Origin of the sequence: Alteromonas sp. KUL106 (assembly GCF_009811415.1) — a bacterium.
Lineage (GTDB): Bacteria > Pseudomonadota > Gammaproteobacteria > Enterobacterales > Alteromonadaceae > Alteromonas.
The window spans coordinates 1-108,117 of the sequence record NZ_BLIG01000028.1 but is presented as its reverse complement, the minus strand read 5'-3'; the positions used below and the strand labels follow the sequence as shown (position 1 = coordinate 108,117).

Below are 108,117 nucleotides of genomic sequence, written 5' to 3'. Positions count from 1 at the left end.
ACACAAGGTGCTTAACAAAGAATCGGTTACGGCGGGAAGCCTGGCGTTTATTAGCCCAAACAACCTTATTCAAACTTTCGCAGTGGTATGGATTAGCTTTCGCACCATTCGCCGCATGGCCCGCGTATATGGATTAAGACCAAGTACCGTGGGGAACTGGAAATTATTGAAAGTGTTGGCACAGAACATTGCGGCGCAGGGCGTGTTTGATTTAGCAACCGACGAAGTGGCCAATCAAATTGGTGGTAGTTTGTCAGCTAAATTCATGGAGAACTCGGCAGAAGCTATTGCTGCTGGTGCGCTTAACGCTCGTTTAGGGCGAGCGCTGATCAAGCTACTGAAATAGCGCTCATAGTATGGCCGAGGTTGAAAAGGCGCTCTTACAGCGCCTTTTTAGTGGGCACGACCACGTTCGCAAATATCAGCCCTGCCACTAGCGACATAAAGATAAGAAACACTTCCTGGCCTAAATGATCGGCTTTTACAAAGTCTTGGCCTGTCATAAATGAATTCAAACCTATGTAGGTTTTAGACCCCGGTACCAGAACAATAAGCCCGTGCATGGCCACAATAGTGGCTGGCTGGTTGGCAATACGGGTGAACGCATTGGCAAAAATGCCTAACGCAAACGCACCCACAAACGCCCCTAGCCCAGGACTCATGTAATCTGAACTCCATGCGGTAGTGCTATAGGCAATAAAGGCTGCTGCCAATGCCCAAGGAATATGTTTAATGCGGGTTCTAAAAATGGCGACTAGCGCCATACACAGTAAGAACACCGCTAGCCACGTTGCCCAATAGGGCAATGACTCAGCTGGGGTATACACGTTTTCACCAAACGCGCTAAAGCCTACAGACACACCCAGAAATGCACCGAAGTAAAGCTTAAACAGCTGCATAATGGCATCCATGGTGCGCGCTGTTCCCGACACCATATTACGGGATGAAAGCTCAGCTAAGCCCATAGTAAGAGCAAGACCCGGCACAAATACTATTACCGACGACAGGACAACCAATGGAATGTTGATGCCCGGGTCGACATACTTACTAATACCGCACGCAAGAATTCCCCCAACAAAAGCGGTAACAGGCTCTAGCATTAGATTTACGCGTTTCGACTGCTGTGCCCACAACGTCCATAAATAGGCCACAACACCTAGTACGGCAGACCAGCCAATTTCTCGCCAACTCGCCCCCATTAGCATGGCAAACGCGCCGGTGGCCATGGCGAACGCAATGCCGGTTACCCATTTCCCGTAAGGACTGCCCATGGCGTCTATTTCATTTAAGCGTTTATCGGCTTCGCTTAATGTTAATTTGCCTGACAGCAGCTCGCTGGCCAGCTCATCAGTAAGCGATAACGCATTCATGTCCAGTTCGCCAGGAAGTAACCGCGCAGCATGGTTGTACTCATCCTCGTGACGGTCGCTCCAAATAACAAAAGTGAGTGATGTAGGAGTAGAAATAAATGAAGCGTGCACACCTAAATACTTAGCCACTTCACCTAAGTAAGCTTCAAGACGGAACGCGGGGGTACCGTATTTGTGGAGCATTTTGCCAAGCTTCACTATAAATCTACGAATTTGAATAAATTCAATGGTATCCAACGCACTGCCCTTTAGTTTTGAAAACGTTACTATGAGATAATACCAATCTGCATAGATAATTGCCCACTCAGAAGGGCGAGTTTAAAATTTCCGTACTCTTTGTTGTGTCACCTTGATGTAGAACCACTATACCTGCGGTAACACGCCGCGACTACGAACATTTTAAGTCTCGCTGAGTGGGTTATTATCTATGCGGACTGGTATAAGTCAGACAAAAAAGCCAGACGCATAGGTTACGCGTCTGGCTAAAATTTGGGCGGATTCTACGGGGGGTTATGCACGAAAGCAAAACAAATTTTTTATTTATTTTGCCTTAAAAAAACTAATCGTTTAGCGCATGTCTCAATCTGAGCTTCACGTGCAATTTTAACCCCTAAATAGGCAAAATTAGGAGTGCTTAAGCGCGCAATTCAAAAGGCATCCAATCTTTCCAAACGGGCTCTAACCCTTTCGATGTAATGGCGTTTATGACCTCTGGCACCGAGCGGTTGTCATCAATATCAAACTGATTTAACGCCTGCGAGGGCTCGCTATAGCCGCCAGGTTGCGTTTGCGACGCAGCACTCATCGACGTTATACCCAGCGCCATTACGCCATCTCTAAATGCAGCCGACTCTCGGGTAGACAGGGATAATTCTGCTTGTGGATTAAATATGCGGTGGGCGCATATTAGCTGGAGAAGGTCTCGCTCGTTAGGCAGTTTGTTATTGGTCAACGCGTTGCCGCCAGTGCTATTTCCCTCGCAATTGCGAAGGCGTGGAAAAGCAATCGATACGCGGCTTTGCCAATAGTGCTGTTGTATTAACTTACCGTGAAGCGCCGTCATGGCGCTATCAACCCGCCAGTCGCCTAAGCCAAGTAGCGCGCCAACGCCGATTTTATCGATACCGGCCTGACCTATGCGATCAGTGGCTTCTAAGCGCCACAAAAAGTCCTGCTTTTTTCCTCGGGTATGGTATGAGGCGTAATGCTGGGGTGAATAGGTTTCTTGATACACCAATACAGCATCCAGGCCTTTATGCTTAAGGGTTTTATATTGTTCGCGTTTTAGCGGCTGCACTTCCATCATTAAATAGCTGACCTTGTCACGAATGGCGCTAAGGGTTTGTTCAAAATAGTCCATGCCCACCTTAGTTTCGTGTTCGCCGGTCACCAGCAATACCTGAGAAAAGCCCATATCTTTAATGGCTTCAATTTCAGTTAGTACTTCGTTTATAGAAAGGGTTTTGCGCTTAATTTTATTGCTCATAGTAAAGCCGCAATAGGTACACTCGTTGGCGCACAGGTTCGACAAATATAACGGCACAAAAAGCTGCATGGTGTTGCCAAAGCGATGACGGGTTATCGCTTTAGCGCGATAGGCCATGGCTTCTAAATAGTTTGCGCCAGCGGGAGAGATCAGCGCCATGAAGTCGTCTAAAGAAAGTGTATCGTTACCCAGCGCTTGTTCTACGTCGCTCGCGGTTTTGCTGTTTATCGACATCGCTAAATGCGACAAATCTTGCTGCATTAATGCTTGTGCGACCTTCATACTGCCGGCTCCAAAAACGCGGTCAGCGGGCTAGAGGCTTGTGCCAAGTGACTGGTAGCGCCAAGCCCAGCTTCAAACGCCTTGCGGCCCGTTTCGACGGCACTGGCAAAAGCATTTGCCATAGCAACAGGGTTTTGCGCGGTTGCAATAGCTGTATTCACTAGCACCGCGTCAACGCCCATCTCCATGGCTGCCATGGCTTCACTGGGTTTACCAATGCCAGCATCGACAATGACCGGAATTGACGCTTGCTCAACAATTATCTGCAAGAAGGGTTTAGTTTGTAAGCCCTGATTGCTGCCGATGGGGGCGCCTAATGGCATAACGGCGGCGCAGCCCACTTCTTCTAAGCGTTTACATAAAACGGGGTCTGCACCGCAGTAGGGTAAAACGTGAAAGCCTTTTTTAACCAGTGTCTCTGCGGCGAGTAAGGTTTCGATGGGGTCGGGCAACAAATAGCGTTGGTCGGGGTGAATTTCTAGCTTCACCCAAGGGCTTCCCAAGGCTTCGTACGCAAGTTCAGCGGCAAATATTGCTTCTTTGGCGTTCTTCGCTCCCGAAGTGTTGGGTAAGAGGGTAACGCCCAATGCTCTTAATGCTGAAAGGGTTTCATCATGAGCGCTATGGCTCGCTACGCGCTTCATTGCTAGCGTCACAATGCTACTTTGCGCAGCCTCAATGGCGCTTTTCATGGTGCCTGTGTTACTGAATTTACCTGTGCCCGTTAAAAGGCGAGAAGAAAAGGTGTGGTTTGCAAGTGTCAGCATATTAGCCTCCTGCCACTAAGGTAAAGATATCAACGGTATCGTTGTCACTTAAGTACGTTGTCGGCCATTCTTGCTTGCTGATAATGGCGGCATTTTTGGCGACGGCGGTACCCTCGTCATTCAATTGTTTAAGGGCAATTAACTCGCTAAGGGATATGGGCGAGATCACACTCATAGGTTGGTTGTTCACGTTGATGTTAATTTGGGTCATTGGCATACCTCACAAGATGAAGAGGGGGGCAGTTTGAAGCTTTGCAACGTACCTAAGCCCGCATGAGCATTTACGTAGTGGCCCCATTTGATATTGGCGTTGAATCCCTGAGCTAGAAATAGCAAAGCTTGTGTAGCTTGATGGCAGGCTGCCATGCCCACCACAGGACCTAGTATGCCTTGACTTACACAGTCTTCCCGTACGGCAACGTGACTCACTAAACATTCGTAACACCCGCAGTTTGCAGAGTTTTGCGGTAAGTTCAGCGCCTGCCAAGTAAGCCCGCTGGCTGCCGCAATAAATAGCGGAATAGACGCGCGAAACGTTGTTAGGTTTATTTGCTTTCTTATGGTGACGTTGTCGGTGCAGTCTAATACGCAGCCGGCAGAAGAAATTAAAGTTGGTAAGTTGTTACTATCAGCAAAAACACTTCTAAATTTGATATTTAGTTGGGAGTTTACTTTGCGCAGCTCGTTGTAAAGCGACTTTGCTTTGAGCTCGCCTAAATGCATTTCGTTGTAGCTTATCTGGCGCTGTAAGTTACTTATGTCGACGGTGTCACCATCAATAAGCGTAATATTGCCCACGCCTGCGCCAGCTAAATAGCGGGCAGTTAAACTTCCTAAACCACCAAGACCAACAATCACAGCATGTGAACGTGCCAGGTTAAGCTGCCCGTCGTGATCAATACAATCAAGCATAAGCTGTCTGCTATAGCGCCGTATATCTTCATGCGCTAATTGGGGGCTAGCGGTATGGTGAGCTGAAAGACGAGATGAATGGTTAAGCAAACCCTGCCTCCTTAACCAACGCTTGGTAGGCTTTTAGCGGCTGTTTTGCGTGTGTAATAGCGCTTACCACTGCGATACCGTTAACGCCGGTGTTAGCCACGTCGCTTATCCGCGATAGATTAATTCCCCCAATGGCAACGGTAGGAATACCATCGCAAAGCTTTACGTATTTCGCCAAGCGTTCCAGACCTTGCGGTTTGGACGGCATATCTTTGGTATTGGTCGGGAAGATATGTCCAAGCGCAATATAGGAGGGGTTTAACGACCTAACCCGCTGAATTTCAGCAAATCCATGGGTTGAGATACCAAGCCTGAGCCCTGCACGCCGAATGGCCCTCAAATCTGCGGTGTCCATGTCCTCCTGACCCAAATGCACGCCGTAAGCACCTAGCTCTATCGCTAACTCCCAATAGTCATTGATGAATAATTGACAGTTGGTGTGTTTGACCATCTCAATGGCGTCTTTGATTTGCTGACGAATCTCATCTTGTGAGCCCTGCTTTACCCGTAACTGCATAATTTTTACGCCCGTTGACCAAAGGCGAGCAATCCACTGAACGCTATCGACCACCGGATAAATACCTAAGCGAGTATGGGTGAGCGCGGGGAAATGTGCGTGCTCGTCTCTTGTGCTTTCTGAGCTCCGGTCGATGTAGGGCGCTTTCTCAAAGCGCACTGATTTTTTACAAGGCGTGGCGCCACGATGATGCATTGAAACCAGCGGAAAACTCGAAGCCTTTAACGGAAAACCGTTGGTTCGAGCGAAGAAAGTAGGCACACACGCGTTTTCAGAACTCTGCGCAATGGGGGCATAACTACCCCGGCCGCGAAGGGTATTGTTCCTTACTTCACTGACATAGGCATTCGCCAATGTCAGTGCGTCTTCAATACAGTAGTCGTGAACGATAAAAGCCGCAATGGCACTGGCTAACATGCACCCCGTACCGCGAAGCTTGCCTTTATGGTCTCTTGGCTGGCTAAACTGAAGGGTATGAGAGGCGCAGACAAAGGTGTCGTGAACCTTTTCTTGCCAATGCGCATGACCGCCCTTCACGTAAACGCTTTTTGCGCCTTTTCCGATTAGCTGATTTATTGCATCGAGCAGGCTTGCTTCATCATTAATCGGTAACTTCGTGAGCCACGCGAGTTCGTCGATATTTGGGGTAATCACATCTACTGTATGTAGCAGCGCATCAATGACGCCCTCGTTTAGCTCACTTAAGATCCCCCCTGACGAAGAAGACAGCACAGGGTCCCATATTACAAAGGGGCGAGGGGCATGCAATGATTGAATACGTGCACAAAGCAATAGTGCTTGCTCGTCGTTTGCGATAGCGCCAATTTTTATAGCTTGTGGCGGTGTATCTTCATAAAGCACCTGCCACTGCTGATTTACCGCAGAGGCACTCATGCTCTCTTTGCTAAGCATTATCGCGTTCGATTGCACAGTAAGTTGTGTTGTGAGCACACAGGCGTGAACGTTTAAATCGGCCAGCGTAATGGCGTCGCGGACAGTTCCCGCGCCGCCACTTGAATCTACACCGCCTACGCACCATACCACGGGGAGCCGGTTGCTTGGAGGCTCTAATACAGGTGAAGTTAGGTGGCGACTTGTCATGGCAACTCAACCTTGCTATCTGCAGTGTGATAAAGCTGCGCGCCTGACTGATTAAACGCATCGGCCATGTCTTTCATGCCTTTGTTTTTATATCGAAGGCTTTCTTGCTGCAGGTCTTTGCCTGTCTGGCCGCCATCGCCTTTCGTATTTTGCGCATTTTCACCTAGGGCCTGTTCAGCTTGATTAGCCACATCCCGTACTTCTTGTGAAATTTTCATGCTGCAGAATTTAGGTCCGCACATGGAGCAAAAGTGCGCGACCTTGCCAGACGCTTGCGGCAAGGTTTCATCGTGGTAAGCACGAGCAGTGTGTGGATCTAACGCTAGATTGAACTGATCTTCCCATCTAAATTCAAAGCGCGCCTTAGACATGGCGTTATCGCGAATTTGAGCACCCGGATGACCTTTAGCTAGGTCAGCAGCGTGTGCGGCTATTTTATAAGTGATAAGCCCTTGTTTAACGTCTTCCTTGTTCGGAAGTCCCAAATGCTCTTTTGGCGTAACGTAGCAAAGCATTGCGCAGCCAAACCAGCCAATCATGGCGGCACCTATACCCGATGTGAAGTGGTCGTAGCCCGGCGCAATATCGGTGGTCAGTGGCCCAAGGGTATAAAACGGGGCTTCGTGGCAGTGCTTAAGCTGCTCTTCCATGTTCGCTTTAATCAAGTGCATTGGTACATGACCAGGGCCTTCAATCATTACCTGAACATCGTATTCCCAAGCAATTTTAGTCAACTCACCAAGGGTACGTAATTCTGAAAACTGCGCATCGTCGTTGGCATCGGCTACGCTACCGGGGCGCAGGCCATCACCTAACGAAAGCGCTACATCGTACTTCGCACAAATTTCACAAATTTCGCGGAAATGTTCGTATAAGAAGCTTTGCTGGTGGTGGCTTAAACACCACTTCGCCATAATTGAACCGCCGCGAGATACAATGCCTGTTACCCGTTTTGCGGTAAGGTGTACGTATTCAAGCAACACCCCTGCGTGAATGGTGAAATAATCTACTCCTTGCTCGGCTTGCTCGATGAGGGTGTCTTTAAACATTTCCCAAGTTAAGTCTTCGGCCACGCCGTTCACTTTTTCTAGCGCTTGGTATATGGGTACGGTGCCAAGGGGGACCGGGCTATTGCGCAGCAGCCATTCGCGGGTTTCGTGAATGTTTCTGCCGGTAGATAAATCCATAATGGTGTCGGCGCCCCAGCGCGTCGACCAAACGAGTTTTTCTACTTCCTCTTCAATGGAGGAGGTGACCGCCGAATTACCAATATTGGCGTTAATTTTCACTAAAAAGTTGCGGCCAATAATCATCGGCTCTAGCTCGGGGTGATTGATGTTACACGGAATAATGGCGCGACCAGCGGCCACTTCCTGACGCACAAACTCAGGCGTGATGGTGTCGGGTAAATTCGCACCAAAGTGCTCGCCTTTGTGCTGCTGAGTCAATTCGGCATCTTTAATGGCTTGGCGGCCCATGTTTTCGCGTATGGCAATGTATTCCATTTCAGGGGTGATAATGCCCTGTCTTGCGTAGTGAAGCTGGGTAACGTTTTTGCCTGCTTTCGCTTTTAGCGGTTTGCGACTGCGGATAAATCGAAAATCTTCAGTGAAAATGTCGTTTTCACGTTCTTTCGCAAAGCTTGATGATACGCCCTCTAGCACTTGTGTATCGCTGCGCTCTTCAATCCACATTTTGCGCAGTGGCGCCAAACCTTTGTGCACGTCAATGGTTTCTTGTGGGTCACCGTATGGGCCAGACGTGTCGTATACCGGGATTGGGGGGTTGGGTTCTAAAATGGGATCGTCTTCGGTGCCGCCCACTAAGCTGTCGTGCTGGTGAATAAGGCGCATGGCCACTCGAATATCGTTACGGCTGCCACACTCGTAGTGGCGTGTTGAATTCGGGTAAGCTTCGCCCGCTAGTTCATTAATGAATTGTTGCGCTTGTTGGCGCAGTTCGCGTCTGTTCGACATAGCATTTTAGCCTTGTAAGTTTAGGGTTAAAAATGCTTGTCAGGAGTGAAGGAGAATACAATGAGAGGGATTGAAAGGATTTAACCCCAGCTTTTATTTGAATGTTATTAAAAATGAGTCGCAGAAAATTATTGCTGCTTGCGAGTTAATGATGGCGCGCTACACTGCGCTAACCACGTACCATTGACTGCACTCGTTTTATGTTGCACATTCAAATCACAGCGTTACGCTCGCTATGAGCACTGTGAACATTGTATTTTCTTGTTCCCTTCGCAGGTATTAGCCTGATCAGGTTCTACGGATCCCACTTTCGCGGTCTCAGCTTACTGGATTACCAGTGAAGCACTCCGACAAGTAATGTGTTTCTATTCGCGCTTTAACTCAAGTTTCAAAGCAACTACTCGGCTTTTCAACTTGCCAATTAGGCGCACGAATCTAAATGTCTTTTTTACTATATCTTCAACTTTAGTATGAATACAAGTATTACCAGTTAGGCTAAATGATATTTCACTTAGCTTGCTAATTGCTGCCCTTCTTTGTAAAGCTGAAGCGCTGTGGCGGTGTCATGCTTGCGCTCGCTTATTGCAGATAGCAGCAACAGGTCTTCTTTGCGCGACTTCATTTTAGTCGCTTTAAGCAGCGCTTTTTCAGCCAACACATCATCGCCTGAGTTAAATGCAACTTGCCCTAGAGTGGAATATAGCGAAACGTTTTCTTCATCTTGCTTTATCCAGCTCTCAAGTAGTCGCAATGATGGCGACGCATCTGGAATATTCAGCTGCGTAAACAACGGGAACAGGGCGCTGTTTGGGCCACGCTTTTGCCATTCCACCAATAACTTTTGTGCGTCGGCATGCATGCCCTGATCAAGCAGTTGTTGAATGTAAGCGGCGCGGTAAGCGTCGTCGTGACGCAGCTTGCGCGGCAGCGTTTCCCAATAAGATTTAAGTTCAACGGCACCTTGCTTACTGGCAATTTCTGCAAACTTGCCTTTAGCAATACGCTGGCTCCACGTGGTGTAATCTGCTTTCGGTAATGCTTTACGCCAGCTTGACAGGTTCTCTTGCAGCACTTGCCATTTCCCCAGCTTGGCAAGAATGTGCGCTTTTAATCGCACGACCTGCGTGTTCTCGCGCTCTTGCTCGTCAAGCTCGTTAAGCTTTTCTAGTGCGGCGTCGTATTTCTCTTCTGCCATATCAATGCGCGCTTGCATCACCGTTGCGGCCACTTTTGCTTTCGGAAAGTCTGTCGCCTGCACTAAGAAATAACGGGCTTTGGATAAGTCTTCATTGGTAAGCGCAATTTGTGCAGAGGCCAAATAGTTAACGCCTTCAAAGTCGCCATTGGTGGTTTTGCTTAAAGACTTTTGCGCCGTATCAAAATCACCGACGGCCATAGCGTGAAGACCGTCGTAAAATGCGCGCTTGCGTTTGCGTTCGCCTAAGGTGCCAAACCACTTATGAGAGCCTGTAATTAGGCTTAGCGCCCACAGTACAAGTCGCGAAAGTACATACCAAGCGATAACAGCGCCGATAACCAAAATACAAAAGCTGATCACCGTCATTTCAATTGCGGTGTTGCCCAACGATATAAGTACGTAGCCTTTATCACCTAACAGCATAGGGCCAACGATTAATGCAACAACGAATGCGGCTAATACCGCAAGGGCAATAGCTAACCATTTCATAGTGCACTTGCTCCCTGTCCGAACACTTGTTTGACGCGACTATCCAGTAAACGCTCTAGCGGTTTCTGTGACGCTAACTCTGTAGGAATTGGGCGCGATATATCGGTGGCAATGAGATTTTGCAGCGCTTCGACGAAGCCGGTTACTTGGCTCTTTTCAATATCGAATTTTTCAATAATTAAGGTTTGCGCATACTGAAGCGACTGGCTATACAGCCCCGCATCGCCTTGCAGTGCAGCGGTTTGTGCATGCATAAGCTGAAGCCGTAGCTGCTCTTTTGCTAGGAATTGCGCTTCCATTGAAAGAACGGGCTCTACCGGGCCTTCAATGGTTTTAACCGTTAAGAAATCATTAACGAGTGAACGCCATACCTTCGCAAGGTTCTCCTGCCAGTCATCAGCCGACTCTGACAATGTGGTGTCTTCTGCATTGGCGTCTTCTGGCTTCTCAAAAGTATCAAGAGGCAGTTTATCAATTTGCGCTATCATGCCAGTAAGGGCAAGAGCTACTGAGCTTTGCGATACCGGGTTAAGTTGTTGAAGAGTTTGAATATCTTCAGCGAGTGTTGCACGAACAGGAAGTACCGATGGGTCTGCCAACGATTTTAAACGTTTGTCTGCATTAACCAACAATAAAATGGCGGTGCGTACGTCGTTTTCTAGCCACAGTTTTCTGCCTGCCATACGCACTAGATAGTCGGCTTCTGCAATAAGCCAGTCGGCCGGGCGGCGGCCTTCCATATTGTTAAGCTGCTGAAGTGTAGACTCAGCTTGAAGCGCAAGCTTTTCATTCTGCGCTTTAAGCTCTGTTACCGTGCTTTTAAGCGTTTCATTGGTTCGTGATACCGCTTCTAGCGACGCTAGAATGTCGCCTCGTTCGCGTTCAATGGCGTTTAACGTAGCCGTGTTGCTTTGCTGAACCGTTGCTGCTTCAGTGCTTGCCGACTGCTGCTGCATATAATACCAGTAGCCAGCGCCAGCCAAACCTAACACGGCCAAGAATAAAATGATTACGACGAACCACAATAGGCCATTGCCTGATGACTTCTTTGTCTTAGCGCTAGATTTTGTCGATTCACTTTGCGTGGCAGAAGATTCAATGACGTCTTTTTCGGCGTGCACGTTTACCAGTTCCTCTTTTTTTGGGCTATCTTCATTATTATTGGCCATTTAATACTCCCAGTTATCCTTTACCCAGGCGATGAGTGCCTGATCGGTGGCTCGCTGACAAACGTGAACCTCTTTAATACCTTTAATGGTGAGGGTGTTGGCAATACGACTGCTCACCGTTAACCATGGAAAGTCGAATAATGCGACACCAAATTGTGCTATCAGCTGCAGTGCCATTGCTTCGCTTGTAGCGATAATGCCGCTAACTTCGCTCATTTTCCACCGTTTTGTACAAATTGGACGGGGAAGTAGCTCTCTTTTGTAAACGTTGAAGCAATTAACCTGCATGCCTTTTTCGCTTAAAACGTCTGCAATCGTACTTCGCCCACCTTCGCCCTTAATAATAACGACTTGTTGACAGTTTGCCTCATTAAGATGATGCATTGCCAATATACCTTCGGATGTATGCACGTCAGGCGTAATTACATTTACGGATGGAAATGCGCTAAGTTCAGATTGGAGTTTGCGCGAAGTTGCATCGCCTACGGCGATAACAGTAGGAAAGGGGGAAGTCGTTTTACACAGCCCTGCTATGGCAGGTTTCACCGCGTATACGCTAGTAACAACAACGACATCAACCTTGTTATTTGATAGAAAAGCAGTGGCAGCACTGCTCTCTGAGGGAACGTGAACAATATCTGAGGTGGCTATGCCCACGGCATTTATGCCTGCTTTTTCAAACGCTAACGCGCTAGCTTTCAATTTCGGTAAAGGGCGTGTGAACACGAGCATTCTAACGAAGCCTCATCCTTTTAGTTTTTGAAATACTGCATAGATTGAAATAGCCAATGGGCGTATTGGCGTTGTTTCCCAACGTGGTTGAAAGAGCCGCTAGTTATAAAGCGCCTTCAAAATATCTCCTGCACCTTGTTCAAGAAGGGCTTCGGCCACTTCAATGCCAATATCTTTGGCTTTTTCTCGTGATGCCGTTGCTGACGCAAAAAGCAGTTCAGAACCGTCAGGTTTTCCGACCATGCCCGTTAGTGTTAACACGTCGCCCTCTAAGGTTGCAAAGCTACCAATGGGCACCTGGCACCCGCCTTCCAGGCGCTCGTTCATGGCCCTTTCTGCGGTAACGCGGGTGTTGGTGTCTATATGATTTAACGCGTGAAGTAAGTTAATCAGTTCTTCATCGTCGTTACGACACTCAATACCTACGGCGCCTTGCCCTACAGCAGGCAGCGAAATGTCAGCAGGTAATGGCATGCGTATACGTGATGCCATATCAAGTCGAATAAGGCCCGCAGAGGCTAAGATTATGGCGTCGTACTCACCCGCGTCGAGCTTTGCTAAGCGGGTGTTTACGTTACCGCGTAGGTCTTTGATAATAAGGTCAGGACGATACTTTCGAATTTGACATTGTCGGCGAAGGCTTGATGTTCCAACCACTGCGCCTTGAGGCAGTGCGTCTAAGCTGTCGTGGTGATTAGAGACAAAAGCATCAAACGGATTCTCTCGTTCGCATATGGCGTGCAAACCAAAACCGTCAGGAAATTCTACCGGTACATCTTTCATTGAATGCACGGCAATATCAGCACGGCCTTCAAGCATGGCAATTTCAAGCTCTTTAATGAAAAGGCCTTTACCACCAATTTTAGCCAAAGGCGTATCTAAAATTTTGTCGCCCTGCGTGCTCATAGGGACAAGCTCAACAGTCATTGATGGATAGTGCTCCAACAATTTTGCCTTCACATATTCTGCCTGCCAAAGTGCTAAGGCACTTTTTCTCGTGGCAATTCGAATGGTGCGGGTGGTGTTGAGTTGGCTCATGATTATTCCAAACTAGTAAAAAAATGAAAAAACGATGTATCACGGAATGTCATACGAGATATACGTATTATACGCATTTTCTGCGTTAATGTTTGTAAATAGCCGTAATTTTCTTCTTGGTTATTAATAAGTAAACAGTCTATGCTGGAGAGTATGACGGGGTATGTAGAGTAGTTATGGAGATCACCATCAAATGGACAATGCGTCGCTGAGGCAGCTTCTTAGAGGAGCTCAGCAAGATCAAGCTGAAGCCAAACGTAGAAGATTAACCTTGTACTTCATATCTTATGTTGGTGGCACCATCATGGCTTTCATGGCGTGGCTAAACATGGGAACGAATAACCCGTTGCTTGTCGGAACGCTTGCCGGGTCGGCGGCGTTTGTATACGCCAATGTTGCGTTATCTCATATGTTTCCTCGTGCCGACGTCTTTTATTATCTCGCTGGCCTGGTGGTAATGTTTACCATCAATGCATTGGTCTATACCGGCGGGCTAAATAACACGGGGCTTTATTTCATCTTTCCGCTACTTTTTACTCAGATAGTGGTAGTGCGATTCAAGCCCGCTATGGTGTATGTGGCGCTTACTATGGGTATCGCTATTTTTATGCTGTACAACCAAGATATCATTGTCGCTAAGTATCATGATGAGCATGTTTCTCGCTTCCTCATCGCGACATTCTGTTTTATCTGTTTGGCGTTTATTGGCGAGAACTTCTGGCACAAAAGCAGAAAAGAAATGCTGCGTGAAAATTTTGAGCGCATGCGCCAAGCTAATACCGACCCGCTTACCAAACTTCCTAATCGCCGTTTCCTCGAAGCCGTGTTTTTTGAAAAGGCGATGCAAGACCCTGGCGCCTATTTTCCATTGAGCGCGGTAGTGGTCGATATTGATTATTTCAAAAAGATAAATGACACCTACGGTCATGACATCGGAGATGAGGTACTCATCCATCTTTCACGGTTAATGAAGGAATCTGTAAGAACGACCGATGTTGTAGCGAGAACCGGTGGTGAAGAATTTTTAGTGCTTTTTCCACACGCTTCATTAAGCCAAGCAGTCAAACTAGCGGAAAAAATGAGGAAAACAATAGAAGCCAATCCGTTTGTAGAGGGTGATATCAATCACCCTATCACGGCAAGCTTTGGTGTAGCGACAGCTCTTACTGACTCCAATTTACATGCGTGTTTAAAACAGGCTGACGACAACCTCTATAAAGCCAAAAATGGCGGCAGAAATCGCGTCGTAGAGTAAAACGCAGCGTTTAGTTCAAACGGGTTTGAAGCCACGCACTGATGTCGTTTAACTCTTGCATACACACATTGTGTTGCATTTGGTAGGTTTGCCACGTTGCGTTAAATCCACACTCGCTCAGTGTTTTAAACGCTGCATTGCCCATAAACACAGGCACCACTTCGTCTTGTTCACCATGGGCCATCATGATCGGTGTGTCGCGATTCATATCGTTTGCTTCACTCTGTAACAATGACGGCTCACACATGTAAGTAGACAGCGCAAGCACGCCGGCAAGTTTATGTGCGAACCTAGGTGCTAAATGAAGCGCAATGACGCCACCTTGTGAAAACCCTGCAAGTATAATGCGATGAGCAGGGATCCCGCTTTCAATCTGCGCTTCAATAAGGCGCTCAACTTGCGCCGCTGATGTTTTAACACCGTCTAAATCTGCGCGGCTTTCAAAGTCTAGGGTTTTAATGTCGTACCATGCGCGCATTCGCATACCGCCATTAATGGTAATAGGGCGCTCGGGAGCATGGGGAAAGAGAAATTTTACTGCCATTGTTTTAGGGAGTTTCAGTTCAGGCACTATCGGTGCAAAACCATGGCCTGAATCGCCGAGACCATGGAGCCAGATAACGCAGGCATCGGGCGTAGCAGATGGATTTATCTCTACGCACGGCAAAAGTTGCTCAGTCATTCTCTATTTCCTAGTTAAGTTTTGTTTCTTTATGAACGATGGCGCTTACGTCACGACATTGACCCCATCATTCTTAAAAAGTTGTTATAGTTATTGTTGTAATTCGGCGCAGTAACCTAACGGGCGAGGCATTGCGATAATTAAACCGCACAATCATAGTTACGGCACAACCGCTTAATATGCTATCATCGCCACCCGAAATCACCACATTTTGATAGAATTTTAATACCTTATGGCTTCACTACTTGGCAACTTATTCATTCTTGCAGCTCCATCAGGAGCAGGAAAATCGAGCCTGATAAAGGCACTAATGGAAAAGTACGAGGGCAATGAAAGCGCGCCTATGCAGGTGTCAGTGTCTCATACCACCCGTCAGCCCCGTCCCGGTGAAATAGACGGCGTACACTACCATTTTGTAAGCCGTGAGCAGTTTGAAGCGCTTATCGAGCAAGGCGTATTCTTTGAGTATGCCGAAGTATTTGGAAACTATTACGGTACATCTCGTGTGACCATTGAGCAAACGCTCCACCGTGGTATTGATGTGTTTCTCGATATCGATTGGCAGGGGGCGCGTCAAGTTAAAGCACTGATGCCAGACACATGCGGTATTTTCATTCTTCCTCCATCATTAGAGGTGTTAGAACAGCGTTTAAATAATCGTGGGCAAGATTCTGAAGAGGTAATTGCGGGGCGTATGGCACAAGCCGTGGCTGAAATGTCTCACTTTAACGAGTTCGACAGCATTATTATAAACGACGATTTTTCTACAGCGCTGAATGATCTTGAATCCATTGTCACAGCAAGACGTCTACGCACGATGAAACAGCAAATGCGGCATCAGGTGTTGTTAGACAGCTTACTGGGTAGTGCGTAGGTTTTTAGTACTGTCTTTGCCTTTTGCTTGAAAGCTCGATGAACAGTAAGACTCGCCCAGATCTGACTGCTTCAATTTCAAACAAAATACTAGGATCGCGCAGTGTATTTGTGTATACTACGCGGCCGTTTTTTGAATAAATTGCTCAACCTAATTTCCGGAGAAATACATGGCTCGCGTAACTGTAGAAGATGCCGTAGATAAAATTGGTAACCGCTTTGACCTAGTGCTTGTTGCTGCACGCCGTGCACGTCAAATTGCCACTGGAGGAAAAGATCCTATGGTTGACGTTCAAAACGATAAGCCAACTGTAACTGCACTTCGCGAAATTGAAGAAGGTTTTGTGACGGCTGCTACGTTAGAACAAGCAGATCTTCATGCTCAAGAACAGCAAGAACACGCTGAGTTTGCCTCTGTTGCGAACATCTTATCTGATCAGTAAAACCTCTTTTCAACGGTTTTAACTGCATTTTGGCGCCAGTGCTTTGAAAAAAGCACTGGCGCTTTGCTTTTGGTGTATTGGCTTATTGCCCAATAAAACGTATTCTTAGTGTTGTAACGTTTGATAAAAGTTATAAGGGTAGCGCTTCGCTGTGTATTTGTTTGAAGGTTTAAAGCAGAAAGTTTTAGAGTACTTGCCAGCCGAGCGTGTGCAGCTGGTTCAGGATTCTTTTGTGCTGGCGCAAGAAGCGCACGATGGGCAAATGCGTTCAAGTGGCGATCCGTATATCACTCACCCTGTGGCAGTTGCTGGCATCCTTGCCGATATGCACCTTGATCATGAAACGATCATGGCGGCACTGCTTCACGACGTTATCGAAGATACCCATTACAGCAAAGAAGATTTGGCTGAAGCCTTTGGCGATACGGTTGCTGAACTCGTTGAAGGGGTCAGTAAGTTAGATAAACTTGCCTTTAGCACAAAACAAGAAGCCCAAGCCGAAAACTTTCGTAAAATGATGATGGCCATGGTGCAAGACATCAGGGTTATTCTCATCAAACTGGCCGACCGTACGCACAACATGCGAACCCTCGGTTCGCTTCGACCAGATAAACGTCGCCGCATTGCCTTAGAAACCCTAGAGATCTACGCGCCAATTGCCCACCGTTTAGGTATTCACGACATTAAAAACGAACTTGAAGACTTGGGTTTTCAAGCTATGTACCCGATGCGTCATCGTGCCTTAAAGTCGGCGGTTCGACAAGCGCGAGGCAATCGTAAAGAGATTATCGAAAATATCCGCGAAGAGCTTAATACCCGTTTAGACGCCTATCAAATCGATTCGAATGTACTTGGGCGTGAAAAACACCTGTATTCCATTTACCGAAAAATGAAAAACAAAGAACTGATGTTCAATGAGGTAATGGATATTTACGCATTTCGCATCGTGGTGGACTCAGTCGATAATTGCTATCGTGCATTAGGTGCAATGCACGGGTTGTATAAACCCATTGAAAATCGTTTCAAAGATTACATCGCAATTCCTCGTACCAACGGTTATCAGTCTTTACACACGTCACTGATCGGGCCGCACGGCATTCCTGTTGAAATTCAAATTCGTACGCAGGAAATGGATCAGATGGCCGACAAAGGGGTAGCAGCACATTGGCTGTATAAAGAGCCTGGTGATAATGGCACAACAGCGCAACTTCGCGCACGCAAGTGGATGCAAAGCTTGCTTGAATTACAGCAATCGGCCAGTTCGTCCTTTGAATTCATCGAATCGGTGAAAACCGACCTTTTCCCTGATGAAATTTACGTCTTCACGCCAGATGGCCGAATTATCGAGTTACCTACTGGCGCAACCGCCGTCGATTTTGCCTATGCAGTGCACTCTGATGTGGGTAATACCTGTGTAGGTGTGCGTGTAGAGCGCAGAAACTACAGTTTGAGTAAGCCTCTTGAGAACGGTCAAACCGTTGAAATAATTACTTCTCCTAAAGCGAAGCCTAATGCGAATTGGCTCAACTTTGTGGTGAGTGCGCGAGCGCGTACGCGAATTCGTCAGTACTTGCGCAAGCAGCATTCTCAGGAGGCGGTCAACATGGGGAACCGCTTACTTCGCCACGCGTTAGGAAGTGTGAAGCTTGACGATATTCCAAACGAAGATATAGAGCGTGTTGTAGCAGAAACTAAGCACGACAATTTTGATCATCTACTTGTTGATATTGGGCTAGGTAATGAGCTAAGCGCCATTGTCGCTCGCCGCCTTTTAGGCGAAAGCACAACTGACTTATCAGATAAAAAAGGCAACGTGGCGATACGCGGGACAGAAGGTCTTCTTGTTCATTATTCTCGTTGCTGCCACCCAATCCCCGATGATGAAATTGTTGCAGTATTGAGCCCAGGGCGCGGTATGACCATTCACCAAATTGGTTGTAATAACATTCGCAAGCTTACAAAAGAAGAGCCTCAGCGTGTTCTTCCGATGCAGTGGGACGACAATCCACAAGGTGAGTTTAAAGCGTCGCTGCGTATCGAGTTGTTCAATCATCAAGGTACACTGGCAACATTAACGAACACTATTTCAGGGTGCGATTCCAACATCATTGGTCTGCAAACTGAAGAGAAAGAGAGTAACATCTACTTTATTGACCTAGAACTTACCACGCACAATCGTGTGCACTTGGCTCGCGTGATGAAAAAAATACGCACCATGCCGGAAGTTCAGAAAGTTTCTCGTCATAGTCAATCTCGACACTAATAACAACTTATTTAGGAATCACTATGTCTAAGTCTATTATTCAGACCGATAAGGCACCTGCTGCTATTGGTACCTACAGCCAAGCAGTTAAAGCGGGTACTACCGTTTACCTTTCAGGCCAAATACCGCTAGTTGCCGAGACCATGGAAATGGTATCTGACGATTTTGAAGCGCAAGCGGTTCAAGTTTTCGAAAATATTAAAGCGGTATGTGACGCGGCTGGCGGCACAACCAACGATTTGGTGAAAGTGAATATTTTCCTTATCGACCTTGGCCATTTTGCAACGGTCAACGAAATTATGAGCCGTTATTTCACCAAGCCTTACCCGGCGCGCGCAGCAGTTCAGGTATCTGCATTGCCTAAAGGTGCACAAATTGAAATTGATGGTGTAATGGAACTGCCGGAGTAAGCCATGTCACCTGAGCGTTACCAGCGCATAAGACAAGTGCTGGAAAGAAGGCAAACCGACCTTACGGTTTGCCTTGAAAATGTGCATAAGCCGCATAATGTTTCTGCTGTGGTAAGAACGTGTGATGCAGTAGGCATTCATCGCGTTCACACCGTATGGGAAAAGAAGTATCAGTTTCGTCGTGGTTCGGCCATGGGCAGTCAGCAATGGGTGCGTCAAACTAATCACGACAATATCAATGATGCCATGGCGGCGCTTAAAGGGCAGGGTATGCAGGTATTAGTTACCCATTTATCTGATACCGCTCTAGACTTTCGTGATATCGACTATACCAAGCCTACCGCTATTTTATTCGGGCAAGAGAAATACGGCGCTACGGATGAAGCAAAAGCAATGGCCGACCATGACATTGTTATTCCGATGATGGGCATGGTGCAGTCGTTGAACGTGTCTGTCGCCGCTGCCCTTATATTGTATGAAGCACAGCGTCAGCGCACTATCGCTGGTATGTACAATTCACAGCAGTTACCAGAAGAAGAGTGCCAGGCATTGGCGTTTCAAAATGGTTACCCACGTTTGTACAAGCTTTGCCAACGCAAAGGTTTGCCGCTGCCCGCCATTAACGCACTTGGCGAAGTGGACGCCGATGACAGCTGGTGGAACGAAATGCAGATTACGCAAGCGGAAGCAAACGCGCTAGAAGCCGACTAGTGTCCCTAAGTGTTGGTTTCGCTATAACTTTTCGTTAGGTCAGCATGAAAAAACTGGCCTAAAGCGTACTCGCCAACCCCTCAACAATCCTTTACACTTCTTTTGGTATAACATGTTGAATAACACCAGCTTGTGCCTTTTTAAAGGCTAAGTCATTTATGTTTCAAAAGAAGGATGTCGCTTGATGCAAGCACTGGCCACTACACCCATTACTGCGCTCAAAGGCGTAGGCGCAAAGGTGGCAGAAAAGCTTAATAAAATTGGGTTGTTTACCCTTCAAGATATTCTATTTCATCTTCCCCATCGCTATGAGGACAGAACCCGTATTTACAGCGTGGCTGAGTGCCGTCCGTTCACCCATGTCAGCGTTCAAGGCGAGGTGATGAGCGCTGATATTCAATACGGCAAAAAGCGCATGCTGGTGGTTAAGCTCAGTGATGGCTCGGGCACCATTACGCTGCGATTTTTTCACTTTGGCGCTGTACAGCGTTCGATGATGACGCCCGGCAATACGGTTCGCTGCTTCGGTGAGGTGCGCACTGGAAAATGGGGCATCGAAATGATGCACCCCGAGTTCAAGCTAGTGGATGAAGATGCACCGCCCACAGAAGAATCACTTACACCGGTCTATCCTACCACTGATGGGGTTAAGCAATTAACGTTGCGCAACTTAACCGATCAAGCCCTACAGCTATTAGACAAAGGTGCGCTGGCTGATTTATTGCCACAAGGTATTTATGATGATCAAATTAGCCTTAACGAAGCCCTTCATTTGGTGCATCGCCCACCGCCAGATGTCGACATACACGAAATGGAAGAGGGGCTGCATCCTGCTCAATATCGGTTAATTTTGGAAGAGTTACTGTCGCATCACTTGAGCGTGCTGAAAGTACGCAAATTGTCTGACGCACAGCCAGGTATTCCCATTAAAGTAAACCAGCCACTCATTGATAAGATGTTGGCACAACTGCCGTTTTCGCCGACAGGCGCGCAGTCACGCGTTGTCAAAGACATTCAAAATGATATGCAGCACGCACGACCTATGATGCGTCTGGTTCAAGGCGATGTGGGGTCGGGGAAAACCTTGGTTGCTGCACTGGCCGCGCTATCAGCCATTGGTGCAGGGCATCAAGTGGCGCTAATGGCACCCACTGAACTGTTGGCAGAACAGCACGCGAACAACTTTCGTGGTTGGTTGGAGCCTTTGGGTATAGAGGTTGGCTGGCTGGCAGGTAAACTAAAAGGAAAGGCCCGCAATGAAGTCATGGCGCGTTTAGAAGCCGGTGACATACAAATGCTGGTGGGTACGCACGCTATTTTCCAAGAGAGTGTGAACTATCAGCAGCTTGCGTTGGTTATTGTCGATGAGCAACATCGCTTCGGCGTGCATCAGCGTTTGGCTCTGCGCGATAAAGGCGAGCAACAAGGTCGCTACCCTCATCAACTCATCATGACGGCAACGCCTATACCCAGAACGCTAGCCATGACCGCCTACGCCGATCTAGACACCTCGATTATTGATGAACTCCCGCCAGGCAGAACACCTGTGCAAACGGTGGTGCTACCGGATACACGCCGCGCTGACGTGATAGAGCGGGTGCGTCAGGCGTGTAAAGATCATGGTCGTCAAGCCTATTGGGTTTGTACCCTTATTGACGAATCGGAAGTATTGGAATGTCAGGCAGCAGAAGACGCTGCAGTTACCCTTCGTACCGCATTGCCAGACTTACATGTGGGCTTAGTGCACGGACGATTAAAACCCGCTGAAAAAGCGCAAGTCATGGCTGATTTTAAAGACGGTAAATTGGATTTACTGGTAGCGACGACGGTTATTGAGGTAGGGGTCGACGTGCCTAATGCCAGTATTATGATTATTGAAAATCCAGAGCGACTAGGCTTAGCACAGCTTCATCAGCTAAGAGGCCGAGTAGGGCGAGGTGCCGTTGAAAGTCAATGTGTACTGATGTACCAAAGCCCGCTATCTAAAACGGCAACGCAGCGCCTTGGGGTGCTGCGTGAGTCGAATGACGGGTTTTATATTGCCCAGCGTGATTTGGAAATTCGAGGTCCGGGCGAGTTTATGGGCACGAAACAAACCGGTATGGCAGAGCTTAAAATAGCCGACCTTGTGCGCGACGCCGCCCTTATTCCAAAGGTACAGGAAATTGCCTACACCCTATGGGACAAATATCCCTCTCACGCACAAGCTATCATTAATCGCTGGATTGGACATAAGGAGCAATACGGTCATGCTTAAGAGTGTGCCTTTGATTATTGCTGAAAACAGCAGTAATGATGATGCAGCCATGGCGAGTGAAGTGAGTAATAAGTGGCACTTCCCGATTCTTAACGACCATGAAAAGCCTGACGAAGGGTTCTACTTACAGGTTCAACATGGCGTATTAGGCCTTGCCGACGCGGCCGATAAGAAGGTGCTACCCATTGAGGTCGATTTTGCTTCACCGGCCAGTTTATATCGTAAGCAGTACGGCGGTGGACGAAAAGAACCTATCGTTAAAGCCATCGGTATAAAAGGCAGTGAAGATTGGCATGTGGTCGATGCCACACCTGGTCTGGGGCGAGATGCATTTGTGCTTGTAAGCGTTGGGTGCAAAGTGACAATGATAGAGCGTTCGCCTATTGTAGCGGCGTTGCTGGAAGACGGCATCCGTAGGTTAGCGCTCAGTTTTCCTGAACTTGCATCACAAATGACGTTACGGCATGGAAATAGTGCTGAGGTAATGCAATACTTTACTGGTGAGAACGTTAATGCTGTTTATTTAGACCCTATGTTCCCACACAAGAAGAAGTCAGCCTTGGTGAAAAAGGAAATGCGGCTGTTTCAGCAACTGCTTGGTCATGATCCAGACGCAGATGCGCTGTTACCGCCAGCACTACAGCTAGCAACGCACCGGGTAGTAGTGAAACGCCCAAACAGTGCAGAGGTGCTGGCAGGAATGAAAGCATCAATGGCTATTGAAAGCAAAAAACACAGATTTGATGTGTATTTGTGTCAAAAAAATCTAGGAGAGTAGCATGATACAAGTTGGGGGCACTTTGCCTGAAGTAGATTTTAGCCTTTTAGAAAATGGCGAAATAACCAACCCAGGAACGAACGAACTGTTTTCGGAAAAACGCGTAGTATTGTTTGCAGTGCCGGGCGCATTTACGCCAACCTGTTCACAGGCACACTTGCCAGGCTATGTGGCACTTGCTGATAAAATTAAAGCGAAAGGCGTTGATACAATTATCTGCTTGAGCGTGAACGATGCATTCGTTATGGACGCTTGGGGTAAAGCGAACAACGCAGACGAAATTGTTATGCTTGCTGATGGCAACGGTTTCTTTACCAAGCAAATTGGTTTGGACATGGGCACCGGTAATTTCGGTGGCCTGCGTTCTTTGCGCTATTCTATGCTTGTAGAAGACGGGGAAGTGAAAAAACTCAATGTTGAAGACCCTGGTCGCTTTGACGTGAGCGATGCGCAAAGCATGCTAGATAGCCTGTAATGTCGTAAAAAAAAACGGCGTACGCGATACCTAAAGCCCGCAACCACGGTTGCGGGCTTTTTCGTTTGAGTGGAATACCAGTCTATGCGGATTGGTATACTTTACATGTACTTGGCTGTCATTTTCATTAAAATGTAACCTGATTATGATCTGTCGGTCTGCCATTCGCGTTGAATATCAACGTGTTCAGCAAAGGTTAATGAACTAACGTGCAGTATTTTGTATCGAAAATGTAGAGAACTTAAGGGCTAACGTAAAGCCCGCGCACTGCGTTGCTTAGCATGTAGCCTCGTTTAGTTACCTTTACTTGCTTAATGATAATAAGTATCATTTCCGCGAAAAGACAAACGTTCTAGGAATAAATATGACAATAACACTGAAAAAAATGAGTGCCTTGGTAATGGCTTCGGCCTTCACTTTCTCAATGTTTTCTGCACAAGCGCTTGCTAACGGTGCCATTGGTGACCACGTAAATAACCTGCACGCGCACATTGGGGAATATACGGAAGAGGTACATTGGCTTGAAGAAAAATTCGGCGGTGTTGTTGATGCGTACGAAGCGAAAGATAAATCGCTTAAAACCGATGCGTTAATTGAGTACTGGGAAGAAGTAGAATTTCACTCTGCCATTGAAACGCAGTACGTGCCTATTTATGCCTCTATCTGGCAAGGCATTTATGGTGTGAAAGTCGCTATTGATGAAGGTAAGCCTGTTGCTGACGTTCGCGTTGAGCAAGAGAAGCTAAATCATGCCTTGTGGCAGGCGCTGGGCGCAGTTAAACTTGCGTCTCAATATCAAAAGAAAGGCTTAGTGAGTAAGGTTCAAACCACTGAAAAAGAACCTAGCACAGGCCCTGAAGTTATCGACGATATTAAAACACGTCTTGATCGTGTTGTTGCCAAGTATGCAGAACAGCTTCACGAGGTTGCAACAACATTGGTTCACGACACCTACCTTCAACGATTTGAGGGTGTAGAAGGTGACTTGATCGCGAAAGACGCCGCCTTGGTTGAAGACCTGGAAAAAGACTTTAACGTAACGCTTCCTCAGGCCATTTCGAAAGATACTGGCGTAGATGCAGTGCGTAAAGTGGTAGAATCCATGCAGGCTAAGCTTGATCGCGCTCGTGCACTTTTGGTCGAAGTTGAACAAAGTCGCAAAGACGTATTTTAAGGAAGGGGTATGCAACGCAGAACATTCTTACAAGGCTTAGCCGCGGCCGGTGCTTTATCTGGCTTGCCGTTTGGCTTAGCTCACGCTATGACGCAAACTGGCAGTGTGTCAGTTGAGTCCCTGCCTAAATTAGAAGGTGATCTCACCTTGTATTTGGGGCGCGGAGAAGGCGGTCTGTACGAGAATGTTCTTAAAGCCATCGAAAAACGCAACCCTAAGCTGAACTTAAAAGTACGACGAGGCGGGTCAGCAGCACTGGCAAATACCATTGTGGCTGAGACGAAAGCTGGCGTGAAACGCGCTGACCTATTTTGGGCAGTAGATACAGGCTCCATAGGCGTTGTCACTGATGCTGGTGCAGCAAAGCCTTTGCCGGATGATTTACGTGCACAGCTTCGTGAAGATTTTCAGTACCCTAGCTGGTCGCCGGTGACAGGTCGAGTGCGTACACTGCCTTATAACACAGAGCGTGTTAAGCCAGAGCAAATTCCCGAAAGCGTAATGGCGTTAGCTGACAGCGATTTAAAAATCGGCTGGGCGCCCGCTTATTCATCGTTCCAGTCCTTCGTTACCGCTATGCGTATTTTAGAAGGCGATAAAGCGACCAAAGCGTGGCTTAAAGGCATCAATAAACACGCTAAAACATACGCAGGTGAACTTGGCGTAGTGATGGGCGTTGAACGCGGGGAAGTGGATATTGGTTTTGCGAATCACTATTACACGCTTCGCCTTAAATCTGGAAAGCCTAACGCCAATGTTGCCCTAGCTTACAGCAAAGGTGACGCAGGCTGTTTAGTAAACGCATCAGGTATTGTGGCATTAAGCGATGGTGACTTACCGGTTAACTTTATTCGTTACCTGCTGTCGCACGAGGTGCAGTCTTACCTTGCTCGCGAGGCATACGAAATACCGTTGGTACAAGGGGTTGAATCACCACAAGGCTTGGCGAGTTTAAGTACGCTTTCGCCACCTGAAATGGACCTTCGCAAGTTGGCCGATTTACGTCCTACACTTAACCTTATGAGGGAAGTTGGCGTACTGTGACAAACTGGCCAAAGTCGTATCCACTGGCACTTCTTATCGCGCTGATGGCTTTATTGCCCGTCGGCGTTTTGTTTTCTTTAGCACAAGACAGTGCGCAGCTTTTCGATACGCATAATCTTCGCGTTTTAGGCAACACTATATCGCTGGTGGTACTCACCATTATTGGATCAGTGCTTATCGGTGTACCGCTTGCTTTTTTAACGGCTTATGTGCAAATGCCTTTGAAGCGGTTCTGGCTAATCTTACTTGCTGCGCCATTGGCACTGCCAAGCTACATTGGCGCATTCGCCATGTACTTTTCATTTGGCAGGGGCGGAGAGATTGAAAACGTACTGGGTATTGCCACACCGCCTATTAGCGGCCTGTGGGGCTCGGCGCTGGTTATGAGTCTCTACACTTACCCTTTCGTCATGATGACAACCCGTTCCAGCTTGTTGAGTCTGGACGCCAGCCTAGTCAACGCAGCCCGTACATTGGGGTTAACCCTAGGCGCAAGCTTGTGGCGCGTGGTTTTACCCCGTGTTGTGAATAGCGTCGCCGCGGGTGCCTTGCTTGCTGCGCTTTATGCCTTATCAGATTTTGGCACCCCGGCTATCATGGGTTTTGACACGTTCACTCGCGTAATCTTCGTTGAATATAATGCCTTCGGCTTGAGCCAAGCGGCCATGCTAAGCCTGCAGCTTATGGTTATTGTTGGGCTTATTCTATTTATCGAGAGCCGTATAGGTGGTGCACAAGAGCGTCCTGGCAAGCATTTATCGTTGTTTCCTGCTCGCTGGCAGCGAAACCTTATGTTGCTTGCCACCATGCCGGTGGTCATGATGGCCATTGTGCTTCCACTGGCTATTTTTACGCTGTGGTTAGTACGCGAAGGCACAGGCGGTTTTGAATTAAGCTACGCTTGGAATTCAGCCCATGCATCTTTTATTGCAGCTATTGTAGCAGTGTTACTTGCCATTCCTGTTGCTCACGCTGCGATTGCCGGTAAAGCAGGGCGTTTTATGGAGCGCATTACGTACTTTGGGTTTGGCGTTCCGGGGATTGTTATGGGAACGGCGCTGGTATACGTAGGTCTTAAGTACTTGCCTGCACTGTATCAAACGCTAAGTCTATTGGTGATGGCTTATGTATTGCGTTTTATTCCTCTTGCTGTGGGAAGCGTAAGAAGTACGGCTGAGAATATCGATTCAGGTTTAGTGAAAGCGGCTCGGGTACTTGGCGCTAGCCCTCGAGAAGCCTTTATCAGGGTTACGCTGCCGCTAACCCTTCGTGGTATGATTGCGGGGGCCGCATTAGTTTTTTTAGAGGCTATGCGCGAGTTGCCCGCTACGTTGATGCTGGGGCCTACCGGATTTGAAACCCTTGCTACGTATATGTGGCGGGTTTACGAAGCGGGTTATTTTGGCCGTGCTGCCGTACCCGGGCTGTTACTTGTCTTATTATCCGGTGTGGGGTTAGTACTCATGCTGTCGGGTGAAAGAAAAGCCCAGTTTACCGTTACCGAGGATGATCGTTCGTAATGCTTAGTGTAAGTAATTTGTCAGTGAATTATGGGTCTACCCGCGTTGTCGACAAGTTAAATCTTGAGCTTGGGCAAGACGAAATCCTTATGTTGGTGGGGCCAACTGGTTGCGGTAAAACGACTATCTTACAAGCGCTTGCGGGGCTTATTCCTATATCTGAAGGTTCTATGAGCCTGGGGAAATGGGAAAGCACAGCAAGCAAACATGTGCCGCCTGAAAAACGTAACGTGGGGATGGTATTTCAAGATTTTGCCTTGTTTCCTCACCTTACCGTTCAGCAAAACGTTTGTTTTCGTTTGAAGGATACCAAGCTTGCTGATCACTGGCTGACATTATTAGGCTTGGACAGTTTTCGCGACGCCAAACCCGCTCGCCTTTCAGGCGGACAAAAACAGCGTGTGGCTCTGGCTCGTACCCTCGCCCATGAACCTGCTTACGTATTGCTTGATGAGCCACTTTCAAACCTCGATGCCGCATTAAAAGATAGCTTGCGTTGGGAAATTCGTGATGCCCTTAAAAAGGCGGGTGTTCCCGCTATTTGGGTAACCCATGATCAAGAAGAGGCGTTGAGTGTCGGCGATAGAGTGGGGATACTAAATAAAGGCGTACTGGCACAATTAGATACGCCAGAAGCCTGTTACTCTTCACCAGCGAACCGTTTTGTCGCGCGCTTTATGGGTGAAGCTAGCTTTTTAAGCGCCTCTTTTGATGTAAGTGCTGCAAATACCGATAAAACGGTTGTGACTGAAATCGGTAACGTGCCCGGCACGCCACTACAAAATGCACAGGGCGAAGTGGATTTGCTTGTTCGCCCAGACGACCTAAGCCTAGATGCCACCCTCGGCGAAACTAACTGTACGGTAGAGTGGGTACGTTACGAAGGTGAGAGCCGACTTTACGCCGTTGTTTTAGACAGTGGCGATGAACTTAAAGTGCGTGTTAGCCACGAAAATGCCATTAAGCCAGGAACCCGTGCTTTCGTGCAGCTAATCACTACACACCCATTGGCGGTTTTTCCGCGGTCTTCGTCTTCTTAGTATAGCGTGTGTTCGTTTGCCAATGTTCAGTGCGGTTAATAGGCAAGCGACCCGAAACCGGCTAGACACATGTTGTCTTTATGTAGTGTTTAATATCTTCTTCGCTCATGGGTTTAGCAAAAAAGTATCCTTGTGCGTAGAAGCAGCCGAGTGTTAGAAGCGTGTCAACTTGAGATTGCGTTTCTACTCCTTCTGCTAAAACCTTACATTCAAAGGTGTCGGCGAGGGTTAATGCAGAAGCGACAATAGCTTGGTGCCCACGATTGGTATCAATATCTGAGATAAAAGACTTATCAATCTTAATGGTATTAGCTTTTAAGTTGTCTAAGTATGCTAATGAGCTCATGCCTGTACCAAAATCATCAATAGCAATTTCAATCCCAATGTCTCTTATATCACTTAGTGCGCTATTGATATGGTCGATGTTGATGCAGGTCTCATTTTCGGTGAGCTCAATTTCGATAACACCAGCAGGTAGGTCATACTCGCGAAGCAGCTGTGAAATGTAGCTGGCCAGCATAGGGTCGAGTAAATTATACGGAGACAAGTTAATTGCAATGGGAACGTCGATATTCTCGTCTCGCCAGTGACGAGCATGTTCAATTGCTGACTGAATAATGTAGCGCCCGAAATCCTGTACTTTCCCAGAGTGTTCAATAAGATCAATAAAATGGTAGGGACTTAGCAGGCCGAGTGAGGGGTGCTGCCAGCGGCAGAGTCCTTCAACACCAATTATCGCACCGGTGCGGATATCCACTTTGGGTTGAAAATGTAATATGAGCTGCCTTTCTAGCATCGCAGTATTGAGCTCGGCCCTTAACATGATGTCCCGTTCGTTGCTGATACGACTTTGCGCATCATAAACTTCCCATCCACTGCGTTGTTTTTTAGCCTTGTACATCGCGGTATCTGCACATGACAACAAGGATTCTAGGCTGTCGGTATGGGAGGGATAATGAGAAAAGCCAACACTGGCACCCGTGTTCACTTCCAGACCGTTCAAAGGAATAGTGGTGTCGCAGACATTGATCACCTTTTTGGCCAGCGCAATCCCCTCTTCAACAGAAAAATCCGGTGCCCAAATGATAAATTCGTCGCCTCCAACACGAATGAGTTCACATGGCTTTTTAAGTATCGCTGATATACGGTGAGACAATGTGATCAAAAGTTGGTCGCCAGCACTGTGTCCAAATGCGTCGTTAACGTCTTTAAATTTATCTAAATCGATAGCAAAAAGGCAGGCTTGACCGGAAGAGCCGCTGTCGCTCTTCGTATTTGCGAAGTGCAGCAGCAATTCCTTAAGATAGAAGCTGTTAGGAAGCCCAGTAAGCGAATCATGTGTTGCAAGACGGGTAAGCGCATCGTTTATTTCATCTGCCCGTTTGGCAATCATCGAAGAAAGGGTTAACGCCAGCCAAACGGCTATCCAAAAAACGATAACTGTGGTGATGAGTAGTCGTTTAGCAACGGTGGATAGCGCGGCTTCCAGTAACGCGGCCTCTCTTGCATAAATGATGGTAACACCACGGTCTGTGGCAATGGACCAAAGATAGCTTTTATCTCTCAGCGAAATTAATGGTTGGTTAGGAGGGTCAACGAAACGTTGATTGTCGATGGTCAGCACCAATTCTTCGATTAACTGATTATCGAAGTTATGAGTAATGGTGAATTGTTTTTCGTTTTGGCTAATATTGACGAAGGTTGCCGTCTCTTCTTCTGATATGAGCTCTTTTATGATTTGCAGGCTGTCTGTTTGTAATTGAGCAGTTTTATTCACCTCTTTAGTGATCAAAGAAAGGCGCAACTGCATGCTTTTTATTTCTGCCTGTTTATTCACATCTGAGGTTAATCGATAAGAAACGGTGACGTAAATTGCACTTATAAGAATAGACACCGTTAAACACGCAAAAATTAACTTTGAGCGAATGGCAGTTTTTTTAGGTAGAGACGGAGAGTGCTCCATTAAGCCTTACTCAATTCTAGGCCTTTTCCTTCGTACTTATTCCAGCGACCTGATATACCGGGCACCATCCCGTAAAGAGCGAAATAAGGTTTAGACATCCAAAGATCCCTAATAAAACTTCAATGAAAACGTCTTCGATAATGCCACCGTTAAAAATCGCGAACGCTGTGACGCTTATACCGATAGCACCTCGTAAGTAACGGTCTACACTGCTCAAATTAGACTTTATGGCCATGAAAGATCCTTCGTATGGTGATTGGTTTAATAGTAACCGAATTTAAATCAATTAAGAACTAAACTTTAAAACACAAAGCACAGTGTTGTTTTAATGCTGCTACTTTCAACACGGCCTAGATTAAATTTGCCCTGAGCCAAGGCTTTGCATTGTGCAGTAGGGTTTATTACGTATAATTCCGAGTTCTTAATCCGCGCGGCAATTTGCGCGCGTTTTTTTAGCGTGATGTAAGGTAAATATAGAGTGATTAAGCGCGATGTTGTTGTTATCGGTGCTGGGGCTGCAGGACTTTTTTGTGCGGCACAAGCGGGAGCGCGCGGACGCAGCGTAGAAGTGCTCGATCACGCTAAAAAAGTGGGCCGGAAAATTCTTATGTCAGGCGGTGGACGGTGTAATTTCACCAATATGTATGCAGAACCCGCCAATTTCCTATCGCAAAACCCTCACTTTTGTAAGTCTGCATTAAGCCGCTATACCCAGTGGGACTTTATTGGTTTGGTTGCCGAGCATGGTATTGCCTATCATGAAAAAACTTTGGGCCAATTATTCTGCGACGACAGCGCGAAAGATATCGTCGATTTATTGCTTAATGAATGCAACAAAGCCGGTGTTACCATTACTACTCGCTGCGATATTTTAGACGTCAAGAAAACCGAAAGTGGGTATTTACTTACAACTTCTAATGGCGATTATCAGTGTGAGTCGCTCGTTATTGCTACGGGTGGGTTGAGCATGCCAAAACTCGGCGCCACGCCATTTGGCTACAAAATTGCCGAGCAATTTGGCCTAAACGTGTTGCCGACTCGCGCTGCTCTGGTGCCGTTTACCTTGCACGATAAAGATAAAGCCACACTGGCTGAACTTAGTGGAATAGCGGTCGATGTTTATGCTAGCTGTAACGACACCACCTTTAAGGAAGCCATGCTTTTTACTCACCGTGGTTTAAGTGGCCCCGCCATGCTTCAAATTTCCAGCTATTGGGAGGCGGGTGACAGCTTAAGTATTAATACGCTGCCCAATGACGACGCCACGGCGCTTATACAAACCGCACGTACTGAAACCCCCGATGCATTGTTGGCTACCTGTTTAAATAAAGTATTCCCCAAGCGAATGGTGCAAAGTTTTATTGAGTATCATAATTGGCGCAACGTGCCGGTGAAACAGCTTACCCACAGTGAGTGCGATGCGATCGCAGACACGCTGGAGAATTGGCAGGTGAAACCCAACGGCACTGAAGGCTATCGCACGGCGGAGGTTACCATAGGCGGTGTAGATACCAATGAGCTCTCATCAAAGACCATGATGGCAAAAAACGTCGAAGGCCTTTACTTCATTGGCGAAGTGGTTGACGTTACCGGTTGGCTAGGCGGCTTTAATTTCCAATGGGCGTGGAGCAGCGGCTGGGCAGCAGGGCAGGTAGTTTAAAAAGTGTGTAATTACAATTAAGTTTGACCGTAGACAATTGAGTTTGACCGCAATACAATTATTTTACAAATAAGTTTGACCGTTACTAAAAGTCGACTATGCTTAAACTAAGTAAGGGAAACGGATATGTATTTTGGCGAAGAGGAAATTACAAAGTTTTGCTGATTTCAATCGGGCATTGAAATCAGGGTATGGGCTGGGAGACGGTGAATCCTACATTCCTTGGTTAAGAAGTCAGGACGTACCTTCCAGTGGGGTTCGCAGTAAGATAAAAGGACTCAAAACAAATCGATTACATCATCTACTTTCAGCATCTGAAACTGAATTTTTCTACTTAGCTGAGTATTCTGACTCAGTAGTTGATATTCGAGAGCAATTCCCCCTTCTTCCAATAAATTTAACATTACAGATATCCAAGTCTCTAGATATTCCTCATCCGAAACATCCCTCTTCGAAAGAACCTGTAGTAATGACGACAGATTTTTTGGTTACCCGATTAGAAGGAGGAAAAAAGAACTTTGAGGCAATATCGGTTAAATCAAAGGACGAACGCTTAAGTAAAAGAACTCTTGAAAAGCTAGAGATAGAAAGAATTTTCTGGAACTTGATCGGAGTTAAATTCCAAATTTTCAGGAATAGTTCGTTGACTGAGAGTCAGGCTCAGAATATTAGCTGGGCGAGCCAACTTGTTCGCTACCCTTCCGCAGGTCTTCAGGAATTAGTTGATGACTATTCTATTAGTAGTATTCGCTTGGGAGTCAACAAAGTTCATGATTTGCTGGAACATATTAGTGATGAATTGAATGTATCGTTGGAAAAAGGATATGAAGTTCTTAGATACCTGATCGGCACAAAGCGCTTGATTGTAGAAATGTCCTCACCAATCGATAAATCTAAAATTATTCAAATTTTGGAAAAGCGGGACTTTTTGGGGGAGCTTAAAGTTGGAAATTTATAAGAACGACGTCTTTTACATTAATGCAGACGAGCGTGGTTTAGTCTCAACAGGTCTGTATCGAGTATTAGATATTCTTCCCAAAAGCAGTTTAATTCTCTTCCCGCTTGATTTCCCAAACAAAGTTCGCAGACCAATTGCAGTAAGTATTTCGAGCTTCGAAGCTGAACTTAAGGAAGGTAGAGCATATAAAGGGAAGTATGATTTGCCATCCTATATTCGCTTGGCAGAGTCCGAGATTAAAAAAAAGTACAAAGACCTTAGGGATAAAAACTTTAAGCTGATAAAGAAGCTTGTGGACTCTAGGATATTTCTTTTCGATTATGCGACGAAAAAGAGAATAAGTGACTTGTCGCAACAAGCGAGATTAGTTGGTAAAGACCGGAATTATATCGCAAAGCTGTTAAATTCATATTGGCAATATGGTCAAGATAAAAACGCATTACTACCAAAATATTCAAACTGCGGTGTAGTAGGTTCTGAGAGGAATATTCATAAAAAACCTATAGGTGCCCCACCACAAAACAGAACACTTGCGACCCAAAATACGGGTATTTATCTCCTTACTTCGATAGACAAAAAACAAATGAAAAGTGCTTTGTCAAAGTACCACTTAAAGCCAGATGGTTTAAATTTGAGAAAGACTTATGAGCAGCTACTCAGGGAATATTATGCAGAGGAAATCCGAAGGGCTGATGCTCTGGGGAGTGAGCCAAAAGTTCCGAGTTATCGACAATTGTATTATTGGAAAAAGAAGTTCTTTGCGAAAGAACTAATAATAAACACGACAACAAAAAGAGACTTTGAACTCAATAGGCGTGCCCTTCTAGGCAGTTCGAAGCTTAAATGGGCTTCTCCAGGAAACTGTTACGAAATTGATGCAACCGTTGCAGATGTCCATATCGTGTCAGAATTGAATACAGATAAGATATTGGGTAGGCCAACGATCTACTCAGTGGTTGATCGCGGCAGCGCAATGATTGTAGGTTTGCACGTCTCTTTATATTACGCTAGTTGGCGGGCAGCTAGACAGGCTCTTGCAAGTGCTCTTCTACCTAAAAGCGATTATTGCAAAGAATATAATGTTGACATAATTGATTCCGATTGGCCTGCATTTCATGTCCCTCAGAGACTAATGTGTGATAACGGTGAGATGATTGGACTCAAACCTCAAGAATCCTTAGTCCCGATGATGGAACTGCAATTTTCACCGCCTTACCGTCCAGACTTTAAGGCTTATGTTGAAAGACGATTTGGACTGTTGAATAGCGAAGTAATACATGAACTACTGGGGTCGACAAAGGGGGGGAAAGTTGTTCGAGGAAGCAAAGATCCTAGAAAAGATGCTGCCTTTACACTTAAGAAGTTTACGCAACTCCTAATAGAGGCCGCACTAAGATTGAATAATAAACAGTACGAATCTTTAGGTAGAGCAAGCTCCCTTCTGATTGAAAACGATCTTGAACCGACTCCTCTTAATTATTGGAAAATCCATGTTGAGAATTTTCAACACTCCCTGAAAATATCAGATGTTAGTGATGTTATTGGTAGGATCTACCCTAGCGCTAATGCGTACTTGACGAGAGATGGAGTTGAATATAATGGATTATATTATTCGAACGAGCTTATAAAGTCAGGTGAATTTGCCGCATTTGCTAGAACACAAGGGCGGATAAAGTTGGATGCGAGAATAAATGAAAACACCACCAACTATATATACGTGAAGCTCCCAGGACAGGACGAATTTGAGAAATGTATATTGTTGAATAAGAGTAACTTATTGAAGAATTGTCCAATGGTAGAAGCAGAATATGTTTTAGATTGGATTAAAACCTCAAAGAATAAAAAGCCGATAAACGTTCAATCCATAGAATCTGGCAAAAAGAAGAGTGAACTAATAGCTTCTGTGAGATCCAGAGCCAAGCAATCTAGTACCAGCTTTGCTAAGAAGACTAGTCAAGTGAAGCAAAACAGGAAAGATGAAATCTTAAATACCACTAACCAATTGAGCAAAAGCGACGAAGTCCATAGTCAAAACAAACATTCTAGTCAATCAAACGATGTTTATTATCTTCCTCGAAGAAGGAAGGATTAACACATGAGAACTGAAAAAGCGGTGTACAACGAAGCGATACTACCTGAGCACAAAGGCAACCCGCTAATAGAAGCACTCCCTCCTAAAATGCAACAACGTGAAATAATGGATAAGCTTCAATATTATCCACCACTAGACAAGGAAATCAGAAGACATGAAGACCCGTTAGTAAGAGAAGAATATACCCAGCGGTTAAAAACACTAAGACAGCCATTGCCTCTATATTTTGATTGTTTTAGGGCTATCGAAACTGCGATTAAGGCTAATTATTCTGCAAAAAATCCGTTCACCCCAACAACCTCGCAATTTTTGCATTACCCAGTTGATTCTCGTCCAAATATAAAACCTAAAACAGGTTGGTTTGAACCAAAAGGTGACGGAATTACTCTTATTGGTGAAAGTGGTGTAGGAAAAAGTAGTCTTCTTGAACAGGTTTTAAACTACTTTCCGAGTGTAATTCAACATGATTCTTATCATGGCACCGAGCTGGAACACAAAACGCAAATTGTTTGGTTGAAAGTAGATTGTCCAAACAACTCAAGCGTAAGAGATCTTTGTGAAGAGATACTACTGTCAATTGACCTGGCTTTAGGGGGAGCTAAAACCAAGCCCGAAAGTACCATTGGGAAACTAATGAGGCAGATAGAGCAGAAAATTAAAGTAAATTTTCTAGGGATTTTGGTCATTGATGAAATGCAGCGGTTAGTTTTTAATCGTACGGGAGGGGAAAATAACCTATTAAATTTTCTTCATAGCCTAGTTAACAAGTTAGGAATTGCTCTCCTTTTCTGTGCAAACCCACCATTTGACGAAACACTGTCTAAAACTTTAAAGGCCGCTCGGAGAGCTGAAAGTGGCGGTTTTTTTGTTATGGAACCTCTTGAGCGTAATAGTCATGCATGGGAGTGTTTTGTTGAAGAATTGTGGGATTTGCATTGGACGAATGTTACTACTGAGTTAACAGAGGATCTAAATGATAAGCTACACGAATTGTCGGCAGGTAACGTTGATATGGCGTCCAGGACATACCGCAATGCTCAACAGCTTGTTATCGGCACTGGTGATGAAACTATAAATGTTGCTGTTTTAGAACAGGCTTACCGTAAAGCCTGTGGTCTGTCATCACAGACAGAAGAAATACGTAATTTAAAAATAGAGAATCAATTACCAAGGCGTAATAAAAGACAGCACTTACATGGTAAGGCGACGGCTTTTTCGGAAAATAGTATTAAGCCAAATGCTATACGCGATGTAACGAGGCCTCAGCATCGCGAGTTTGAGCTTCAAATTAGACATGCTATGAACGAAATTGATGTCCTTAGCTTGATAGAATATCCAAGTCTGTTAAGGGATGTAGAGGGTGAAGATGATCCATTTGCTATCCTGAAGCTCAAGAACATCTTGTGTACTGACCCTTTAGATCACTTCAAGTGAAAATAGCGCCCAGATGGGATTCCCAAGTGCGTTGCCGGATGAAACTTTATATAGCCGTTTAATTCGGTATCAGATGCTTACTGGTCTTAATCCAGAAACCCTTGCAATTAACTTTTTTGGGAGGAAACGAGTTAGTATTCACCCTTTTCTCACCATCGGTGCAAACCGTGTAGCGGAATTAGCTAAAGAAGATGTGAACTCAATATTGAAAAACCAAACTCTTGGACATTTTTTTGCATTTTTCCTTCCAAAATATAAGAAACAGATATTTTCAAAATTATTGCAGGACGATGCTGCGGCAGCATTCAGGGCATGTCAGCTGTCTAATTTTAAAAATAACGAACCTCCTTTAATCAAATATTGCCCTGATTGTGCAAAAGAGGACATCCAAAATCATGGGGTTTCTTATTGGCACTTGTTCCACCAAATTCCTGGTATAGATACATGCCCACATCATTCTTTGAATCTTATTAAAGTTAATTGTTCTGAAAACCGAACCTTTCCTGCTTATTTTCTACCCGACCCTAGCCAAAAATCTGAGGTTAGTAGTTATGAAAGTAGTGAGTTTGCTGGATACGTTAAGACATACTTCGCTAGAATACTTTCGACAGAATCTTATTCTATAGAAAGTCTCAAAGAGCGAATTCGTCACAGCGGTTATGGGCTAGGAAATAGCCGTTTCCAAACAGGCAGATTGTGCAAAGATCTCCACCTATTTAGTCAATGCTTAAATAACACATCAGCAAGCTTGCTGATAAGTTCTCCGATGGAGGTCAGGTATCTCTTTTTCCTGTTGAAAGGTGGTGTTAGTCAGCACCCAATAAAATATCTCCTACTCGAATTTTTATTAAGCAGAGTGATAGTGCATAGTGAACCAGTTATTAAAGTTAGAAATGAAGCGAAATCAATCGCTGAAGAGAACATTGAAGAAAAGTGCGTAAAACTTCTTAATAAAGGGCTGTCACTTTCTGAAATTAGTAAAATAACGGGTAAAAGCAGATGTTACTTAAGAGGATTAGCATACAAAAGAAACATAGAGCTAGAAAGCAGACCTAAGAAAGTGACTCCTGAATATCGAGCGATAATTTTAATGTTTGCTGCAAGAGGCTTTCACAGGAAATGTATTGCAGAACATCTATGCATATCAACAGGCAGTGTCGAGCAGGTGATTTCATCTGTTCCTGAGTTGGTTACAAGAAGAAAAAGAATGAAATATGAGTCAAAAAGGAGAAGGTATAAGCTGCAAATATTAAGATCTGTAGAGGCTAATCCCCAAGCAATAAAACAAGATATTCGAAATGCCTGTCCAAATGCTTTTTATTGGTTATACAGAAATGAGAAAGAGTGGTTGAATAAAACGATGCCTCTAGCACTTAAACCGTCCCCACCTCGAAAAATGCAACTAAAGTAGAGTTTTTCTGACAGCAGATGATAGAGTTAAAAAGTATTGAGAGCATTGGCTTTTTCAATACTCGACAAGGGATTAATTAAATCTCAACATAATCAGTATCAAGTGCCTAAAGATGTTGAGTGGTAACTAGGACAAAGAAGTGGATAACAACGAACAAGAATTTCTCAATAGTCTTGAAAAGAAGCTGTGGAATGCCGCAGATAAACTACGTTCAACATTGGATGCCGCCCAGTATAAACATGCAGTATTAGGTTTAGTGTTTCTCAAATATGTTTCTGATGCGTTCGCCATTCGCCAACAAGAGTTAAAAGCTGCATTCAGCAACCCCGATGATGAATACTTTATCGATCCGGCAGACTTTGACGAAGGCGAAAATGACCCTGAGTACCTGGAAGAAGTAAACGCCGAACTGGAAGTTCGCGACTTCTACACCGAGAAAAACGTGTTCTGGGTGCCCAAAGAAGCCCGTTGGTCATTCCTGCAAGATAACAACAAAGTGGTTAACGGAGGTGAAATCGAAATTGGTGGCGACAAAGCCACAGGCAAAGCAGGTAAGAAAATTCGCTCAGTAGGTCAGTTAATCGATAACGCACTGGAAGCCATCGAACGCGATAACGCCAAGCTCAAAGGCGTACTCAACAAACAGTACACCACCTTAAAAATTGATCAGAGCAAACTTGGCGAACTCATCGACCTGATTGCTACCATTCCGTTTAACCATGCCACCATGAATAGTAAAGACATTCTGGGGCACGTGTACGAATACTTCTTGGGGCAGTTTGCCTTAGCAGAAGGTAAAAAAGGCGGTCAATATTACACGCCAAAATCCATCGTATCGCTGATTGTTGAAATGCTGGAACCATTCAAAGGCCGCGTATACGATCCAGCAATGGGTAGCGGTGGCTTTTTCGTACAATCTGAAAAGTTCATAACAGAACATGGCGGCCGCATTGGTGACGTGAGCATTTACGGGCAGGAATACAACTACACAACATGGCAGTTAGCCGCCATGAACATGGCTATTCGCGGAATAGATTTTAACTTCGGAAAAGAGCCTGCCAGTACCTACACCAATAACCAACACCCAGACTTACGTGCCGACTACATCATGGCAAATCCACCGTTTAACATGAAAGAGTGGGATGCAGGCGTAGCCGATGACGATCCCCGCTGGAAGTACGGCAGACCACCCACAGGTAACGCCAACTTTGCGTGGTTGCAGCATATGCTCTACCACCTGGCTCCCAATGGATCTCTCGGCTTATTGCTTGCCAACGGCTCCATGAGTTCCAACACCAACAATGAAGGCGCAATTCGCAAAGCGCTTATCGAAAATGACCTGGTTGAATGCATGGTAGCATTGCCAGGCCAACTGTTTACCAATACGCAAATCCCAGCCTGTATATGGTTTTTAACCAAAAACAAAGGCGAACGGGTAAATGACTACGGCAGAAACCTGCGAGATAGAAAAGGGGAAGTGTTGTTTATAGATGCACGTAACCTCGGCTATATGAAAGACCGCGTGCTACGCGACTTCACTACAGAAGATATAGAGAAAGTAGCCGAGACTTTCCATAAGTGGCAATCAAAAGATTTCTATAGTGAAGAAGCTGTGATGTCCTGGAAAAAACAGGCTGAAGCAGACAGCGACATCGATGGATTAATAGTCGATCCAGAAGAACCTTATTTAGACATCGCCGGATTCTGTAAGTCAGCCAAGCTCGAAGAAATCAAAAAGCACGATTTTGTGCTAACGCCAGGGCGCTATGTAGGTGCAACGGAGCAAGAAGAGGATGGCGAACCCTTTGCAGAGAAAATGGCGCGACTAACGTCTCAACTCAAAGCACAGTTTGAAGAAAGTGATCGGCTAGAGAGTGTGCTTAGGGATACTCTTAAAAAGGTTGGCTACGATGTCTGAGATTACTAGTTTTGTTTGTCCAGCTAGCTGGAAAATAACGACACTTGGGCAAATTTGTAAAGAAACTGGTGGAAGCATTCAAACAGGCCCGTTTGGAAGTCAATTACATGCATCTGATTATGTCGAAGACGGCATACCATCAGTAATGCCAAAGAATATATCTATCGAAAAGATCCTGGATGATGATATTGCGAGAGTTAGTGTCGATGATGTCAATCGTTTATCAAAGCATAAGTTACAGATGGGAGACATCGTTTATAGCCGCAGAGGTGATGTAGAAAAATGTGTTCTTGTGTCAGAAAAGGAAGATGGATGGCTTTGTGGCACGGGTTGTATAAAAGTTCGTATTGGCCCAGTCGGAGATATATCGGCTAAATATATCCATGCTTTTTTATCCCATCCTGAAGTGAGGCGTTGGATCTCGCAGCACGCTGTTGGTGCAACGATGCCGAATTTAAACACATCAATTTTAAGCTCAGTTCCAGTGTACCTTCCACCAAAAGAACTACAGAGCTTCATTGCTAATTCTTGGTTTGGTTTTAATCAAAAGTTATTAGTTAATGCGGGTATTAACAATACGTTAGAAAATATTGCTCAAGCCATCTTCAAAAGCTGGTTTGTAGATTTTGAACCAACCAAAGCCAAAATCGCCGCCCGTGAAGCATTACTGGCAGAAAACCCAGCCGCTACACCAGAAAAAATCGCCACCGCCGAACAACAGGCCGCTATTCAAGCAATAGCAGGCGCAGGCGACATCATCCCAACAGAACAACTCCAAACCATCGCCGATTTGTTCCCTGGTCAACTTGTACCCAGTGAACTTGGGGAGATACCAGAAGGTTGGAGGGTAGATAAAGTTGAGAATGTAATTACCCGTTTAAAACCAAAGCAAAGATATACTAAAAAGCAAGTGGAGCCACATGGAAATGTACCAGTTTTTGAGCAAGGGGCTGGGGTTTTGTTGGGGTATCAAAACGGGACTGCTGGTTTTAAAGCTTCACCAGAAAGACCAATGTTTATTTTCGGAGATCATACATGTGTAACACACTTGTCATGTGAGCCATTCGACATTTCAGCGAATGTAATTCCGATAGAAGGCTGTGATTTCCCAACATTGTGGGTATACCAGGCTGTAAAAGACCTTCAAAAATTTCAAGAATACAGGCGTCATTGGTCTGAGTTTATTATTAAACAACTTGTTACTCCAGCAGCTGAATTAGCTGAGGTATATTCGAAGCTTGCTACAGACTTCGTCAAAATGAAAGAGTCAAATGTTTCGGAAAGTAGTGTTCTAATTCAGGTTCGTGACAGTTTATTACCTAAACTTCTATCTGGCGAATTGGAATTTAATTAGTTTACAGGGAGTAATTATTGTTATGGAAAAATTCGCTAGAGGAGCTGAATGGCGGAAGTGGGATCTGCATGTGCATACACCAGCATCGTTATACCAAAATTATGGTAGTGATGATGTTGCGTGGGAGACATTTGTATCTGATTTGGAATCGTTGCCGAGTGAATTTGCAGTAATTGGCATTAATGATTATCTGTTTATTGAAGGATATGAAAAATTAAAGACAATTCAAGAAAATCAAAATCGATTACAAAATATTAAACTTCTTCCTGTACTTGAATTCAGAATTGAAAAGTTTGCGGGGGTTGATTTTGGCAGCCATAAACGCATCAACTTACATGTAATATTTTCTGACGAAGTACCAGTAGAAACTATTACTAGTCAGTTTCTGAATACATTAGAACAATCGTACACATTGGAATCAGGAGAAAAATGGACAAGGGTCATCAACAAAAATAGTGTTGAGGAGTTAGGTGCAAGGATAAAGCAAGGTGTACCCGAAGGTCAGTTAGGTAAGTATCAATCTAATTTGGTTGAAGGATTTAATAATCTGAATATTGACGAAAAGCAGATATTTAGTGCACTAGATAAGGATTGTTTCAAAGGTAAGTTTTTAATTGCTGTTGGTAAAACTGAATGGGCTGCACTCAAGTGGAGTGATTCATCAATAGCTACCAAAAAATCGATAATCAACAATGCAAATATCGTCTTTACAGCTATTAGCACTCGTGAAGAATACATTAAATCTAAAAATCAGCTTACAAAACAAAAAGTAAATGATCGATTGTTAGATTGTAGTGATGCTCACTATTATTCAGAGTCTCAAGATAAAGATCGTATTGGTAACTCATTGACATGGATAAAAGCTGACCCAACTTTTGACGGTTTAGTTCATGCAATAGAGGAGTTTGAAGAACGCATATTTGTTGGTGATGAACCTGAATTGTTCGAACGTGTGACCAAAAACAAGACTAAGTACATAGACACCTTGGAGGTTTCATCAGTTGATGGTTACTCAGATCCTTCGAATGTTTGGTTTGAACACGTAAATATTCCTTTAAACCACGAATTAGTTGCAATAATTGGAAATAAAGGGAGTGGGAAAAGTGCTGTTGCAGATATCATTGCTTTATGTTCAAACCATTACGATGATGACGATTTTTCCTTTCTGACAAGTAAGAAATTTAAAGAAAAAAAGGGAAAGATAGCATCGAATTTTAGAGCAAGTCTTCGATGGGAAAGTGGAATTATAAATCAAAAAGGGCTTAATGAAGTTCCAGGAAATGATTCCATAAGAGAAGTTAAGTATCTGCCTCAAGGGCTATTTGAAAGACTCACTAACGAAATATCTACAGTTGAAGAGTTTCAAAAAGAAATTGAGGGGGTTGTGTTTTCACATATTCCGGATGAAGAAAAACTAAACACTTCATCATTTTCTGAATTAGTTGCTTTGAAAACCAGTGATGTCGCCAAAAAAATTAGCCACAGTCGAGAAAAAATTCATTCACTCAATAAGATTATTATTGACCACGAGCTTAAAGCGACTAGCTCGTATAAAAATCAACTAGCATCCAAATTACAACAGAAGCGAAGAGAACTTGAAGCTTTAACATCTCCTGATACCGTAGGAAATCCGAATGAAGATCCTGAGAAAAAAAAGGTTCATGAGGAAGCTAACAAAAGACTAGAAAAAATTAGGGAGGAGATTAAAAATCTTGAAGATAGCATTGCTGATTATGAAAAGTTGAAACAAGAACTACTTATCAAGAAAAACACGTTAGGAAAAGTTAGAGCTTCATTAATCCAAAAGCAATCTGAAATTGAGCTTTATATCCAAGAATTGATCAAAGATATGTCAGTTTTTGATCTGGATTCTAAAAAACTTATTTCATTTCAAATAAATACAAAAATTATTGATGATGAGATTGAAGAAATCTCAACGCAGCTGAGTGAAATTAGTGGGTTATTAGATGGTGATGATGGTCTTTTGGAAGGGGCAACTACCCAAAAACCTACTCTTCGCGTGCAGCTTGAAAATAAAAAGAAAGAGCTTTTAATCGAAAAAGGTAAACTAGACTCCGAACAACAAAAATATCAATCTTATCTAACCGCGTTGTCTAAATGGGAAAAAGAGAGAACTTTGCTAATTGGTGATGCTTCGACTCCAGGTACAATTAGGTATTTAGAGTCTCAAATAGCTTATCTTCAAGAAAATCTGAATAGCGACTTGGATATTCTTTATCAGCAACGTGCTGAGTTGGTCGATGAAGTGTTTAAGAGTAAGCAAGAAGTCGTTTCTTTATATAAAAGTGCTAGGGAAAGATTAAATTCTCTTATTACAGAAAACTCCGAAACTCTTCAGAACTATAAAATTGAAGTGGATGCTTCTTTAGATTCCGTGAATATGTTCGGAGAAAATTTTTTATCTCACATTTATCAAAATAAAGCAGGCTCTTTTCATTCAAAGGACGGCGCGGAAAAATATTTCAAGCTGCTAACTACCGATATTAATTTTGACAACCCTGAAGACGTAAAAGCTTTTTTAGAAAGCATTTTAGTATCTTTGAGGAAAGACCTTCGTGATGGGCAAAAAAAGGCTTCAAGAGATTTGAGAGAGCAGGTGCGTGATGTTCAGAAGTTCTATGATTATTTATTCGGTTTGGAATTCTTAACTTACAACTATCAATTGAAGCAAGGGGGAAAGGGAATCGACCAATTGTCTCCTGGGGAACGAGGGGCGCTTCTTTTGGTATTTTACCTGCTGTTGGATAAGAACAATGTGCCACTGATTATAGATCAGCCTGAAGACAATCTCGATAACGAAAGTGTCGCGACTATCCTAGTACCATTTATAAAAGCAGCAAAGAAAAAGCGTCAAATTATTATGGTTACACATAACCCGAATTTAGCCATTGTGTCTGACGCTGAACAGGTAATATATGTGCATTTGGATAAAGAAGTTGGTTATAGGTTTACTGCCGAGTCAGGAAGTATTGAAAATAAAGACATAAATAAAAGAATCGTAAATGTACTGGAGGGAGCTATGCCTGCTTTCAATACTAGAAAACGTAAATACTTTGACGATAAAACAATGGGATAGAAACGCTTAACTCGAATACGGCTTCATCCAGTGAAGCTAAGGATTTACTTGGTTCACTATAAGTTTGTTTGAGTATTTGTACGGGAAAATTTACAGGAACCTGAACCTGCTTAAATGAGTTTGTGAAAGGGAATAACGATGATAACTGAAGACCAACTGGAACAGCTTTGTATCGACTGGTTTAAAGAAACCGGATACCAGTATGCTAATGGTTATGACATAGCCCCTGATGGTGCATCGCCAGAGCGCGCTGACTACAGGCAAATACTGCTTACTGAGCGGTTACTCTCGCAACTTAAAGTGATCAACCCGCAATTACCGGAAGAAGCGCTTGAATATGCCGTAAGCGCTGTTAGCCAACCAGAAACCCCAATCCTGAGTAAGAACAACAAACTGTTCCATCAGTATCTACTGGAAGGGGTTAAGGTAGAATATAAGGAAAACGGTGAAGACAAGGTTGATTACGTCAGGCTTATCGATTTTTCATCAGTAGCGAATAACCAGTTTCTCATTGTTAATCAGTTCACTATAACAGGTACAAAAGGTAATCGCAGGCCAGATGTACTGGTGTTTATTAATGGTATTCCGGTAGCTGTTATCGAACTGAAAAACCCTGCAACCGAAAACGCCACTATTGATAGCGCGTTTAATCAATTGCTCACCTACAAAGAACAAATTCCAGATTTGTTTACCTTTAACGAAGCGCTGGTGATCAGTGATGGCTTTGCCGCCAAGGTTGGTTCATTAACCGCGAATAAAGAACGTTTTCTGCCGTGGCGAACGGTAAAAGATGAAGACGATAAGCCAGTTATGGAGTATCAGCTAGAAACCGTTGTAAGGGGCTTTTTCGACCCTGAATTGTTTTTAGATTACATCCATCATTTTGTGTTATTTGAAGAAAGTAACGGCGAATTGATAAAGAAAATTGCTGCTTACCACCAGTTTCATGCTGTACGCGCTGCTGTTGAGGCAACCGTCGTTGCCAGCCGCAAGGCAGCGGATGGAAATGGTATTGAGGAACCTCGCGCCGATTACCATAAAAAAGTGAAACCTGGCTCAGGTAAAGCAGGTGTGGTGTGGCATACACAAGGTTCAGGTAAATCCATTTCGATGGTGTGCTATGCGGGCAAATTGATGGCTCAACCACAAATGAATAACCCAACTGTTGTGGTAGTCACCGACAGAAACGATCTGGACGGGCAGCTGTTTAACACTTTTTCGATGGCATCAGAAGCGCTTAAACAAACACCAGTGCAAGCCGAAGACAGAGACTCGTTAAGGGATATTCTTACCTCTAAACAATCCGGCGGCATCGTATTCACCACCATTCAGAAATTTGCGTTATTAGCGGGGGAAACAGAGCATCCTGTATTAAGTGGCCGAAGTAATATTGTTGTTGTGAGTGACGAAGCACACCGCAGCCAATATGGCGATAAAGCCCGTTATGTTGAAATTAAAGACAAAGACGGCAATGTGGTTGATAGCAAATACGTGTATGGCTATTCCAAATATATGCGCGATGCGCTGCCAAATGCATCGTTCATAGGATTTACCGGAACGCCTATTTCAGCCGAAGACAAAGACACCCGTGCTGTATTTGGTGACTACGTTTCTATCTATGATATTCAGGATGCGGTAGAAGACGGTGCCACCGTACCGATTTACTATGAATCACGCCTGGCAAAGCTGGATATCCGGCAGGATGATATCGAAAAGCTTAATGCCGATGTTGATGAAGTCTTTGAAGACGAAGAAGACACTGCACAGAAAGAAAAAGCCAAGTCCAAATGGGCGGCTTTGGAGAAGCTTGTAGGGGCAGAGCCAAGAATGGCGGAAGTCGCCGAAGACTTGGTCAATCACTTTGAAACGCGAATAGCCACCTTCCCAGGCAAAGCAATGATTGTATGTATGAGCCGAGAAATCTGTGTGCACATGTACAATGCGTTAATTGCACTTCGCCCCGATTGGCATGACGATGATCCTGCCAAAGGCGCAGTTAAAGTGATTATGACAGGCTCGGCTTCCGATAAGCCGTTATTGCAGCCTCACATTCATAACAAAGACACCAAGAAGTCTTTCGAGAAGCGCTATAAAGATATCAACGATCCACTTCAGATAGTGATTGTGCGTGATATGTGGTTAACAGGCTTTGATGCTCCAATTTGCCATACCATGTATGTCGATAAGCCCATGAAGGGGCATAATCTGATGCAGGCTATCGCTAGGGTTAACCGTGTATTTAAAGACAAGCCAGGTGGGTTAGTGGTTGACTACATTGGTATTGCCAATGAACTGAAAAACGCCCTTAAAACTTATGCTGATTCGCAGGGCAGAGGTAAGCCGACACATGATAACCATGAAGCATTTGCGATCATGCTTGAGAAGCTTGAGATCATCAGAGCGTTAATGGTTGGCTTTGATTACTCAGATTATAAAGACAACGCCCTTAAGATACTACCAGGTGCAATGAACCACATCCTGGGGTTACCAAACCCTGGTAACGGTAAGTTAGACGGGAAGAAGCGATTCCTCGATGCCATGCTGCCGCTATCAAAAGCCTTTTCACTGTGTAGTACGTTAGATGAGACTGCCGAATATAAAAAGGAAATCGCTTTTTTCAGTGCCATAAAGTCTGCCTTTGCTAAACACAGTGGCGGTAAGAAAAAATCGGAAGACGAGAAAAACTCCGCACTTAAACAGATAATTGATAATGCCATTGTTGCAGGTGGCGTTGTGGACGTGTTTGAGTCAGTTGGATTGGATAAACCCAATGTAGGGCTTTTATCTGAAGAGTTTTTGGATGACGTACGAAACATGAAGCATCGTCATCTGGCGGTTGAACTGCTCGAAAAGCTCCTCAAAGACGATGTTAAAGCCAAGATGCAAAATGATGTTGTCTCTGAAAAGGCGTACTCAGAACGAATTTTAGAAACCCTGCGCAAATACCATAACCGCGCAATTGAAACGGCTCAGGTTATCGAAGAGCTTATTCAGATGGCAAAGGATATGGAAAAGGATCTCATGCAGGCCGAAGAACTCGGAATGAATAACGATGAAATCGCTTTTTACCGTGCATTGATTCAAAACGAAAGTGCAGTAAGAGAACTTGGCGACAATAACCTGCGCAACCTTGCTAAAGAAATTACCGAAAAGCTACGTAAGTCCACAACGGTAGATTGGCAAAAACGAGACAGTGTTCGCGCAAGGCTCAGAAACCTGGTACGCCGTGCACTACGCAGATGGAAATACCCACCAGACCGCTCTGACGAAGCGATAGACCTTTGCCTCAAACAGGCAGAGGTGTTGAGTGAGAGTTGGGTTTCATAGTTTAATGTTTGGTTAATCTAGCTTCAAATGATAGCTTAGGACGTGGATATCTGTGATGTGAATTACTATGGAATAAAGTATTCATGAAAGATTTAATGGATAAATTATCCTCATACAACCTGTTTAATTACTTATTGCCTGGTGTCGTTTTTGTCGTTGTTTTGAAAGCTGTTACTTCCTATGATTTGATTCAAAAAGATTTAGTTGTTGGTGTTTTCTTTTATTATTTTATTGGGTTGGTAGTAAGTCGCATAGGCTCGGTACTGCTTGAGCCGCTGCTCAAGTCACTGCGCTTTTTGAAGTTTAGTGAATACCAACGTTATTTAGACGCAGTTGCTAGAGATAAGACAATAGAGATTTTGTCTGAAGCAAACAACATGTACAGGACATTCTTATCACTTTTTCTTTGTATTGGTACTTTAAAAGTTGGGGAAAAATTAGCGGAATTTTGTCCTAGCATTAAAGGTTACTATGTTGGAGTAGGGATATTTTTATTTATTATCTTATTTGCATTTTCGTATAAGAAACAAACGGCATACATAAATCAAAGGGTTGATAAATATAGCGAACGGGAGTAGGTCATGGACGATTTTTTTGAAATTGATTTTTTAGATGTGGAGTCATCTAGAAGCGGCGATGCGATACCAATGCGATATGAGATTGATGGTATTACTCGAATTCATGTAACAGACGGAGGTTTTTTAAGGACTGGCGATAGCTTAGTTGAACATGTAAAGAGCTACTATGGGAACCCGCAGCGAATCGACGCAGTTGTTGTCACCCATCCTGATGGCGACCATGCCGCTGGCCTCAGATCTCTATTTGGCGAGTTTGAAATTACAGAAATTTGGATGTTACGACCTTGGCTGTACGCAGATACCTTAATAGATAGGTTTTCGCGGTTTAAGTCAGTGGAAAATTTGAAAGCAAGGTTAAAAGAAATTTATCCTAATATTGCCGCTTTAGAAGAGTTAGCTGAAGACTATGGTGTGACGATCAAAGAGCCTTTTCAAGGGGAAAGAATTGGTGAATTTTTCGTTTTAGCACCAAGTATTTCAAGATATCTTGACTTGGTTGTTGACTCAGAAAAAACACCAGAATCCAAAAGGATTGAAGAAAATACATTACTGACAGAGCTAGGCTTAATTGCGAAAAGTGTTATTAATAACATCCGTTCGCTTTGGGGCGAGGAATATTTTCCGCCAGATGACACTAGTGCTGAAAATAATATGAGCGTAGTTCAATTTGCTAATATTTGTAATAAGAACATTTTACTAACAGGTGATGCAGGAAGAGCCGCTCTTGAGGAGTCGATTGAATTTGCACCACTTGTTGGTTTGAATCTGCCAGGACTAGATTATGTTCAAGTACCTCACCATGGTTCTAGACACAACGTTTCATCCGAGTTACTGGACAAACTTCTTGGAAAAAGTTATCCGAGTAAGCTGGAGAGTTCTCATTTCACAGCTGTTGTTAGTGCCGCAAAGAAAGACGAAGATCACCCCAGAAAATCAGTTGTCAGAGCTTTCATTCATAGAGGGGCTACAGTTGTTACTACAGAGAATGGAAATATCCGAGTTGGCTATAACAAACCTCCGAGAGAGGGCTGGAGTGTAGTTGAACCGCTTCCTTATCCAGAAGAACAAGAAGATTAAATTGCTCAGTTATTTGAGCAATTATTCCTGATCTATTTTGAAACCGTTAAACGACGAGTTACTACAAAGTTGGATTTTCAGAATTCAACAGAAGCATGGTATTTTTCGCGTCGACAACGTTATTGGTAATAAAGGACATTGGCTGTCATTTCCAAAGCTACCAAAAAATTTCGAACATCTTTATGAGCCTTTCGATGAGAGAGCTTTGTTGAGTGAAATAGCATTTATTGGAGGCTTAATAAATGCGAACAATATGTTTTTTTCACCAGAGTATAATCATATATATCTTAAACAACTTATAGGCTTGAGTGGAAAGGCATCGGCATCCTCTCCATTTACACAGCCAGTGAGATATTGCAGATTATGTATTGAAGAATCGATAACAAGTTATGGCTTTGGCTATTTCAAGAAAAACTGGTATTTCAGTAATTATTGCGGAATTCATGAGTCATATTTATACCGATGCTCCTCGTTAAAAAGAGCTAATACTTTCGATGCATTACAGGAAATATTAGCAGGGATACCGCGTTCAGATGATGAGTGTAGTAGTGATGAAAGAGTTTCTCAATACAGTGGTGTGCAAAGGCTAGTCGAAAATTTTATTGCCCCTTGTCTTCTAGACGCATTTGCTTTTTTCTTAATCAGAAATAAACAATCAAGTGACGATTTATTACAAATAAGCTCCATACATACTCAAATGAGTAAAAAACGTAATAAATTAGTTCACGATGTATTTTTTGAGATCCTGGATAAAGTCCCAGATGTTTGGCAACTCTTTCTAGAAAATGAGAGTGATACAGTTGATCTACCTAGTGGAGTTATTGAACCTTCAGAGTACCTCACAAAGACACATAAGCTGAAGGGCAGAAAATGTAACGACTGCGACATAATCAGTTGCATTTCGAGATCTGCATTTGAACATCAATTTGACTCTTAAGAATTAAATTAATGTCAAGTGATACATGGAAGCATATAGAAAACACATTTGCCCCACTTAAGACTTAGAGGTAGTCCCGCCGTATAGCTAGAATGGATTTAAATTCTCTGCCAGCGACTTGTTTACCGAAATGTGAACTTGTACCAGTGGTGCATTCACCATAGCTATAGTTCTGGGAAGCTTAGCTAGATCTGCTTTTCCATGTTTTGGCCTGGTGAGCGCTAAGTTCTTTGTCTGTCAAAGGGGATTTTTCGACGGGGACTCCGCCAATTTCAACTATAATAGAGGTATTGTGTCTGCGGGCAACTTTATGAATCTCGAATATAGCATCGAAACACGCTTCCTCTGCGGCTTTCACTATTTTTTCAGCCTCTTCTTCTTGCATGTCAGAAATCTCTTTGTCATGGAAGTAAAGTTAGTATAGAAGCCTAATCGCGATGCGACCAATACATTAGAATAAACGCATAATGAAAGTATCATTATGACTTTATCACTATGAAACTTTCATTATGACTAATTATGCGGCTTTTTAAGCCTAGGGAATAAGGTGACAAAATAATGAAAGAGTACCAGTATAGCGACCTGACGCAGCGTGAGCAGGAGCGTGCTCAGGTGCGTAAAAATATGCGACGGTGGGTAAAGCTGCGTGAGCATTTCGATAAAAGGCCACGCGAAGAGAAAAAACCGTAGTAAGCATTGTTTGTTGAGGTTTTACATAATGGAATAGATGGCGCTGAGCACCAAGACGATAGCGGCGACTTTCGTGATGAATGAGGATGGTTTAATGAATGCGTCCCCCTTATCAGTTTGTCTGTCGCTATCGGTGTTATCTGAGTGCTAGCGCTTTTAATCCGTCTTATTAGGAGCCAGTGAACTTCCCTTTACCTCGCTTCTTGTATTTTATGACATACATCGTGGCACCTACCATCACCGCTAAAGGCAATAAAAAATGGCTTCTTCGAGCATTGTATTCTTCCGTTAGGGTTTGCAGCGAGTTGTTGCATAAAATACAACATCTCAACCTGCGCTCAGAAGGAATATGCATTTTTTGCATACTCCTTCTGAGCAATATTAATCATCACATCGACAAGTCTGGGCTAAAGCCACCCTGCCTGGGTAGCAACAATAAGCAATACAAGAAGCACAAACTGCTACGCACTCATAATTTCTCAGGGTGACGCAAGATGTACATCGCGCCTGCGACGATCACGGCAAATATAACTATCAGTGGTATCAGCGTGGAAAAATTATCCCAAATTTCCTGGAAGCTAATCATCGGTTCTGGCCTGCTGCTTTGCAAAGTGAATCTCGCGATGAAACCGACAAATGTCGCTACTGTGCCGCTGAGGACAATAGAGTTGAATGTTATCCATTCGCCTATTCATCGGGTTCCGATGACTTTAATTATAACGAATTCGTTATAATTAGACAGACAATGCAGCTGGATGCGCTCAATATCATCTCGTCCTGTCGCGCTCTCGCATTAACCTTATTACTGGCGGACGGGCAATTCCAGAGAAGGTATAACAGCGTGGTATGTTCGAAAATGGAACCAACCACGGGGAGAAATGGTATTTACCATAAAAGCATGAGGCACTGTTCAGGTAAAAGACTGTTGTAAGTGCTTTGTTGGTGTTCTTTTTTAAACGTCCATAAAGACGGGGTAAATCCGCTCATTGCTTGTCATGTGAAATCATAGTGGAGCCAGATAGGAATATTACAAAATAAGACGGACTGTGATTGACCGCTAGCGCGAGATTGATACACCTATGTTCTTGGAGAGTGGAGTAGAGGCTAACGTAGTTACGGTCAAACTTAATTGTAATTAATGAGCTTTACGGTCAAACTTAATTGTCATTTCACAAAAAGACATGCCAATTGCCAGTCCAGCGACCACAGCGCTCTTGTGGTTTCTGTGATAGTCGTAATGTAGCTGCGGTGAAATAGTAAAGCCTGCTACTTCATATTCATATAATAAACCAACCCGTGCCACTTCCATTTTGTGACTACCATGAAACTCAACGCCTGGACCAATTTGTGCAATAAAATTATGAGTAATGTGAAGGTCGGCAACGAGTAAATACGTGTAGGCATCTAGGTCTTCAAACGCGTATTCGGCAACAAAACCCAAGCCCAAAAAATCACTGACGCGATATTCGTAGTCAATACCTAACGTGAATGCATTGCCCCACTCTTCGGTATAGGTGGTACCAACAAGTACTGATAAGTGGTGGGGAGACGTTTCCCAATGATGAGCATTTCCTTTTGCTGCCCCTTTTGCTGAAGCAGTGGGGCCAAATGCTAAGGCAGTGACCATACCTAAAGCTATTATTACTCGCATAGTGATGCTCGCTTATATCTACGTGTGACTTCCTAGAAGCATGACCTTCTAGCACTCATAAAAGCGTAGGTGAGATACAGAGATCTCACCAATGGACTTTAGTTGTAATCATGAATACCGCCCGGTATACCGCTGTGCTGTTTGAACGAGTCACTATCCACAACGATGAAATATCGTTAAGGTATACACGGTAAACAGACGGAGCGCGTTAATGCAAAACGACAGAGAAAAAGACAGCTTTATAGCGGCTTGCAAAGCTCAGCTAGTGCGCCTTTATACCGCTAGCAAAGAGGGAAAGAAGGTCGATGCGGAAAAATATCGGGTACAGGGATTTATGCATGCCGGCGAAGTAATGGGCTTACTCAGTAAAGAGGAAGGTACGGCGCTGATTGCAGATTTACATGTAGAAGTGTTTGGCGAAACCATTCATGCAAGAGCTGAAAAGAAGCGCAAGCTCAATGCATTAAAAGAAACAGACCTGGATGCTTATTTCGCCATTCCCGCCATTGAGCGACGTTAAATCAAAGTATAATGTGCTTACTCTGTGAGGCCTGTGTTTTCACTGCTATACTTCTCAATTGTAATATCTGCCTATCACTGAAACGGACATTCTGAAAGTAACAACTTGAATCTTGCTCTAAAGCGATTGCAGGTTGAAATAAAAGAGGGGTCTCGTGCTAAAACAGTTAGTGTATAGAAGTCAGTCTATAAGTAATGTTAATGAAACTTGCTTAGATAAAATAACTAGCGACTCTTTACCCTTTAATGAGCGTTACAACATAACCGGTGTTTTGCTCTTCGACGGAGAATACTTTTTTCAAGTAATTGAAGGAGAAAGTGAGCACGTTGATGTTCTTTTCGAACGCATTAAAATCGACCGTCGTCATAATAACGTGATGAAGGTGACTGAAATCATCGTTCCTAAACGTGACTTTGGTGATTGGCACCTTAGAGCCTTACCAGTGAGCGAAGAAAGCAGCTGTTATTGGCTTCCCCCAGACCTTAGCCTTAATAGAGAAAGTCGAATTTTTGCGCTCCTCAATAGCTTTGCTTCTGGAAAATGGCGAACGTGCCTAAGTGACGAAGCTCGCAAAAGATTGCGTGTTAACCTAAATACGCCAGATATGACCGTAGCGCCTTACCGTGATTCCAGTATTCAGTTTGCATTCCAACCTATTGTGGACACCAGTAGAGCAAGGATATCGTCAATAGAAGCGCTGATAAGAAGTGATGATGGGAGATTTCCTGAAGACATTATCAGTAGTTTTAAAGGGCAAGAAAAGTACAAATTTGACCTTGAAACGAAAGCTATCGCTATACACCAGGGCGCCGCTCTTATTACCCCCGATCAGTCTTTGTCGATTAACTTATGTCCAGGGGCTATCACCCATTTACCCAACGTTGGCGAATACTTGCATGGCCTTGTTGTGCAGTCTGGGCTTAAAGCTCAACAGTTAGTGATAGAGGTCACCGAGGCCGAGCTAATCAGTGAAAGTGGTGCCTTTCATGATGCAATTGAAAAAATCCGTTCTTATGGTATTCGTATTGCCATTGACGACTTTGGCGCGGGTTATGCCGGTCTTTCATTACTTGCGGATTTCTCACCGGATAAAATAAAGTTAGATAGAAAGATTACGACCGGGGTTCATGAAAACGGTCATCGGCAGGCGATAACTGAAGCTGTGCTCGAGTTCGCTAATTCAATGGGGATCCCGTTGGTGGTAGAGGGAGTGGAAACGTTGGAGGAATGGCTCTGGTTACAGCATGCTGGTGTTCAACGCTTTCAAGGCTACTTGTTTGCAAGGCCTAAGCTCAACGGCCTAAACGGTATCAAGTTTAGCGTCTGACACGTTTCCCGTTTTTTTATCTATTAATACTTGAACAGCGCATGTTTCGCGTCACAAAGAAAATTTTTTTAAGCGAATTAACATTTATAAACTATGCTTAATATAGGTTGGTTTTTGTAACCAGGCAAAACCTATCTCAGTGAAATAGCCGTACAGGGACAAATCTGCTACACGGATTTGGCTGCAGTACCAGTAGGAAGCAAATCTATGACATGGCACGTGTCGCGTAGTTTTATTCGCTTGTTCATCGCGTTTTTTTTATCTATCGCGAGTTTCCACTCGCTCGCTAAATGCTTAGTAGAAGAAGGCACTGATGCGCCGCTTACTTCTGTCATGCATCTTCAAGCAGGTGAGCAACGTTTAAGACTAACGTGTAACATAAGTGGGCTACACGTTCTTTATTTTCCGCGAAACTACATAAATTACAATCAGCTTTACGATAGTGAAATGCGTAACATCGAAAGGCTACCTGGCGCCTTTGAAGCTTATGCTATTGACAGTACGAACACCGTTTTATACCTCGACATCAGTGCGCAAGTAGATCGCAAAGTTTCACTGAAAGTCACGCCGCTAAGTGATTTTCAAAGATTTGTGTCGGTTCACATTCTCACAATGAGCCTATTTATCGGCTTTTGTTTAGCGCTAACCTTATACGTAGGCATGCTTGGAGCCAGCATGCGAAGCTATGGCTTTTACTCATACAGCTTTTACGTTTTCAGTGCAGGTGTGTTCTTCTTACTTCAAGAAGGGCTGCTAAATATTTTTTTCCCGCAGGTTATTCTGCTTGTAAGTTTCCAGCTACATTTGCTGTTTGCTGGCTTGACGGTTTTTGCAGGGGTTAAATTTTTAGACCACCTACTGGATTTTAAAGCGCTGTTAAAGATATGGCAGCGTAAGCTTATACTTGGAATGGCGTGGGCAGCATTTGCGTTTTCTGCGGTCCAACTTGTTCTCCCCGTTGCTGATGCCGCGAAAATTAACACCATGCTGAGTTGGATTACCTTAGTGACCATGACGTTAGTGTTATCAAGTTGTGTGTACGCTGCGTTTCGCAAAGTTCATTGTGCAAACTTGGTCTTGCTAGGGATTGCGGTGATGGTCTTTTCAATGCTTTTTCGTTTGGTTTTCGAAGAGGTTTCGCCATTTATGTACCGATACGGTCTTATCGTAGGCATTACTATTGAAGCCTTTATTTTTGCCATCGCCACGTCAAGGAAAGTGAAAAAGCTTGATGATGACAGGTTGACTGCGTTTAAACGCGCGTCCACAGACTCGTTGTGTAACGTGCTAAATCGCAGCGGCTGGGAGGGCGTGGCGCAGTCGCTGGTGGATAACTTCAATAAAGAGGGGGGGTACTTAACCCTACTCTTCATTGATATTGATAAATTCAAAGACATTAACGACCAATATGGACATTACGCTGGAGACACCGTTTTAAAGGTGATAGCGAAAATCTTAATGAGTCGTTGTAGAGATCAGGATGCCGTGGGGCGCTTAGGGGGCGATGAGTTCGTGGTATTAAGTCATTGTTACAGTGAAGGTCAGTCGGAACGCCTTGCGCTACGCATCGAAGAAAGTTTAGCTGAGCGCGATATAAGAACAGATAACGTTGTTATAAATGTGACGGCGAGTGTAGGCGCGTACATTACAAAAGACCGCTGCAAGGATTTATCGAGTTTGTTAACTGAAGCCGACAAATTAATGTATGGCGTGAAAAAGAAGCATAGGGCTGCCGAGCACGCCTCAAGCCATTAAGATTGTATTATCTCAGCTGCGCTTTTGCGACCTGTTTGACGGCTTTTGTTAAGTCTGCAAGGGCGGCCGACTCGAGTGTAGTCCAATGCCAAAAAAGAGGAACGCCCAACTCTTTGTCAGGGAAAAGCGCGATGAGTTCGCCTTCTTTTACCTCTTGCGCAACCTGAAGTGTGGGAAGTAGTGCCCAAACCACGCCATCTATGGCCATTTTTACAAAACCGTGAGATGACGGATACCAGTGGCACGTGGTAAACGTGGGTGCAATATTTAAACACTCTCGTTGATAGTCAGTAAGCAGCGTAACATCGTATTCATCGTACAAGAGGCCTGGGGTATTCATGACACTTTCAGCCGATATTCCTTTATGAAGATATCGCTCTATAAAGCGCGGTGAGGCATAAAGCTGGTAACGCATGGTGCCCAGTCTTACCGACTGGCCACCCGTCACTGGCGTACCGGTTTGGCTTATGCATGCCATAACGCGACCTTGCTGCAGAATGTCTCTGGTTTGTGTTTGATCTGCATTAACAATATGCACGGGGTTAGCGCGCTTATTACTGAATGCCGCCATCACTTGGGAAAACCAAGTGGCAAGCACATCGTTATTCACTGCCACGCTAATCGGCGCTGCCGAGGCTTCTAAACCGCTTTGAATATTTAGCGCTTCCTCAAGCACGCTCACTTTCTGTATATGGGCAAGCAACTCTTTTCCCAGCGGTGTCGCGCGAAGTGGTTTTGTACGCACCATAACTGGCCCGCCCACGCTTTGTTCGAGCCGCTTAATTTTTTGCGATACCGCTGACTGCGTGAGGCTTAGTGCCTGCGCACCCTTTTCAAAGCCACCATAGCGAAGTACTTCATGAAAGCATCGTAGCGCATCGTAATCTAGCATTATTAAAGCCTGTGAAAGGAAAGTTAAAATTATTAATTTTGCTTATTCATTACAAGTATCATTAATTTAATTAAGTCTTGCAAGCTGTATAAAATAGCGCCAAATCGTAATCTTGCTTGGATTGGTCTAACGGTAAGTGGCAATACCCAATCACTAAAAGTCCAAGCAACGCGACGTGCGTTTAATTTATCAAGTCATTATCTAAAGAGGCATTTATCATGTTGGCGGCAGCAAGCAGTGGGTTCGTGATGGGCGGTACCCTTATCATCGCAGTGGGGGCACAAAACAGCTTCCTGATTGAACAGTCGATGAAAAAACAGTGGACCACGCTTTTTGTATTACTGTTTATATTGAGCGATGCCATTTCTATTAGCCTGGGTGCCATGGGTTTTGGTCTCTTGCTGCAAGAGTACCCCATGCTCGTAACAGTCACAAAATGGGCAGGCGTCGCGTTTTTGTTGTGGATTGCGTTTAACAAGATAAAGTCTTCTTTGGCAAATGATACGCTTGTTTTAGAGATGGCCAAAAAGCAGCTTTCGTTCAAAAAGGCACTGCTTATCGCGCTAGCGGTAACCTGGCTGAATCCACACTTCTATTTAGACACGTTACTGCTAATGGGTAACTTGGCGAGCCAGTGGCAAGAGAACAAATGGTGGTTTGTTGGGGGCGCTATTGGTGCATCCATTGTGTGGTTTGTAGGGCTAAGCACACTGACAGCGCGCTTTGCTCATCATATGCAGCGCCCAAAGTTTTGGCGTTGGTTTAACCGCTTAAACGCGGCAGTTTTGGGTATGGTCAGTCTTCAATTGGCGAGCCTTTAGTAAAAAACGCTGACTAGCAAAATGCTAAATTGCGTTGAATATTCTGTATTTATAAGCAAACCTTCCTGTTTTTTAAAGGATATATAAGTGAGCTGGATATATTTGATTGTTGCGGGCTTACTGGAAATTGGATGGCCCGTTGGACTTAAAATGTCCCAAGAGGCGGAAACCCGCGCTATGGGAATTCTGCTAGCCATAGGGTTTATGGCTGCCAGTGGTTTTTGCCTTTGGATGGCACAAAAACAAATACCTATAGGTACGGCGTATGCAGTATGGACGGGAATAGGTGCCGCGGGCACATTTTTGGTTGGCGTGATGTTTTACGGTGACCCGTCGTCATTGGCGCGTTACTTCGGCGTTGCGCTTATCGTGGCCGGCGTCGTGGTACTCAAGCTAGCGCACTAGTAAAAAAGCTAATACCCATTCGATTGAAAGATAAAACTAAAAAGCCCCTCAGTAATCAACTGACGGGCTTTTTAGTTTGCGGTTAATTTTCCAGGCGAGCTTATTGATAGCCTAGCTGGTTTCTTAGCTCAGCCATAAAGGTTTCAATACGCTCTGCATTTTTACCCAAATCACTTTTTCCTACTCGTGATTTACTGCGTACGTCAACTAAGGTGTCATCGCTTTTCGCCGTGAGTCTTATTACTACGTCGTCTTTGAATCCAAACCATGTGGTGGTGTCAGTCGCCTCAAGCGTATTTGGTAAAGCGCCTTCGGTTACCTGTTCCCAACCTAGCGCTGCAATAGCGTTTTCGGCTGCGACATAGACTTCATTGATGGGCTGCGGAAGAAGCTGCGTTTTAATTTCAGGGTATGCTTCTAGCTGCTGTTTGGTTACATCGCCGCCTTCATAGGCAATAGAGTTGGGTGCGCCTTCTCTAAGTGGCGCGATGGCTACGAATTCTGGCGGGTTCGTTACATCAGTGGTGATATCGTGAATAGGCGGAACGGCGCTCGCTTTGCTCATCATGCTAACGGGCATAGCCACAGCAACCAAAGCCAATATGGCGCAAAGGAGTGTACTTCCCCAACTTACGTTTTTACGGTTGATGAGTACCTGTAAAATAATCAGGATTATGGCGGCTCCACCTACGTATACGCCAAATCGCAATGATGTGAACGCAGTGCCTAAGCTAACGCCAGCGTATTGATAGAGTGGGCCGGGCAATACGACCATGAGAAAACCAAGGATACTAGTAAGGGCAATGAGTGCTTTCAAGTGAACTCCAGTGTTGTTATTTTAGTTTGACCAACCTACTTTAACAGTCAATCGAGTATTTTGGATTAGTTTCTCATAATAAATATCAATGGTTCTGATTAAGCCATACTTTTTGAAGGTAAAGCCAAGCGTTATGCCTTTCTGATTGGAGATAAGCATTTTGCAGAGCAATACCGACAAAGAAAGTCTAGGCACGCAACAAGCTGATTTGCTGCTTGATATCTTGTCGACACAAAAAGCATTGTTTACAGAAGGAATAAGCGAATATTCCCTCATTGAGCTGCTGAAAGGCCCGCCGTACGCCTTTTTTGATGACGATGCGCTGCGAGACCCTCTCATGCTGTTTAAGACCCATTTCGTTTTGTTTCATGTGCTATACAAACTTAAACGTTATTGGCGTGAAGCAAATGAGGGGGAGTTAGATATTCATACCTTGAGTATTAAGCTTGCTCCTGTAACCGCATTAGAAAAAGCTAGCGACAACGATGCGGTGCAAGGAGAGCAGTTAAAAGCGGCCGATGCCCTCGCCGATTATTATTTGAACTGGTCCAACTTTGAACGTGCTGACCGCCACAGTGTGGATATTCTGCTTGATGCATTCTGGCAAAAAATGGCGGGTGGAACATTGGCTGTCTTTCAGCCAGAGGATGTTGAAGAAGCACACCGATTGCTAGGTGTGAGCGAAGAGGAAAATATGTCCCTTTCGTCACTGAAACGTGCTTACAAGAAAACCCTTCAGCTAGTGCACCCTGACAAAGGCGGAAATCAGGAGGATGCGCAAAAGGTTATCCATTCTTATCAAATGCTGTTGAAGTATTATTCGCTTAAATAGAATGCTTTGGTCTCTTTGTTTTCTTATTATTCGTATAAAGTACAAAGCCTTTGGTAACTGACCGACAACATCAGTAGCTTCAGCTTCATTCGCTTTTATTGTGACGTGTAAATACGCACAATATGAGCTATTAGCACGTAGATTCGTAATAAATAGTGTTTGCCATGCTTTGTCACCTGCATCCATCATTATTAAAGCTTCTACAGGCTTAGTTTGACCGGCGCTTCGCAAGCAAAAATCACGGGAATTATATTGGAAACACAGGGCACATATCGTGTTCTGTAAAAGTTATTGGGAAATAGAAAATTTATGAGTCGCATTTTTTATGTTACTGCAGCATTGATGACACTGATTGGGGTTGTCGGGTGTTCAAACGAAGGTGAACAGTCACAGGCCGCTGCTCAGCAAGGTATGCCTGCGCCTTCAGTTTCAGTCGTTACGCTGAAAAAACAACCTGTAGTACATGAAATGGTGTTGCCAGGTCGGGTAAGCCCGTCTAGGCAGTCGCAAGTTCGCCCTCAGGTCGACGGTGTAATCACTGACCGCTTGTTCGAAGAAGGGGCTTACGTAGAGAAAGGTCAGCAGCTTTATCAAATCGACGAGGCACGCTACTTAGCGCAGTTAAACAGTGCCAAAGCCGATCTTAAAAGTGTAGAAGCCAACCTTAAAACCTTGGAAGCGAAGGCGCGTCGCTATGACGACTTAGTGGCACAAAATGCAGTGAGTAAACAAGAATACGATGATGTGATTGCGCAAAAAGATCAGGCGCAGGCAGCCATTAGCGTAGCAGAGGCGGCGGTAGCCGTGGCCAGAGTAAACATGGGGTATACCAAGGTTTACGCCCCCATAAGCGGCCGTATCAGTCGCTCCTTCGTTACTGAAGGTACGCTTGTTACCACTAACCAAGCCCAGCAGCTCGCGACAATAACGCAATTGGACCCAGTGTATATCGATATGCAGGAGTCTGGGGCATCTATCATCACGCTTCGTCAGTCTATGCACAAACAAGGGTCAATGGATGTTGAAGTAACAGTAGATGAAGTGACAGGTGAGCGCTACAACCAGACGGGCAGCGTAAAGTTCTCTGAAGTGACGGTTGACGAAAGTACAGGCTCAGTCACCCTGCGTGCTGAAATGCCCAATCCAGATGGTGTTTTACTTCCAGGTTTGTTCGTAAAAGGCCATGTCATCACAGGGCGCGAGAATGCACTGCTAGTTCCGCAGCGCGCGACCACCCGCCAGCCTGACGGTTCGCTGTCTGTTTATGTGGTAAATCAGAATAACGAGGTTGAGGGGCGAACTTTAGACATTGGCAAAATATACCGCGACCAGTATGTCGTAAAAAGCGGTGTCAGCGAAGGTGAGAAAGTTATTGTGACGGGTTATCAAAAGGTTAAGCCTGGCGCGAAAGTAAACCCATCGGATTGGCAACCGTCATCACGTGGCTCTCGATAGCAAACAAGGAATTTAAGTAATATGGCTCGTTTTTTCATAGACAGGCCCGTGTTTGCATGGGTGCTTGCAATTATCACTATGATGGCTGGTGTGCTAGCCATTACGTCTCTGCCTATTGAGCAGTATCCAAAGGTGGCGCCACCGTCAGTGACTATTTCTGCCTCTTACCCGGGGGCGTCGGCGGAAACCGTAGAGAATTCGGTAACGCAGGTGATTGAACAAAGCTTAACGGGTATTGACAACTTGCGCTATTTCTCGGCAAGTAGCTCAAATAGTACCATGTCGATTACGCTCACATTTGAGCCTGGAACAGACCCAGATATTGCGCAGGTTCAAACGCAAAATAAAGTACAAGGAGCGTTACCGCTATTGCCTGGACAAGTGCAGCAGCAGGGCGTTACCGTGACGAAGGCAAACAGTGCATTTGCCCTCGCCGTAGGCTTCTATTCCGAAGACGATACGATGACGCAGTACGACTTGAGTGACATGTTGGTGTCGAGTTTCCAAGACCCTATTTCTCGTGTTAATGGGGTGGGTAACGTCCGCGTCTTCGGCGCACAGCGCTCAATGCGTATTTGGTTGGACCCAGATAAACTGTATAGCTATAACCTTACCCCCACTGATGTTCAAGCGGCGGTTCAGGTGCAAAATACGGATGTGTCTGCGGGCCAGTTAGGTGGCATGCCGGCCATTGAAAACCAACAAATTAACGCGACTATTCAAGCGCAGAGCCGTCTTCAGACTACCGAAGACTTCGAAAATATCGTACTTCGTGTGAATACTGACGGCTCTCAGGTGCGGGTGCGTGATGTCGCTCGCGTAGAGCTTGGCGCACAAAGCTATGATGTTATTGTTCGCTATGATCGCAAACCAGCCTCAGGTATGGCCATTAGTTTAGCCTCTGGCGCCAATGCGTTAGACACGATTAACGCGGTAAAAGCGCGCGTTGAAGAGCTGCGTTCAAACCTACCAGATACGGTAAAAGTGGTGTATCCCGTTGATAGCTCTCCGTTTATTGAGCTATCTATTGAGTCGGTGGTACACACCCTAATCGAAGCGGTTGTGTTGGTGTTCTTAGTCATGTTGTTGTTCTTACAAAACTGGCGCGCCACGCTTATCCCTACTATTGCAGTGCCTGTCGTGCTGCTCGGTACGTTTGCCGTACTGCTTGCCTTTGGTTTTAGCATAAACGTGCTTACCATGTTTGCCATGGTGCTTGCGATTGGTCTATTGGTTGACGACGCCATTGTTGTGGTTGAGAACGTTGAGCGGATCATGGAAGAAGAAGGTTTATCGCCTGCTGAAGCCACGAAGAAATCAATGACACAAATTACCGGCGCTCTCGTGGGTATTGCAGCTGTTTTATCTACCGTTTTTATTCCAATGGCGTTTTTCAGCGGCTCAGCGGGAGCCATTTATCGTCAGTTCTCGGTAACAATCGTCTCGGCGATGGCGTTTTCTGTGCTGGTTGCTATCGTTCTTTCGCCGTCTTTATGCGCCACATTATTGAAAAAACATCCGGAAGATCATGATAAGAACAAGGGGTTCTTTGGGTGGTTCAACCGCACATTCAATAAAGGCCGCGACCGGTATCAACGCACTACGACTCATATGGCGAAGCGCGCTAAGCGGTATTTTGTTGTCTACGGATTATTAGTTGGCGGCATGGTTTTTATATTCAGCCAGTTACCGGGGGCATTCCTTCCTGATGAAGATCAGGGCCGCATGATGGTGTTAGTTAGCACTCCCCCTGGCGCCACTGCGGGGCGAACCCTTGAATCTATTAAACAGGTTGAAGACTACATTCTTGAAGAAGAGCAAGAAGCGGTAAACGGTATGTTTGCTGTGGTTGGCTTCAGCTTTGCCGGTCAGGCACAGAACGCAGGTATGGCGTTTTTGAACTTCAACGACTGGAGCGAGCGTGATGAAAACAATTCAGCTTTTGCCGTGACGCAACGCGCATTTGGCGCGTTCAGTCAAATTCAGGACGCGTCCGCATTTCCAATTGTACCACCGCCAATTATGGAACTGGGTAACGCCACGGGCTTTGATATGCAGCTCGTGGACCGCGGTGGTAATGGACATGAAGCGTTGATGAATGCTCGAAATCAGCTTCTGGGGATGGCCGCACAAAACCCTAAACTTTCCGGCGTACGTCCAAACGGGTTAAGTGATGTGCCACAGTTCAAAATTAACATTGATAGCGAGAAGGCATCAGCGCTGGGTTTGAATTTGAGCGAGATAAACAGCGCACTTCAAATAGCGTGGGGCTCAAGCTACGTTAACGACTTTATTGATAAAGGGCGTATTAAGCGGGTTTATATGCAGGCTGATCTACCCCATCGTATGACGCCAGAGGACCTTGATAAATGGTTCGTTCGCAACAGTGATGGTGAAATGGTCGCGTTCAGCACGTTCTCAACAACAGAATGGGTATATGGTTCGCCCAAGTTAGAGCGTTTTAACGGTATATCGTCGGTGAATATCCAAGGCAGTGCTGCGAAGGGGATATCTTCGGGTGAGGCAATGGCTGAAATGAAAAAGCTTGTAGAGCAATTACCGCCGGGCTTTGCTATTGAATGGTCTGGTCTGTCGTTCGAAGAACAAGAAGCCGGTTCTCAAGCCCCTATGCTTTATGCACTGTCAATTCTGATCGTTTTCCTTTGCCTAGCCGCGTTATACGAGAGCTGGTCAGTGCCTTTCGCCGTTATGTTAGTTGTGCCTTTGGGTATATTGGGCTCTGTAACAGCTGCGTTTATCTTTAACTTACCCAACGATGTTTACCTGCAGGTCGCGTTCTTGACGACAGTAGGTTTGGCCGCGAAGAATGCGATTCTCATTGTTGAGTTTGCTAAAGAGCAGTATGAAAATGGTGAAGATCTGATGACCGCTGTGTCAAATGCCGCGTCACAACGCTTCCGTCCTATATTAATGACGTCTATGGCGTTTATTTTAGGAGTAACACCGCTTGCGCTGGCCAGTGGCGCGGGTGCAGCAAGCCAGAACGCGATAGGGATTGCTGTGATGGGAGGCATGTTCGCCGCGACATTCTTGGCAATTTTCTTTGTGCCTATGTTTTACGTGATGGTAGAAAAACTGTTCCATAAAGAAGACAAGCGATAAGTAAGTGCGCTAGAGTGAGAAAAAACATTCACTTTTAAAAATAGGGACATTGGTAATGACCACTGTAGTATTCTCTCACGGCAAAGAGAGTGGACCTTGGGGCAGTAAAATCACCACGCTATCAAACGTGGCGAATGATATGGGCTTTGGTGTAGAAAGTATCGACTATCAAGATCTCGACTGCCCCGAAGCCCGTTTAGAACGATTAAAAGAAACCATTGCAGAAAAGTGCAACGACGTGGTTTTGGTAGGCTCAAGCATGGGCGGTTATGTATCGCTGGCGGCGGCAAGTCAGATATCGGCCAGAGGCGTATTCCTTATGGCACCGGCTCTTTATATGCCAAATTATAAAATTCAGCGTTTTCCGTACGATGGGTATGTCAGTTTGGTACACGGCTGGAATGACGATATCGTGCCAATTGAAAACAGCCTTAAATATGCCCGCCATCAAAAAGCGCAGCTTTTATTACTGAATGACGGTCATAGACTCGCAAACAGCAAATCTGTCATTTCGCCCTTCTTCAGAAACTGGTTGGAAAAGTTTCGATATCAGTAAGCGTGGGTTTGTAAGGCTTAACTCCTAATGATATGGCCGCGACCAGTAACGTAAAATGTCCGAAGCCTAGCAGCAAACACTGCTAGGCTTTTTTACACGTATGGATAATTATCTATGCGGGTTAGCATACCATTCCGCATAGATAATAACCCACTCAGCGAGACTTAAAATGTTCGTAATCGCGGCGTGTTACCGCAGGTATAGTGGATCTACGACCAATCGCTTATGGCTCGGGTATGAGCAAATGCGGGAAATCGTCTCTTTTTATGGCATGATGAGATATTGCGAGAAACAGGGCAGATGGATATGGCATTTAGTTTACCTCAGGCACCACAGTGGCCTTCGTTAATAAAATCTGGCTGCCGCGTCTTCGTAGGCGGCAATGCGTCAGTTCCCCACGCGCTAGTACAGCACCTTATTGATCACAGCGAAGGCTTCAGCGACATAGAGCTTGTGCATATGTTGGCATTAGGCGATACCCGTTGGGTTAAAGAAGAATATAAGAACCTATTTAAAGCAAACACCTTCTTTATCGGCGGGGAGGCCATGCGCAAAGCTGTGGATGAAGGGCGTGCTGACTATACCCCTGTATTCTTATCAGAAATATCAAGTTTGTTCAGTGATGGTACCCTTGCCTTAGATGCAGCTTTGGTAAACGTGAGTCCCCCTGATGAGTTTGGCTATTGCTCGCTAGGTCCCGCGGTAGATATTGCGATGTCAGCAATCAGACAAAGCAAAAAAGTTATTGCGCAAATTAATCCACAGGTTCCCAGAACCGCGGGCCACTCCTACATTCATATCAGCGAAATCACGGCGTGCATTGAAGCCGAAGAGCCCTTAGTAGAAGTAACACCACCGCCGATTGACTCGGTGGCTGAGCGTATCGGTCAGTATGTCTCTATGCTGGTTGACGATGGTGCAACGCTGCAGTTTGGTATTGGCAAAATACCCAGCGCAACCCTCAAATATCTCTGTAATCACAAGGATTTGGGGATTCACAGTGAAATGCTCACAGACAGCATTATTGAACTGTTAGAGTCGGGCGCCATTACAAACAAAAAGAAGACCTTTCACCCAGGTAAAATTGTGACAAGTTTTGCCATTGGTACGCGTAAGCTCTATGACTTAATTGACAGTAATCCGCATATTGAGTTTTACCCCAGTAGCTATGTGAATAAACCCACCAACATTGCTAAAAATGACAACATGGTCGCGATAAATAGCGCACTTGAAGTAGATTTGACGGGGCAGGTGGTGGCTGATTCGTTAGGTTATGATTTCTATAGTGGTATAGGCGGGCAAGTAGACTTTGTCACCGGAGCGTCTATCAGTAAAGGCGGCAAAGCCATCATTGCACTGCCTTCCACTGCAAAAAATGAAACGATATCTCGCATTACTCCGCGAATAAGCGAAGGCGCTGGGGTGGTGACGTCACGAGGGAACGTGCAGTATGTGGTAACGGAGTACGGCATTGCATCACTTAAAGGGAAGAGCATTCGAGAGCGCGCGCTCGAACTTATTCGTGTGGCGCACCCTAAATTCCGCGCGTCATTGCTAGAGGAGGTTCGCCAGCATTACTGGGTGCCTCATTATCAAGAAAAATACCCTACCGACATTCCAGAGCTAGGCGTTATTCAGCTTAAAAAGCTGAATATTCAGGGCGAGACATTTTACATGCGGCCGTTGAATCCAGCCGACGAGAGGCGCCTTCAAGAGTTTTTCTATTCTCATACTAAAGAGACGCTTAGGCTTCGATACAACTATGACCCTAAGCAAATGTCTCGCGAGAAGTCATGTAATTTGGTGTCGGTAGATCAAAGTTCAGACGCAGCGCTGTGTATTGTGAGGCAGGAGGGGTCTCGCATTACCATTCACGCCGTGGGTCGCTTTTATTACAACCCACATGACAATACCTGTGAAGCGGCCTTTGTAACCCGTGAAACCCAGCAAGGCAAGGGCATGGCCAGCCGGCTTTTAAATGAATTAATTAACGTTGCCAAGGTGCGGGGTATTGCAAAAATGATGGCTTACGTACGCGGTGACAACAGCCCGATGATAGCCATTTTTGAACAAGCGAAATTCAAAAGAAAGTTCACGGGTGATCCCAGTGACATAGAGTTGGTTCTAGATGTGGCATCATTGACATGACAATAAGAATTTTCCGTGGCAAGCACGGCACAAAACATGATTTAGGGAAAGACCACCCCGAATCGCCAGACCGATTATTTGCCATAGACGACCAGCTGCTTTCCTCTGGTCTAGACATGGTATGTGAGCATGCTGACGCGGCCCCTATTGCTGAAGCTTATCTGTCGCTTGCGCATGATCCTTACTATGTAAAAAGCGTTTTTGAACATGCAGCGCAAACGATGTTTAGCGATCACGAGAAGACACCCTATTCAGAGAATAAGGACGCTGTGGCATGGCTTGATGAAGACACTGGGTTGATGCGTCACAGTTTAACCGCTGCGTTAGAGTCAGCAGGTGCGGGTTGTAATGCGGTGGATTGGGTTATGGATGGAGAAGACAGACAAGCCTTTTGTGCAACCAGACCGCCAGGGCACCACGCGACCTACGACAGTGCCATGGGATTCTGTGTATTTAATAACATTGTTATTGCGGCACGCTATGCACTTCAAAACTATGAACTAAAGCGAGTAGCCATCATTGACTTCGACGTGCACCATGGCAACGGCACTGAACAAATTGTTGCCGGTGATCAGCGCATAATGTTGTGCAGCAGCTTTCAGCACCCGTTTTATCCCCATAGTGGCTCGCCTGTTTCTGCGAGCAATATCCTGTCTGTTCCCCTTGAAGCAGGCGCCACAGGTGATGTGTTTAGGGAAAAGGTTCAGCATTGGTTTAACGCACTTCGCAATTTTCAGCCGGAGCTTATTTTGATATCTGCAGGTTTTGACGCTCACGCAGAAGATCCTATGGCGCATTTGCGTTTAGTTGAGGATGATTACTTTTGGATAAGCGAGCAGCTGCGTCATATCGCCGACGAATGCTGCCATGGCCGCATCGTCAGTATGCTGGAAGGCGGCTATAACCTAAGTGCGCTGGGGCGCAGCGTAGTGTCACATATCAGAGGGATGAGCCAGCCCTCATCGATAACCTCCTAATGGTAAGATGCAATTTATTACCCAATACCTGACAAGCGCTGGCGAGGTTAAATTGCCAACCAGGTTAAGAGCATATATAAGCCAGCACCAAGCATAGCCAGGTTTTCTGTTAATGAAATAAAACCAAGAGGCAGGTCTGAATTGCCGCCCACACATGCGCATTTAAGCTCACGTTTATCCACATACACCGCTTTTATCACGGAGACTGCGCCAATGGCTCCGATGAAAATAGAAATGGGTGATACCATAAGTGCAGGTAGCCCAGAGAGCATGCCCAAGCCCGCGTATGCTTCAGCAAAGGGATAAACATACGCGTAGCGTACATGCTTCATAGCTAGCAAATCATAGGTAATAAATTGGTTTGAGAATGCAACAAGGTCTTGCAGCTTTTGTAGCGCTAGAATCACCATGGTAATACCGATAAAGTTCATGACAAAAGACATGACATCAGCGGGAATACCCCCTCTCATCATTAGCGCTGCGACCATCAATGCTGCTAGCGAGAAAATAACAATGATAGGCGTATAGCGAGAGCCGAATTCACTCTCCTGCTTTAAATTAAAGTAATCTCGTAAATCGTCGTAACCACCTATACGCTGATCATCAATAAAGGTTTGTGGCGTGGTTTTCACTCCGTGACTTTCTTTAAACTTGTCTGTTTCGCCGCGGCTAGTCAAATGGTGGTCGTCAACAACAAAGCCCTGCCTCTCCAACAAGTCTTTCGACTTTAACCCAAATGGACAGATGTGACTGGGCGTGACCATACGATAGAGCGTAGCGTGTTTTGACATCATCGACTCCTTGTAATCCTTTCCGCCATTTGCTGTGTGCGAGTAAAAACTACACATATTTTGGTGAAGTGCTGGCGGTAATGGGTATTAATAGATGATGTTACATAATGTGTGCCAGTCGTTAGCAAAAACACCCTTCAGCGTCGGCATTAATCACTGCGCCACGGTATGGAGACTGTGTCGCGTAGCTCACTACTTGCTGAACAAGGTTCTTACCGGTAAAGCAACCATATCCCGTGGCATAGGGGCCTAAATAGCGCAAATGGTTGCGCTCATCCAAAACAATCAGGGCGGGTACAGCAGGTATGATTTTTTGTAACTCTGGAATATCTTCCAGATTCACGCGTACACTCTCATAACGGCTGCCAAGCTGAGTAGAAAGCTGTTGTTGATGAGGCGCGGAAAGGGTCTCACAATAGCAACGAGAGGCCGTGCCTACATGCACTATAGAGCCGGCTTTGATGTTTTCATGATTAAGTAATTCGACAAGCTGTGTGTCAAATTGAGTGGCGGTCGTAAGGTGAAGCAGTGTGCCGTCTGGGTCGAATAAAGACAGTTGGCGCTGACCATAAACTAACAGGGCGGCAAGTAAACTCACCGCCCATACTAGCAAAAGCGTCCACCGCCATGGCGCGCGCATGGTGTCTAATGCCTTAAAGCAGGGCTACACATTATAGTTTGAAACGCTCAATGGCGTTTCGCATGCGTTTTGAAATCTGTGATAGCATCTCAACTTCTTGGGCGAGCGACTCTGCGGTTGCAAGCTCTTGAGAGGTAAATTCGCTGAGACGTGCGGTACTCTGTGCAATAGAGGCTGACGCCGTTTCCTGCTCTACCGCCGACGTTGCGATCTCCGTCATGCTCTCACTTGCATCACGAATTTGCTGCATGATCCCGGTCATTGCTGAGGTAGCGTCGTTACTAGAAATTACAGCTTCATCAACAAGCTTAATACATCTCTGCATTTGCTCAACTGAGCTCGCTGTTTGCGAAACCAATTGTTCGGTAATACTGGTAATCTGGTCTGCACTTTCTTTAGAGCGGATTGCTAAGGTGCGAACTTCATCGGCCACGACGGCAAAACCACGACCATGTTCACCTGCACGCGCAGACTCAATGGCTGCGTTTAACGCAAGAAGATTCGTTTGCTCTGCCACCGCCGTAATTGAGCGCATAGACTCAGAAATATGAGCACACTGTTCGTTTAGCGCTGAATTTGTCTGCGCAGCTGCATTTAACGTGTTGCGCAGTGAGTCGATGGTACTGCTTGTATTAGAAATGGTGTCACGAGTGCTTCGTGATGAAGCCTCAGCGGAAGATGCTTTGTCACTGGCAAGGGTAGTTTGCTCAGTAGAAAGCTGCATAGTTTGTGCAATTTCTTCAGACGATGCCGATACCATGGCAATTTCCTGATCGGTATTACGGCTTATCTCGAACATGTTATTAGCCGCAAGTTCCATCTTTCCACATCCACTCACCACCTCATCGGTAAGGTTTGACGCTAGTTCCACGAGTGCTCTGACTTGGTCTATGAGATCGGCAAACGGTCTGACGATTTTATGCTTGCGATTGAGCGCTACACCTAAGTCGAGCTTGCCATTGTCTTTTTGCATGGACTCAATAGCTAGACGTAATTCTGCTGCGCCCGCGCCCTCTTGATGGCTCTGTCTAGCGATGTACATTAATACGCCGCCTTCCGCTAATGCAAAAGCCGCATGCATCAGCAGGATTGGGAAAGTGACATGACCTTCTTCAAAAATGAACACCGATGCGCCACCGGCCTGTAATAAGAAAAATGAGATATGATGAACGGCCACCACCGCCGTACCGGTAGCAACGACTTTCCAATCTCTAAAGCACGATAAAAACGCAAGCAGCACGAAGATTTCAAAATGAATTTCAATTAAGCCAAAAGACTGGTGAATGTGTAATGCCGTGAGCAACTGAACGCCAATTGCCATAGCGTGTCGGCTTAGTGAAGAATAGGGATCTTGAAGGCTCAATATTAAGGGAACGGCAGCAATCGGCACGCCGAAAATGAAAGCAGGCAATAATTCCCCGGTAAAAAGACCAATAGCCACAGCAATAATAAGCTGAACAATGATCACTACTCGAAAAATCTTGTGTCCATCAAGAAGCCAAGGGTACTGCATGTCATTCTCCGACAAGTAGGTGAACTGAAATTGTAGGTTAGAAGTTCGATCTATGCTAATTTTCGCTATTTTACGTAAACCGGCGTTTTTTAACCATTTAACTTTTGTCTAGTCGTCTTTTTTTGGAGGCTATGACGCTATTTTCTCTCGAGGAGAGTCACATGCCATCAGTCGCTTTTCTTTCCACAGACAATCTTGAAGACTTTTTCGTTTATGACGAATTATTGGTGCCGTATTTCAATCAACAAGGTTGGAAAGTAGACACGGTATCATGGCACAAAACAACTGAAAACTGGAGCCGGTTTGACTATGTTATCGTGCGAAGTACTTGGGACTATCAGCAACACGCAGAGGCTTTCCTTCATTGTCTGAAAGAGATAGATGCATCAACAGCAACCTTGTTAAACCCGCTGGCGCTGATGCAGTGGAACATTGAAAAGTACTATCTGAAGGACCTCAAACGTGAAGGGGTTCCCATTGTAGATACACGATGGGAAACCACGTTTAATAACGATGTTATAGACAGTGCGTTTGAACAATTTGACAGTGAGGCAATAGTCATAAAACCTGTTTTGAGTGCAAATGCTGACGACACATTTAGGCTTAAGCGCGAGAGTTGGTCAGAAAGCGCCTCTCTCCTAGCTAAGACCTTTGAACAGCGGCACTTCATGATCCAGCCTTTCCTCTCTTCCATTGTAGAAGAAGGAGAGTACTCATTATTTTATTTTGGCGGTGCATTGAGCCATGCGATTAAAAAAGTGCCTCAGAAAGGGGACTTTCGCGTGCAAGAAGAGCACGGTGGAAGCTTGCACACGGTAAATGTGGACAGTGCTCAACGCGTTATCGCAGAAAAGGCGCTTGCAGCGATGCCCTGTGATGCCCTTTATGCCCGCGTTGATTTGGTGAAACAAAACAACCAGTGGGCGGTTATGGAACTGGAGCTTATTGAACCCTCTTTGTATTTTAATCTAGATGAACGCTCCCCTTTGCGGTTTGTAGACGCGCTGTTGAAGGTGCATGAAGTCGCCAACAATAGATGAGCCTATTAGCCAATAAGTGGTATTCAAAGGCGAGCAATCCTTGCAGCGCCTTTGTTAGTGGTGTTAACGTTTTTCATAGTGACCCTTGGCAACGCTTCGCCCTTCTCGCGCTATTTGTTTTTGCGAGCCACTATGGTTGCTTCGTTTGTAGTCGTTGCTATTGCGCTCACTTCGCATAGGCTTACTGCTCGCCTTCGCTACTGAACGCTGTACAGGGCTAGCTCTTTCTACACGCCCTTTGCCGGTATTGTGTTCAGGCAATCGTCGCTCGCCAGCGTTTTGCTTAACCTGCTTATGCACCTTTGAGTTAGGCGAGAGTCTGGCAGGCTTGTCTCTTTTTAACTGTGCTAACGTGCTTTCCTTTGTAGGTTTGTTGTTTTTGGCTATCTTTTGATTACGCTTAAGTGCGTGCTCAATAGAAGGTTTGTGTTTGACAGTGCCTTGCTGGGTTTTAACGCGATGTTCTCGAAGTGCTGTGACCTTCTTTGGTTCAATGGTTCGTTTTATAGGCTTACTATCACCGGTGCGCGATACGGACCCACCCGAGTACTTTTCATTATAGCGAGGCGATGAATCCATTGTCCTTACTTGCCTATCAGACAGAGGCTTTATTCGCATTGCCCCCGCTTTGTCGTAGCGTGAAGGAGCGCTATGCACTACATGATTAGAATAACGTGCTCGGCGGTGCACCGTGTTGTGCTCCCATCGACGATACTCGCGGTTACTCACGCGTTTTCTGGGGCTCCCATGATAATAGCGACGCACGGGGTCTCGGTGTATCACTACATGGCGGTTGTGCCAGTGAACACTGCCAAAAAAGAAAAACGTAGAAAGGCGAAGGCTAGGCGACCAAAATACATTGCTATGATGGTGGTAGTTAACGTGATGACGCCAGCGCACGGGTGAGGTTGCATGCCACCAATGGCCATAGACAACATGCGGGTCGTAATAGGGCACATAGACGACTTCTCGTTGGCGAGGTTCTATGTAGATTATTTCTCGGGTTTTTTCTCGCTCGGTTTCTACCTCAATGTAGTCATTTGTCACTAAATTGCCGGTATTGTGCGCATGCTGTCGAAGTACCTGGACACGGTCGAGCACGCGACTTTGATCAATGAGCACGTTATCGCCCAGTTGCTGCAACCATTCAAGGTCGCTGGCCATGGTGTTTAGCAAATCAGTAAAAGGGGCGAGGGCCTTTACGCTTGGGTCCCAATCGACGTTGGTAAGTACATTTTCTACTTGTTCAGCCGTTAGGTGCTTATTGCTTTGACGCCAGCGATCGGCAGCCACCACATCTAGCGGATAAGTAGACGCAATTAAAATATGAGTAAGCAGAGTATCTGGGTAAAGCGCAATCGGGGCGAGCACGCTGTCGAGTTGGGCATCAGAATATTGCTCAATTGACGCGCCGATCTGCGTCACGTTTGCGCTCGTTTGCGCCAGTGCAGGAAGTGTCGCGGCACTTGAAAGCGCTACTATCACAGTTAAGGCTATGTTTTTCATACATTTTCCTTACATTGCACTATCGACAAAAGGCGTTCGCTAGGCGCAATGTGGTAAGTCTGTATACGTTATAACCAACCTATGATTAACCGAAGCTGAATAGAAAACGCCCATGTTAAACATGGGCGCTTTAGAGAGTTTTATAGCAGACGTGCTATTTAAAGACGTGTGGGTCGAATGCGTGACCTAACTTCTCTGTTTTCGTTTTCAAATAGTGCTTGTTGTCTTTGGTGATGCCGTGATCTATTGGCTTTCTGCCTACTACATCGATGCCCAATGCTTTTAGCGCCGCCAACTTTTTAGGGTTATTGGTCATCAGCTCAACGTGTTTCACGTTCAGTGTGTCGAGCATAAGTTTGCAGATGTCATAACTTCTTAAGTCTGCATCAAAGCCAAGGTGCTCGTTTGCTTCCACCGTGTCCATGCCGCTGTCTTGAAGGTTATAGGCGCGAATTTTGTTTAACAGGCCGATGCCGCGCCCTTCTTGTCGCAAATATAGCAATACGCCGTAGCCATTCTCGACAATATTCTGCATGGCTTTTTCTAGTTGAAAACCGCAGTCACATCGCGTGCTAAATAACGAGTCGCCGGTTAAGCATTCTGAGTGAATACGAATGGGAACGACGTCTTCTTCCTTCCATTCGCCATAGGAAAGGGCGACGTGCTCTTGGCCGCTCGCTTCGACAAAGCCGTGTATTTTAAAATCACCCATACGCGTAGGTAATTTTGCGGTACTGACATATTCGTATTTAGGCTGTTTGCTACTCATGTTACTTCTACACTTTAGACAGTGGGCATTAAGTGGGGATGACTTCTTTTTTTGCAAGTCTATCATTTAATTATCTATGCGGATTAGCATTATACGCGCGTAGACGCTTCAGCTATCACTTTTTTCGCATAAAGCCCATTAAGAATGATTATTACAAGGGCTGAAAGTCACGTAACGGAGCCGGTTTGGCAACGCCATACCCTTGGGCGAAATCGATTCCCATTTTACCCAATTGGGCCATCGTGCCCTCATTTTCGACAAATTCACCGACGGTCTGCATACCCATTGCTTTTGCGACATCATTGATAGAGGCAACCATCGCTGTATCGACGCTGTCGTTAAGCATATCCTTAATGAACATCCCGTCAATCTTTACCTGACTAACCGGCAAACTTTTGAGATAGCTGTACGAAGAGAAGCCACTGCCAAAATCATCTAATGCAAAAGAGCAGCCAAGGCGATTGAACGTACGCATAAAAGCGAGTGTGTCATCCATTTTAATAATGGCGACAGACTCAATGACTTCAAAACAAATTTTGTCATAAGGAATATTGAACGTTTCGAAGGCGTTCAGTATGAATAATGTGAAGTCTCTGTCTGCCAGAGAGTGGCAGTTCAGGTTAATACTGCACCGCCTTAATTGTGATAGGTGTTCAGGATTTTCTGATAACCATTTAAACGTATTGGTTACGACCCACTTATCTACGTTAACGTTCATTTCAAAGCGCTCAGCGGTAGGTAAGAAGTTCGCGGGTTCAACCAACGCGCCGTCTTTCTCTCGAAGTCTCAATAGCACTTCGTAGTAATGCCCGTCGCTGGTTTTATTTAGGGGGCGCAATGATTGATAGTAAAGCTCGAAACGCCCTTCCTCTAACGCATTGTTAATGGATGATACCCAATCTAGCTCGCGCTGATAGCGCTGCATGCTTTCATCATCTTTGTTGTATCTGTGAACTTGGTTTCTACCCTGTTCTTTCGCAAAGTAGCAGGCGGCATCTGCCATGCTCATGTATTGTCCCGGGGTCACTTCGCTATCATCGCAAACCACCATACCTATACTGACGCCTAAGTTGAAAATGCGGTTGTCCCACATAAATCGGTATGCTTGCACCGCATTCAATATTTTGACTGCGTTTTGGCATACCTCATCAGCGCTGAGTGCGGAATATATAATGCCAAATTCATCCCCACCTAGTCGGCCAATTTGTGCATCAGGCGTGAGGGTGTTTTCGATTAATCGCGAAATGTCTTTGATTAGCACGTCACCAGCCTTGTGCCCGCATGTGTCATTGACCACTTTAAAACGGTCTAGATCGATAAAAAGCATGCAAACAGGAATGTCATTTTGTGCGCTCACTTTTTCCCTAAAGAGGGTTTCAAACTGACGCCTGTTGTATACCCCTGTTAGCGAGTCGTGAGTGGCCAAATATTGAAGACTAAGGTCAGACTGTTTTTTCTCAGTGATATCAATAATGGAGCCGTACAGAAAATTGCCTTCCTCGCTTTCCCTCATTTGACAAGATAAGGAGAACCAAAACTCGCTGCCGTCTTTGCGTTTTCCACGAATTTCCTTTCCAGTAACGAAGCCTTGCTGAGACACCTTGCCTAATAAAACTTGCCTATCTTCAGGTGACGCATAAAACGTTGATGTGTTCACTGCTTCTAAAAGCATTTCATCCTCGCTCTCATAGCCAAACACTTTGCACATGGCGGGGTTCACGGATATTAGCTTTCCTTCCCACGTTGACGTGTAGTGACCTTCCGCCGAGTTTCTGAATAAATCGTAAAAGTGGTTCAAGCTAGCAATGGTTGCTGCCTGCGTTGATAGTTTGTGCTGATTTTTCGCTTGCTCCTTAGCGATGACAGAAAATCCAAAACACAGGAACCCAAGGATGACGAATATCAACATACCCATAGTCACCCCAACGGTGTAAACAAGGTCACTGAAAAGCGTGAGCGTCACTAATGCGTAGAATGCGAAAAACGACAACCATGCAAGGATGTACGTCGTGCTGACGATACGGCTCTGGTTGTCTTTGAAAACCAGCGCGAGTGCCACCTGGTAAAGACCCATAGCTGCAGTGAGCAGTAACAAAGTGAGGGTGGTGTTGTAGGCGTTCGTGGTCAAGCAGTAGAGCGTTGCTGCAATAGGTAAGGTGTAGTTAACGAGCCGTAATACCAAAGGAACCCGTGTAAAAAGATGGTGGTTTACCTTCGCGACGCAAAGTAAAAGCATGCCAAGGCATACGGCGTAAAAGTTTTCACTGGCATTAGTCAGGTTAGGCCAAAGTGCGAGCCCACCCTCTGTAATAAACAGTAAAGCAATGATAACCAGGGTGGCCATGGTGAGCCAAAAGCGGGTGGGTATACGCTGATTCAAATAGGAAAATAAGTAATAAAACGCGATAACCGTTAGCGCCCCAAATATCGCTCCGAGCAACGTCAACATGTTTGTGTCGTGCTGCGCTAGCACGTCTCTTTCCCACAGAGCAATTGGGAAGTATTTAAGGCCCTTGTCGTTAACGGAAATTAATAGCTGAGCATCTTGATAAGGTTGCAGCGTAAACGCCATTCGTATGTTGGGGATGGGCTGTTTTAGCGAAAAGTCGCCTTTTCCGGCTTGATAGCGATAAGACTTAATTATGCGCTGACTGCTGTCGAGTAAATAAATTTGCAGGTCGTCAACGTTAAGCCTTTCTATGTTAAGAACCAGCGGGATAGGGCTATAGCCAGAATGATGAAGCTTGGTTGAGTACCATATTTGCTCATGCGCTTTTGAGCCTGACAACGATGGCTTTGATGAATGTCCGTTTAGAATATCAAAATAGGTGGCACTGTTAGGAGCAAGAGAAAGCTCTGCATGTTGATTAATAATAGTGCGTTCAAAAGACTCATCGATTACAAGTTGACTGCCTGCCAGCGCGTTACAGCAAGTCATTATCAAACTAATGAGCAAAGCTGCTGCGTACTTTGTATACCGGGCTATTACCACGCGTTAATTCCTTTCAGCACTCGATATGGGATCACTCGTTTAGCAAAACGTTTTGCCGCGATATTCGATAACCCATTGTGTATCTTTAGAATAATACTAGTCAGGCTCAAAAGCCAAACACAAAGCAAAGGAACCGAAGAGGCCTTAGGCACGGTTATACCAATCCGCTGAGTGGGTAATTATCTATGCGGACTGGTATTAATATAATCAAAAATAGTATTGGCGGATTGTTGTGTACCGATAGGCTCTAGCCAGATTGCTTCGCAAAGCCACTCTATACATAGCATGCATTGAAAACCCGTGTCGTCAGATTTGGTGGTAAGAATGGTTTGAAAGCGATCTGCACCCCAGTCGGACTCGGACGCCGAGAAGTTAAACAGCATACAAAAATGCGCTAGCCACTGGTGGGTTTTCAGTGGCGTGGCGGGAAGCTCAAGGCAAATTTCAACGCTTTGTCCGCTGATTTTTGCGTTTTGCTGAACATCATAAAGAGTAAAAGGTTGCATAGTTCTGTCAATTTATAGGTGTATGTAAACCTGCTAGCAGTTATAACTGTATATAGTACAACACAATAAAAACAGCGTTAATCCAAGCGCATTAAGGACGGGGTATGCTAACACTACATCATTTAAATAACTCTCGCTCACAGCGAATACTTTGGCTACTTGAAGAGCTACGCGTAGAGTATAAAATAGAATTCTATCAAAGAGATAGTCAAACAAACTTAGCGCCAGACTCATTGCGAGCAGTTCATCCGCTAGGTCGCTCTCCGGTACTTTCAACGCCCCACGGTGCCATTGCTGAATCTGGCGCTATCGTTGAATATCTTGTGCGTCATCACGCTACCGACTCCTTTTCTGTGCCACAAGACCCTGAAGCACTTCAGCAGTATTGGTTTTGGCTTCATTTCGCAGAAGGGTCTCTTATGCCGCCCCTTGTTGCGAATCTGGTGCTAGAAAAAGCGCGTCAAAAAGGGTCTAAGCCATTTTTTATAAAACCGATTACGAACAAGCTGATTGACGGAATTTTAAATGCGTATTACGGCCCTAACTTAGCGCAGAGCCTACGTTATGTAGAATCTTATTTATCGAAAAATACGTGGTTTGCTGGTGACGAGCCTACTGGCGCCGATGTTCAAATGATTTTCCCGTTGGAGTCACTGGTGGCGAGCGGTAGAGCGAAAGATTTCAGCGCAATACAAGGCTATGTTAAGCGCGTACACGCAAGAGAAGCTTACAAAGCAGCATTAGAGAAAGGCGGCGAATACGCATACGCATAGGTGCCTTTCATTCCCGCTAGTGTTCGCGATTAATATAGTCATCAATTAATTGAATAAAGGCGTCGCCGTATCGCTCTAGCTTGGTTTGGCCTACACCACTCACGTCTAACATGGTGTTACGCGTGGTGGGTAGCCTGCAAGCCATATCAACGAGTGTGGCATCACTAAATACCACATACGGTGGCACTTCGTTTTCTTCCGCCAGCACTTTACGCAAATGTTTAAGCCGGGTGAACAACGTTCGGTCGTAATTGGCGGGTGCCTGTTTGGCTTTTTGTTTGTCAGGCTTAAATTCAAGCCGTGGTACGGCAAGTTGAACCGCAACGTCACCCTTTAGCACCGGTCGCGCGGCTTCGGTTAATCGCAGTGCCGCGTGAGCTGTAATGTCGACACGAATAAGGCCTTTGTGTACCAGCTGATTGATAATGTTGTGCCAATAGCTATCTGACTTGTCTTTGCCAATGCCATAAGTCGAGAGCTGGTGATGCCCAGCTTCTTGAATTCGACGCAACTGCTTTCCTCGCAGCACATCAATAACATATTGACTGGCCGCTTGCTGTGACAGCCTAAGTACGCAGGACAAGACTTTTTGCGCGATGACTAAACCGTCGATCATCTTGGGCGGGTCAAGGCAAATATCACAGTTACCGCAGGCGCTGTCGCTAAATTGAGAAAAATAGTTGAGTAACACTTGTCTGCGACACGTTTGCGCCTCTGAAAATGCCTCCATGGCTGCGAATTTTTGCAACTCAATTTGGTTTCGTTCGGCAATTTCGCCTTGCTCAATCCATTGTTTTACGCGAGCTGCATCTTTCTCATCAAATAGCAGCAACGCTTCAGATTCTAACCCGTCTCGACCAGCGCGTCCGGTTTCTTGATAATAACTTTCTACACTGCGGGGCACATCGTGATGAACAACATAGCGAACGTTAGACTTATTAATGCCCATGCCAAAAGCCACGGTAGCGACCACAATGTCTACCTTGTCATTGAGAAATTGACGCTGAACCAGTTCGCGCTCGTCGTTATCCATGCCTGCATGATAAGCAGCGCAGCGAAAACCTTGCCTGAAAAGCTTGGCGTGTAGGTCGTCTACTTTTGCTCGGCTATTGCAGTAAATGATGCCGCTGCCTTCTTGTTGTTTCACATACGCTACCACTTGGTCGAAGGCTTTGTACTTACTCATTACTCGGTAGCGAATATTGGGTCTGTCAAAACTGCCTTTGTAAACCAATGGTGCTTGTAAGTTGAGTTGCGTCAATATATCAGCTTGAGTTGCCGTGTCCGCCGTGGCGGTTAATCCGATAACAGGAATGTCTGGAAACCGAGATTTTATTTGTCCGAGCGCGCGATAATCTTGCCTAAAATCATGCCCCCAGTGCGATACGCAATGTGCTTCATCAATAGCAAACAGGCTAATATCAGCGCGGGACAGTGACTGCTGAAAGTAATATTGCATCAGGCGTTCAGGCGACACGTAGAGAAGGTCAAGCTTGCCTGCTTGCAGTGCATCGTTAATACGAGCCTGTTCATCTGCTTCTAAGGTAGAATTGAGGTACGCCGCTTTCACACCTAAGGCTTTAAGTTGCTCTACCTGATCTTGCATTAATGAAATAAGGGGAGAAACGACAATAGCCGTACCGCTTCTCACCAGAGCAGGGATCTGGTAGCACAGCGACTTACCCCCTCCAGTGGGGAGTAAAACGAGTGCGTCTTTACCTTCACATACGTGGTGAATGACTTCGCCCTGACCGTCGCGAAATGCGTCATAACCAAAGACATCTTTTAAGATAGTTTCTGGTGTTTTAGCGCTTTGCGTTTGAGGTTCGGATTCTGATGAAGCTATTGCAGTTGTCATGGCGCTGGATTTTACGCGTTTTTGACGATGTCTTCACGGGGCAATTGCAAAAACTAGACTAAAATTCAGCGATAATTTTGCATATCACATTCCCAAAGTGCTTAATGCCGGTGGTTTATTATTCAACTCATGGGCTGCCTTAAACTATAAACTGTGTCAGTAATCATGCTCACGCTACTTTGGACGTTTGGGTATAGTCTGTGTACTGAACTAACGCTTACGTTTGGTCAAAACAGTGAATAGGTACCTGAACGCGAGATAATAAAATGTTCAGGGGCTGTGATTGTTATAACATCAAGTTATGAACAGTCATGTCATTGCGTTTTTTCATGATAATATGTTCAAAGCTCGAATAAATTCGACGAGTGCGCGTGATGTCAGTGGTATCAAAGGAGGGTGTAGCATGGCTGAGCCATTACCAGATTTAATTCAAGAGATTGTCACTGACAGTATGGGTGATGATCCGGCAACGCTATTGGCCGCGCTTAGCGGACAAGACGAGGTCTACATCGCATCACTTTTAGAAGCACTGCCCGTCGAAAAACGTTTGGCGGTATGGGAGGGCATTCCCCGTGATCGCAAGCTCGATGTACTTGTTGAAATGCGAAGCGACCCCCGTGAAATTCTTATCGACAATACGCCGCATGACGAGTGGGCGTCTATCTTTGCGGGTATCGACGCTGAAGATTTACTAGAGCTTCTTGATTCACTGCCTAAACGCCTGGTCGACATGGCCTATGAGTCTCTTGACTCCAAAGAGCGTAAATATTTTAGGGAGGCGACTCAGTTTCCCGATAATCAAATAGGCCACTGGGTAAACCACGAACAGCTCGTTTTGCCGTCTAATGCTAAGGTGCGAGAAGGGTTGCGTTTACTTAGAAGAGAAGTGCCACAGCACTGTGACAGTATTTTTTTGGTCAACCGTTCTGGACAGTTTTCAGCTTTAGTAAAGATCAGTCATCTTTTTACCGCGCAGGACCACGTGTCGCTTTTCGACTTATCAGAAGAGAACGTGACCACTATCCAGGGGGCTGACGACACAATGAACGCCTCCCTTGTTGTGCAGCGCTCTGGGTTGGCATCGTTACCCGTGGTCGACGAAAATAATAAGTTGCTTGGCCGTTTGGATGTAACGTCAGCCAGTGAGTTGGTGAATGAATTTTACGAGCGCCAAGTGATGGCTTCGGCGGGTATGGATGAAGACGAAGACTTATTCTCGCCGGTGGCTAAAAGTGCGCGAAACAGAGCGTTGTGGTTAGGTATTAACTTGCTCACAGCATTCCTTGCTTCATGGTTTATTGGTTTGTTTGAAGGCACACTACAACAGGTTGTAGCGCTTGCCGTATTGATGCCTGTAGTTGCAAGTATGGGCGGTATTGCTGGTAGCCAAACCCTGACGTTGATTGTACGCGGCTTGGCCTTGGGGCAGGTGACCCCCGCTAACTTGCGTGCACTGATGGTGAAAGAGCTTAAAGTTGGTGGGGTGAACGGCGTCATCTGGGCGTTAGTAATAGGCGTGGTTGCTTATTTTTGGTTTACCGACGCCATGTTGGGTTTGGTTATCTGTTTAGCCATTCTATTTAACATAGTGGCCGCTGCGCTAGCGGGGGTATTTGTACCGGTTATTCTTGATAAGCTTAAAATAGACCCTGCGTTGTCAGGCTCAGTGATCCTTACAACGGTAACCGATATCGTAGGCTTTGTAGCGTTTCTCGGTTTGGGAACGTTGTTTTTACTTTAAACAACGTTATTACGCTGCATTGTTAGCGTAATACCAGTCCGCAAGGTCACGTTGCTCTAAGTGGCCTTATTAAAAAACCACCGATGTTACACAGCAATCGGTGTCTTATCCTTATTGGAAAGCAGTAAAGGTTGTGTATTTGTTGAGCCTGATAAACAATACGCGCCTTATTACCTTGAATGCCTTTGGAGTCAGCCTTGTCAAAGCAAGCCAGTGCCGCTCAGATCGGTGTAATCTGTGCTATTGCCGCATACAGTATGTGGGGCGTAGCGCCTGTTTACTTTAAACAGCTGATGGTATTGCCAGCCGCTGAAATATTGATGCACAGGGTGATTTGGTCAGTTATTTTGTTAATTGCGCTTATTGCCGGGTTAAAGCAGTGGCCTAAAGTGGGGGCCGCGTTTCGCAACAAGCGGGTAATGCAAATACTGTTTGTTGCCGGATTGCTGCTCGGGGCAAATTGGCTTCTGTTTATCTGGGCCATCAATAACGACCATCTTCTGGACGCGAGTTTGGGCTATTACATTAACCCGTTAATTAATGTCTTTTTAGGTCGACTGTTCTTAGGTGAGAGACTGCGTAACCTTCAGCGTGTTGCTGTTGGGCTTGCCGTTATTGGCGTAGCCATTCTCATCTTCTCGTACGGTCACGTGCCGTGGATTGCGTTGGTGCTCGCCGGTAGCTTCAGCGTATATGGCCTACTTAGAAAACAAGTCGCGGTAGATTCACTACCAGGTCTTTTTATAGAAACCTTAATGTTATCGCCGTTGGCGATTATTTACTGGGTTTTCTTCGGCTCTGAATACAGCAATTTATTTAATAACGACGTTACCTTGAACATGCTCATCATGGCCGCGGGTATAGTAACCACGGCGCCATTGTTATGTTTTACCGCTGCAGCAAGACGGATAATGTATTCAACATTGGGCTTCTTTCAATATATCGGGCCAACCCTCATGTTTGTTCTTGCCGTATATCTATACGGTGAACCGTTGGAGGAGTCGAGATTAGTGACTTTCGGCTTTGTATGGGTGGCACTTGTTTTGTTTAGCGCAGACTCGCTGGTGAACTATCGCAATCAGCGTCAGGCCAGAAAAACTGCAGTTGAGCAATAGTACCAGTCCGCTGGTATCAGTATAAAGAGGCGTAGTTTACAGGTTATTGAATGGGTCAGTGGAGTGCGCTGTTTAAATCGTTAAAACAGCTTGTTTTGTTGTTGGTCGGGGGTGTCAGGTGGTTCACACTTCACTTGATTACGGCCGCTATTTTTCGCTGCGTAAAGCTGCTTGTCCGCTAAGCTCAATAGCTTATCAACTCGCTGGGTGTGGGCACCGCTTACCCCAATACTACAGGTAACCTTTATGTTGGTTTTAGGAAGTTGAATTACTTCTGCTTCGACGACCTTTCTGAAATCTTCTAAGCGTTCGCACGCCTCGTCAAGCGGTGTGGAAGGCATATAAATACAAAACTCTTCGCCACCAAATCGAGATATGATTTCGTCTGGAAAATAAAACTCAATCAGTGCCGCTATGGCTTTTAATACAACGTCGCCGGCGTCATGTCCGTAGGTGTCGTTAATGGACTTAAAAAAGTCCAAATCGATAAGGGCAAGGGCGTGAGCGTCAGATAAGTTTTGGTGCTGTACCGTAAGCATATAGAAAAAGTGACGCCTGTTGGGTAAGCCTGTCAGATAATCCGTATTGGCAACCCGACGAATTTCTTCCACACTCTCAATATACTCAACGTTTTGCATCACGCGGCACAAGAACTCTTCGTGACAGTAGGGCACACGAAGAAAGTCGTTGGCGCCACTTTTGATAAAGTGGGCTGACATGAGCATGCCCTTTCCTCCGGCTATGCCCATTATTGAAAGCTGTTCTTTTGAAAATGCTTTTCTCAAACTGGCGACAAAATGTGTTCCGGTCATATCGGGAAGGGTATTGTCGGTAATAACAAGGCGCACATTGTTGTTCTCAGACAAGCATTGCATGGCATCTGTGGCCGTTAAGCATTCAAAAGCGATAAAGTTGTGGCGCTGCAGCAATGAAACCGTTCTCGTACGCAGCACTCGATTAGTGCTTACTACCACTACGCCGGTGGACTTGTTTTTTTCAAGGCGACTAATAAGGCGGTTTAGGTAATCGTAATTCTGTGAGTTTTCTTTGGGAATATAATCGACTACGTCTCGTTCAAGTACTTTATCGCGAATCGCATTGTCCAGGCTTTCTGTGGTGGCTATAGTTGGAATAAAAGAGTCCACCGCAAAGTCGATAGCTTCGCCTTTAGGTGCATCGGGAAGTGAATATGCAACAATAGCGCACAAAAACGTTTCGGGTACGTTTTTAGAAAACCGCGCTTTTCCTTCCGTCAGCGACGTCGCGCCAACGGGCGTAAGACCCGCACGGCGAACGAGCTTCGCGATGAGTTCAAGGTTGCCTTCACCATTTTCGATGATCAGCACGTGTTGCTGCATACATTCCAACTTAGATAAAGGCTGCCTTGCCACGTTTAAAATTTACGCTTTCTCCAGCTTTGCGTAAGCAAGTACTAGCCATTTGCTGCCAAATTCATCGAAGTTTACTTGAACTCGGCCGTGCTCACCACTGCCTTCATAGTTAAGGACAATACCTTCACCAAATTTACGATGAACAACCCGTTCGCCTAAACTAAAGCCCGTTTCTTCAAAACTCGCATGTGACGTTGCTTGACTAAAACGATTATGTATCGGTCGCGATATCGTAGACTTTAATCTAACTTCTTCTACGCAGTCCGTTGGCATTTCGCGAATAAACCTAGAAGCAGTGTGATACTTATCCTGGCCATACAGTCGACGGCTTTCGGCGTAAGTGATATATAACTTCTGCATTGCCCGGGTCATTCCAACATAGCAAAGTCTGCGCTCTTCTTCCATTCGACCAGGTTCATCGTTAGTCATTTGACTCGGGAACATCCCTTCCTCAACACCAGCCATAAATACAAGTGGGAACTCCAGACCTTTTGCGGTATGGATAGTCATCATTTGCACCGCGTCTTGATCCTTATCGGCCTGCGTCTCGCCGGCTTCAAGAGAAGCGTGAGCCAAAAACGCCGCAAGTGGCGTCATTTCTTCAGCTTCGTCGGGTACGATAAACGTTTTACACGCAGTGACAAGTTCTTCCAAGTTTTCTATTCGGGCTTGCGCTTTTTCACCACGCTCAGCTTGATACATAGCATATAGACCCGATTGCTTAATCGCCTTATCAGCTTGCTGGTCCAAAGGGGCGTCTATTGTGGCCTGCTCAAGTTCTGTGATGAGCAGCACAAAGCTTTGCATTGCGTTTAATGCTCGGCCTTTAAACCCACCTTCGTTAATGAGTAACTGGCAAGCCTGCCACATTGAACAATTGTGCGCGCGTGCGGTGTCGCGAACTTGTGAGAGAGTTTTTTCACCAATACCACGACTTGGCGTGTTTACCACCCGCTCAAATGCGGCATCGTCATGTGGATGGCTGACCATCCGCATGTAGCCCAAGGCATCTTTAATCTCTTGGCGTTCGAAGAAACGCAATCCACCGTAGATGCGGTAGGCTAAACCTTCATGAAGAAGCGCTTCCTCCAGAACTCGCGACTGGGCGTTATTTCTGTAAAGAATGGCTGTATCGCTTAAGGCATTACCTTGATTAAGCCAGTCTTTAATCTTGGAAACGATAAATCGCGCCTCGTCCAGTTCGTTAAAACCGGCATACACAGAGATAAGCTCGCCTTGTGCGTCTTCGGTCCATAGCTCTTTACCAAGACGGCCCGTATTATTGTCGATGACGGTATTTGCGGCCTTTAGAATATTGCCAGTGGAACGGTAATTCTGTTCAAGACGAATGGTATTGGGCTTATCAAAGTCTTTGAGAAAGTGCTGAATATTATCTACGTTTGCACCACGCCAGCCATAAATAGATTGGTCGTCGTCACCCACTATCATAATGTTGTTAGTACCACCGCTACACAACATGCGAAGCCACGCGTACTGAATGTTGTTTGTATCTTGAAATTCGTCGACCAATACCGCGCGAAAACGGCGTTGGTAATGAGCGAGTACCTCAGGGTTTTTGGCCCACAATTCGTGTGCGCGTAACAACAGTTCGGCAAAATCAACTAAACCAGAGCGGTCGCAGGCATCTTGATAGGCCGCGTAGACTTCACGCATCGTTTTTTGAATATGGTCGCCGTGTGTCTCAATATGCTGAGGACGCAATCCTTCGTCTTTGTTGCCATTGATATACCACTGAATTTGGCGGGGGGCCCAATGCTTTTCATCTAAGTTCATGGCTTTCAGAATTCGGCGAATTAACCGGTACTGATCGTCAGAGTCGATAATCTGGAAGTTTTCCGGAAGATTTGCCTCTGCGTGATGAGCGCGCAGCAGGCGGTGTGCAAGACCATGGAAAGTACCTATCCACATGTTGTGTAGGCTGCGACCCATTAATGACTCTATACGGCCGCGCATTTCTTTGGCCGCTTTGTTAGTAAACGTAACGGCCAATATTGAAAAAGGCGCGATGTTTTCGACTTCCATCAACCACGCAATACGATGCACTAAAACGCGGGTTTTACCACTACCTGCGCCGGCAAGTACTAAAGCATTAGACAATGGGGCTGCTACTGCTTCACGCTGTTTATCGTTAAGCTCGTCTAGCAGTCGAGATACATCCATAATGTGGTACCTGTTGGTTGATAGTTTTATTCTTACAGCAACCCGTTATTATGCCACCTGACTGTGAATTTATACAGTCCAGTTTTCTATCACTGACGCAAAGGTCATGTTTTTTCCTTACACACATAACTACTCGAGAAAGGCATTAAGCGTGATTGTCGCAAATTGCTGCAGTTAGATCTTGTAGGCCTTTGCTATAACAAATTAATAAGATAGTTTGATCGAATTAGACGCTTCCGCGGTATCACATCGGTATTGTGTCATATCAAACTCAGGTAAACTCTAGGCCTGAATCTACTTATTTTACATTGCAACATTCAATCGTAGGTTAATGTTGTTTAGCGGCGGCTAACAAACCAAACTTACAGTACGTGACACCTTTATTTTAATGGAACATGCTCATGACCGCACTTTCCACGCCAATCGACTTTTGGTCGACGCTGAAACAAGAAGCGCAAGTTGTTGCAGAAAACGAACCTTTGCTGTCCAGTTATGTGCATGCCAGTGTACTTGCGCACCATAACTTTGAATCCTCGTTGAGCTTTATTTTGTCAAACAAAATGGCCGATGACGTTATGCCTGCTATTGCGATTCGTGAAGTTTTTGACGAAGCGTATTTATTAGAGCCTAGTATCAGTGAAGCTGCTACTGCAGACATTCTTGCTATCAAAGCGCGCGATGCGGCAGTTAATGATTACCTCACGCCTTTACTTCATTTTAAAGGTTTTCACGCGGTACAAGTTCATCGCATGGCACATTATCTTTGGGTACATGGTCGCCATCAGCTCGCGCTATTTTTGCAAAGCCGTAATTCAGCCAGTTTCGGCGTTGATATCCACCCTGCAGCCCGAATAGGTAAGGGTGTTATGTTCGACCACGCAACGGGCATAGTGGTGGGTGAAACCGCGGTGGTTGAAGACAACGTGTCTATTTTGCAAAGTGTAACGCTTGGTGGTACCGGTAATGAATCGGGCGATCGCCATCCTAAAATTCGCCAAGGCGTGTTAATTGGCGCTGGCGCAAAGATTTTAGGCAATATCGAAATAGGTGAAGGTTCGAAAGTCGGCGCAGGTAGCGTTGTGCTCAATAGCGTTCCTGCTCATGTCACGGTAGTGGGTGTGCCGGCGAAAGTAGTGGGAAGGCCGGTTTGCCAAAGCCCCTGTGAATCCATGCGCCAAAACGTGCTAGAAGACAACTAAAATCGTGGGGCAGAGTACATTTTCCCGTTCGTCTTTTGTAAAAATGAAAAGTACTCTGACCCCAATATTTACAGAAAGTAAGTTAATTCGTTAAGGTCATCTAATGCTATGTGAGGAAGCACGCTCACCGGTTCATTAGCTAACTTCATTTGCCTGTTGCACGCAAACCAAGCCGCCTGATAGCCAGCGTTTATTGCCCCCTTCACGTCTTTAATAAGGTTGTCGCCTACATGCAGGATGTGTTTTGGCGCTATGCCTAGGTGGTCTGCGGCTTCATCGAACATTTCACGAGCCGGTTTCATGGGGCGAGTTGTACTGGCATGCAGGATGGTCTCAAAATACCCCTCGATACCTATTTTTTGCGCGTTAACATTGCCATTCGTAATACCTATTAGAGGTCGCTTGTTACTAAGTGCTTTAAGTACATGATGTACATCGTCAGCAAGGTCAAAATTGCTTCTGGCGTCATAAAAGCAATTAAAACAGGCCTCTACAGCATCGCTTAATTCACCGCGATTGTTTACTTTAACATCGAGTTTGTCGGCAGAAGTGCCCGATAACGCGGCCGTCAATACTACCCGTCTTAGCTGCCCCATATCTGAGGCCAGGCGCCTATCTTTGGCTATAGCGGCACGTTTCAGTTGTAACCAGTCTTGCGACGTTAACTTAGCCGCTTCAGGATGGTATTGCGCAATATGCGCCTGAAGTGCCTGTTCGGCCCGACGAATGATGGGGTCGTTATTGTAAAGCGTGTCGTCAAGGTCGAATGTCATGGCGTCGATGTGGTTGATAGACCTAAAAAACTGCATGGATAAACCTTATTTAAGCTTTATTTTTTGTGTGCGCGCGGGTGAGCTGCGTCATAGACATTAGCGAGATGCTGGAAATCGAGATGAGTATAGACCTGTGTCGTTGATAAGTTAGCATGGCCTAACAGCTCCTGAACCGCCCGCAAATCGCCGCTGGATTCTAATACGTGCGTAGCAAAAGAATGGCGCAGTTTGTGAGGGCTTACTTTTTGTGACAGAGACTGTTCTTGTGCCATTTTATCTAAGCGATTCGCTACCTGCCGGTTGGAGATGCGGGTTTTACGTTTACTCACAAATACGGCACTTTCGTAGGGTGACGCGTAGGCTGACCGCACTTTTAACCATGCATTTAATGCTTTTTGGGCATGTCGGCCCAGGGGGAGTATGCGTTGTTTGCTCCCTTTCCCCATTACTTTTACCGTACCGTCTTTTAAACAGTCAGCTAAGTTTAGTCCGGTCAGTTCGCTTAATCGAAGTCCGCAACCATACATGAGTTCAAACATAGCAATATCTCTTAACTGCATGCCTTCATCGTCGTCGCTGCTTGAAGGTGACGCATTAAGTAGCTGCTGCATTAAGTCTACGCTTAGCTGCTTCGGTAAAGGTTTCCCTTGTTTAGGAGCTTGAATGCCTTCTACGGGGTTGCTAAAAAGCTGCTTATGATCAATTAAATACTGACAGAAGGTTCTAAGTGCTGACAATCTCAGTGCAATACTTCGAGGGCTATGTCCCGACATTTTGGCATCAGCCATAACCCGCTTTATGTCGCTCGGGGTAAGACCAGACCATTCGTCAAGATTCAGTAGCGTAGCAACCTCAGCAAGTTGGCGCCTGTAGTTTTTGATAGTATGAAGGGAGAGCCCTCTTTCTACCTGCAGGTGGAGTAAAAATTTATCTAGCCATGCTTGGCAAGGCGCGCTCATTATTGCGTCCGTAGACACTTCCTCTAATATCCCATCATTTCAGGTAGGATAATATTGAGCACTTGCTGAAGCTGCTGGAGTAAAAGTGTATCCATATCGGGCGTAAAGTGGCTGGCGTCGCTGCTGCTTATACCCAAAATGCCCAGTTCGCGATTGTCGCCAAGCAACATGAGCGCAACAGATTCAGCGGGACTTTCCCCAAACAATAATTGCCGCTCGTGCTGAGATAAACGGCCAAAGAAGAAGTTAGTATTTTTGAAGCGCTTTTCCGTAAACAGACGCTGCTGCAATTCTGGGATAGCGTGAGGGCCCTTAAAACTTTTTATTACCGCCGATGACAACTGCAAACGCTCTTGAAGCACGTCTTCTAAGGTGAACTGTACTTCTGCCACGCTCTCACAGCGCAAAAGCTGCACGTTTAAATCGGTGTAAACGCGATAAATTTTTTCATTTTGTTTGGCAATGCTAACCAATTGATTGAGTTTGAAGTTTAGCTGTCTAACTTTTTGTCGCAGCTGCTCGCCTTGTATTTCTACTAGCGATACGCTGCCTTTGTGCTCATGAGGAAGCTTGATTTTTTCTAGCAAATCAGGGTGTTGAGCGAAGAAGTCGGGGTTCTCTAACAAGAAAGTGCGTACATCTGAAGCTGACAATTCAGACGCGTCATTAAAAGGCTCAATTAATTGCGTGGCGTTAGACTGCCCCAATACGTCGCTCATAAGTTTATCTGTCCGTCATATACGTGTTCGGCAGGCCCTGTCATTTTTAGAACGTTATCCGGGCCGGGCCAGCGTATACGTAAGCTGCCCCCGGGTAGGTCTACCCGTACATCTTTACCTAATTTACCCTGTATTTGACCAATTGCAACTGCTGCGCATGCACCGCTGCCACAGGCCAGGGTTTCGCCAGAACCGCGCTCAAAAACTCTTAGCTTAATGTGAGATTCGTTGATGATCTGCATAAAGCCTACGTTTACGCCTTCAGGAAAGCGCTCGTGTTTTTCAACAAGTGGGCCTATTTCAGCGACGTTAGCAGTATCAACATCATCAACTTCCATCACACAATGTGGATTACCCATTGAGGCAGAACCGATAAATAGGGTGCTTTCGCCTACGCGCAAAATGTAAGTATTTTCTTGCTTATTCGCTTTAAGGGGAATGTTGGCCGGTTCGAATTCTGGTTTACCCATATTCACGGTAACCTGGCCGTCTTTTTCGAGGTAAAGCACCATCTTACCGGCTTTGGTGCTGACCACTATTTTGTTGCGGTTAATTAACCCTTTTTGCTTAACGAAGCGCGCAAAACAACGTGCGCCGTTGCCGCATTGCTCTACTTCGGAGCCATCCGCATTAAAAATGCGGTAGTGGAAGTCTTGCTCTGGGTCGTAAGGCGGTTCAACCATCAACAGCTGGTCAAAGCCAATGCCGAAATTACGGTTAGCCAATTGCTGAATTTTTTCTTTGGAGAAAAATACGTTTTGAGTAACGTTATCAATTACCATGAAATCGTTACCCAACCCGTGCATTTTTGAAAATTGAACCTGCATTAAACGCGCATCTTTCTTGTTAGTTTGTCTCTAGTTTACGGAAGTTTATGCTCACCTTGCCAGAGATCTTTTTGTTTTTCTCTCTCGCGAACCACAATCGCCTTTTCGCCATCAACCATGATTTCTGCCGGACGGCAGCGGCTGTTGTAGTTTGACGCCATAACAAAACCATAGGCGCCAGCGCTACGAACGGCAAGTAAGTCGGTAGGCGCTATGGCTAATTCACGATCTTTGCCTATAAAATCGCCGGTTTCACAAACGGGACCCACAACGTCATATATCCTCGGTGTTGCGGTGCTTTCCTGTTTGACGGGAATGATTTTTTGCCACGCAGAGTAAAGTGCAGGGCGCAATAAATCGTTCATCGCCGCGTCTACAATAGCAAAGCTTTTTTCTTCGCCTTCTTTAATGAATTCGACTTCTGTCACCAAGATACCCGCATTTGCGGCAATAGCCCGGCCAGGTTCAAGAATAAGCTTCAGGTTTTCACGGCCAACCATTTTTTCGGCCATTGCCTCAGCGTAAGCTTTAGGGTGAGGTGGTTTTTCATCGTTATAGGTAACGCCTAGGCCGCCACCTACATCTAAGTGCTCAATAATGATGTTTCGCTCTGCCAATTCATCAATAAGCACTAACAGGCGTTCTAACGCATCAACGAATGGGCCAATTTCAGTTAATTGAGAGCCAATGTGACAGTCCATACCCACTACATTCAAATTGGGTAAAGAGGCCGCCAATTCATAGGTAGCTAGGGCGCGTTCGCGGGCAATCCCAAATTTATTGGCTTTCAAGCCCGTAGAGATATATGGGTGAGTTTTCGCGTCTACATCAGGATTAATACGTAGTGAAATAGGGGCTTTTACGCCTAATTCACCGGCCACCTCGTTAATACGATGAAGCTCAGGCTCAGACTCTACGTTGAAGCACATTATACCTTGCTGTAGTGCATAGCGGATTTCGTCATGCTTTTTACCTACACCTGAAAATACAACCTTGCTGGCATCACCACCGGCTTCAATTACCCGGGCGAGTTCACCAGCAGAAACGATATCAAAGCCCGATCCCAGTTTAGCGAGAACGCTTAAAACACCAATGTTAGAGTTAGCTTTAACGGCATAACACACAAGGTGAGGGTGCTCACCAATCGCATCATTAAACGCGTGCCAATGGCGCTCTAAGGTAGCACGTGAATATATGTAAACGGGTGTTCCGTATTGAGCGGCAATATCAGAAACAGCCACTTGTTCAGCATGAAGCTGTCCTTCGCTGTAGGCAAAGTAATCCACTAGTTCTGTTCTCCAGGAGTAGTTGCGGGGGAAATGTTGTTATCGCCAGAGGCCGCACCGGTTTCTAGCGTGTTAGAAGACGCTGGGTCAGCCGATGTGTTTTGTTTAGGCGCTTCAGGAATATAAAGCGCTCCTTTATAACCGCAGCCACATAATGCTGTGAGCATTAGCAAGAAAACCACTGACTTTTTAAGCACGAAAAATCCCGCGAAGAATACGACAAATGCCGCTATCATCGCATTGCGGTATTAAATTGCAAGAGCCAATAAGCGTTCTTGCGTTTTATCACCGTATCGAACGTTTTTCCATAGCGCGTCACATAGGCTTTGGGTGTCGGAAAAGTCTTTGTTTTTGAGCCAGTCGATCAGAATTTGAGGGTTGTCTGGAAAAGTGATCGCTTCGTTATCTGGGGCTTCAAGCCACTCCTCCACAATGTCGGTGTCTAGTTGAAAAAGCGTATGGCATAAATCAAGTTGGTCTAAGGTGAGTACGTTAGACAATTGCTCAAATTGACCATGCAACGGCTTGATAAGGAGTTTTTTCCCTAGTTGCAATGCTTCACTGGACAGTTCGAAACCGCCATTTGCAATGACGCCATTACAACGCTCGAGCGCTTTTTGAAAATGTTTCTTAGACGTCGGGTGCCAGTGTATGTGTCCTGCTTCTTTGGCTTCATCAATGTTGGGATGAAAACACTGAAAGATTTGATCGCTCAGCGGTTCGAGCATTTGTTGAACATCGTCGATGTCTTCAAAAGGAAGATACACTAACACATGCCCCGTTCCTGGTGATAAAACGGGCTTTTCAGCTACAAACGGCGGTATGATAGGCTGATTGAAATGATACCAATGAACACCTAACTGAAGCTCAGTAGGGGCGAATACTTTCATGAGCAAAGTGTCAAAAATGGTATTGCCTCTTTTAGGGACGTTGTAGGCAAAGGCGGCTTGATGACTAATGGAAATAGAAGGCAAACCTTGGCGTTTGGCAGCCCATGCGGTAACAGGTTCAAAATCGTTAACCAATAAATCATAGGCACTGGTATCAAAGGCTTTTACGTCTTGAATTAACCGACGTACGTTAGCCTCTTTTACCGTAGCCCACTTATCTACGCGACCCGCCTTTGTAATAAAGCTCAAGCCGGTATAAGTTCGGTATTCTCCGAATACTTCCATGTCGAAGTATTTTTCTGGTGCACGCCCCGTAAATACAAAATCTACGCTAATGTCGTCGCGCTCCGCGAGCGCCGATGCCATTACGCGAGCCCTTGCAATATGACCATTTCCTGTGCCCTGCACACCATATAGTAATTTCATGCTACCCCAGAATTGAAATGCTCAACGTTGCAATTATGACACCAAGAAATGACCCAGCTACTACATCGGAAGGATAGTGAACACCTAACAACACGCGTGATAAACCAATTAACGCCGCCCAGCCATAAGCAAGTGCGGCGAATGGCGGATAATAATGTGCGATTATGCATGCCATTAATGTGGCTGCAGCAGTGTGACCGGATGGGAGTGAAAACTTGTCGGACGGGGTAACATGTGCCGTTAAATTCATTAGAAAATCACAAGGGCGCGGGCGCTTGAACATTTTCTTAAGCAGCACATAAAGGGGTAACTCAAGCGCGTAAGCCATCAGCGCTGTATATAGGAAGAGCTCACCGTGCTCAGGCTCAAACGCCCAAAGCAGCATACCGATTACAAAGTACAAGTATCCGTCGCCGGTTTTTGAAAGCCAAACGATCGTTCGACAGTCTCTTTTTTGCGTCAGTTTGTACAAGCGATAAAATAAGTCTGTATCGTATTTGGTCAAGGATTTCATCAACATCGCCTTGTCCCCTATCGGTTAATTACTGCACAGGCTAAGGTTTATCTGTGACCAGTGGGTGACGAAAAAAAGAAACTTTTTTGACAGCTAAAGTAAGGTTTGTCTTGCCCTTCGGTTTCAGATGTTGAAAACAGCTAAATAGGCGGGTTATGGGTCACGTATATTTGAGGTGAACAATAAAGTGATACCTATCGATAACCCTACTAATGTTTAGAATGCAATGTATAAAGCATTAAGCAAAATACGTGCACATTGCTGCATAAGAGCAAAATGAGATCGACTAAATTTGACAAAAGTGGAAAATAAGTCGAAAGGCACTAAATCAACCATTTGCATTGCCACGTTTAATGCTATGCTAGGTGTAAACTGCACAGAGAAATTTATCCCTCTTCTCAATTTTTAGTAAGGCAAAATAATGGAATACAACACATCTGAATTATGCGATTTGTTTGCTGACAGCGTTGACGTGGTAGATCCAATTTTCGCGAGCTTTGGTGGCCGGTATTCTTTCGGTGGTGAAATTACCACGGTGAAGTGCTTTGAAGATAGAGGGCTAATTGACCGCGTTCTGGCGCAGCCCGGTGCAGGCAAAGTGCTATTGATCGATGGCGGTGGTTCAAGTCGACGGGCCCTGTTCGATGCATCTTCTGCACAAGTGGCTATTGATAACGATTGGGAAGGTGTGGTGATTTACGGCAGTGTTCGCGAAGTAGATAGCCTAGCTGAGCTAGACCTTGGTGTACTGGCGGTAGCCGCTATTCCTGTGAATGCTGAATGTGAGAGTACGGGCGAGGTAGACGTGCCGGTCAACTTCGGTGGCGTAACGTTTTTACCAGAAGATCATCTTTATGCAGACAGCACGGGTGTGATTCTTTCCCCTGAGCCGCTAGATTTAGATTAACGCTCGCCCGCGAGCAGACGCTAGCTGCTTTGAAAAACAGAGAAATTAAAAACGGAGGCTTCATGCCTCCGTTTGTGTTTCTACTTGTGCTTATCACCGTTAAATGCAGACTGGTATCAACATGGCCTGCGACGGTAGACATTATGTGAAGTTACTTGTTCGCTTCGTCAAACACCTGGTTCAGATACATAGCAATGCGAATACCTGCCATTTGTAAACGCTTTTTAGCGGTAGGCAAATGGTTATACAGATAGTCGTAGCTCATATTATTCGCATCAACCGGGTAAATGGTATCGCGAATAGCGGTGCTTTCTTCAATCCATACCATCGGGTCCGTGGTTGCCCAGCTGCGAATGTCTTCAGCGTGAATGGTTTTTGTAAGCCATTCAGTCCACTCTGAATAAGACAAGTCGCGCTGATCTAACATTTGTGAATCCCACACGCGGTGCAAATTAGAGTCTTGCCAGAAGAAGCGTACTTTTACATCGTTACCTCCACGGTCAGTGCCGTTACCGGCGTGCAATGGTTGATGCAGGTCGCCAATAATATGCACAATAAACTGAAGGGCTAGGCGCTTTTCTTCAATGCTGGCTGTGTCGCTTTTCAAGGTTTGGGTGAATTGCGTCAAAGCAGTAACTGCATCACCTTGCTTAGGCGCGCCCACTTCTTTATATGTTTTACCCTCAGGTACAGATACATAGTGCCATGGGCTAGCCGTTTTTTGCCAAAATTCGCTAGGGTCAGAACGCATTTCATCAGCATGGGTAGACGCTTCAGCGAGAGAGCCATGAGGTAATAGCTCCACAAGCGCAGCCTGTGAGAGCGGGCTAAGGTATTGCTCGGCAATCGCGCCAGTTACACGATGCCCTGTCTGCCCCCAACCAAAAGCGGGGGAAGCAATAAATAATGTAAAAAGTGTGCTCAGCGCAACTGCGCATGTCCTGTTTTTAAACGCGAGCATGATTAATCCTCAGAATGTTTAGATGATTGGTAGCCCCACCTTGCAACAAGCGATTGTTCAATTCCAAGGTGATCAAGTATGCGCGCCACGACAAAGTCAACCAGGTCATCGATAGTCTTCGGATTGTGATAAAAGCCCGGCGCGGCGGGCATAATAGTAGCACCCATTTGTGACAGCTTAAGCATATTTTCTAAATGTATAGAAGAAAGCGGCATTTCGCGTGGCACTAAGATAAGTTGACCACGCTCCTTTAGTACCACATCTGCTGCACGTTCAATGAGATTGTCGCTTGCACCGATACTTATGGCAGACAAGGTGCCAGTAGAGCAGGGACACACCACCATTTTCGCAGGCGCCGCTGAACCAGAAGCAACAGGAGAAAACCACTCTTCTTTACCGAATACTTTAATTTGGTCGGGCTTTGCACCGCAATGTTCGGTAAAAAAGGCCGCGGCTTCATCAGGGCGTCCAGGAATTTTGACGTTCTCTTCAGTGGCAAACACCACTTTGGCGGCTGAAGAAATAAGAACGTAGACCTGATAATCTGCATTCACTAAGGATTTTAGTAATGTAAGCGCATAAGGGGCACCCGATGCGCCGGTTATAGCAAGTGTGACTTGCTTATCGTGTTTCATTGCATTGCCTCTGTAGACACTCTTTCTTGTTATTAGCCGGTTGGTGTTAGCGACTTTACGTATCTGTGCTTTTTATAATTTACACTTCGATGTTAAGGCGTCTAAAATTCGACCGTGTATTCCCTCAAAGCCGCCGTTACTCATTACAAGTATATGGTCGCCCGGTCTTGCTACGTTGCAAACACCTTGAACGATCTTCTCTACTTCTTTAAAGCATTGCGTTGGCGCACTGCTATGGGCCACTGAATCAACCAATGACCAGTCCATGCCCTCTGGCTCGTACAGGTACACTTCATCGGCTTTTTGCCACGAATTTGCCAGCGTATCTTTATGAACGCCCATTTTCATTGTGTTAGAGCGAGGCTCTAATACCGCCAAAATTCGAGCATTACCGACCTTTTTACGCAATCCGTCTATTGTCGTTGCTATGGCAGTGGGGTGGTGAGCAAAATCGTCATAAACGGTGATGTTGTTTACTGCGCCTTTTACTTCCATTCGGCGCTTAACGTTCTTAAAAGAAGATAATGCGTGTATCGCATCGGATAAGGTCACCCCTGCATGGTGAGCAGCTGCAACAGCCATCAAGGCGTTATCTACATTGTGTTGACCCACTAGCGACCATGTAACAGTGCCGGCAATAACGCCGTTATGCAGCACGTTGAATTCACTGCCGTCTTTTTTAAGTAATTCCGCATGCCATTCTTTACCTAACGATTGGCGAGACGACCAGCAACCTTTCTTGAGCATGTCTTCAATCGCTGGCGTGCTGTTTGGCGTAAGAATAAGGCCGTTTTCTGGCACCATGCGAACCAGGTGATGAAATTGAGTTTGAATAGCGCCAAGGTCAGCAAAAATATCTGCATGATCAAATTCAAGGTTGTTGATAACCAAGGTTTTCGGGCGATAGTGAACAAACTTAGAGCGCTTGTCGAAAAACGCGCTGTCGTATTCGTCAGCTTCAATCACGAAAAAAGGGCTTTCGCCCACGCGGGCAGATACGCCAAAGTTCTCCGGAACGCCGCCAATCAAATAGCCAGGATTAAGACCAGCGTGTTCTAAAATCCACGCCACCATGCTGCTGGTTGTCGTTTTACCGTGAGTGCCTGATAAGCCAATTACCCAACGGTCTTTTAATAGGTTGTCAAGCAACCACTGCGGGCCGCTTGTATAGGGCAGGTTGCGATTAAGTACGTACTCAACGGCGGGGTTACCGCGCGACATGGCGTTACCAATCACCACCATATCTGGTGCGGGATTAAACTGACTTTCACAATAGCCTTCAGTAAGCTCGATGCCTAACGCTTCAAGCTGGGTGCTCATAGGAGGATAAACGTTCTTATCTGAGCCAGTTACTTTGTGGCCAAGTGATTTAGCAATGGCAGCGATGCCACCCATAAAACTTCCACAAATGCCTAAAATATGTACATGCATAGCGCATTCTCAATGAATTATCATGTTATTGGGGTACTGTATCAGAACCCCATGGCTTATAGATAATTCAATTTTCATCATTCAATAAATGTCTTAAGCCGTTGTAAAACGTGAAACACCTGAGTATCTATAGCGCGCAAACTGGTATGGTGTGTGTATGACCTTTTAAAGGCGTGTTCCACTTAACTAAGAACGCGGTTACAATCTAACCACAGGTTTAGAACCTGTGCGCTTCAGACAAACGCCGGTAAGGAAAGCTGAGCGACTGCTAGCGCAACACCCTACACACAAAAAAAGGCTTACATTCAATGAAACGTTTAAATTCCCAATTGCAACAAGACGGTGCACCGCTTGAGTTAATTCTACTCATTCGTACACTGCTAGCGGGCTGTAAAGAAATTTCTTTCCGCGTGAGTCAAGGCGCACTTGCTGGCGTGCTCGGTTCAACTCTTTCAGAAAACGTCCAGGGCGAAACACAGAAAAAGCTCGATGTTATTTCTAATCAGATCCTCAAAGACACGCTAAGGGAATCGGGCTACGTGAAAGCCATATCGTCTGAAGAAGAAGACGATGTTGTTCCGTGCAATCCAGAGGGTAATTACCTTGTGAGTTTCGACCCGCTTGACGGTTCGTCTAATACTGAAATTAATAGTCTTATCGGGACTATTTTTTCTATTGCTCACGCTCCGCAGTGGATGAAGCCAGATGACCCGTCTGCTTTCCTGCAGCCAGGTACACAGATGGTTGCTGCAGGGTACGTACTTTATGGCCCTTCAACGATGTTAGCGCTGACGACGGGGCGCGGCACACATATTTATACGCTTGATAAAACCCACGGCGGTTTTCTGCTTACTCACCCGAATATTCAGGTGCCTGAGCAAACATCTGAATTTTCAATTAACGCATCGAACCAGCGTCATTGGGAACCGGCCATGCAGGCGTATGTTGCAGACCTTTTAGCGGGTAAAGATGGCCCGCGCGGCAAAGACTTTAATATGCGCTGGGTCGCGGCAATGGTGGGGGATATTCACCGTTTGTTGTGTCGTGGCGGTATTTTTATGTATCCGTTCGATAACCGAGATCCATCGAAGCCAGGTAAATTGCGACTGCTTTATGAAGCCAACCCAATGGCGTTTTTGATGGAACAAGCCGGTGGTAAAGCGGAAACTGGCAAGGGTCGAATTTTAGAAGTGATGCCTGAAGAAATTCACCAGCGCGTACCATGCATTATCGGCTCTAAAGACGAGGTCGATATGTGCTTAAGCTATAACGACGACGGAAAATAATGAAAAAATGGCCCAAAAGGGCCATTTGTTTATAAAAAAGCGGCAAAATTTAACGAAAAATAAAGAGATTAGTACGACATGGGTCGTAAAGCGTTTTTATTTTGCTGTTGTCACCGTATACTTACGACCAAAATTTTTAATCCATTATTGAAAGGACCTAAGAATGAGCTTGAGCGCTATTTCTGCTGGTAAAAATGTACCAGACGAAGTGAACGTAATCATTGAGATTCCAGCACACGCTGACCCGGTGAAGTACGAAGTAGACAAAGACACAGGTGCACTATTTGTTGACCGTTTCATGGCAACTTGCATGCACTACCCAACTAACTACGGTTACGTGAACAACACCTTGTCTGAAGACGGTGACCCAGTTGACGTACTTGTAATGACACCGTTCCCACTACTTGCAGGTTCTGTCATTAAGTGTCGTCCAGTTGGCGTACTAAACATGACTGACGAGTCTGGTAAAGATGCAAAAGTACTCGCGGTACCGGTAGACAAGCTTTCTACTATCTATCGTGACGTTAAAGAAATTGCAGATGTACCTCCGCTTCTTCTTAAGCAAATCGAGCACTTCTTTGAGCACTATAAAGATCTTGAAGAAGGCAAATGGGTGAAGATTGACGGTTGGGCAGACGCTGCAGCTGCAAAAGAAGAAATTACCGCAAGCATCGCGCGTTTCGAAGCAGAATAATTCACGCTGCTTTAAATTAATGATACAAAGGGCTGGTGTAATACCAGCCCTTTTTTGTTTGTAGTGAAAAAGTTTAAGTCAAAAACGAAAATCAACAGCTAAAACAAAAAAGCGGAACGAATACTCAACGATAGAGAGCAGTATGACCTACCTAAAATTATCCGTAACCTCATTGTTCGCTGTACTTATGATGGTTGTAACCTTTAACGCTTTGGCAGACGAAGCGCCTATTGAGGTATATTGGGAAGACCTCGTGCCTGAAGGCTTTAACGAACTTGCACCGCCTTCAGTTCAGCACAATGGCGAAATGAGTCAACTTCAGCCTGACGCGCCGGTTGTCGATACCTTTGATGGCAAACGGGTGAAAATTCCGGGTTTTGTCGTGCCGCTAGAAGGTACGGCAGAGCTAACCACTGAGTTCTTACTTGTTCCGTATTTTGGCGCCTGTATTCACGTACCACCGCCGCCGTCTAATCAAATAGTGTACGTAAAATTTGAAGAAGGTGTGCGGATAGATAATATTTACGACGCGATTTGGGTAACCGGCGAATTATCGACTGACGGTTGGAAAGGCGATATTGCGTCGGTAGGTTATCGCTTAACGGGCGAAGCCGTAGAAGGGTTTTAAGCTTTAAAAGTTTAAAAAGGATATCAGGTGTTTACAGGTTTATCAGCGTTTCCCATTACTCCCTTCAAACAAGAAGCTATTGATTACAAAGCATTTCAAGGGCTTGTTGAGAATTTAGCTTCGGCGAACGTAGATTCAATTTGCGCGATAGGCTCTACTGGGCTGTATCCTTATCTAACGCGAGAGGAAAAGTACGACGTAGCCAAGCTCGCCGTCGACCACGCAAATGGCATTCCTGTCATGGCAGGCGTTGGGGCGCTGCGTACTTATGACGTGTTAAAAAACGTTGAAGCTGTGCAGCAAGCAGGTGTTAATGCTGTGCTGTTAGCACCAGTTTCCTATCAAGTGCTTAACGAAGAAGAAGTGTACGGCCTGTATGAGGCAGTGAGTCACGAGGTATCTGTGCCTATCTGCGTTTACGAAAATCCTCGCGTGACTAATTTTACCTTCAGCGATGATTTATACCGCCGCATAGGCAAATTGCCGAATATCGGGGCGATTAAAATACCCGGTACCCCGTTTGCCAAAAGCGCAATGGATAATAGTTCCAGCAAGGATATCCCACCCTCTGAAGCAAGCAGTAGCGAAGGCGCTCGTCGATTAGCATCATTACGAGAGATAATGCCTGCACACATTGCTATAGGCGTGAGTGGTGATAGTTTTGGCGCAGCAGGAATGAGTGAAGGTTGTGACCTCTGGCTCTCTGTTATAGGGGGAATATTTCCGCGAACCGTAATGCGCATAATCGACGCCGCTCAGTCTGGCAATGCTGTGGATGCACAGGCTCAGTCACAAGCGTTAAGCGGAATATGGAGCATGTTTGCGAGCAATGGCGGTGGTTTGCGTGTGGTTGCTGCCGCGGCAGAAATTTTGGGCTATTGTGAAACGCCTAGCTTGCCTGCACCCTTCTTACCTATCGATAAGAGAGAGTACAGCGAGCTTGAACGCATTGTCGCGCTGTTGTCGTTAAGCTAGCCTTGCGTATAAATCTGTTCAGCGCGGTTAAACAGAAGCCACGACGTTAGAATGTACTTGTCGTTACTTTTTGGAATTTGGCCGCGATGCGTGTGCGTAAAATAGGCGGGCGCAATCACCATTCTGCCTGCTTTGGGCTTAACCGCACGGTTTTGATAATAAAATTCCGTCTCGCCGCCTTCTTCCACATCGTTTAAGTAGTACATAAACAGCAATACGCGGTGCAGTGCATCGTTATGTTGAAGCTGTGGATAGACTTCTGAATGCCAGTACGGGTAGCCACCATTGCCTGCGGTGTAGCGCTGCGCATTTACATCGCCAACCCGAAACAGGTAATTCACCAAGTTCGCCAAATTGGGTTTGCCCACTTCATCAAAATTTTCACCTGTTACTTTTACCGGTTCACCAGTTTTGGGATGGCGTACGGTCAAGCCAATAGGCCCAACAAGCGCAAAATAGTACTTTTCAATGTAGGAGACCAGCTGCTGCCCAGTGTGCTGCATCACTTGCTGAAATAAGTCTTTAAATTCCGGGTTGCGGCTTATCGACACATCCATGCTGCGCTTTTTATCTAAGTCGACGCCACCGCCGGTGCGCCCTTGAGACAAATTAGGGCTGCTTTCAAAGCGTTCCATGAGTTGTTTGCACAGCTCTGGGGGTAACACATCATCAATAACTTCAATTAAATCGCTCATGGTATACCTCTTACTGCGCTTTATTACTTAGTGGGTATGTCTTTAAAGTGTGACGCAAGTTCTGACTTCACATTATCCGGAATAGGCGCAGAACGCTGCGTTTTATAGTCAAAATGCACCATGGTAGTCACGCCCGTTGAGCATAGCTTATCGTCTTGCCACAGTTCTTGAAACACATCGAATGCACTGTTGCCCAGACGGCTAATATAGGTTTTCACTGTAACCGGCTTGCCATAGAAAATCTGAGCTAAAAAATCGACCTTATAACTGGCTAAAATGAGTGGCCAGTTTTGTAAGTCTAGCTCAGGGGTAAACATTCGGAAAATCGGCTCTCTGGCGGCTTCAAACCACGCAACTAATGCCGTATTACTGACATGCTGTAGGGCATCGGTTTCACAAAAACGCACGTCGAAAGATGTGACAAGTGGTGCTGTATTACTCATAAATATTTATAGGTGTTATAGGTTTGGTTTCCACTCTAGCATTATGGAAGGGAGTTTTCAGTAAGCCCTTGTGAAAGTGATTGTGTTTAACGTAAATCGTCGTGTTTTGATTACCTTACAGGGGTGTGCCGTCCGGTCCTTTTGCATTACAATCCGTGTCTAACTTTTTGAGCGAACATACTATGACTGCGATTGGGATTGACTACGGTACATCAAATTCTGAGGTTGTGTATTTTGATGGAACGGCCCATCAGCACATTAAACTTGACCCGCTAGATAAGAAGGGCAATAAGATCCGTTCTTCGGTGTTCATCTACTTTGAAGATGAATTACCGCCGCCGCCCGATGCCATGGTTGAAGCGAAAGTGGCACAGCTACAGCGCGTTATTAGCGAGCAAATAGATAAGGCAAAGGACGGCTATTATTCGGCAAAAGACCCAAAAGAACAGGCGATGTATAGCGATCGTATCGACTCACTGCGCGGCGATCTGCACAACAAGCCTGCTTTACAGCGCAAAGCGATTGCACAGCTGATGCATGCCATGTCGCTAGACGAAATTCCTTTGCTGCGTTTAGTTGAGCATGGCAAGTTTGCGTTTGGTGAAGAAGGGTTTAGACGCTTTCTTAAAATGCCTGATAAAGGCCGACTTATTTACTCACCTAAGAACTTTTTAGGCGCCTCGCTAGACAACGACCAAAAACAAGCGTTCATCGGTATTATTGCTAAACAGCTTGCATACTTTAAACAGTGTGCAGAGCAGCAGTTAGGCAAAATTGTGAATAATGCGGTTATTGGCCGACCCGTAAAGTTTCACGGTACCCGTGGTGAAGAAGGGAACGCTCAGGCTATTCAGATTATGACTGAAGCGGCGACAAAAGCCGGGTTCACAGGGGTGAATTTTTTAGATGAACCCATTGCCGCCGCCTATAAAATAGAGCAAACGCTGCCAAGAGAAACCACCACGCTGATTGTAGATATTGGTGGAGGGACGACGGACATTTGCTGTATTAAGCTGTCTCCCGAACGGTCGAATCAGCTTGATCGCAAAAGCGATGTACTGTCGGTAACAGGCAGGCGTTTAGGCGGTATGGATTGTGATAAGAGTCTGGTATTAAAAGGTATTGCGCCTGAAATGGGAATGGGCCTTAAGATGATTAATGGGCTTCCCGTGCCGCCCACCTATTTCTCAGATATGTGTGCGGTTGATAACATTCCGGCACTGACACGTTTTTTCTCTGACGATTACGGGTTAGATATTTCTCAAACTATGTCAGTGATAAAAGAACCTGCACAACTAGAGCGCCTGCTGATAGTTCAAGAAAACAAGCTGTCTGCCCGCGTAGTGAACTCGGCCCGATTAGCCAAAGAGCTGCTTTCGAGCAAGCAGAATATTACTTTGCCGCTTCACTATATCGAAGATGATTTTGACGTGGAAATTTCCCAGGAATCACTTAAAAAGGCGTTAAAACCCTGGCTTGATAAGGTGAAAGCGCTAGTGGTGGAATGTTTAGAAAACAGCAGTGAAAAGCCAGAAGTGGTGATGATTACAGGTGGTATGAGTTTATCGCCAATTGTCGTTGATGCGCTGTATGAAAACCTGCTTACCGGTTTACCCCGATTAGAGAATGATGCTTTTAACTCGGTGTGCGAAGGGTTAGCTATTCAAGCGGCGAAACACGCTTAATCACGCGCAATTGCGTTTATATAAGCAATACTAAGCCTTAGCGTAGTAACACCTACTACGCTAAGGCTTTTTTGATCAATGCTTAAGGATATTGTGCTCTTTTAGATAAATCGCGATGGCCTCAGGCGACTCGAAGGCTTTTAACAGCATTTCTTGTGCGCGTGCTTTCACATCATTGTCTTCTGATGACGAAAGCAGGTGATACCATGTCTTCACTAAGGCTAATGGTGGCGTTTGAGTCATTGGGTTTCGCTCCAGCAATTCTTACTGCAAAATTCACATAAATCATCGTAACGTATGATTTGCCAAAACAAGCTCTGACCAGCGTGGAAAACATGCAAATAAACGTTAACGCGCACTTTTTACAAACCGCTGTGCAAATTACACAGCGACCTGACAGAAAAAACCAGTACGCTTAACGCTTACGAATTCGCATCGTTACTCGTTCAAGCTTGTGTGAGCATGGGTTTAAGGAATCGTCCAGTATGCGAAACATCTTGTTGTGCCACATGCTCAGGTGTTCCCTCTGCAATAATCTGGCCACCTCCGGATCCGCCCTCTGGTCCAAGGTCGACAATCCAGTCTGCGGTTTTAATCACATCTAGGTTATGCTCAATAACCACAACGGTATTACCGTGATCGCGTAGTCTGTGAAGCACGGCCAACAACTGCTTAATATCGTGAAAGTGCAAACCTGTAGTTGGCTCATCCAAGATATAAAGTGTTTGCCCAGTGTCTCTTTTTGATAACTCTTTTGCCAACTTGACGCGTTGCGCCTCACCACCCGACAACGTGGTAGCAGCTTGCCCCAGTCGAATGTAAGACAAACCAACATCCATAAGCGTTTGTAACTTGCGCGAAATAGCCGGAATAGCGTCGAAGAACTGACGGGCATCTTCCACGGTCATTTCCAACACTTCATGAATGTTCTTGTCTTTGTACTTTATCTCTAAGGTTTCACGGTTATAGCGCTTGCCTTTGCATACGTCGCACGGCACGTAAACATCCGGCAAAAAGTGCATTTCTACCTTAATCACACCATCGCCCTGACATGCTTCACACCGCCCACCTTTCACATTAAAGCTAAAGCGGCCAGGTTTGTAGCCTCGTGAACGCGACTCTTGCGTGCCTGCAAACATTTCACGAATAGGTGTGAAAATGCCAGCGTAAGTCGCAGGATTAGAACGCGGCGTTCTACCAATTGGACTCTGGTCAATATCGACGACTTTGTCGAGCTGGTCCAGACCGGTCATACTTTTGTAAGGGGCGGGTTCAGCCGTCGTCGCTTTATTTAACTCTCGCTGTGCAATTTTATAAAAGGTGTCATTAATCAGCGTTGACTTACCTGAGCCTGATACACCCGTTACACAGGTCATTACGCCGGTAGGAATGCGCAAATCAACAGACTTTAAGTTGTTGCCGCTCGCGCCTAAAAGCGCTAACCACTTGTCGTCTTTTACCGGTGTACGTGACGCAGGTACTTCAATCTTCTCTCTGCCAGATAGATACTTACCGGTAAGTGAGTGTTCACTGTTCTTGATGTCTTCTAGCGAACCTTCGGCAATAATTTCACCACCATGCACGCCAGCGCCAGGGCCGATATCTACGATATAGTCGGCTTCGCGAATCGCATCTTCGTCATGCTCTACGACGAGCACCGTGTTACCTAGATCGCGCAAATGGGTAAGCGTGCCCAGTAATCGCTCGTTATCCCGCTGATGAAGGCCAATTGACGGCTCATCTAATACGTACATTACGCCCACAAGACCTGCACCAATTTGGCTTGCTAATCGAATACGCTGAGCTTCTCCACCTGATAGGGTGTCGGCGCTGCGCGACATCGAAAGGTAGTTAAGACCCACGTTTACTAAGAAGCGCAAGCGATCCATGATTTCTTTTAAAATCTTTTCGGCGATTTGTGCGCGTTGACCTTCAAGTTTTAATGTTTCGAAGAAACCAAACGCGTCGGCAATAGACATGTCAGCAATGGCGGGCAGGTTAGTGTCTTGAATAAACACGTTGCGCGCTTCTACACGCAAGCGCGTGCCGTTACAGCTACTGCAGTGTTGCTGGCTTAAATATTTAGCTAATTCTTCGCGCACCGAATTAGATTCAGTCTCGCGATAGCGGCGCTCCATATTTGGAATAATGCCTTCAAAGGGATGTTTGCGCTCCATGACATCGCCCCGCTCGTTAATATACTTAAACGAGAGCGATTTTCCTTTCGAACCATAAAGCACAATATCTTGATGTTCTTTCTCTAATGCTTCAAAGGGCACGGTAAGGCTGAATTTGTAGTGTTCTGCAACTGCCTGAAGCATCTGGAAATAGTAGTAGCTGCGTTTATCCCAGCCGCGAATAGCACCGCCTGACAGACTTAATTCCGTGTTACCTACTACCCGTGCAGGGTCGAAAAACTGTCTTGTGCCTAACCCGTCACACGTCGGGCAAGCTCCTGCAGGGTTATTAAACGAAAATAGACGAGGCTCAAGTTCGCTAATGCTGTAACCGCAGTGCGGACAGGCAAAATTGGCAGAGAATACAATTTCTTCTGCGTCTTTGTCGTCCATGTCTGCCACAACCGCGTTACCGCCGGCCAGGCTCAAAGCCGTTTCGAACGATTCGGCCAAACGCAGCGCCATGTCGTCGCGAACTTTAAATCGGTCGACCACCACTTCAATAGTGTGTTTCTTGTGTAAATCGAGAGGCGGGGGATCGGATAAGTCACATACCTCACCGTCTATACGCGCTCGAATAAAGCCTTGCGCTGATAAGGTTTGCAAGGTTTTCACGTGCTCGCCCTTACGTTCTTTCACGATAGGCGCCAGCAGCATAAGCTTACTGCCCTCAGGCATAGCTAGAACTTTGTCGACCATTTGGCTGACCGTTTGTGCATCGAGTGGCACATCGTGATCAGGGCAACGAGGCGTGCCAACGCGGGCAAACATCAAGCGCAAATAATCGTATATTTCGGTGATCGTACCCACGGTGGAGCGAGGATTGTGCGATGTTGATTTCTGCTCAATGGATATTGCAGGCGATAAACCCTCAATATGATCAACATCAGGTTTTTCCATCATAGATAGAAACTGACGCGCATAGGCAGATAAAGACTCAACGTAACGACGCTGACCTTCCGCGTAAAGCGTGTCAAATGCAAGAGACGATTTACCCGAGCCTGAAAGGCCGGTTATCACCACCAGTTTGTCTCGTGGCAGTGTTAAATCGATGTTTTTCAAGTTGTGGGTGCGAGCACCGCGAATTTCGATTTTATCCATTGAAGCCTAGATGAGAGAAAAAGAATCAGTATGCCATAGGTGTCAAGTAAAGTGATATGACATTCAAGTTATACTGTAAGTGGAGTGAGTAGATCACCTTGCTAGCTCAAGCGGTTTATTACAACTCACCATGATGCCTTGTAAAATGGTGCTCTTGTCTCCACTTTTAAACCCCTGAAAAAGCAGAAGGGTGAAATCAGCCGCTTAAGTTTAGGTAAAAAGCCAATTGCATTAATCGAATTTAAGGTAAGTGGGCGCAAGTG

At 45.4% G+C, this 108,117-nt stretch carries 92 protein-coding genes and 1 riboswitch; of the genes, 49 read left to right on the top strand and 43 right to left on the bottom strand.

The features are described from left to right. Positions 1–346, top strand: a 346-nt coding sequence (locus GVO63_RS11155) for a YcjF family protein (protein ID WP_159579892.1), incomplete at its 5' end; no start/stop codon positions are given. Between the two features lie 34 nt (positions 347–380). On the opposite strand, the gene GVO63_RS11150 is transcribed toward GVO63_RS11155, so the two are convergent. The 11 genes from GVO63_RS11150 to hemC all read right to left on the bottom strand — a co-directional run bounded on the left by GVO63_RS11150 (position 381) and on the right by hemC (position 13,127). Beyond that, positions 381–1,607: a threonine/serine exporter ThrE family protein gene (locus GVO63_RS11150; protein ID WP_159579890.1), complete on the bottom strand. Its 1,227-nt coding sequence runs from the start codon at positions 1,605–1,607 to the stop codon at positions 381–383. A gap of 397 nt (positions 1,608–2,004) precedes the next feature. Then, the gene (gene thiH / locus GVO63_RS11145; protein ID WP_159579888.1) at positions 2,005–3,138 is read right to left on the bottom strand and encodes a 2-iminoacetate synthase ThiH; all 1,134 of its coding nucleotides are present in this window, start codon (positions 3,136–3,138) and stop codon (positions 2,005–2,007) included. Further along, positions 3,135–3,905, bottom strand: a complete 771-nt coding sequence (locus tag GVO63_RS11140) for a thiazole synthase (protein ID WP_159492092.1) — start codon at positions 3,903–3,905, stop codon at positions 3,135–3,137. Before GVO63_RS11140 ends, thiH begins: the two co-directional genes overlap by 4 nt. Position 3,906: 1 nt before the next feature. Then, positions 3,907–4,116 (bottom strand): sulfur carrier protein ThiS, encoded by a 210-nt coding sequence (thiS, locus tag GVO63_RS11135; RefSeq protein ID WP_159579886.1) that lies wholly within the window; start codon positions 4,114–4,116, stop codon positions 3,907–3,909. Continuing rightward, positions 4,113–4,907: a HesA/MoeB/ThiF family protein gene (locus GVO63_RS11130; protein ID WP_159579884.1), complete on the bottom strand. Its 795-nt coding sequence runs from the start codon at positions 4,905–4,907 to the stop codon at positions 4,113–4,115. Before GVO63_RS11130 ends, thiS begins: the two co-directional genes overlap by 4 nt. Further along, complete coding sequence (gene thiE / locus GVO63_RS11125; protein WP_159579882.1) at positions 4,900–6,525, bottom strand: thiamine phosphate synthase; 1,626 nt, start codon at positions 6,523–6,525, stop codon at positions 4,900–4,902. The genes GVO63_RS11130 and thiE overlap by 8 nt, the downstream gene beginning before the upstream one ends. Then, positions 6,522–8,501 (bottom strand): phosphomethylpyrimidine synthase ThiC, encoded by a 1,980-nt coding sequence (gene thiC / locus GVO63_RS11120; protein ID WP_159579880.1) that lies wholly within the window; start codon positions 8,499–8,501, stop codon positions 6,522–6,524. The genes thiE and thiC overlap by 4 nt, the downstream gene beginning before the upstream one ends. A gap of 248 nt (positions 8,502–8,749) precedes the next feature. Beyond that, positions 8,750–8,861, bottom strand: a riboswitch (TPP riboswitch). A gap of 151 nt (positions 8,862–9,012) precedes the next feature. Beyond that, complete coding sequence (locus GVO63_RS11115; RefSeq protein WP_159579878.1) at positions 9,013–10,188, bottom strand: heme biosynthesis HemY N-terminal domain-containing protein; 1,176 nt, start codon at positions 10,186–10,188, stop codon at positions 9,013–9,015. Continuing rightward, a complete protein-coding gene (locus GVO63_RS11110; RefSeq protein WP_159579876.1) occupies positions 10,185–11,357 on the bottom strand; it encodes a uroporphyrinogen-III C-methyltransferase in 1,173 nt (390 codons plus the stop codon). The genes GVO63_RS11115 and GVO63_RS11110 overlap by 4 nt, the downstream gene beginning before the upstream one ends. Further along, positions 11,358–12,089, bottom strand: a complete 732-nt coding sequence (locus tag GVO63_RS11105; protein ID WP_159579874.1) for a uroporphyrinogen-III synthase — start codon at positions 12,087–12,089, stop codon at positions 11,358–11,360. Between the two features lie 99 nt (positions 12,090–12,188). After that, entirely contained in the window at positions 12,189–13,127 is a 939-nt protein-coding gene (gene hemC / locus GVO63_RS11100) for a hydroxymethylbilane synthase (RefSeq protein ID WP_159579872.1), read from the bottom strand. Positions 13,128–13,320: 193 nt separating this feature from the next. Between hemC and GVO63_RS11095 the strand changes: the two genes are divergently transcribed. Beyond that, positions 13,321–14,382, top strand: a complete 1,062-nt coding sequence (locus GVO63_RS11095; protein WP_159579870.1) for a GGDEF domain-containing protein — start codon at positions 13,321–13,323, stop codon at positions 14,380–14,382. A 10-nt stretch (positions 14,383–14,392) separates the two neighbouring features. Here GVO63_RS11095 and GVO63_RS11090 read toward each other — a convergent pair whose 3' ends face one another. Next, complete coding sequence (locus tag GVO63_RS11090; protein WP_159579868.1) at positions 14,393–15,064, bottom strand: alpha/beta hydrolase; 672 nt, start codon at positions 15,062–15,064, stop codon at positions 14,393–14,395. Between the two features lie 232 nt (positions 15,065–15,296). On the opposite strand from GVO63_RS11090, the gene gmk reads away from it, so the two are divergent. The 12 genes from gmk to GVO63_RS11030 all read left to right on the top strand — a co-directional run bounded on the left by gmk (position 15,297) and on the right by GVO63_RS11030 (position 28,052). Continuing rightward, positions 15,297–15,938, top strand: a complete 642-nt coding sequence (gene gmk / locus GVO63_RS11085) for a guanylate kinase (RefSeq protein ID WP_159492109.1) — start codon at positions 15,297–15,299, stop codon at positions 15,936–15,938. A gap of 169 nt (positions 15,939–16,107) precedes the next feature. After that, positions 16,108–16,380 (top strand): DNA-directed RNA polymerase subunit omega, encoded by a 273-nt coding sequence (gene rpoZ, locus GVO63_RS11080; RefSeq protein ID WP_159492111.1) that lies wholly within the window; start codon positions 16,108–16,110, stop codon positions 16,378–16,380. Between the two features lie 151 nt (positions 16,381–16,531). Next, on the top strand, positions 16,532–18,643 hold the full coding sequence (gene spoT, locus GVO63_RS11075; RefSeq protein ID WP_159579866.1) for a bifunctional GTP diphosphokinase/guanosine-3',5'-bis pyrophosphate 3'-pyrophosphohydrolase: 2,112 nt from the start codon (positions 16,532–16,534) through the stop codon (positions 18,641–18,643). 23 nt (positions 18,644–18,666) lie between these two features. Beyond that, on the top strand, positions 18,667–19,053 hold the full coding sequence (locus GVO63_RS11070; protein ID WP_014975316.1) for a RidA family protein: 387 nt from the start codon (positions 18,667–18,669) through the stop codon (positions 19,051–19,053). 3 nt (positions 19,054–19,056) lie between these two features. Continuing rightward, complete coding sequence (gene trmH, locus GVO63_RS11065; protein ID WP_159492115.1) at positions 19,057–19,764, top strand: tRNA (guanosine(18)-2'-O)-methyltransferase TrmH; 708 nt, start codon at positions 19,057–19,059, stop codon at positions 19,762–19,764. Between the two features lie 184 nt (positions 19,765–19,948). Further along, complete coding sequence (gene recG / locus GVO63_RS11060) at positions 19,949–22,021, top strand: ATP-dependent DNA helicase RecG (protein WP_159579864.1); 2,073 nt, start codon at positions 19,949–19,951, stop codon at positions 22,019–22,021. Next, a complete protein-coding gene (locus GVO63_RS11055; RefSeq protein WP_159579862.1) occupies positions 22,014–22,799 on the top strand; it encodes a class I SAM-dependent methyltransferase in 786 nt (261 codons plus the stop codon). The genes recG and GVO63_RS11055 overlap by 8 nt, the downstream gene beginning before the upstream one ends. A gap of 1 nt (position 22,800) precedes the next feature. Next, positions 22,801–23,274, top strand: a complete 474-nt coding sequence (locus GVO63_RS11050) for a peroxiredoxin (protein WP_159492119.1) — start codon at positions 22,801–22,803, stop codon at positions 23,272–23,274. A gap of 364 nt (positions 23,275–23,638) precedes the next feature. Then, positions 23,639–24,448, top strand: coding sequence for a hypothetical protein (locus GVO63_RS11045; RefSeq protein ID WP_159579860.1), 810 nt, complete (start codon positions 23,639–23,641; stop codon positions 24,446–24,448). A 9-nt stretch (positions 24,449–24,457) separates the two neighbouring features. Continuing rightward, on the top strand, positions 24,458–25,492 hold the full coding sequence (locus GVO63_RS11040) for an extracellular solute-binding protein (RefSeq protein WP_159492123.1): 1,035 nt from the start codon (positions 24,458–24,460) through the stop codon (positions 25,490–25,492). Beyond that, the gene (locus GVO63_RS11035) at positions 25,489–27,012 is read left to right on the top strand and encodes an iron ABC transporter permease (RefSeq protein ID WP_159579858.1); all 1,524 of its coding nucleotides are present in this window, start codon (positions 25,489–25,491) and stop codon (positions 27,010–27,012) included. Before GVO63_RS11040 ends, GVO63_RS11035 begins: the two co-directional genes overlap by 4 nt. After that, positions 27,012–28,052: an ABC transporter ATP-binding protein gene (locus GVO63_RS11030; protein WP_159492128.1), complete on the top strand. Its 1,041-nt coding sequence runs from the start codon at positions 27,012–27,014 to the stop codon at positions 28,050–28,052. The genes GVO63_RS11035 and GVO63_RS11030 overlap by 1 nt, the downstream gene beginning before the upstream one ends. 61 nt (positions 28,053–28,113) lie before the next feature. On the opposite strand, the gene GVO63_RS11025 is transcribed toward GVO63_RS11030, so the two are convergent. Continuing rightward, positions 28,114–30,015, bottom strand: a complete 1,902-nt coding sequence (locus tag GVO63_RS11025) for a bifunctional diguanylate cyclase/phosphodiesterase (protein WP_159579856.1) — start codon at positions 30,013–30,015, stop codon at positions 28,114–28,116. Between the two features lie 16 nt (positions 30,016–30,031). Next, the gene (locus tag GVO63_RS11020; protein WP_159492132.1) at positions 30,032–30,250 is read right to left on the bottom strand and encodes a DUF2892 domain-containing protein; all 219 of its coding nucleotides are present in this window, start codon (positions 30,248–30,250) and stop codon (positions 30,032–30,034) included. 243 nt (positions 30,251–30,493) lie between these two features. On the opposite strand from GVO63_RS11020, the gene GVO63_RS11015 reads away from it, so the two are divergent. The 12 genes from GVO63_RS11015 (at position 30,494) to GVO63_RS10960 (ending at position 49,858) form a co-directional block, all read left to right on the top strand. Then, positions 30,494–31,675 (top strand): NAD(P)/FAD-dependent oxidoreductase, encoded by a 1,182-nt coding sequence (locus GVO63_RS11015; RefSeq protein WP_159579854.1) that lies wholly within the window; start codon positions 30,494–30,496, stop codon positions 31,673–31,675. Between the two features lie 133 nt (positions 31,676–31,808). Beyond that, complete coding sequence (locus GVO63_RS11010; RefSeq protein ID WP_159579852.1) at positions 31,809–32,633, top strand: TnsA endonuclease N-terminal domain-containing protein; 825 nt, start codon at positions 31,809–31,811, stop codon at positions 32,631–32,633. Beyond that, positions 32,620–34,725 (top strand): transposase, encoded by a 2,106-nt coding sequence (locus GVO63_RS11005; RefSeq protein ID WP_159579850.1) that lies wholly within the window; start codon positions 32,620–32,622, stop codon positions 34,723–34,725. Before GVO63_RS11010 ends, GVO63_RS11005 begins: the two co-directional genes overlap by 14 nt. Before the next feature lie 3 nt (positions 34,726–34,728). Further along, the gene (locus GVO63_RS11000; RefSeq protein WP_159579848.1) at positions 34,729–36,159 is read left to right on the top strand and encodes an ATP-binding protein; all 1,431 of its coding nucleotides are present in this window, start codon (positions 34,729–34,731) and stop codon (positions 36,157–36,159) included. Positions 36,160–36,172: 13 nt separating this feature from the next. Next, on the top strand, positions 36,173–37,570 hold the full coding sequence (locus GVO63_RS10995; RefSeq protein ID WP_159579846.1) for a TnsD family Tn7-like transposition protein: 1,398 nt from the start codon (positions 36,173–36,175) through the stop codon (positions 37,568–37,570). A 139-nt stretch (positions 37,571–37,709) separates the two neighbouring features. Beyond that, entirely contained in the window at positions 37,710–39,488 is a 1,779-nt protein-coding gene (locus tag GVO63_RS10990) for a class I SAM-dependent DNA methyltransferase (protein WP_159579844.1), read from the top strand. Next, on the top strand, positions 39,481–40,842 hold the full coding sequence (locus GVO63_RS19520) for a restriction endonuclease subunit S (protein ID WP_201281905.1): 1,362 nt from the start codon (positions 39,481–39,483) through the stop codon (positions 40,840–40,842). The genes GVO63_RS10990 and GVO63_RS19520 overlap by 8 nt, the downstream gene beginning before the upstream one ends. Positions 40,843–40,864: 22 nt before the next feature. Next, positions 40,865–43,939: a TrlF family AAA-like ATPase gene (locus GVO63_RS10980; RefSeq protein WP_159579842.1), complete on the top strand. Its 3,075-nt coding sequence runs from the start codon at positions 40,865–40,867 to the stop codon at positions 43,937–43,939. A gap of 138 nt (positions 43,940–44,077) precedes the next feature. After that, positions 44,078–47,266: a type I restriction endonuclease subunit R gene (locus GVO63_RS10975; RefSeq protein WP_159579840.1), complete on the top strand. Its 3,189-nt coding sequence runs from the start codon at positions 44,078–44,080 to the stop codon at positions 47,264–47,266. An 83-nt stretch (positions 47,267–47,349) separates the two neighbouring features. Next, positions 47,350–47,844, top strand: coding sequence for a hypothetical protein (locus tag GVO63_RS10970; protein WP_159579838.1), 495 nt, complete (start codon positions 47,350–47,352; stop codon positions 47,842–47,844). Positions 47,845–47,847: 3 nt separating this feature from the next. After that, positions 47,848–48,921, top strand: a complete 1,074-nt coding sequence (locus tag GVO63_RS10965) for a ComEC/Rec2 family competence protein (protein ID WP_159579836.1) — start codon at positions 47,848–47,850, stop codon at positions 48,919–48,921. Between the two features lie 37 nt (positions 48,922–48,958). Then, complete coding sequence (locus tag GVO63_RS10960; protein ID WP_159579834.1) at positions 48,959–49,858, top strand: TniQ family protein; 900 nt, start codon at positions 48,959–48,961, stop codon at positions 49,856–49,858. 181 nt (positions 49,859–50,039) lie between these two features. Here the strand turns inward: GVO63_RS10960 and GVO63_RS10955 are convergent, their stop codons facing one another. After that, a complete protein-coding gene (locus GVO63_RS10955; protein ID WP_159579832.1) occupies positions 50,040–50,243 on the bottom strand; it encodes a hypothetical protein in 204 nt (67 codons plus the stop codon). Positions 50,244–50,416: 173 nt separating this feature from the next. Here GVO63_RS10955 and GVO63_RS19770 point away from each other — a divergent pair, with 173 nt between their 5' ends. Next, the gene (locus GVO63_RS19770) at positions 50,417–50,548 is read left to right on the top strand and encodes a hypothetical protein (RefSeq protein ID WP_268891645.1); all 132 of its coding nucleotides are present in this window, start codon (positions 50,417–50,419) and stop codon (positions 50,546–50,548) included. A 1,135-nt stretch (positions 50,549–51,683) separates the two neighbouring features. Here the strand turns inward: GVO63_RS19770 and GVO63_RS10950 are convergent. Then, a complete protein-coding gene (locus GVO63_RS10950) occupies positions 51,684–52,199 on the bottom strand; it encodes a hypothetical protein (protein ID WP_159579830.1) in 516 nt (171 codons plus the stop codon). A gap of 211 nt (positions 52,200–52,410) precedes the next feature. Here GVO63_RS10950 and GVO63_RS10945 point away from each other — a divergent pair, with 211 nt between their 5' ends. The 3 genes from GVO63_RS10945 to GVO63_RS10935 all read left to right on the top strand — a co-directional run bounded on the left by GVO63_RS10945 (position 52,411) and on the right by GVO63_RS10935 (position 55,801). Next, positions 52,411–52,719: a hypothetical protein gene (locus GVO63_RS10945; protein ID WP_159579828.1), complete on the top strand. Its 309-nt coding sequence runs from the start codon at positions 52,411–52,413 to the stop codon at positions 52,717–52,719. 154 nt (positions 52,720–52,873) lie between these two features. Further along, on the top strand, positions 52,874–54,046 hold the full coding sequence (locus GVO63_RS10940) for a diguanylate phosphodiesterase (protein ID WP_159579826.1): 1,173 nt from the start codon (positions 52,874–52,876) through the stop codon (positions 54,044–54,046). Between the two features lie 207 nt (positions 54,047–54,253). Next, positions 54,254–55,801: a diguanylate cyclase gene (locus tag GVO63_RS10935; protein ID WP_159579824.1), complete on the top strand. Its 1,548-nt coding sequence runs from the start codon at positions 54,254–54,256 to the stop codon at positions 55,799–55,801. A gap of 7 nt (positions 55,802–55,808) precedes the next feature. Here the strand turns inward: GVO63_RS10935 and GVO63_RS10930 are convergent, their stop codons facing one another. Further along, positions 55,809–56,693 (bottom strand): ArgP/LysG family DNA-binding transcriptional regulator, encoded by an 885-nt coding sequence (locus GVO63_RS10930; protein WP_159492144.1) that lies wholly within the window; start codon positions 56,691–56,693, stop codon positions 55,809–55,811. Positions 56,694–56,911: 218 nt separating this feature from the next. Between GVO63_RS10930 and GVO63_RS10925 the strand changes: the two genes are divergently transcribed. Further along, a complete protein-coding gene (locus tag GVO63_RS10925) occupies positions 56,912–57,514 on the top strand; it encodes a LysE/ArgO family amino acid transporter (RefSeq protein WP_159579822.1) in 603 nt (200 codons plus the stop codon). A gap of 87 nt (positions 57,515–57,601) precedes the next feature. Further along, positions 57,602–57,919 carry a multidrug efflux SMR transporter gene (locus tag GVO63_RS10920; protein WP_159579820.1) on the top strand — a complete coding sequence of 106 codons (318 nt, stop codon included), beginning with the start codon at positions 57,602–57,604 and terminating at the stop codon, positions 57,917–57,919. A 100-nt stretch (positions 57,920–58,019) separates the two neighbouring features. On the opposite strand, the gene GVO63_RS10915 is transcribed toward GVO63_RS10920, so the two are convergent. Further along, positions 58,020–58,736 (bottom strand): DUF1499 domain-containing protein, encoded by a 717-nt coding sequence (locus GVO63_RS10915; RefSeq protein ID WP_159579818.1) that lies wholly within the window; start codon positions 58,734–58,736, stop codon positions 58,020–58,022. 160 nt (positions 58,737–58,896) lie between these two features. Between GVO63_RS10915 and GVO63_RS10910 the strand changes: the two genes are divergently transcribed. From GVO63_RS10910 to GVO63_RS10885, 6 genes are all read left to right on the top strand, one after another. After that, positions 58,897–59,568 carry a DNA-J related domain-containing protein gene (locus GVO63_RS10910; protein WP_159579816.1) on the top strand — a complete coding sequence of 224 codons (672 nt, stop codon included), beginning with the start codon at positions 58,897–58,899 and terminating at the stop codon, positions 59,566–59,568. Between the two features lie 309 nt (positions 59,569–59,877). Further along, entirely contained in the window at positions 59,878–61,023 is a 1,146-nt protein-coding gene (locus GVO63_RS10905; RefSeq protein ID WP_159579814.1) for an efflux RND transporter periplasmic adaptor subunit, read from the top strand. Between the two features lie 21 nt (positions 61,024–61,044). Next, positions 61,045–64,146, top strand: coding sequence for an efflux RND transporter permease subunit (locus tag GVO63_RS10900; RefSeq protein WP_159579812.1), 3,102 nt, complete (start codon positions 61,045–61,047; stop codon positions 64,144–64,146). 55 nt (positions 64,147–64,201) lie between these two features. Further along, on the top strand, positions 64,202–64,702 hold the full coding sequence (locus GVO63_RS10895) for a YqiA/YcfP family alpha/beta fold hydrolase (RefSeq protein WP_159492158.1): 501 nt from the start codon (positions 64,202–64,204) through the stop codon (positions 64,700–64,702). Positions 64,703–65,008: 306 nt separating this feature from the next. Then, the gene (locus tag GVO63_RS10890) at positions 65,009–66,850 is read left to right on the top strand and encodes a bifunctional acetyl-CoA hydrolase/transferase family protein/GNAT family N-acetyltransferase (RefSeq protein ID WP_159492170.1); all 1,842 of its coding nucleotides are present in this window, start codon (positions 65,009–65,011) and stop codon (positions 66,848–66,850) included. Then, positions 66,847–67,827, top strand: a complete 981-nt coding sequence (locus GVO63_RS10885) for a histone deacetylase family protein (protein WP_159492172.1) — start codon at positions 66,847–66,849, stop codon at positions 67,825–67,827. Before GVO63_RS10890 ends, GVO63_RS10885 begins: the two co-directional genes overlap by 4 nt. A 47-nt stretch (positions 67,828–67,874) precedes the next feature. Here the strand turns inward: GVO63_RS10885 and GVO63_RS10880 are convergent, their stop codons facing one another. The 3 genes from GVO63_RS10880 to GVO63_RS10870 all read right to left on the bottom strand — a co-directional run bounded on the left by GVO63_RS10880 (position 67,875) and on the right by GVO63_RS10870 (position 70,771). Continuing rightward, complete coding sequence (locus GVO63_RS10880; RefSeq protein WP_159579810.1) at positions 67,875–68,618, bottom strand: MauE/DoxX family redox-associated membrane protein; 744 nt, start codon at positions 68,616–68,618, stop codon at positions 67,875–67,877. A 121-nt stretch (positions 68,619–68,739) separates the two neighbouring features. Next, a complete protein-coding gene (locus GVO63_RS10875; protein WP_159492174.1) occupies positions 68,740–69,258 on the bottom strand; it encodes a DUF6436 domain-containing protein in 519 nt (172 codons plus the stop codon). Between the two features lie 31 nt (positions 69,259–69,289). After that, on the bottom strand, positions 69,290–70,771 hold the full coding sequence (locus GVO63_RS10870) for a methyl-accepting chemotaxis protein (protein WP_159492176.1): 1,482 nt from the start codon (positions 70,769–70,771) through the stop codon (positions 69,290–69,292). A gap of 161 nt (positions 70,772–70,932) precedes the next feature. Between GVO63_RS10870 and GVO63_RS10865 the strand changes: the two genes are divergently transcribed. Continuing rightward, positions 70,933–71,811: a RimK family alpha-L-glutamate ligase gene (locus GVO63_RS10865; RefSeq protein WP_159579808.1), complete on the top strand. Its 879-nt coding sequence runs from the start codon at positions 70,933–70,935 to the stop codon at positions 71,809–71,811. Positions 71,812–71,874: 63 nt separating this feature from the next. Here the strand turns inward: GVO63_RS10865 and GVO63_RS10860 are convergent, their stop codons facing one another. The 4 genes from GVO63_RS10860 to GVO63_RS10845 form a co-directional block, all read right to left on the bottom strand. Further along, positions 71,875–73,317, bottom strand: a complete 1,443-nt coding sequence (locus GVO63_RS10860) for a DUF3300 domain-containing protein (RefSeq protein WP_159579806.1) — start codon at positions 73,315–73,317, stop codon at positions 71,875–71,877. A 154-nt stretch (positions 73,318–73,471) separates the two neighbouring features. Beyond that, positions 73,472–74,086 carry a GTP cyclohydrolase II gene (gene ribA / locus GVO63_RS10855; RefSeq protein WP_159492182.1) on the bottom strand — a complete coding sequence of 205 codons (615 nt, stop codon included), beginning with the start codon at positions 74,084–74,086 and terminating at the stop codon, positions 73,472–73,474. Between the two features lie 151 nt (positions 74,087–74,237). Further along, the gene (locus GVO63_RS10850; protein ID WP_159579804.1) at positions 74,238–77,078 is read right to left on the bottom strand and encodes an EAL domain-containing protein; all 2,841 of its coding nucleotides are present in this window, start codon (positions 77,076–77,078) and stop codon (positions 74,238–74,240) included. Between the two features lie 179 nt (positions 77,079–77,257). Further along, positions 77,258–77,584 carry a hypothetical protein gene (locus GVO63_RS10845; RefSeq protein ID WP_159579802.1) on the bottom strand — a complete coding sequence of 109 codons (327 nt, stop codon included), beginning with the start codon at positions 77,582–77,584 and terminating at the stop codon, positions 77,258–77,260. Between the two features lie 104 nt (positions 77,585–77,688). On the opposite strand from GVO63_RS10845, the gene GVO63_RS10840 reads away from it, so the two are divergent. After that, positions 77,689–78,357 carry a glutathione S-transferase gene (locus tag GVO63_RS10840; protein WP_159579800.1) on the top strand — a complete coding sequence of 223 codons (669 nt, stop codon included), beginning with the start codon at positions 77,689–77,691 and terminating at the stop codon, positions 78,355–78,357. Positions 78,358–78,373: 16 nt separating this feature from the next. Here the strand turns inward: GVO63_RS10840 and recQ are convergent, their stop codons facing one another. Continuing rightward, a complete protein-coding gene (gene recQ / locus GVO63_RS10835) occupies positions 78,374–80,215 on the bottom strand; it encodes a DNA helicase RecQ (protein ID WP_159579798.1) in 1,842 nt (613 codons plus the stop codon). A gap of 403 nt (positions 80,216–80,618) precedes the next feature. Between recQ and GVO63_RS10830 the strand changes: the two genes are divergently transcribed. Continuing rightward, positions 80,619–81,956, top strand: a complete 1,338-nt coding sequence (locus GVO63_RS10830) for a magnesium transporter (protein ID WP_159492192.1) — start codon at positions 80,619–80,621, stop codon at positions 81,954–81,956. 197 nt (positions 81,957–82,153) lie between these two features. Next, a complete protein-coding gene (rarD, locus tag GVO63_RS10825) occupies positions 82,154–83,071 on the top strand; it encodes an EamA family transporter RarD (protein WP_159492194.1) in 918 nt (305 codons plus the stop codon). An 80-nt stretch (positions 83,072–83,151) separates the two neighbouring features. On the opposite strand, the gene GVO63_RS10820 is transcribed toward rarD, so the two are convergent. Then, the gene (locus GVO63_RS10820) at positions 83,152–84,429 is read right to left on the bottom strand and encodes a diguanylate cyclase (protein WP_159579796.1); all 1,278 of its coding nucleotides are present in this window, start codon (positions 84,427–84,429) and stop codon (positions 83,152–83,154) included. 42 nt (positions 84,430–84,471) lie between these two features. Further along, positions 84,472–86,643 carry a DNA helicase II gene (gene uvrD / locus GVO63_RS10815; RefSeq protein WP_159492198.1) on the bottom strand — a complete coding sequence of 724 codons (2,172 nt, stop codon included), beginning with the start codon at positions 86,641–86,643 and terminating at the stop codon, positions 84,472–84,474. A 401-nt stretch (positions 86,644–87,044) separates the two neighbouring features. On the opposite strand from uvrD, the gene cysE reads away from it, so the two are divergent. Then, on the top strand, positions 87,045–87,842 hold the full coding sequence (gene cysE, locus GVO63_RS10810) for a serine O-acetyltransferase (protein WP_159492200.1): 798 nt from the start codon (positions 87,045–87,047) through the stop codon (positions 87,840–87,842). A gap of 68 nt (positions 87,843–87,910) precedes the next feature. Here the strand turns inward: cysE and GVO63_RS10805 are convergent, their stop codons facing one another. Genes GVO63_RS10805 through GVO63_RS10770 form a run of 8 tightly spaced genes read right to left on the bottom strand, consistent with a single transcriptional unit; the run spans position 87,911 to position 94,236 of the window. Further along, positions 87,911–88,651, bottom strand: a complete 741-nt coding sequence (locus GVO63_RS10805; protein WP_159579794.1) for an HAD-IA family hydrolase — start codon at positions 88,649–88,651, stop codon at positions 87,911–87,913. A 20-nt stretch (positions 88,652–88,671) separates the two neighbouring features. After that, a complete protein-coding gene (gene xerC / locus GVO63_RS10800) occupies positions 88,672–89,592 on the bottom strand; it encodes a tyrosine recombinase XerC (protein WP_159579792.1) in 921 nt (306 codons plus the stop codon). A gap of 5 nt (positions 89,593–89,597) precedes the next feature. Continuing rightward, a complete protein-coding gene (locus GVO63_RS10795; RefSeq protein WP_159492206.1) occupies positions 89,598–90,293 on the bottom strand; it encodes a DUF484 family protein in 696 nt (231 codons plus the stop codon). Beyond that, complete coding sequence (dapF, locus tag GVO63_RS10790; protein WP_159492208.1) at positions 90,290–91,120, bottom strand: diaminopimelate epimerase; 831 nt, start codon at positions 91,118–91,120, stop codon at positions 90,290–90,292. Before dapF ends, GVO63_RS10795 begins: the two co-directional genes overlap by 4 nt. A gap of 35 nt (positions 91,121–91,155) precedes the next feature. Beyond that, positions 91,156–92,406 carry a diaminopimelate decarboxylase gene (lysA, locus tag GVO63_RS10785; protein ID WP_159492210.1) on the bottom strand — a complete coding sequence of 417 codons (1,251 nt, stop codon included), beginning with the start codon at positions 92,404–92,406 and terminating at the stop codon, positions 91,156–91,158. Continuing rightward, positions 92,406–92,603, bottom strand: a complete 198-nt coding sequence (locus GVO63_RS10780; protein WP_236552125.1) for a lipoprotein — start codon at positions 92,601–92,603, stop codon at positions 92,406–92,408. The genes lysA and GVO63_RS10780 overlap by 1 nt, the downstream gene beginning before the upstream one ends. Positions 92,604–92,654: 51 nt before the next feature. Next, complete coding sequence (locus tag GVO63_RS10775; protein WP_159579788.1) at positions 92,655–93,722, bottom strand: MJ1255/VC2487 family glycosyltransferase; 1,068 nt, start codon at positions 93,720–93,722, stop codon at positions 92,655–92,657. A 1-nt stretch (position 93,723) separates the two neighbouring features. Beyond that, positions 93,724–94,236 carry a phosphatase PAP2 family protein gene (locus GVO63_RS10770; protein ID WP_201281903.1) on the bottom strand — a complete coding sequence of 171 codons (513 nt, stop codon included), beginning with the start codon at positions 94,234–94,236 and terminating at the stop codon, positions 93,724–93,726. Positions 94,237–94,657: 421 nt separating this feature from the next. Between GVO63_RS10770 and rraA the strand changes: the two genes are divergently transcribed. After that, on the top strand, positions 94,658–95,143 hold the full coding sequence (rraA, locus tag GVO63_RS10765; protein ID WP_159492218.1) for a ribonuclease E activity regulator RraA: 486 nt from the start codon (positions 94,658–94,660) through the stop codon (positions 95,141–95,143). A 151-nt stretch (positions 95,144–95,294) separates the two neighbouring features. Here the strand turns inward: rraA and GVO63_RS10760 are convergent, their stop codons facing one another. From GVO63_RS10760 to mpl, 3 genes are all read right to left on the bottom strand, one after another. After that, positions 95,295–96,104 carry a S1/P1 nuclease gene (locus tag GVO63_RS10760; RefSeq protein WP_159579786.1) on the bottom strand — a complete coding sequence of 270 codons (810 nt, stop codon included), beginning with the start codon at positions 96,102–96,104 and terminating at the stop codon, positions 95,295–95,297. Positions 96,105–96,106: 2 nt separating this feature from the next. Continuing rightward, positions 96,107–96,739, bottom strand: a complete 633-nt coding sequence (locus GVO63_RS10755) for a flavin prenyltransferase UbiX (protein WP_159492222.1) — start codon at positions 96,737–96,739, stop codon at positions 96,107–96,109. Positions 96,740–96,811: 72 nt separating this feature from the next. Then, positions 96,812–98,170 carry a UDP-N-acetylmuramate:L-alanyl-gamma-D-glutamyl-meso-diaminopimelate ligase gene (gene mpl, locus GVO63_RS10750; protein WP_159579784.1) on the bottom strand — a complete coding sequence of 453 codons (1,359 nt, stop codon included), beginning with the start codon at positions 98,168–98,170 and terminating at the stop codon, positions 96,812–96,814. A 308-nt stretch (positions 98,171–98,478) separates the two neighbouring features. On the opposite strand from mpl, the gene GVO63_RS10745 reads away from it, so the two are divergent. The 4 genes from GVO63_RS10745 (at position 98,479) to GVO63_RS10730 (ending at position 101,753) form a co-directional block, all read left to right on the top strand. Beyond that, on the top strand, positions 98,479–99,456 hold the full coding sequence (locus tag GVO63_RS10745; protein WP_159579782.1) for a class 1 fructose-bisphosphatase: 978 nt from the start codon (positions 98,479–98,481) through the stop codon (positions 99,454–99,456). Positions 99,457–99,619: 163 nt separating this feature from the next. Continuing rightward, a complete protein-coding gene (gene ppa, locus GVO63_RS10740; RefSeq protein ID WP_014947861.1) occupies positions 99,620–100,150 on the top strand; it encodes an inorganic diphosphatase in 531 nt (176 codons plus the stop codon). A 142-nt stretch (positions 100,151–100,292) separates the two neighbouring features. Then, on the top strand, positions 100,293–100,778 hold the full coding sequence (locus GVO63_RS10735) for a DUF3299 domain-containing protein (protein WP_159492228.1): 486 nt from the start codon (positions 100,293–100,295) through the stop codon (positions 100,776–100,778). Between the two features lie 27 nt (positions 100,779–100,805). Beyond that, positions 100,806–101,753: a dihydrodipicolinate synthase family protein gene (locus GVO63_RS10730; protein ID WP_159579780.1), complete on the top strand. Its 948-nt coding sequence runs from the start codon at positions 100,806–100,808 to the stop codon at positions 101,751–101,753. On the opposite strand, the gene GVO63_RS10725 is transcribed toward GVO63_RS10730, so the two are convergent. Together GVO63_RS10725 and GVO63_RS10720 are read right to left on the bottom strand one after the other, a co-directional pair. Continuing rightward, positions 101,750–102,448 (bottom strand): 2OG-Fe(II) oxygenase, encoded by a 699-nt coding sequence (locus GVO63_RS10725; RefSeq protein ID WP_014975360.1) that lies wholly within the window; start codon positions 102,446–102,448, stop codon positions 101,750–101,752. The genes GVO63_RS10730 and GVO63_RS10725 overlap by 4 nt on opposite strands. A 23-nt stretch (positions 102,449–102,471) precedes the next feature. Next, a complete protein-coding gene (locus GVO63_RS10720) occupies positions 102,472–102,891 on the bottom strand; it encodes a thioesterase family protein (RefSeq protein WP_159492232.1) in 420 nt (139 codons plus the stop codon). Between the two features lie 182 nt (positions 102,892–103,073). On the opposite strand from GVO63_RS10720, the gene GVO63_RS10715 reads away from it, so the two are divergent. Further along, positions 103,074–104,576, top strand: coding sequence for an Hsp70 family protein (locus GVO63_RS10715; RefSeq protein WP_159579778.1), 1,503 nt, complete (start codon positions 103,074–103,076; stop codon positions 104,574–104,576). A 75-nt stretch (positions 104,577–104,651) separates the two neighbouring features. Here the strand turns inward: GVO63_RS10715 and GVO63_RS19515 are convergent, their stop codons facing one another. Next, the gene (locus GVO63_RS19515) at positions 104,652–104,819 is read right to left on the bottom strand and encodes a hypothetical protein (protein ID WP_014947869.1); all 168 of its coding nucleotides are present in this window, start codon (positions 104,817–104,819) and stop codon (positions 104,652–104,654) included. Between the two features lie 203 nt (positions 104,820–105,022). Then, positions 105,023–107,854: an excinuclease ABC subunit UvrA gene (gene uvrA, locus GVO63_RS10710; protein ID WP_159579776.1), complete on the bottom strand. Its 2,832-nt coding sequence runs from the start codon at positions 107,852–107,854 to the stop codon at positions 105,023–105,025. Positions 107,855–108,117 lie beyond the last annotated feature (263 nt).

Excerpts from the sequence above, each read along its gene's own strand:
- thiH (WP_159579888.1), bottom strand. The coding sequence starts at position 3,138 with ATGAAGGTCGCACAAGCATTAATGCAGCAAGATTTGTCGCATTTAGCG.
- GVO63_RS11140 (WP_159492092.1), bottom strand. The coding sequence starts at position 3,905 with ATGCTGACACTTGCAAACCACACCTTTTCTTCTCGCCTTTTAACGGGC.
- thiS (WP_159579886.1), bottom strand. The coding sequence starts at position 4,116 with ATGACCCAAATTAACATCAACGTGAACAACCAACCTATGAGTGTGATC.
- thiE (WP_159579882.1), bottom strand. The coding sequence starts at position 6,525 with ATGACAAGTCGCCACCTAACTTCACCTGTATTAGAGCCTCCAAGCAAC.
- thiC (WP_159579880.1), bottom strand. The coding sequence starts at position 8,501 with ATGTCGAACAGACGCGAACTGCGCCAACAAGCGCAACAATTCATTAAT.
- GVO63_RS11115 (WP_159579878.1), bottom strand. The coding sequence starts at position 10,188 with ATGAAATGGTTAGCTATTGCCCTTGCGGTATTAGCCGCATTCGTTGTT.
- GVO63_RS11110 (WP_159579876.1), bottom strand. The coding sequence starts at position 11,357 with ATGGCCAATAATAATGAAGATAGCCCAAAAAAAGAGGAACTGGTAAAC.
- GVO63_RS11105 (WP_159579874.1), bottom strand. The coding sequence starts at position 12,089 with ATGCTCGTGTTCACACGCCCTTTACCGAAATTGAAAGCTAGCGCGTTA.
- hemC (WP_159579872.1), bottom strand. The coding sequence starts at position 13,127 with ATGAGCCAACTCAACACCACCCGCACCATTCGAATTGCCACGAGAAAA.
- GVO63_RS11095 (WP_159579870.1), top strand. The coding sequence starts at position 13,321 with ATGGACAATGCGTCGCTGAGGCAGCTTCTTAGAGGAGCTCAGCAAGAT.
- GVO63_RS11090 (WP_159579868.1), bottom strand. The coding sequence starts at position 15,064 with ATGACTGAGCAACTTTTGCCGTGCGTAGAGATAAATCCATCTGCTACG.
- gmk (WP_159492109.1), top strand. The coding sequence starts at position 15,297 with ATGGCTTCACTACTTGGCAACTTATTCATTCTTGCAGCTCCATCAGGA.
- rpoZ (WP_159492111.1), top strand. The coding sequence starts at position 16,108 with ATGGCTCGCGTAACTGTAGAAGATGCCGTAGATAAAATTGGTAACCGC.
- GVO63_RS11070 (WP_014975316.1), top strand. The coding sequence starts at position 18,667 with ATGTCTAAGTCTATTATTCAGACCGATAAGGCACCTGCTGCTATTGGT.
- trmH (WP_159492115.1), top strand. The coding sequence starts at position 19,057 with ATGTCACCTGAGCGTTACCAGCGCATAAGACAAGTGCTGGAAAGAAGG.
- recG (WP_159579864.1), top strand. The coding sequence starts at position 19,949 with ATGCAAGCACTGGCCACTACACCCATTACTGCGCTCAAAGGCGTAGGC.
- GVO63_RS11055 (WP_159579862.1), top strand. The coding sequence starts at position 22,014 with ATGCTTAAGAGTGTGCCTTTGATTATTGCTGAAAACAGCAGTAATGAT.
- GVO63_RS11050 (WP_159492119.1), top strand. The coding sequence starts at position 22,801 with ATGATACAAGTTGGGGGCACTTTGCCTGAAGTAGATTTTAGCCTTTTA.
- GVO63_RS11045 (WP_159579860.1), top strand. The coding sequence starts at position 23,639 with ATGACAATAACACTGAAAAAAATGAGTGCCTTGGTAATGGCTTCGGCC.
- GVO63_RS11040 (WP_159492123.1), top strand. The coding sequence starts at position 24,458 with ATGCAACGCAGAACATTCTTACAAGGCTTAGCCGCGGCCGGTGCTTTA.
- GVO63_RS11030 (WP_159492128.1), top strand. The coding sequence starts at position 27,012 with ATGCTTAGTGTAAGTAATTTGTCAGTGAATTATGGGTCTACCCGCGTT.
- GVO63_RS11025 (WP_159579856.1), bottom strand. The coding sequence starts at position 30,015 with ATGGAGCACTCTCCGTCTCTACCTAAAAAAACTGCCATTCGCTCAAAG.
- GVO63_RS11020 (WP_159492132.1), bottom strand. The coding sequence starts at position 30,250 with ATGGCCATAAAGTCTAATTTGAGCAGTGTAGACCGTTACTTACGAGGT.
- GVO63_RS11000 (WP_159579848.1), top strand. The coding sequence starts at position 34,729 with ATGAGAACTGAAAAAGCGGTGTACAACGAAGCGATACTACCTGAGCAC.
- GVO63_RS10995 (WP_159579846.1), top strand. The coding sequence starts at position 36,173 with ATGGGATTCCCAAGTGCGTTGCCGGATGAAACTTTATATAGCCGTTTA.
- GVO63_RS19520 (WP_201281905.1), top strand. The coding sequence starts at position 39,481 with ATGTCTGAGATTACTAGTTTTGTTTGTCCAGCTAGCTGGAAAATAACG.
- GVO63_RS10980 (WP_159579842.1), top strand. The coding sequence starts at position 40,865 with ATGGAAAAATTCGCTAGAGGAGCTGAATGGCGGAAGTGGGATCTGCAT.
- GVO63_RS10975 (WP_159579840.1), top strand. The coding sequence starts at position 44,078 with ATGATAACTGAAGACCAACTGGAACAGCTTTGTATCGACTGGTTTAAA.
- GVO63_RS10970 (WP_159579838.1), top strand. The coding sequence starts at position 47,350 with ATGAAAGATTTAATGGATAAATTATCCTCATACAACCTGTTTAATTAC.
- GVO63_RS10965 (WP_159579836.1), top strand. The coding sequence starts at position 47,848 with ATGGACGATTTTTTTGAAATTGATTTTTTAGATGTGGAGTCATCTAGA.
- GVO63_RS10955 (WP_159579832.1), bottom strand. The coding sequence starts at position 50,243 with ATGCAAGAAGAAGAGGCTGAAAAAATAGTGAAAGCCGCAGAGGAAGCG.
- GVO63_RS19770 (WP_268891645.1), top strand. The coding sequence starts at position 50,417 with ATGAAAGAGTACCAGTATAGCGACCTGACGCAGCGTGAGCAGGAGCGT.
- GVO63_RS10950 (WP_159579830.1), bottom strand. The coding sequence starts at position 52,199 with ATGCGAGTAATAATAGCTTTAGGTATGGTCACTGCCTTAGCATTTGGC.
- GVO63_RS10945 (WP_159579828.1), top strand. The coding sequence starts at position 52,411 with ATGCAAAACGACAGAGAAAAAGACAGCTTTATAGCGGCTTGCAAAGCT.
- GVO63_RS10935 (WP_159579824.1), top strand. The coding sequence starts at position 54,254 with ATGACATGGCACGTGTCGCGTAGTTTTATTCGCTTGTTCATCGCGTTT.
- GVO63_RS10930 (WP_159492144.1), bottom strand. The coding sequence starts at position 56,693 with ATGCTAGATTACGATGCGCTACGATGCTTTCATGAAGTACTTCGCTAT.
- GVO63_RS10925 (WP_159579822.1), top strand. The coding sequence starts at position 56,912 with ATGTTGGCGGCAGCAAGCAGTGGGTTCGTGATGGGCGGTACCCTTATC.
- GVO63_RS10905 (WP_159579814.1), top strand. The coding sequence starts at position 59,878 with ATGAGTCGCATTTTTTATGTTACTGCAGCATTGATGACACTGATTGGG.
- GVO63_RS10900 (WP_159579812.1), top strand. The coding sequence starts at position 61,045 with ATGGCTCGTTTTTTCATAGACAGGCCCGTGTTTGCATGGGTGCTTGCA.
- GVO63_RS10895 (WP_159492158.1), top strand. The coding sequence starts at position 64,202 with ATGACCACTGTAGTATTCTCTCACGGCAAAGAGAGTGGACCTTGGGGC.
- GVO63_RS10890 (WP_159492170.1), top strand. The coding sequence starts at position 65,009 with ATGGCATTTAGTTTACCTCAGGCACCACAGTGGCCTTCGTTAATAAAA.
- GVO63_RS10885 (WP_159492172.1), top strand. The coding sequence starts at position 66,847 with ATGACAATAAGAATTTTCCGTGGCAAGCACGGCACAAAACATGATTTA.
- GVO63_RS10880 (WP_159579810.1), bottom strand. The coding sequence starts at position 68,618 with ATGTCAAAACACGCTACGCTCTATCGTATGGTCACGCCCAGTCACATC.
- GVO63_RS10875 (WP_159492174.1), bottom strand. The coding sequence starts at position 69,258 with ATGCGCGCGCCATGGCGGTGGACGCTTTTGCTAGTATGGGCGGTGAGT.
- GVO63_RS10870 (WP_159492176.1), bottom strand. The coding sequence starts at position 70,771 with ATGCAGTACCCTTGGCTTCTTGATGGACACAAGATTTTTCGAGTAGTG.
- GVO63_RS10865 (WP_159579808.1), top strand. The coding sequence starts at position 70,933 with ATGCCATCAGTCGCTTTTCTTTCCACAGACAATCTTGAAGACTTTTTC.
- GVO63_RS10860 (WP_159579806.1), bottom strand. The coding sequence starts at position 73,317 with ATGAAAAACATAGCCTTAACTGTGATAGTAGCGCTTTCAAGTGCCGCG.
- ribA (WP_159492182.1), bottom strand. The coding sequence starts at position 74,086 with ATGAGTAGCAAACAGCCTAAATACGAATATGTCAGTACCGCAAAATTA.
- GVO63_RS10845 (WP_159579802.1), bottom strand. The coding sequence starts at position 77,584 with ATGCAACCTTTTACTCTTTATGATGTTCAGCAAAACGCAAAAATCAGC.
- GVO63_RS10840 (WP_159579800.1), top strand. The coding sequence starts at position 77,689 with ATGCTAACACTACATCATTTAAATAACTCTCGCTCACAGCGAATACTT.
- recQ (WP_159579798.1), bottom strand. The coding sequence starts at position 80,215 with ATGACAACTGCAATAGCTTCATCAGAATCCGAACCTCAAACGCAAAGC.
- GVO63_RS10830 (WP_159492192.1), top strand. The coding sequence starts at position 80,619 with ATGGCTGAGCCATTACCAGATTTAATTCAAGAGATTGTCACTGACAGT.
- GVO63_RS10820 (WP_159579796.1), bottom strand. The coding sequence starts at position 84,429 with ATGCAGCAACACGTGCTGATCATCGAAAATGGTGAAGGCAACCTTGAA.
- uvrD (WP_159492198.1), bottom strand. The coding sequence starts at position 86,643 with ATGGATGTATCTCGACTGCTAGACGAGCTTAACGATAAACAGCGTGAA.
- cysE (WP_159492200.1), top strand. The coding sequence starts at position 87,045 with ATGACCGCACTTTCCACGCCAATCGACTTTTGGTCGACGCTGAAACAA.
- GVO63_RS10805 (WP_159579794.1), bottom strand. The coding sequence starts at position 88,651 with ATGCAGTTTTTTAGGTCTATCAACCACATCGACGCCATGACATTCGAC.
- GVO63_RS10795 (WP_159492206.1), bottom strand. The coding sequence starts at position 90,293 with ATGAGCGACGTATTGGGGCAGTCTAACGCCACGCAATTAATTGAGCCT.
- dapF (WP_159492208.1), bottom strand. The coding sequence starts at position 91,120 with ATGCAGGTTCAATTTTCAAAAATGCACGGGTTGGGTAACGATTTCATG.
- GVO63_RS10775 (WP_159579788.1), bottom strand. The coding sequence starts at position 93,722 with ATGAAATTACTATATGGTGTGCAGGGCACAGGAAATGGTCATATTGCA.
- GVO63_RS10770 (WP_201281903.1), bottom strand. The coding sequence starts at position 94,236 with ATGAAATCCTTGACCAAATACGATACAGACTTATTTTATCGCTTGTAC.
- rraA (WP_159492218.1), top strand. The coding sequence starts at position 94,658 with ATGGAATACAACACATCTGAATTATGCGATTTGTTTGCTGACAGCGTT.
- GVO63_RS10760 (WP_159579786.1), bottom strand. The coding sequence starts at position 96,104 with ATGCTCGCGTTTAAAAACAGGACATGCGCAGTTGCGCTGAGCACACTT.
- GVO63_RS10755 (WP_159492222.1), bottom strand. The coding sequence starts at position 96,739 with ATGAAACACGATAAGCAAGTCACACTTGCTATAACCGGCGCATCGGGT.
- mpl (WP_159579784.1), bottom strand. The coding sequence starts at position 98,170 with ATGCATGTACATATTTTAGGCATTTGTGGAAGTTTTATGGGTGGCATC.
- GVO63_RS10745 (WP_159579782.1), top strand. The coding sequence starts at position 98,479 with ATGAAACGTTTAAATTCCCAATTGCAACAAGACGGTGCACCGCTTGAG.
- ppa (WP_014947861.1), top strand. The coding sequence starts at position 99,620 with ATGAGCTTGAGCGCTATTTCTGCTGGTAAAAATGTACCAGACGAAGTG.
- GVO63_RS10735 (WP_159492228.1), top strand. The coding sequence starts at position 100,293 with ATGACCTACCTAAAATTATCCGTAACCTCATTGTTCGCTGTACTTATG.
- GVO63_RS10725 (WP_014975360.1), bottom strand. The coding sequence starts at position 102,448 with ATGAGCGATTTAATTGAAGTTATTGATGATGTGTTACCCCCAGAGCTG.
- GVO63_RS10720 (WP_159492232.1), bottom strand. The coding sequence starts at position 102,891 with ATGAGTAATACAGCACCACTTGTCACATCTTTCGACGTGCGTTTTTGT.
- GVO63_RS10715 (WP_159579778.1), top strand. The coding sequence starts at position 103,074 with ATGACTGCGATTGGGATTGACTACGGTACATCAAATTCTGAGGTTGTG.
- GVO63_RS19515 (WP_014947869.1), bottom strand. The coding sequence starts at position 104,819 with ATGACTCAAACGCCACCATTAGCCTTAGTGAAGACATGGTATCACCTG.
- uvrA (WP_159579776.1), bottom strand. The coding sequence starts at position 107,854 with ATGGATAAAATCGAAATTCGCGGTGCTCGCACCCACAACTTGAAAAAC.